Annotated in this window: 100 protein-coding genes and 1 pseudogene (2 of these 101 running past the window's edge); 68 read left to right on the top strand and 33 right to left on the bottom strand. The window is 70.2% G+C overall.

Annotation, left to right across the window (positions count from 1 at the left end; translation table 11 throughout):
• Positions 1–415, top strand: partial view of a glyceraldehyde-3-phosphate dehydrogenase gene (locus AB0I43_RS20865; RefSeq protein WP_357432557.1) — the 3' portion only. It extends 1,061 nt beyond the left edge of the window; the window shows 415 of its 1,476 coding nt (coding positions 1,062–1,476); the start codon falls outside the window, past its left edge; its stop codon occupies positions 413–415.
• Positions 416–476: 61 nt separating this feature from the next.
• On the opposite strand, the gene AB0I43_RS20860 is transcribed toward AB0I43_RS20865, so the two are convergent.
• Positions 477–1,286: a class I SAM-dependent methyltransferase gene (locus tag AB0I43_RS20860; protein WP_357432556.1), complete on the bottom strand. Its 810-nt coding sequence runs from the start codon at positions 1,284–1,286 to the stop codon at positions 477–479.
• 282 nt (positions 1,287–1,568) lie between these two features.
• Between AB0I43_RS20860 and AB0I43_RS20855 the strand changes: the two genes are divergently transcribed.
• Positions 1,569–2,183, top strand: a complete 615-nt coding sequence (locus AB0I43_RS20855; RefSeq protein WP_356975563.1) for a cutinase family protein — start codon at positions 1,569–1,571, stop codon at positions 2,181–2,183.
• Positions 2,184–2,201: 18 nt separating this feature from the next.
• Here AB0I43_RS20855 and AB0I43_RS20850 read toward each other — a convergent pair whose 3' ends face one another.
• Positions 2,202–2,693 (bottom strand): hypothetical protein, encoded by a 492-nt coding sequence (locus tag AB0I43_RS20850; protein ID WP_356975564.1) that lies wholly within the window; start codon positions 2,691–2,693, stop codon positions 2,202–2,204.
• Between the two features lie 187 nt (positions 2,694–2,880).
• Here AB0I43_RS20850 and AB0I43_RS20845 point away from each other — a divergent pair, with 187 nt between their 5' ends.
• Both AB0I43_RS20845 and AB0I43_RS20840 read left to right on the top strand, forming a co-directional pair.
• Positions 2,881–4,623 (top strand): amidohydrolase family protein, encoded by a 1,743-nt coding sequence (locus AB0I43_RS20845; protein ID WP_357432555.1) that lies wholly within the window; start codon positions 2,881–2,883, stop codon positions 4,621–4,623.
• Positions 4,624–5,241: a TetR/AcrR family transcriptional regulator gene (locus AB0I43_RS20840; RefSeq protein WP_357432554.1), complete on the top strand. Its 618-nt coding sequence runs from the start codon at positions 4,624–4,626 to the stop codon at positions 5,239–5,241.
• Here the strand turns inward: AB0I43_RS20840 and AB0I43_RS20835 are convergent.
• From AB0I43_RS20835 to rox, 3 genes are all read right to left on the bottom strand, one after another.
• Positions 5,222–6,364, bottom strand: a complete 1,143-nt coding sequence (locus tag AB0I43_RS20835; protein ID WP_356975568.1) for an acyl-CoA dehydrogenase family protein — start codon at positions 6,362–6,364, stop codon at positions 5,222–5,224. The two genes, AB0I43_RS20840 and AB0I43_RS20835, sit on opposite strands and share 20 nt — an antisense overlap.
• 104 nt (positions 6,365–6,468) lie before the next feature.
• Complete coding sequence (locus AB0I43_RS20830) at positions 6,469–7,479, bottom strand: AraC family transcriptional regulator (protein ID WP_357432553.1); 1,011 nt, start codon at positions 7,477–7,479, stop codon at positions 6,469–6,471.
• A 45-nt stretch (positions 7,480–7,524) separates the two neighbouring features.
• Positions 7,525–8,949 carry a rifampin monooxygenase gene (rox, locus tag AB0I43_RS20825; protein WP_357432552.1) on the bottom strand — a complete coding sequence of 475 codons (1,425 nt, stop codon included), beginning with the start codon at positions 8,947–8,949 and terminating at the stop codon, positions 7,525–7,527.
• Positions 8,950–9,138: 189 nt separating this feature from the next.
• On the opposite strand from rox, the gene AB0I43_RS20820 reads away from it, so the two are divergent.
• Complete coding sequence (locus AB0I43_RS20820; RefSeq protein WP_357432551.1) at positions 9,139–10,272, top strand: nucleotide pyrophosphatase/phosphodiesterase family protein; 1,134 nt, start codon at positions 9,139–9,141, stop codon at positions 10,270–10,272.
• A 3-nt stretch (positions 10,273–10,275) separates the two neighbouring features.
• On the opposite strand, the gene AB0I43_RS20815 is transcribed toward AB0I43_RS20820, so the two are convergent.
• Positions 10,276–13,416, bottom strand: a complete 3,141-nt coding sequence (locus tag AB0I43_RS20815; protein ID WP_357432594.1) for a carboxyl transferase domain-containing protein — start codon at positions 13,414–13,416, stop codon at positions 10,276–10,278.
• Between the two features lie 63 nt (positions 13,417–13,479).
• Here AB0I43_RS20815 and AB0I43_RS20810 point away from each other — a divergent pair, with 63 nt between their 5' ends.
• Positions 13,480–14,103: a helix-turn-helix domain-containing protein gene (locus tag AB0I43_RS20810; protein WP_357432550.1), complete on the top strand. Its 624-nt coding sequence runs from the start codon at positions 13,480–13,482 to the stop codon at positions 14,101–14,103.
• Here the strand turns inward: AB0I43_RS20810 and AB0I43_RS20805 are convergent, their stop codons facing one another.
• Positions 14,104–15,393, bottom strand: coding sequence for a helix-turn-helix domain-containing protein (locus tag AB0I43_RS20805; protein ID WP_356975573.1), 1,290 nt, complete (start codon positions 15,391–15,393; stop codon positions 14,104–14,106).
• Positions 15,394–15,597: 204 nt separating this feature from the next.
• On the bottom strand, positions 15,598–16,224 hold the full coding sequence (locus tag AB0I43_RS20800; RefSeq protein ID WP_356975575.1) for a TetR/AcrR family transcriptional regulator: 627 nt from the start codon (positions 16,222–16,224) through the stop codon (positions 15,598–15,600).
• 127 nt (positions 16,225–16,351) lie between these two features.
• On the opposite strand from AB0I43_RS20800, the gene AB0I43_RS20795 reads away from it, so the two are divergent.
• Complete coding sequence (locus AB0I43_RS20795; protein WP_356975576.1) at positions 16,352–17,725, top strand: AarF/ABC1/UbiB kinase family protein; 1,374 nt, start codon at positions 16,352–16,354, stop codon at positions 17,723–17,725.
• On the opposite strand, the gene AB0I43_RS20790 is transcribed toward AB0I43_RS20795, so the two are convergent.
• Positions 17,726–19,207: a multicopper oxidase domain-containing protein gene (locus AB0I43_RS20790; protein WP_357432549.1), complete on the bottom strand. Its 1,482-nt coding sequence runs from the start codon at positions 19,205–19,207 to the stop codon at positions 17,726–17,728. It abuts the gene before it with no gap.
• A gap of 176 nt (positions 19,208–19,383) precedes the next feature.
• On the opposite strand from AB0I43_RS20790, the gene AB0I43_RS20785 reads away from it, so the two are divergent.
• From AB0I43_RS20785 to AB0I43_RS20775, 3 genes are read left to right on the top strand one after another with little or no spacing between them, the layout of a single operon-like run.
• Positions 19,384–20,547 carry a histidine kinase gene (locus AB0I43_RS20785; RefSeq protein WP_356975579.1) on the top strand — a complete coding sequence of 388 codons (1,164 nt, stop codon included), beginning with the start codon at positions 19,384–19,386 and terminating at the stop codon, positions 20,545–20,547.
• Positions 20,544–21,176 (top strand): response regulator transcription factor, encoded by a 633-nt coding sequence (locus AB0I43_RS20780; RefSeq protein ID WP_356975581.1) that lies wholly within the window; start codon positions 20,544–20,546, stop codon positions 21,174–21,176. Before AB0I43_RS20785 ends, AB0I43_RS20780 begins: the two co-directional genes overlap by 4 nt.
• 53 nt (positions 21,177–21,229) lie before the next feature.
• Positions 21,230–22,468 carry an acyl-CoA dehydrogenase family protein gene (locus AB0I43_RS20775; protein ID WP_356975583.1) on the top strand — a complete coding sequence of 413 codons (1,239 nt, stop codon included), beginning with the start codon at positions 21,230–21,232 and terminating at the stop codon, positions 22,466–22,468.
• A gap of 10 nt (positions 22,469–22,478) precedes the next feature.
• Here the strand turns inward: AB0I43_RS20775 and AB0I43_RS20770 are convergent, their stop codons facing one another.
• Positions 22,479–25,646, bottom strand: a complete 3,168-nt coding sequence (locus AB0I43_RS20770) for a BTAD domain-containing putative transcriptional regulator (RefSeq protein ID WP_356975585.1) — start codon at positions 25,644–25,646, stop codon at positions 22,479–22,481.
• 125 nt (positions 25,647–25,771) lie between these two features.
• On the opposite strand from AB0I43_RS20770, the gene AB0I43_RS20765 reads away from it, so the two are divergent.
• The 5 genes from AB0I43_RS20765 to AB0I43_RS20745 all read left to right on the top strand — a co-directional run bounded on the left by AB0I43_RS20765 (position 25,772) and on the right by AB0I43_RS20745 (position 31,645).
• A complete protein-coding gene (locus tag AB0I43_RS20765) occupies positions 25,772–26,344 on the top strand; it encodes an NAD(P)H-dependent oxidoreductase (protein WP_356975586.1) in 573 nt (190 codons plus the stop codon).
• A 23-nt stretch (positions 26,345–26,367) separates the two neighbouring features.
• The gene (locus AB0I43_RS20760) at positions 26,368–27,786 is read left to right on the top strand and encodes an MFS transporter (RefSeq protein ID WP_356975588.1); all 1,419 of its coding nucleotides are present in this window, start codon (positions 26,368–26,370) and stop codon (positions 27,784–27,786) included.
• 261 nt (positions 27,787–28,047) lie between these two features.
• Positions 28,048–29,223, top strand: coding sequence for an elongation factor Tu (tuf, locus tag AB0I43_RS20755; protein ID WP_356975589.1), 1,176 nt, complete (start codon positions 28,048–28,050; stop codon positions 29,221–29,223).
• Between the two features lie 197 nt (positions 29,224–29,420).
• Positions 29,421–30,560, top strand: a complete 1,140-nt coding sequence (locus AB0I43_RS20750; RefSeq protein ID WP_356975590.1) for an LLM class flavin-dependent oxidoreductase — start codon at positions 29,421–29,423, stop codon at positions 30,558–30,560.
• 92 nt (positions 30,561–30,652) lie between these two features.
• On the top strand, positions 30,653–31,645 hold the full coding sequence (locus AB0I43_RS20745) for an AraC family transcriptional regulator ligand-binding domain-containing protein (RefSeq protein WP_357432548.1): 993 nt from the start codon (positions 30,653–30,655) through the stop codon (positions 31,643–31,645).
• Here AB0I43_RS20745 and AB0I43_RS20740 read toward each other — a convergent pair.
• Positions 31,642–31,842 (bottom strand): hypothetical protein, encoded by a 201-nt coding sequence (locus AB0I43_RS20740; protein WP_356975592.1) that lies wholly within the window; start codon positions 31,840–31,842, stop codon positions 31,642–31,644. The genes AB0I43_RS20745 and AB0I43_RS20740 overlap by 4 nt on opposite strands.
• 192 nt (positions 31,843–32,034) lie before the next feature.
• Between AB0I43_RS20740 and AB0I43_RS20735 the strand changes: the two genes are divergently transcribed.
• The 5 genes from AB0I43_RS20735 (at position 32,035) to AB0I43_RS20715 (ending at position 37,562) form a co-directional block, all read left to right on the top strand.
• On the top strand, positions 32,035–32,619 hold the full coding sequence (locus AB0I43_RS20735; protein WP_356975593.1) for a biotin transporter BioY: 585 nt from the start codon (positions 32,035–32,037) through the stop codon (positions 32,617–32,619).
• Positions 32,612–33,292 (top strand): ABC transporter ATP-binding protein, encoded by a 681-nt coding sequence (locus tag AB0I43_RS20730; protein WP_357432547.1) that lies wholly within the window; start codon positions 32,612–32,614, stop codon positions 33,290–33,292. The genes AB0I43_RS20735 and AB0I43_RS20730 overlap by 8 nt, the downstream gene beginning before the upstream one ends.
• Positions 33,289–33,888: an energy-coupling factor transporter transmembrane protein EcfT gene (locus AB0I43_RS20725; RefSeq protein WP_356975595.1), complete on the top strand. Its 600-nt coding sequence runs from the start codon at positions 33,289–33,291 to the stop codon at positions 33,886–33,888. The genes AB0I43_RS20730 and AB0I43_RS20725 overlap by 4 nt, the downstream gene beginning before the upstream one ends.
• Positions 33,889–34,046: 158 nt before the next feature.
• On the top strand, positions 34,047–36,236 hold the full coding sequence (helR, locus tag AB0I43_RS20720) for an RNA polymerase recycling motor ATPase HelR (protein ID WP_356975804.1): 2,190 nt from the start codon (positions 34,047–34,049) through the stop codon (positions 36,234–36,236).
• Positions 36,237–36,383: 147 nt separating this feature from the next.
• Positions 36,384–37,562, top strand: coding sequence for an Ig-like domain-containing protein (locus tag AB0I43_RS20715; protein ID WP_356975806.1), 1,179 nt, complete (start codon positions 36,384–36,386; stop codon positions 37,560–37,562).
• Between the two features lie 52 nt (positions 37,563–37,614).
• Here AB0I43_RS20715 and AB0I43_RS20710 read toward each other — a convergent pair whose 3' ends face one another.
• Positions 37,615–38,991, bottom strand: a complete 1,377-nt coding sequence (locus tag AB0I43_RS20710; protein WP_356975597.1) for an MFS transporter — start codon at positions 38,989–38,991, stop codon at positions 37,615–37,617.
• Between the two features lie 88 nt (positions 38,992–39,079).
• On the bottom strand, positions 39,080–40,129 hold the full coding sequence (locus AB0I43_RS20705) for a hypothetical protein (RefSeq protein WP_356975599.1): 1,050 nt from the start codon (positions 40,127–40,129) through the stop codon (positions 39,080–39,082).
• 189 nt (positions 40,130–40,318) lie between these two features.
• On the opposite strand from AB0I43_RS20705, the gene AB0I43_RS20700 reads away from it, so the two are divergent.
• Complete coding sequence (locus tag AB0I43_RS20700) at positions 40,319–41,740, top strand: MFS transporter (RefSeq protein WP_356975601.1); 1,422 nt, start codon at positions 40,319–40,321, stop codon at positions 41,738–41,740.
• Between the two features lie 59 nt (positions 41,741–41,799).
• On the opposite strand, the gene AB0I43_RS20695 is transcribed toward AB0I43_RS20700, so the two are convergent.
• Positions 41,800–42,678, bottom strand: a complete 879-nt coding sequence (locus tag AB0I43_RS20695; protein WP_356975602.1) for an RNA polymerase sigma-70 factor — start codon at positions 42,676–42,678, stop codon at positions 41,800–41,802.
• Between the two features lie 258 nt (positions 42,679–42,936).
• Here AB0I43_RS20695 and AB0I43_RS20690 point away from each other — a divergent pair, with 258 nt between their 5' ends.
• Positions 42,937–43,254, top strand: coding sequence for a hypothetical protein (locus AB0I43_RS20690; protein WP_356975604.1), 318 nt, complete (start codon positions 42,937–42,939; stop codon positions 43,252–43,254).
• 110 nt (positions 43,255–43,364) lie between these two features.
• Here the strand turns inward: AB0I43_RS20690 and AB0I43_RS20685 are convergent, their stop codons facing one another.
• The 4 genes from AB0I43_RS20685 to AB0I43_RS20670 form a co-directional block, all read right to left on the bottom strand.
• A complete protein-coding gene (locus tag AB0I43_RS20685) occupies positions 43,365–43,832 on the bottom strand; it encodes an NUDIX domain-containing protein (protein ID WP_356975606.1) in 468 nt (155 codons plus the stop codon).
• A 2-nt stretch (positions 43,833–43,834) separates the two neighbouring features.
• Entirely contained in the window at positions 43,835–44,989 is a 1,155-nt protein-coding gene (locus tag AB0I43_RS20680) for a helix-turn-helix transcriptional regulator (protein WP_357432546.1), read from the bottom strand.
• A gap of 846 nt (positions 44,990–45,835) precedes the next feature.
• Positions 45,836–48,748, bottom strand: coding sequence for a DEAD/DEAH box helicase (locus tag AB0I43_RS20675; RefSeq protein ID WP_356975609.1), 2,913 nt, complete (start codon positions 48,746–48,748; stop codon positions 45,836–45,838).
• 47 nt (positions 48,749–48,795) lie between these two features.
• Positions 48,796–49,602, bottom strand: coding sequence for a Hachiman antiphage defense system protein HamA (locus tag AB0I43_RS20670; RefSeq protein ID WP_356975611.1), 807 nt, complete (start codon positions 49,600–49,602; stop codon positions 48,796–48,798).
• 341 nt (positions 49,603–49,943) lie between these two features.
• Here AB0I43_RS20670 and AB0I43_RS20665 point away from each other — a divergent pair.
• A pseudogene (locus tag AB0I43_RS20665) lies at positions 49,944–50,090 on the top strand (transcriptional regulator); the annotation flags it as partial.
• 13 nt (positions 50,091–50,103) lie between these two features.
• On the opposite strand, the gene AB0I43_RS20660 reads toward AB0I43_RS20665, so the two are convergent.
• Positions 50,104–51,447 (bottom strand): cytochrome P450, encoded by a 1,344-nt coding sequence (locus AB0I43_RS20660; RefSeq protein WP_357432545.1) that lies wholly within the window; start codon positions 51,445–51,447, stop codon positions 50,104–50,106.
• A gap of 248 nt (positions 51,448–51,695) precedes the next feature.
• On the opposite strand from AB0I43_RS20660, the gene AB0I43_RS20655 reads away from it, so the two are divergent.
• The 9 genes from AB0I43_RS20655 (at position 51,696) to AB0I43_RS20615 (ending at position 70,188) form a co-directional block, all read left to right on the top strand.
• On the top strand, positions 51,696–61,856 hold the full coding sequence (locus AB0I43_RS20655) for an HAD-IIIC family phosphatase (RefSeq protein ID WP_357432544.1): 10,161 nt from the start codon (positions 51,696–51,698) through the stop codon (positions 61,854–61,856).
• Positions 61,853–64,318, top strand: coding sequence for a thioester reductase domain-containing protein (locus AB0I43_RS20650; RefSeq protein WP_357432543.1), 2,466 nt, complete (start codon positions 61,853–61,855; stop codon positions 64,316–64,318). Before AB0I43_RS20655 ends, AB0I43_RS20650 begins: the two co-directional genes overlap by 4 nt.
• Positions 64,315–65,391 (top strand): alpha/beta fold hydrolase, encoded by a 1,077-nt coding sequence (locus AB0I43_RS20645; protein ID WP_357432542.1) that lies wholly within the window; start codon positions 64,315–64,317, stop codon positions 65,389–65,391. The genes AB0I43_RS20650 and AB0I43_RS20645 overlap by 4 nt, the downstream gene beginning before the upstream one ends.
• A 34-nt stretch (positions 65,392–65,425) precedes the next feature.
• Positions 65,426–66,715, top strand: coding sequence for a glycosyltransferase (locus AB0I43_RS20640; RefSeq protein ID WP_357432541.1), 1,290 nt, complete (start codon positions 65,426–65,428; stop codon positions 66,713–66,715).
• Between the two features lie 15 nt (positions 66,716–66,730).
• Entirely contained in the window at positions 66,731–67,951 is a 1,221-nt protein-coding gene (locus AB0I43_RS20635; RefSeq protein WP_357432540.1) for a glycosyltransferase, read from the top strand.
• A gap of 171 nt (positions 67,952–68,122) precedes the next feature.
• The gene (locus tag AB0I43_RS20630) at positions 68,123–68,533 is read left to right on the top strand and encodes an SRPBCC domain-containing protein (RefSeq protein ID WP_357432539.1); all 411 of its coding nucleotides are present in this window, start codon (positions 68,123–68,125) and stop codon (positions 68,531–68,533) included.
• 36 nt (positions 68,534–68,569) lie between these two features.
• Complete coding sequence (locus AB0I43_RS20625) at positions 68,570–69,172, top strand: ElyC/SanA/YdcF family protein (protein ID WP_357432538.1); 603 nt, start codon at positions 68,570–68,572, stop codon at positions 69,170–69,172.
• A gap of 63 nt (positions 69,173–69,235) precedes the next feature.
• Entirely contained in the window at positions 69,236–69,382 is a 147-nt protein-coding gene (locus AB0I43_RS20620; RefSeq protein WP_356975629.1) for a DUF1059 domain-containing protein, read from the top strand.
• Positions 69,383–69,492: 110 nt separating this feature from the next.
• Positions 69,493–70,188 (top strand): nucleotidyltransferase domain-containing protein, encoded by a 696-nt coding sequence (locus tag AB0I43_RS20615; protein ID WP_357432537.1) that lies wholly within the window; start codon positions 69,493–69,495, stop codon positions 70,186–70,188.
• A 13-nt stretch (positions 70,189–70,201) separates the two neighbouring features.
• Here the strand turns inward: AB0I43_RS20615 and AB0I43_RS20610 are convergent, their stop codons facing one another.
• Both AB0I43_RS20610 and AB0I43_RS20605 read right to left on the bottom strand, forming a co-directional pair.
• On the bottom strand, positions 70,202–70,969 hold the full coding sequence (locus AB0I43_RS20610) for an alpha/beta fold hydrolase (RefSeq protein WP_357432536.1): 768 nt from the start codon (positions 70,967–70,969) through the stop codon (positions 70,202–70,204).
• Positions 70,970–71,120: 151 nt separating this feature from the next.
• Positions 71,121–71,681, bottom strand: coding sequence for a heme-binding protein (locus AB0I43_RS20605; RefSeq protein ID WP_357432535.1), 561 nt, complete (start codon positions 71,679–71,681; stop codon positions 71,121–71,123).
• Between the two features lie 163 nt (positions 71,682–71,844).
• Between AB0I43_RS20605 and AB0I43_RS20600 the strand changes: the two genes are divergently transcribed.
• The 14 genes from AB0I43_RS20600 (at position 71,845) to AB0I43_RS20535 (ending at position 88,466) form a co-directional block, all read left to right on the top strand.
• Positions 71,845–72,993, top strand: coding sequence for a sensor histidine kinase (locus tag AB0I43_RS20600; protein ID WP_357432534.1), 1,149 nt, complete (start codon positions 71,845–71,847; stop codon positions 72,991–72,993).
• Positions 72,990–73,616: a response regulator transcription factor gene (locus AB0I43_RS20595; protein WP_357432533.1), complete on the top strand. Its 627-nt coding sequence runs from the start codon at positions 72,990–72,992 to the stop codon at positions 73,614–73,616. Before AB0I43_RS20600 ends, AB0I43_RS20595 begins: the two co-directional genes overlap by 4 nt.
• Before the next feature lie 69 nt (positions 73,617–73,685).
• Entirely contained in the window at positions 73,686–74,351 is a 666-nt protein-coding gene (locus AB0I43_RS20590) for a DUF899 domain-containing protein (protein WP_357432532.1), read from the top strand.
• Between the two features lie 38 nt (positions 74,352–74,389).
• Positions 74,390–75,781: an FAD-binding oxidoreductase gene (locus AB0I43_RS20585; RefSeq protein WP_357432531.1), complete on the top strand. Its 1,392-nt coding sequence runs from the start codon at positions 74,390–74,392 to the stop codon at positions 75,779–75,781.
• A gap of 313 nt (positions 75,782–76,094) precedes the next feature.
• The gene (locus AB0I43_RS20580; protein ID WP_357432530.1) at positions 76,095–78,371 is read left to right on the top strand and encodes a bifunctional SulP family inorganic anion transporter/carbonic anhydrase; all 2,277 of its coding nucleotides are present in this window, start codon (positions 76,095–76,097) and stop codon (positions 78,369–78,371) included.
• Between the two features lie 159 nt (positions 78,372–78,530).
• The gene (locus AB0I43_RS20575) at positions 78,531–80,774 is read left to right on the top strand and encodes a bifunctional SulP family inorganic anion transporter/carbonic anhydrase (protein ID WP_357432529.1); all 2,244 of its coding nucleotides are present in this window, start codon (positions 78,531–78,533) and stop codon (positions 80,772–80,774) included.
• A 169-nt stretch (positions 80,775–80,943) separates the two neighbouring features.
• Positions 80,944–81,309, top strand: coding sequence for a TIGR02611 family protein (locus AB0I43_RS20570; RefSeq protein ID WP_356975808.1), 366 nt, complete (start codon positions 80,944–80,946; stop codon positions 81,307–81,309).
• Positions 81,303–81,953: a (2Fe-2S)-binding protein gene (locus tag AB0I43_RS20565; protein WP_356975646.1), complete on the top strand. Its 651-nt coding sequence runs from the start codon at positions 81,303–81,305 to the stop codon at positions 81,951–81,953. The genes AB0I43_RS20570 and AB0I43_RS20565 overlap by 7 nt, the downstream gene beginning before the upstream one ends.
• 172 nt (positions 81,954–82,125) lie before the next feature.
• Positions 82,126–84,183, top strand: coding sequence for a threonine--tRNA ligase (thrS, locus tag AB0I43_RS20560; RefSeq protein WP_357432528.1), 2,058 nt, complete (start codon positions 82,126–82,128; stop codon positions 84,181–84,183).
• The gene (locus tag AB0I43_RS20555; protein ID WP_356975650.1) at positions 84,180–84,743 is read left to right on the top strand and encodes an HIT domain-containing protein; all 564 of its coding nucleotides are present in this window, start codon (positions 84,180–84,182) and stop codon (positions 84,741–84,743) included. Before thrS ends, AB0I43_RS20555 begins: the two co-directional genes overlap by 4 nt.
• Before the next feature lie 3 nt (positions 84,744–84,746).
• On the top strand, positions 84,747–85,400 hold the full coding sequence (gene pgsA, locus AB0I43_RS20550) for a phosphatidylinositol phosphate synthase (RefSeq protein ID WP_356975652.1): 654 nt from the start codon (positions 84,747–84,749) through the stop codon (positions 85,398–85,400).
• Positions 85,397–86,323 carry a phosphatidylinositol mannoside acyltransferase gene (locus AB0I43_RS20545; RefSeq protein WP_356975653.1) on the top strand — a complete coding sequence of 309 codons (927 nt, stop codon included), beginning with the start codon at positions 85,397–85,399 and terminating at the stop codon, positions 86,321–86,323. Before pgsA ends, AB0I43_RS20545 begins: the two co-directional genes overlap by 4 nt.
• On the top strand, positions 86,320–87,444 hold the full coding sequence (locus AB0I43_RS20540) for a glycosyltransferase family 4 protein (protein ID WP_356975654.1): 1,125 nt from the start codon (positions 86,320–86,322) through the stop codon (positions 87,442–87,444). The genes AB0I43_RS20545 and AB0I43_RS20540 overlap by 4 nt, the downstream gene beginning before the upstream one ends.
• Positions 87,444–88,466, top strand: a complete 1,023-nt coding sequence (locus AB0I43_RS20535) for an NUDIX domain-containing protein (protein WP_357432593.1) — start codon at positions 87,444–87,446, stop codon at positions 88,464–88,466. The genes AB0I43_RS20540 and AB0I43_RS20535 overlap by 1 nt, the downstream gene beginning before the upstream one ends.
• A 54-nt stretch (positions 88,467–88,520) precedes the next feature.
• Here AB0I43_RS20535 and AB0I43_RS20530 read toward each other — a convergent pair whose 3' ends face one another.
• Positions 88,521–89,834 carry a lipase family protein gene (locus AB0I43_RS20530; protein WP_357432527.1) on the bottom strand — a complete coding sequence of 438 codons (1,314 nt, stop codon included), beginning with the start codon at positions 89,832–89,834 and terminating at the stop codon, positions 88,521–88,523.
• A 38-nt stretch (positions 89,835–89,872) separates the two neighbouring features.
• Complete coding sequence (locus AB0I43_RS20525; RefSeq protein WP_357432526.1) at positions 89,873–91,456, bottom strand: GMC oxidoreductase; 1,584 nt, start codon at positions 91,454–91,456, stop codon at positions 89,873–89,875.
• 64 nt (positions 91,457–91,520) lie between these two features.
• On the opposite strand from AB0I43_RS20525, the gene AB0I43_RS20520 reads away from it, so the two are divergent.
• The 6 genes from AB0I43_RS20520 (at position 91,521) to AB0I43_RS20495 (ending at position 95,886) form a co-directional block, all read left to right on the top strand.
• The gene (locus AB0I43_RS20520; protein WP_357432525.1) at positions 91,521–92,180 is read left to right on the top strand and encodes a TetR family transcriptional regulator; all 660 of its coding nucleotides are present in this window, start codon (positions 91,521–91,523) and stop codon (positions 92,178–92,180) included.
• Positions 92,181–92,549: 369 nt separating this feature from the next.
• On the top strand, positions 92,550–93,452 hold the full coding sequence (gene pdxS, locus AB0I43_RS20515) for a pyridoxal 5'-phosphate synthase lyase subunit PdxS (protein ID WP_356975662.1): 903 nt from the start codon (positions 92,550–92,552) through the stop codon (positions 93,450–93,452).
• A 104-nt stretch (positions 93,453–93,556) separates the two neighbouring features.
• Positions 93,557–93,784 carry a type II toxin-antitoxin system VapB family antitoxin gene (locus AB0I43_RS20510; protein ID WP_357432524.1) on the top strand — a complete coding sequence of 76 codons (228 nt, stop codon included), beginning with the start codon at positions 93,557–93,559 and terminating at the stop codon, positions 93,782–93,784.
• Positions 93,781–94,218, top strand: a complete 438-nt coding sequence (locus AB0I43_RS20505; protein WP_357432523.1) for a PIN domain nuclease — start codon at positions 93,781–93,783, stop codon at positions 94,216–94,218. Before AB0I43_RS20510 ends, AB0I43_RS20505 begins: the two co-directional genes overlap by 4 nt.
• Positions 94,219–94,448: 230 nt before the next feature.
• Complete coding sequence (locus tag AB0I43_RS20500) at positions 94,449–94,874, top strand: SDR family oxidoreductase (RefSeq protein ID WP_357432522.1); 426 nt, start codon at positions 94,449–94,451, stop codon at positions 94,872–94,874.
• Positions 94,875–95,055: 181 nt separating this feature from the next.
• The gene (locus tag AB0I43_RS20495) at positions 95,056–95,886 is read left to right on the top strand and encodes an MHYT domain-containing protein (RefSeq protein WP_357432521.1); all 831 of its coding nucleotides are present in this window, start codon (positions 95,056–95,058) and stop codon (positions 95,884–95,886) included.
• On the opposite strand, the gene AB0I43_RS20490 is transcribed toward AB0I43_RS20495, so the two are convergent.
• Positions 95,852–96,676, bottom strand: a complete 825-nt coding sequence (locus tag AB0I43_RS20490) for a helix-turn-helix transcriptional regulator (RefSeq protein WP_357432520.1) — start codon at positions 96,674–96,676, stop codon at positions 95,852–95,854. The genes AB0I43_RS20495 and AB0I43_RS20490 overlap by 35 nt on opposite strands.
• A gap of 88 nt (positions 96,677–96,764) precedes the next feature.
• On the opposite strand from AB0I43_RS20490, the gene AB0I43_RS20485 reads away from it, so the two are divergent.
• Together AB0I43_RS20485 and AB0I43_RS20480 are read left to right on the top strand one after the other, a co-directional pair.
• Positions 96,765–97,163 carry a hypothetical protein gene (locus tag AB0I43_RS20485; protein ID WP_357432519.1) on the top strand — a complete coding sequence of 133 codons (399 nt, stop codon included), beginning with the start codon at positions 96,765–96,767 and terminating at the stop codon, positions 97,161–97,163.
• Positions 97,164–97,167: 4 nt separating this feature from the next.
• Entirely contained in the window at positions 97,168–97,569 is a 402-nt protein-coding gene (locus AB0I43_RS20480) for an SgcJ/EcaC family oxidoreductase (protein ID WP_357432518.1), read from the top strand.
• Position 97,570: 1 nt separating this feature from the next.
• Here AB0I43_RS20480 and AB0I43_RS20475 read toward each other — a convergent pair whose 3' ends face one another.
• Positions 97,571–98,167, bottom strand: a complete 597-nt coding sequence (locus AB0I43_RS20475; RefSeq protein WP_357432517.1) for a hypothetical protein — start codon at positions 98,165–98,167, stop codon at positions 97,571–97,573.
• Between the two features lie 109 nt (positions 98,168–98,276).
• On the opposite strand from AB0I43_RS20475, the gene AB0I43_RS20470 reads away from it, so the two are divergent.
• Complete coding sequence (locus tag AB0I43_RS20470; protein WP_356975672.1) at positions 98,277–98,777, top strand: hypothetical protein; 501 nt, start codon at positions 98,277–98,279, stop codon at positions 98,775–98,777.
• Positions 98,778–98,850: 73 nt separating this feature from the next.
• Here AB0I43_RS20470 and AB0I43_RS20465 read toward each other — a convergent pair whose 3' ends face one another.
• The gene (locus AB0I43_RS20465) at positions 98,851–99,525 is read right to left on the bottom strand and encodes a TMEM175 family protein (RefSeq protein WP_357432516.1); all 675 of its coding nucleotides are present in this window, start codon (positions 99,523–99,525) and stop codon (positions 98,851–98,853) included.
• A gap of 486 nt (positions 99,526–100,011) precedes the next feature.
• Between AB0I43_RS20465 and AB0I43_RS20460 the strand changes: the two genes are divergently transcribed.
• Positions 100,012–101,223 (top strand): thioester reductase domain-containing protein, encoded by a 1,212-nt coding sequence (locus AB0I43_RS20460; protein WP_357432515.1) that lies wholly within the window; start codon positions 100,012–100,014, stop codon positions 101,221–101,223.
• On the opposite strand, the gene AB0I43_RS20455 is transcribed toward AB0I43_RS20460, so the two are convergent.
• Positions 101,220–102,032: a methyltransferase domain-containing protein gene (locus AB0I43_RS20455; RefSeq protein ID WP_357432514.1), complete on the bottom strand. Its 813-nt coding sequence runs from the start codon at positions 102,030–102,032 to the stop codon at positions 101,220–101,222. The genes AB0I43_RS20460 and AB0I43_RS20455 overlap by 4 nt on opposite strands.
• Positions 102,033–102,058: 26 nt before the next feature.
• Entirely contained in the window at positions 102,059–102,430 is a 372-nt protein-coding gene (locus AB0I43_RS20450; RefSeq protein ID WP_356975679.1) for a hypothetical protein, read from the bottom strand.
• A gap of 108 nt (positions 102,431–102,538) precedes the next feature.
• Between AB0I43_RS20450 and AB0I43_RS20445 the strand changes: the two genes are divergently transcribed.
• The 4 genes from AB0I43_RS20445 (at position 102,539) to AB0I43_RS20430 (ending at position 105,951) form a co-directional block, all read left to right on the top strand.
• Entirely contained in the window at positions 102,539–103,360 is an 822-nt protein-coding gene (locus AB0I43_RS20445) for an acyl-CoA thioesterase II (protein ID WP_356975680.1), read from the top strand.
• Between the two features lie 46 nt (positions 103,361–103,406).
• Entirely contained in the window at positions 103,407–104,051 is a 645-nt protein-coding gene (gene pdxT, locus AB0I43_RS20440; RefSeq protein WP_357432513.1) for a pyridoxal 5'-phosphate synthase glutaminase subunit PdxT, read from the top strand.
• Between the two features lie 162 nt (positions 104,052–104,213).
• On the top strand, positions 104,214–105,047 hold the full coding sequence (locus AB0I43_RS20435; protein WP_356975683.1) for a C1 family peptidase: 834 nt from the start codon (positions 104,214–104,216) through the stop codon (positions 105,045–105,047).
• Between the two features lie 151 nt (positions 105,048–105,198).
• Positions 105,199–105,951: a YebC/PmpR family DNA-binding transcriptional regulator gene (locus tag AB0I43_RS20430; protein WP_357432512.1), complete on the top strand. Its 753-nt coding sequence runs from the start codon at positions 105,199–105,201 to the stop codon at positions 105,949–105,951.
• Here the strand turns inward: AB0I43_RS20430 and AB0I43_RS20425 are convergent.
• On the bottom strand, positions 105,948–106,445 hold the full coding sequence (locus AB0I43_RS20425; RefSeq protein WP_357432511.1) for an SRPBCC family protein: 498 nt from the start codon (positions 106,443–106,445) through the stop codon (positions 105,948–105,950). The genes AB0I43_RS20430 and AB0I43_RS20425 overlap by 4 nt on opposite strands.
• Positions 106,442–106,801 (bottom strand): metalloregulator ArsR/SmtB family transcription factor, encoded by a 360-nt coding sequence (locus AB0I43_RS20420; RefSeq protein ID WP_356975688.1) that lies wholly within the window; start codon positions 106,799–106,801, stop codon positions 106,442–106,444. Before AB0I43_RS20420 ends, AB0I43_RS20425 begins: the two co-directional genes overlap by 4 nt.
• 93 nt (positions 106,802–106,894) lie before the next feature.
• Between AB0I43_RS20420 and AB0I43_RS20415 the strand changes: the two genes are divergently transcribed.
• The 5 genes from AB0I43_RS20415 to AB0I43_RS20395 all read left to right on the top strand — a co-directional run bounded on the left by AB0I43_RS20415 (position 106,895) and on the right by AB0I43_RS20395 (position 110,437).
• Positions 106,895–107,404, top strand: coding sequence for an O-acetyl-ADP-ribose deacetylase (locus tag AB0I43_RS20415; RefSeq protein ID WP_357432510.1), 510 nt, complete (start codon positions 106,895–106,897; stop codon positions 107,402–107,404).
• A 98-nt stretch (positions 107,405–107,502) separates the two neighbouring features.
• Positions 107,503–108,072, top strand: coding sequence for a crossover junction endodeoxyribonuclease RuvC (gene ruvC / locus AB0I43_RS20410; protein ID WP_357432509.1), 570 nt, complete (start codon positions 107,503–107,505; stop codon positions 108,070–108,072).
• Positions 108,069–108,668: a Holliday junction branch migration protein RuvA gene (gene ruvA, locus AB0I43_RS20405; protein WP_356975694.1), complete on the top strand. Its 600-nt coding sequence runs from the start codon at positions 108,069–108,071 to the stop codon at positions 108,666–108,668. Before ruvC ends, ruvA begins: the two co-directional genes overlap by 4 nt.
• Before the next feature lie 6 nt (positions 108,669–108,674).
• Positions 108,675–109,769, top strand: coding sequence for a Holliday junction branch migration DNA helicase RuvB (gene ruvB / locus AB0I43_RS20400; protein WP_356975696.1), 1,095 nt, complete (start codon positions 108,675–108,677; stop codon positions 109,767–109,769).
• Positions 109,770–109,921: 152 nt separating this feature from the next.
• A complete protein-coding gene (locus tag AB0I43_RS20395) occupies positions 109,922–110,437 on the top strand; it encodes a GtrA family protein (RefSeq protein ID WP_356975698.1) in 516 nt (171 codons plus the stop codon).
• Between the two features lie 10 nt (positions 110,438–110,447).
• Here the strand turns inward: AB0I43_RS20395 and AB0I43_RS20390 are convergent, their stop codons facing one another.
• From AB0I43_RS20390 to AB0I43_RS20380, 3 genes are all read right to left on the bottom strand, one after another.
• Entirely contained in the window at positions 110,448–111,488 is a 1,041-nt protein-coding gene (locus tag AB0I43_RS20390; protein ID WP_357432592.1) for an NAD(P)-dependent alcohol dehydrogenase, read from the bottom strand.
• Between the two features lie 151 nt (positions 111,489–111,639).
• A complete protein-coding gene (locus AB0I43_RS20385) occupies positions 111,640–112,203 on the bottom strand; it encodes a DivIVA domain-containing protein (protein WP_357432591.1) in 564 nt (187 codons plus the stop codon).
• Between the two features lie 67 nt (positions 112,204–112,270).
• Positions 112,271–112,918, bottom strand: coding sequence for a TetR/AcrR family transcriptional regulator (locus tag AB0I43_RS20380; protein ID WP_356975700.1), 648 nt, complete (start codon positions 112,916–112,918; stop codon positions 112,271–112,273).
• Between the two features lie 78 nt (positions 112,919–112,996).
• Here AB0I43_RS20380 and AB0I43_RS20375 point away from each other — a divergent pair, with 78 nt between their 5' ends.
• The 3 genes from AB0I43_RS20375 to secD form a co-directional block, all read left to right on the top strand.
• Positions 112,997–114,502 carry an NAD(P)/FAD-dependent oxidoreductase gene (locus AB0I43_RS20375; protein ID WP_356975702.1) on the top strand — a complete coding sequence of 502 codons (1,506 nt, stop codon included), beginning with the start codon at positions 112,997–112,999 and terminating at the stop codon, positions 114,500–114,502.
• Positions 114,503–114,649: 147 nt separating this feature from the next.
• Positions 114,650–115,012, top strand: a complete 363-nt coding sequence (gene yajC, locus AB0I43_RS20370; RefSeq protein ID WP_356975703.1) for a preprotein translocase subunit YajC — start codon at positions 114,650–114,652, stop codon at positions 115,010–115,012.
• 150 nt (positions 115,013–115,162) lie between these two features.
• On the top strand, positions 115,163–115,343 hold the beginning of the coding sequence (gene secD / locus AB0I43_RS20365; RefSeq protein ID WP_356975705.1) for a protein translocase subunit SecD. It continues 1,556 nt past the right edge of the window; only the first 181 of its 1,737 coding nucleotides appear in the window; its start codon is at positions 115,163–115,165; its stop codon lies beyond the right edge, outside the window.

Genomic DNA, 115,343 nt, shown 5'->3' with positions numbered 1-115,343 from the left:
GATGCCCGACTTCCAGGCCAAGATCACCGGGAACTCGATTCGCGTTCCCACGCCGGATGTTTCGGTCGCGATCCTGAACCTGCAGCTGAAGCAGGAGACCACCAAGACCGACGTGCTCGCCTACCTGCGCCAGGTCTCGCTGTCGGGCCCGCTGAGCCGCAACCTGGACTACACCGCCGCCACCGACGTCGTCTCCAGCGACTTCATCGGCTCGCGCGCGGCCTCGATCATCGACGCCAACGCCACCATCGTCGAGGGGGACACCGCGATCCTCTACGTCTGGTACGACAACGAATTCGGCTACTCCTGCCAGGTGGTGCGCACCGTGCAGTACATCTCGGGCATCGAGTACCCGACCTACCCGCGTCTGGACCGGATCGCCACCGCTCCGGTGCTGGCCGCCGCCGACGCGTAAGCGCTCCGACGAGTAAGGCCCCCTGCCGTTTTCGGCGGGGGGCCTTCGCGTGTCTGGAGGATCAGTCCCAGACATAGGCGGCTACCGGCGCGGTCACCGCGCTGCGTTCGGTCGTCGCGATCGTCACGCGTTCGCCGGGCGCGAGTTTGCCCGCCTGGGCGAGGCGCGGTGCCTGGGCGATGAACTTGTGGCGGAGCGTGGTCAGCTCGCCGGCCTCGAGAAGTGAGGTGTCGCAGTACTTCTCGACCGCGCTCTGCCAGATCTCCTCGGGCGGGCCGGGCGCGCCCAGGGTGAACTGCTCCCAGTGCACGACCTCGAGACCGACCGGGGTCAGCAGGTCGGACAGGTCTTCGCGGGTGCAGGGTTCGGGGCCCGCCGCCAGGACGGTCCGGTCCGGGCCGGTCGCCGCGAAGTGCTGCCGGGCGAGGGTGAGGAAGAGGTCGTAACCGCTGGCCGGTTCGGGCCGGGCGGCCAGTGAGGTCACGAAGCGCCCGTGCGGCACCAGCACCCGCGCGGTCTCGGTGAGCACCTGCTCGACGTCGGTCATCTGCGGCAGCGCCAGGTGCGAGACCACCGCGTCGAAGGAGCCGTCGGCGAAGGGCAGCTCCTCGGCGCGGCCCAGATACAGTGCGGCCGCGGCCAATTCGGGCCGGGCGTGCGCCCGCGACAGCTCTGTCTCGGAGGCGTCGACGCCCGCGAGATGGCGTGCGCCCTGATCGGCGAGCACCGCGAGCAGGGAGCCGTCGCCGCAGCCGAGATCGAGGAAGCGCTGCGCGCCCGCGACCCGCTCGGCCAGCAGGTGATAGCTGGCGCGGCCGTCGGCGAGCGGGTTGGTGTGGACGGCGGGGCAGGCTGTGCACGCTGACTGCATGCGGACAACCTATCGTCCCGCGTGGCCGAACCGCATTGATGTGGCTGGGATTTCAGCAACGCCTAACATTCTCGTCGCCGGCGGGGCCGGTGCCCGGCTGCGTCCCGCACGCGTTCCCGGGTGTGACCTGGCCCACCGCCGGGTCGGCGAATCTCTCGTTATGGCCATACAACTCGGGCCGAGGTCACTGTTTCATCAGGAAACAAGAACGCCAGCAATTTCCGGGAACACCTCATTCAAGCCGGGCGCGTCCCGGAGGCTCGAAAATTAAGAAGTTCTATTATGCGTAGAGCAACGGCGCTCTTCGCCGCGTTACTGTTGGCCATCCTCTTTTCCTTCTCCTACCACGCCACGCCGAAGGCGGACGCCGATCCCTGCACCGGGGAGTGGTCCATCGGCATCGGCGGCCTGGGCGACAACGCCTCGTCGGTGTTCGTCCCCTTCGTCAATCAACCCGTCGGCTACAACTCCGCCGACGCGCTGTCCGGTCTGAACGAACTCAACCGGCTGTTCTGGTGGCATCGCAACGCGTGCCCGGGTGATCACATCCGGTTGATCGGGCACAGCCAGGGCGCGGCCATCGTGCACGCCTGGGTCACCGCGAACCAGTACGTCGACAACGCCAACGCCATTCTCCTGGCCGATCCCAAGCGTGCTCCCGGGCCCGGTTGGGGCGGATTGTCCTCGACGCCCGGCAGCGGGCTCGTCGGCTATCCGCTGGCCGGCGTGGACGACTGGTTCGGTCCCTTCCCGACGCTGACCGTGTGCAACCGCGACGACCAGATCTGCGATACCTCCGCAGGCTGGTGGGGCTACCTCTTCGGCGGCGCGCACGGCCGATACGATTTCAACGTCTGGAATTACGGGTCCTGGGATTCCGGTATCTGGTACCGGTAATCGGGGCGGCGAGGGGGATCAGTAGCCGTGCGGCACCGGTCCCCATTGACTGAATCCGTGCCCGAGCGACGTGCATACCGCCACCTCTTTGAAGGTGATCTGGCACGTGGCGCCGGCATGGGTGATCGAATATCGCGGGTCGTGGTCGGTGACGGCGACGATCCGCGGTAACGGGGGATTTCCACCCGGCAGCGTATGGCTGCCATTCGAGTTCCACTGCGGGCGGGCGGGCATGGCCGTGGAATCGATAATGATGGCCGGCACATTCGGCACCGAAACCTGAATTCCGGAGTACAGCACGTTCATCGACGCGGCCGGGACGACCAGGTCGCAGCCGACGACGCCGTCACCGGCGATCGAGCAGTTCCAGCCGCCCAGCGCGAAATACGCGGTGCCGCCGATCAGCGCCGGGCCCTCGGCTCGGGCGAAACCCGGCCCGGCGAGGCTCGCGACGACTCCGAGAATTACTCCGCAAACACCTGCGACGGCACCCTGTAAAGCCCTGGACACCGGAATCTCCCTCTGCGAAAATGAGTATTCGGCCTGGTCGGCTACAGAGAGAAATTATCACTTTACGGCGCAAAAGTAATAGAGCCGTCCAGGGTCCTTTCCAATTATCCGGTGGTTTCGCGTGCGCCACGGCGGTGTAGCCGCGCACCTCTTGACACTTTGTGACCGATCGGTTGCAATGTTGTCTGTGAGCTATGACACGATCATCCGGGGCGGCCGCTGGTTCGACGGCGCCGGTTCCCCCTCCGCCCTCCGTCACCTCGGCCTGCGGGGAGATCGTGTCGTCACGGTCTCGGCCGAGCCGCTGGACGAAACCGGCTGCCCGAATGTCGTTGACGCCGAGGGCAAATGGGTGCTCCCGGGGATGCTGGACATCCACACGCACTACGACGTCGAGGTGCTGAAGGAACCCGCGCTGGCCGAGTCCGTCCGGCACGGCATGACCACCATCGTGCTCGGTTCCTGCTCGCTCTCGACGGTGCACGTCGGGCCCACCGACGCCGGTGATCTGTTCGGCCGGGTCGAGGCGATCCCGCGCCCGCACGTCATCGGCACCGTCGCGGAGGTCAAGTCCTGGAGTTCGGCGCGCGAATACGCCGAAGCCCTGGAGCGCCTGCCGCTGGGCCCGAATCTGGCTGCCATGATCGGGCATTCGGATATCCGGACCGCGGCCATGGGCCTGGATCGCGCCACCCGCAAGGACGTGCGGCCCACGGCCGCCGAGCAGGCCCGGATGGAAACCTGGCTGACCGAGGCGCTGGACGCCGGATTCGTCGGCATGTCGGCCCAGCAGCTGCTGTTCGACAAGCTCGACGGCGAGGTCGCGCGCTCGCGGACGCTGCCCTCCACCTACGCCGGCTGGCGGGAACGTCGGCGGCTCAACGCGATTCTGCGCCGGCGCGGGCGGCTGCTCCAGGGCGGACCCGACATCGAGAACCCGCCGCGCCTGCTGGCCATGATCTTCGCCAGCGCGGGCCTGCTGCGCCGGCGGCTCAAGACCACGCTGATCTCGGCCGCCGACCTCAAGGCCAGCCCGCTCATCGTCTACCTGATGAGCGGCCTGGCCCGCGCGGTCAACGCGCTCAACGGCGATTTCCGCTGGCAGCATCTGCCGGTGCCGTTCGAGGTCTACGCCGACGGCATCGACCTGGTCATCTTCGAGGAGTTCGGCTCCGGCGCGGCCGCACTGCATCTGGCCGATCAGGTCGAGCGCAACGCGCTGCTGCGCGACGAGGCCTACCGCCGCCGCTTCCGCAAGGACTACGACGCCAAGTTCGGCATCCGGGTCTGGCACCGGGATTTCTTCGACGCCGAGATCGTGGACTGCCCGGACGGCAGCGTGATCGGCAAGACCTTCGGCCAGGTCGGTGTGGATCGGGGCGGCCTGCACCCGGTCGACGCGTTCCTGGACCTGGTGGTCGAGCACGGCGCCAAGATGCGCTGGCGCACCACCATCTCCAACCACCGGCCCGAGATCCTGAACCGGCTCAGCGTCGATCCCGGTGTGCAGCTGGGCTTCTCCGACGCGGGCGCGCACCTGCGGAACATGGCCTTCTACAACTTCGGGCTGCGCTTCCTGCGCCGCGTCCACCACGCCGAGCAGGCGGGGGCGCCGTTCATGACGCTGGAGCAGGCGGTGCACCGGCTCACCGGCGAGCTCGCCGACTGGTACGGCGTCGAGGCCGGGCACCTGCGCCCGGGCGACCGCGCCGACCTGGTCGTGGTCGACCCGGCGGGCCTGGACGATTCGCTCGACGCCTACGCCGAATCCCCCGTGGCGATGTATGGCAACCTGGCTCGTATGGTCAACAGGAACGACAAAGCCGTTTCGGCCGTGTTCGTCGGTGGCCAGTACGTCTTCGGCGACGGCCGACCCGCCGAGGTGCTCGGCGTCCGGCGCACCGGCCGCTTCCTGCGAGCCGGAGGGTAAGTGACCAACGCGCGACGAACACAGGCCGAGCGCAGCGCCGCCACCATCGCCAAACTGGTCGAGGCCACCATCGAGGCGATCGAGCAGGTGGGCTACCACAGCACCTCGCTCGGGGAGATCAGCAGTCGCGCGGGCGTCTCCAAGGCGGGCATCTTCCGGCACTTCGATTCGCGCATGGATCTGGTGGTGGCGGCGGCCGGCGAGGTCAGCCGCCGCCACCTGGCCGTCGTGGCCGAGCTGCGCATCCCCGAGAGCGTGCCGCACCCGGTCGATCTGGCGGCGCTGATGCACCTGGTGCGCAAGCAGATTCGCAGCGACATCAACACCGTCTGGCTGGAGCTGCTGGTCGCCGCGCGCACCGAGCCGGAACTCCGGCTCCGGATCGCGCCGGTCCTGCGCGAGCTCTACGACGAATTGGAGGAACTCGCGGTCGCCGTGCTGACGCCGGAGGTCGCGCCCGAGGCGGCCCGGCTGCTGGCCACCTCGCTGATCCACATGTTCGACGGCGAGGCGATCCTGCGCACCACCTACCCGCGCCCGGAACTCGAGGACGCGCGCATCGAGCACGTCGCCGCCGCGTTCCGGGCGCTGACCGGACCTACAGCCCCCGGCCGATGATCAGCTTCATGATCTCGTTGGTGCCGCCGTAGATCTTCTGGATGCGGGAATCGGTGTAGAGCCGCGAGATCGGATACTCCTCCATGTACCCGTAGCCGCCGAAGAGCTGCAGGCACTCGTCCACGACCTTGCACTGCTGCTCGGTCAGCCACCACTTGGCCTTGGCCGCGGTCGGGATATCCAGTTCGCCGCGTTGATGTCTGGCGACGCAGTCGTCGAGGAAGGCCCAGGCGACCGACTTGACGGTGTCGGCCTCGGCGAGGGTGAACTGGGTGTTCTGGAAATTCAGGATGGGCTTGCCGAAGGCCTCGCGCTCCCGGGTGTAGTCCAGGGTCAGCTCGACCGCCTTCTCGATGGTCGCCGCGGCCGCGACCGCGAGGATCAGCCGCTCCTGCGGCAGCTGCTGCATGAGCTGGATGAAGCCCTGCCCCTCGGCGGTGCCGAGCAGGTTCGTCTTCGGCACCCGCACCTCGTCGAAGAACAGCTCGCAGGTGTCCTGGCCGTGCTGGCCGATCTTGCGCAGGTTGCGCCCGCGCCGGAAGCCGGGCCGGTCGGTCTCCACCACGATCAGCGAAACCGTGTCCGCGCCTTTGCCTTCGGCGGTCTTGGCGGCGACGATGACGAGATCGGCGAGCAGGCCGTTGGAGATGAAGGTCTTGGCGCCGCTGATCACGTAGTCGTCGCCGTCGGCGACCGCCTTGGTCTTGATGTTCTGCAGATCCGAGCCGGTGCCGGGCTCGGTCATGCCGATCGCCCCGACGATCTCGCCGGACGCCATCTTCGGCAGCCAGGCGCGCTTCTGTTCCTCGGTGCCGTAGCTGTTGAGGTAGTGCGCGACGATCGTGGAGTGCACCGGATTGCCGAGACTCGGCGCCAGGGTCTGCACCTGCGCGATGCTCACCACCGCCTCGTGCCGGAAATCGCCGCCGCCCCCGCCGTACTCCTCGGGAATGCTCAGGCAGAGCAGGCCGAGTTCGCCCGCGCGGTTCCAGACCGCGCGATCGACGTGCTGCTGCTGGTTCCAGCGTTCTTCGTGCGGCGCGCACTCCTTGTCGAAGAATCGATGCGCGAGATCGGCCAGAGCGTCCAGGTCGTCGTTCATCCAGGACGAGCGGTGGGCCACGGGAACTCCTTCGTTCGAAAAGCGGCTGGCCTTTCGACGGTAGGGCGCGCCGGGAGCGCCGCCGATGACCGTGCCGATCAGATCGTTGACCGGACCGCTCGAGTTCAGCGTTGGTAGGAGCCCGGCGGGCTGCCGGTCCAGCGCCGGAAGGCCCGGGAGAACGAGCTGGGCTCGGAGAAACCGAGGCGGCGGGCCAGCGCCGCCACCGTTTCCTCACCGCGCACGAGACTCGCGATCGCGGCGTCGCGCAGGATCTGCTCGCGCACCCGGCGCAGCGAGGTGCCCTCCTCGCCGAGCCTGCGGCGCAGGGTCTGCGGGCTCATCGCCAACTCGGCGGCGATCTCCTCGACGGTGGGCCCGGGGCCGTCGAGTCCGCGTTCGAGAATGTGGCGGACCCGGGCGGTGATCGACAACGGGAAGCCGCGCCGGCCCATCACCCCGGCCGGCGCGTTGGTCAGGTAGTCCGTCAGGTCCTGCTCGTCGCGCACCAGCGGCGCGTCCAGCACCGCGGCGGCGAACACCAGCGCGGGCGCCGGGGCGGCGAAAACCACCGGCGCGCCGAACATTTCGTCGTAGTCGTCGAGTCCGGGAATCGCGGTGTAGGGCACCTCGACCCGGCGCAGCGGCAAGCGTTTGGCGGCCGCCCAGCAGGCGAAGCGATGGCAGGCCGCGAGCATGGTGTCGATGGGCAGCGCCACCGGCGCGACGATCGCGCTGATGTCGAAGGACACCCGGACCTCGTCGCCGCTCGCGGCGACGGTGACCGGCGGGACGCCGGGCAGCGAACGCTGGAAGGCGGTGTAGCGCTGGGCCGCCGCGCGCACGGTCGGCGCGCCGAGCAAGCCGAAGCAGACGAGGCGGAAGGTGCCGAGCGGGACCGGTTGCAGCCCCAATCCCAGGAGCTCGTCACCGGTTTCGCGCCAGAGCCGCTGCACGATCCGCACCGCCTGGTCCAGGGTGATCCGAGAACCGCCCTGCGCCAGCAACTCCGGTGCGACGCCCGCGTCGGCCAGCGCGGCCGCGATATCCCAGCCCTTGTTCCGGGCGACCGCGATCAGGCCCTGTACCCGCTGGATCGGCAGCGTGTACTCGACATCGGCGGCAGCGGGTGACACACGCCTGACCGTACACAGCGCCGTGGCACCCGCCGACACCCCGCTTTACCGCGCCGCGCCGAACCAGCGGGCCAGCTGCGCCGTGAGCTCGTCCTGGTCCGCGCCGGCCCACGCCACATGACCGTCCGGGCGCAGCAGCACGGCGGGCGCGTCCAGCTCCGCGCCCGTGTCGTGCACCTGGTCCACGCGATCCGCCCAGCCCGCCGCCGAGAGCCGTCCGGTCCGATCCAGCAGCAGGCCGCGCCCGGCGCGCATCCGCTCGTAGAGCCGCCCGCCGTCGAGCGGGATGTCGCGCAGCCGGCGACCGAGCAGCCGGGGGCCGGAGCCGAAGTCGTACCGCACGCCGATCGCGGTGATCTTTTCGGTCAGGAATCGGCTGACCTCGTCGAATTCCATCAGCTCCGACAGCAGGTGCCGCACCGCCCGCGGTCCCGGCTCCAGCAGCATCAGCTGGACCTGGGCCCGGGTGCTGAGCAGCACGTCGGCGGCCACCGGGTGCCGTTCGGTCTCGTAGCTGTCCAGCAGGTCCCCGGGCGCCCAGCCCGCGAGCACGCCCGCCAGTTTCCAGCCCAGATTGAACGCGTCCTGGATGCCGAGATTCAGGCCCTGCCCGCCCATCGGCGGATGGACGTGCGCGGCGTCGCCCGCCAGCAGCACCCGGCCGACCCGGTAGCGCTCGGCCTGCCGGGTGGCGTCGCCGAAGCGGGACAGCCAGCGCGGTGAGTGCGCGCCGAGGTCGGTGCCCGCGGTCGCGCGCAACTGCGCGCGGAACTCCTCGAAATCGGGTGGTGTCCCGCGATCCTCGGCCACACCCGCGGCGGGCACCACGACGCGGAAGCCGCCGTCCGGCAGCGGGCCGGCGCCGAAACGCAGTTGGGTCTTGCGGATCTCGGTGTTGAGCTCGGTGATGGTCGCCAGGTCGGCGGTGAGTTCCATCTCGCCGAGCAGGGTGTCCACCCGGCTCGGCTCGCCCGGGAACGCGACGCCGAGCAGTTTGCGCACGGTGCTGCGGCCGCCGTCGCAGCCGACGAGATAGCGGGCCCGCAGCCGGGCGCCGTCGGCCAGCTCGACGGTCACGCCGTCCGGGTCCTGCTCCAGGCCCACCAGCCGGTGTTCGCGCCGCAGCTCGGCGCCGAGTTCGAGCGCGTGCTCGAGCAGCAGGCGGTCGGTGAGGTTCTGCGGGATGCTCAGGGTGTAGGGATGCGCGGTATCCAGGTGCCGCGGCGGCGGCTTGGGGATCCCGGCGAAGAAACCGCCGACCGGGTATTCCTTGCCCAGCGCCAGGAACCGGTCCAGCAGGCCGCGCTGGTCCATGATCTCGATGCTGCGTACGTGCAGGCCGAGCGAGCGCACGATCTTCGTCGGCTCCGCGTCCTGCTCCAGCACCACCACCCGCACGCCGTGCAGCCGCAGTTCCGCGGCCAGCATCGTTCCGGTCGGCCCGCCCCCGGCGACGATTACGTCGATCATGCACGTCCCTTCTCTGCGGAATGCCTATTACCGCAGGTGATCGGCTTCGACCGACGATTGTGCGCCACCCCCGGGGTCTTGCCGCAAGCCCCCGGGTGCGATATACGTTGAAGTGGGAAGGGGATTCCGTTCGGCATTCTCGCGGGAATGTTCTCGCGCGATCGGCGTGCGCACGGCACTATTCGAGCGATGCCGTACACACTCGCCGATGTCCTGCCCTCCGTCGCCGCGTCCTTCGGGCTGGACGCGCCCAATCCGCTGGGGATCGCCCCGAACCGCGATGTCGTGGTCCTGCTGATCGACGGTCTCGGCGCGGAACTGCTGGCCCGGCACCGGGCGGTCGCGCCCACGCTGGCCGCGCACCTGCGCACCACGCTGACCGCGGGCTTCCCCGCGACCACCTCGACCAGCCTGGCCAGCCTCGCGCTCGGCGCGCCGTGCGCCACGCACGGGATCATCGGCTACTCCTTCGCCCTGCCCGATCCCGGCGGCGCCCGATTGTTCAACGCGCTGCGCTGGCGACTGGACGGCGCTACCGGGCCGGACGCGCGCGAGACCCATCCACCCGAGGAGATGCAGCGCCGCGACAGCCGGGTGCAGGATCTGGCCCGGCACGGCGTCGAGGTGCACTACGTGGTTCCGCCATATCAGGTGACCTCCGGGCTCACCCGGGCCACCTTCCGCGCGCCGGGCACCCTGCACCCGGCCGAGAGCCTGGACGAGGTACGCAACGGAATCCTCGCCGTGGCAACGCATTCCGACGCTGCCCGGCGTTTCGCCTATGCGTACTTCCCGGACCTCGACGCGAACGGCCACCTGTACGGGCCGGAATCGGAGCAGTGGCTGGGCGTCCTGGGCGACCTCGAGGCGTTCGCCGCGGATCTGCTGAGCGCGTTGCCGTCCACCTGCACCCTGCTCGTCACCGGCGATCACGGAATGATCCACGCGGGCACCGTGATCGACCTCGACGCCCGGGAGCACCTGCACCGCGACGTGCGCCTGATCGCGGGCGAGGCGCGGGTGCGCCATGTCTACCTGGAGCGGCCGGGCGCGGCGGCCGACGTGCTAGCCGCCTGGACCGCCGAATTGTCCACGGACGCACGGGTGGTCGGTCGCGAGCAGGCTCTCGACGAGCACTGGTTCGGTCCGACCCCGCCCGAGCCCGACGTCACGCGGCGGATCGGCGACGTGCTGGCCGTCGCCACCGGGCGCAGCGTGCTGGTGCGGCCGGTGGCCGAGCCGCTGGAATCGATGCTGATCGGCCACCACGGCGCCTGGAGCGCCGAGGAGCAGCTGGTGCCGCTGCTCAGCAGCGCCGGCTGAGGCTCAGGCCAGCAGGCCGATCCAGTGCCGGGTGTCCGCGGGGTCGATGACGTCGTCGAGTTCCAGCACGGCGGCGGCGTTGAGCGCCTTGCTGTTCGCGTAGGCGAGCTGCACCATCGCCTGGAAGGTGCGTTCGCGCTCGTCCGGGTCCTCGATCGCCGCCAGTTGCTTGCGGAAGCCCAGGCGCACCGCGCCTTCCAGGCCCATGCCGCCGATTTCGCCGGTCGGCCAGGCGATCACGAAGCGCGGGCTGCGGAACGAACCCGCCGCCATCGCCTGGGCGCCCAGGCCGTAGCCCTTGCGTAGCACGATGGTGCCGAAGGGCACCGTCAGCGCGGCGCTGTCGATGAACAGCCGGGCGAACTTGGTGACCGTGGCCTCCCGCTCGGCGTCCGGGCCGACCATGAAACCCGGTGTGTCACAGAGCGAGACGATCGGCAGCCGATGCGCTTCGCACAGGCGCAGGAAGGCGCTGAGCTTCTCGGCGGCGGGTGCGTCGATCGCGCCGCCGAGATGGTGACCGTTGTTGGCGACGAGCCCGAACGCGCGGCCCTCGACGCGCACCAGCGCGGTGACGATGCCGACGCCCCAGTCCGCGCGCAGCTCCAGCATCGAATCCACGTCGGCGATCGCGGCGATCGCGGCCCGCACGTCGTAGGCGCGTAACCGGTTCTCCGGCACCACATGCCGGGCCAGCCGAGGGTCCGGGGCGGTCCACTCGGCGGCCGCGCCGCCGAAGTAGGACAGGTAGCGCCGGGCGATCCGGACGGCGTCGGCCTCGTCCTCCGCGACCACGTGCACCACGCCGTTGCGCCGCTGCACCTCGACCGGGCCGATGTCCTCCGGGGCGTACACGCCCAGCCCGCCGCCCTCGATCATCGCGGGCCCGCCCATGCCGATGTTCGCCTCCGGCGTGGCGATCACGACATCGCAGATGCCCAGCAGCGCGGCGTTGCCGGCGAAGCAGCGGCCGGAGACGATCCCGATCAGCGGCACCCGCCCGGACAAAGCGCCCATGGCGCGGAAGGTGGTCACCTCGAGCCCGGAAACGCCGTAGTAGTCGGTGTCGCCGGGGCGCCCGCCGCCGCCCTCGGTGAAGAACACCACCGGCAGCCGCTGCTCGTGCGCCAATTCCAGCAGGCGATCGGTCTTGCCGTGATTGCGCATGCCCTGGGTGCCGGCCAGCACCGTGTAGTCGTAGGACAGCACCGCCGCGCGGGTGGCGTCGATGGTCGCGACGCCGGCGATCAGACCGTCGGCCGGGGTGTTCGCGATCAGGTCGGCGTCGTTGCGGCGCTTGCGCTGCGCGGCGATCGCCAGCGCGCCGTACTCCCGGAAGCTGCCCGCGTCGACCAGATCGGCGATGTTCTCCCGGGCCGTGCGCCGGCCCAGGCGGTGCCGCTTGGCCACGGCCTCCGCGCGCCCCGCGTCCAGGCCGACGTGGTGGCGCTCGCGGACCTCGGCGAGATCGGGGCGGATCGCGTCGAGGTCGACCTCGGTTGTCTCGCCGCCGGTTCCGTCGTGCTCGGCCGGGGTCCAGGTCAGTAGCGGCGTGTGCGGGTCGACCACCGCGCCGGGCGCGACCAGCACGCGCCGCACCAGCAGCGAAGTCTCCGCGCGTACCACGTGCTGCATCTTCATGGCCTCCAGCACGGCGAGCTCGCCGCCGGGCGGGACCAGCGTGCCCGGCTCGGCGACGCCGACGATCGTGCCGCCCATGGGGGAGCGCACGGCTTGTTCGTCGTCGAGCAGCGCGGGCGCGGGCGCGCTCGCGGGTTCGCCGGCCGGGGACGCGTAGTCCGCCGCGGCGGCGGTCAGTTTCTCCGCGTGCTGCTCGAACCAGGTGGTGGGCACCGGGTCACCGGCGGCGAGTTCGTCGAGCACCGCGCGCAGCAGCGGCACGGTGGTGTCCACCCCGGCGGCCACCGTCTCGGCCAGCGCGTCCGAACAGCGTTGCAGCGCAGCGGGATAGGTGGGGCCGCGGGCGATCACCTTGGCGAGCAGGGAGTCGAAGTCCGCCCCGATCCGCAGGCCCGGCCGCGCGGCGGTGTCGACCCGGACGCCCGGCCCGGTCGGGGCGGTGAAATGCGTGAGCGTGCCGGTACTGGGCAGCAGTTCGCCGCTGGGCGTGACGAGTTCGGCGGTGACCCGTGCCTGGATCGCGAATCCGCGCGGGGCGCGGGCGGTGAGTTCCAGTTCGTCGAGTGTGGCGCCGCGCGCGAGATCCAGTTGCGCGGCAACCAGATCCAGGCCCGTGGTCTCCTCGGTGACGGTGTGCTCGACCTGCAGCCGCGGGTTCACCTCCAGGAACCACAGGGCGTCTCCGGCCACGAGGAACTCCACCGTGGCCAGCCCGCGCAACCCCGTCGCCGCGGTGAGGCGGACGGCGTCGGCGTGCAGCCGATCGCGCAGTTCGGCAGCCAGATTCGGCGCCGGCGCGATCTCGATCAGCTTCTGTCGCCGGCGCTGCACGCTGCAATCGCGGTCGCCCAGCGCCAGGGCCCGGGTGCCGTCGCCGATCACCTGGATCTCGATGTGCCGCGCCGCCGGTGCGAGCGCTTCGGCGTAGAGCGTGCCGTCGCCGAAACCGGCGATGGCCTCGGCCCGGCAGCGCGCGTACGCCTCGCGCACCTCTCCGCTCGCCCGGACCGCGCGCTGACCGCGCCCGCCGCCGCCGTGCGCGGCCTTGATCATCACGCCCCGTGGGTGCTCGGCGAGCAGCGCCTCGATCGCCTCGGGGCCCGCGCCGGCGGGTGTGGCGGGCAGCACCGGGACGCCCGCCGACTCCGCCGCGGCGCGAGCGCTGAGTTTGTCGCCGAAGACGCGCAGCACCGCGGGATCGGGCCCGGCGAACACCAGCCCCGCCGCCGCGCAGGCCGCGGCGAATTCGGCGTTCTCGCTGAGGAATCCGTAGCCGGGATGTACCAGCGCGCCCGGCCCCGCGGTGCGCGCCGCCGCGACCACCGCCGCCACGTCCAGGTAGGCCGCGGCCCCGGTGCCGGGCAGCGGCACCACCTCGTCGGCCAGCCGGGCGGGCAGCGCGGCGCGCTCGGCCTCGGTGCACAAGACATAGGTGGTGTATCCGCGCTCGCGTGCGGTGCGCAGGATCCGGACCGCGATTTCGCCCCGGTTGGCGACGACCATCTTCACGCCGCCCAGTCTGCGTTGACGTTGATGTCAATGTCAACGGGCGGCTAAAATGCCCGGGTGACTCAGGCTTGGTCGGTGCGGGACGCCCGCGAGCGCACCCAGACCTCGCGGCACCGCGAACTCCTCGACGCCGCCGCGCGGGTCTTCGGCGAACTCGGGTACGAGGGCACCACGGTCGCGGCCATCACCGCCGAAGCCGGCGTCTCGCGCGCGACGCTCTATGTCTACTTCGCCTCCAAGGACGAGATCTTCCACGCGCTGGCCGAGCGCGTGCGCGACGAGTTCCTGGCCGCACAGGAATTCGAGGCCACCGACCCGGATCCGAGCGCCGCCCTGCGCGTGACCATCCACGCCTACGCCGCGGCGGTGCTGGCGGCCGGGCCGCTGCTGCGGCTGATCGACCAGCGCGGCGCGGTGGACTCGCGCGTCGGCGCGCTCGCCGCGGAGATCAACGAGCGCCCGCTGCGCCGCTTCACCCGCTATCTCGACCGGCAGGCCGCCGCCGGGGCGATCGCCGCGACCGCCTCGCACCGGGTGGTCGCCGAGACCATCGGCTACGCCCTCACCCACGGCATGCTCGCCCGGCGGGGCGCGTCCCCCGCGGCGCGGGCGGCCTTTCTTGACGACATGGTGCGGGTCAGCCGGTCGCTGCTCGGTTTGCCGACCGGGCCGGGGGAGTGATCAGTTGGCCGAGCGGCGTTGCGCGGCCGGGGTTTCCGGCTGTTCCCGGTAGCTGCGGGCGACCAGCGCCGAGCGCAGATACCACAGGCCGCTGGCCTGGCTGGGGTCGAATCCGGTGATGGCGGCGATGCGCTTGAGCCGGTAGTCCACGGTGTTGGTGTGCACGTGCAGTGCGTGCGCGGTGCGCTGGCGGTTCAGGTTGTTGCTGATGTGCAGGTGCAGGGTGCCCAGCAGCTCGGGGTGCGAGTCCAGCGGGTCGAGCAGCGTGCAGAGCTGCTCGCGGCCGGGCCCGGGCCGGGTGAGCTGGTACTCCAGGGCGAGGTCGTCGAAGCGGTACAGGCTCGGTTCGAGCCGCAGCCGCTGCACCATGTCGAGCAGTTGGTGGGCCTGGTCGGCGGCGCTCGGGATATCGGACACGGCGGCGGTGACCACCGCGGCCGTGACCGGCACCTGCCCGGCCTGGGAGAGCGTGCCGACGAGCTTGTCCAGATCGATGATGTCCGCTCCGGCCGGAATGAGCAGCGTGCCGCCGTCGACGCTGAGCAGCGAGAGGACGGTGTCGCCGACGCCGGCCAGCGCGGCCTGCACGCGGCGCAGTTTGCGCCGCGCGACCACGGTCCGATCCACCGCCGGGTTGGCCTCCTCCGCGTGCGGCGGGACGGCCAGCGCCAGCACGTGATAGCTGGTCGCGATCTCGATGCCGGACTCGCGGGCCATGGTGGAGGTCGGGTGCCCGGCCAGCAGTGCCGAGGTCATCGTGTGCATGCCGTGCTGATGTTCGCGGACCACCGAACGTAGTTCGCGCACATAGGCTTTCGAGACCGTGGTGGTCATGGTGTCGAGGATGTCGACGACCAGTCGCGCGCCGCCGACCAGGTTCTCGTAGTCGCCGCGGCGCAGCACGAACTCGTCGTCGTCGTGGCGGTAGCCGGCGGCCGCGCCCGCGACGACGAGGTCCAGGCCCAGGCGGAACCCCTCGTGGATGGCGCGGTGCACGGTGTCGATCGGCACGCCCTCGCGCGCCCACTGGGCCGCGCTGAACTCGAGCCGGCGGATCTTCTCCGGGGCGTCGGAGCCGTCGAGCATGGTGACGGCCAGCTCCAGGCAGGCCCGGGTGATCGAGGTGACGTCGCCGTCGAGGGATTCCCCGGGCAGGGTGCGGCAGGGAGCGACGGTCTGCAAAAAGTGAGTGACCATCTCGCGGGAGAGCGCGCGGACGTTGCGTAGCGGTTCGGCCAGCGATGGTCCGGGGTGGGTACGGCCCGGCGTGTGTGATGTCTCCACGGTCATCGGTGACCTCTCTTCGAACTCTGAGGAACGGTAACTGTTACCCGTTCTGACAGAAACCGTAAGGTGTAAACGAACTCACCTTCTACTCCTCTTCAAAATTTCGGTGCCGACCCGCAAAGAGCCGTACTCACCTGCGAGAACGTCACGAGAACGCGTTCTCGGCGGAGCGCTCGCGAGAGGGATTACTGGGGTGGTGCTCACTTTTCACGCCGCGCCCCTGCGCTCGGACTCGGTCCACGCCGCGACCATGCGCGCCGTCATCCGGATGGCCTCCTTGCGGGCCTGCTCGTCGACCTCCAGCGCCGCCGACCGGACCACGGCGGCGAAACAGGTGTTGATCAGCACGAATGTCATCACGTCGTACTCGTGATCGTCGCCGGGACCCAGGATCTGGATCACCATCACCTTGACCAGCAACCGCAGCCGCGGCTCGAATTCCGGGATGCCGCTGCTGTAGAACTGGACACCCTCCACCAGCGCGCGCACCAGGCTGGCCTGGGCCGCCAGCTCCTCGGCCAGCACCTCCAGGATGCCGGTGACCATATCCAGCGTGGTCCGGTCCGAGAGCCCGAAAACCTGCTGGGTGAAGCGCTGTTCGATGGTCTCGAGCAGGCGCCGCAGCAGCTCCTCGACGATCACGCCGCGGTCGGAGAAATACCGGTACACGGTGCCGATGCTGACCCCGGCCTCGTTGGCGATGCGGTTGGTCGAGGTGTTGGCGATGCCGCGCTCGCCGAACAGCGCGCCGGCCGTGTCCAGGATGTGTTCCCGGGTGGCTTTGGCGCGCTCCTGGGCGGGACGCCGTCGCTGACCCGTGGCTTTCGACGGCATCGGAGCCTCCTGCCGAGTCGAGAAATGAGCGGCGCTCAGTTTAGGCACGGCACCGTGATCTCGTGGCCGAATTCCCGATCATCTGGACCATTCATAGGGTGGAATGTGGTGGACCAACGGAGGTGCGATGACCGGTCGGGTGCCGAAGGGCAGAATCACGCGGGGCGGCAGAATCGGCAGAATGGTGGCCGGCCAGGCGATTCGGGGCGTCGGGGCGCGGTTGTCGATGATCGGCCGGCCGGAGCAGGCGCGAGCGGTGCTGGCCGAACGGTCCACCCTGCAAGCCGCCCAGCAGCTGGTCACCGTGCTCGGCGGGCTCAAGGGCGCGGCGATGAAGGTCGGGCAGATGCTCTCGGTGCTCGACGTCGACCTGATGCCGGAATCGCACCGCGAGCTGTTCCGGGTGAAGCTCGCCGAGCTGCGCGATCAGGCGCCGCCGGCGCCGTTCGCGGCGATGCGCACCGTGCTCGAGGGCGATCTGGGCCCGCTGGCCCGCGTGTTCGCCGACTTCGACGAGACGCCGATCGCCGCCGCCTCGATCGGCCAGGTCTACCGGGCCCGCCTGCACGACGGCCGCGAGGTCGCGGTCAAGGTGAAGTATCCGGGCGTCGACGCCGCGGTCGAGGCGGACATGCGCAATCTGGCGATGTTCAGCCGACTATGGAAATCGGTGCTGCCCAGCGCCGCCGCGGACGAGGTGCTCGAGGAGATCGCCCGCAATATCGGCAGCGAACTGGACTATCCGCTCGAGGCGCGCACCCAGCACCGCATCGCCGAACGCTATCGCGGGCACCCGTTCATCCGGGTGCCCGATTGCGTGCCGGAGTTCTGCGGTCCGAACGTGCTGGTCACGGAATTCGTTGCGGGACAGCCTTTCCAGGAGATCCGCGAGTTACCGGCCGCCGACCGCGACCGGATCGGGGAACTGGTGTACCGGTTCTACGTCGGCTCGCTGTTCTCCGACTACGAGTTCTGCGGGGACCCGCACCCCGGCAACATCCTGCTCGCCGAGGACGGGCGCGTCGGTTTCGTGGACTTCGGGCTCTACCACCACATGGACGCGGTGCACGTCGACCTGGAGCGCGAATGTCTGCTCGCGGCGGGCGAATACCGCGCCGGCGATCTCTACGACGCGTGGGTCGCGCGCGGCATCCTGGACCCGGACTCCGGCGTCTCCGCCCAGGAGGTGCTGGACTACGTGTGGGCGGCGGCGGGCTGGCACCTGCTCGACGAGGAGCTCACCATCACCCCCGAACTCGCCACCGGCGCGGTGATCATGGCCGTGGATCCGCGCGCGGCGGAGTTCAAAGGCATGCGGCACCAGCGTCTTCCACCCGAGCACGTCTTCTCCCGGCGGGCCGACCTGTTCACCTTCGCCGCGCTCGGGCAGCTGCACACCACCAACAACTGGCACCGGATCGCCCGGGAGTGGCTCTACGGCGAGGCGCCCGGCACCGAGATCGGCCGCGCGGTCGCCGAGTGGCAGGCAGCGCGGCGCTGATCACCCGTGCCCGCCGTGCGGCATCGCCATCGGCGCGGGCGACTGCCCCGGCCCGAGCACCAGGAACTGGCCCATCATGCCGTGATCCTCGTGCAGCAGCAGGTGGCAGTGGTACATGTACGGAAACGTCGGGTCGGTGTGCCCGGAGAACCGCATGACCAGGGTGTAGTGCGAGCCGGGCCGGGTGTAGACGGTGTCCTTCCAGCCCGCGAGCGCGGGCGGCGGTGCGGCGCCGTCGATCTCGGTGATCTGGAACTGGACGTCGTGCACGTGGAAATTGTGCGGCCAGTCGTCGACATTGCGGACCGTCCACACCTCGGTGCTGTGCGCGGCGACGGTGAAGTCGATGCGGTTCATGTCCATCTGCCGCCGGTTGATCTGGTACCACCGCAGTTCGAAATCGCGCGTCGCGGTCGCCGCCGCAGCAGGGATGGCCGTCCACGGAATGAGCTTATCCGGCAGTGCGGCAGTGGATTTCGTCGATGCCGCACCCCGCAGCTCCAGGATGTCGAAGCGGTCGTCGAAACCGAACGCGTGCGCGTCGGCGGCGTCGATGTCGCCACGGTCCGGCACCGGCAGCGCCCGCAGCAGGACCCGGTCCGCGGCCTGGACGGGCACCACGATCTCGGCGCGTTCGCCGGGGCTGAGCTGGATCCGGGTCAGCGGGACCGGGCGGGGGAGCAGGCCGCCGTCGGTGCCGATCAGCTGGAACTCGCGATCGTCGGCGAAGCCGAGATGGTAGATCCGGCCCGAAGATCCGTTGAGCAACCGCAGCCGGATTCGCGAGGTGGTGGCCCGGAAGTACGCTCCCGCAATGCCGTTGGTGACGATCGTGTCGCCGAGCAGGCCGATGTCGCTGGGATCGGATTCGTCGAGCTCGCCGTCGGCGGTGAAGCGCCGGTCCTGGATGACGAGCGGGATGTCGTCCACCCCATAGTCTTTCGGCAGGTCGAGCGCGTCGGCGGCGTCGTCGTCGATCAGGAAGAAACCGGCCAGCCCCCGATAGACGTGCTTCTCGGTGCCGCCGTGCGGGTGCGGGTGGTACCAGAGGGTGGCGGCCTGCTGGTCGATGGTCCACGACGGTTCCCAGACCTGGCCGGGCGCGATCGTCTGGTGCGGCCCGCCGTCCATGCGGGCGGGCACCCGCATGCCGTGCCAGTGCAGCGTCGTCGGTTCCGGCAGGCCGTTGCGCACCTGGAACGCGACGGTCTCCCCGCGCCGGGCGCGCAGGGTGGGTCCCAGATACGGGCCGTTCAGACCCCAGGTGGGCGTGTGTTTTCCGGGCAGTATCTCGGCCCGGCCGGGCGCGAGGGTGAGCTGGAACCGGCGGACGCCGTCCGCGCCGACGGCGGCTTCGGCCAGGGGCGGGATCGGCAGGGCGCGCGGGCCCGCGGCCGCGCCGTCCGGGCGGCCGAGCCCGCAACCGGCGGCGATCGGCGCGACCGCGAGGGCCGCCAGGAACCCTCTTCGCGAAAAAGTCATGCCTGAATCCTGCTGAGCCTCGCACCCGGTTCCCTCCTCCGCGCGGCCGGGGATCGCGCGGGCGAGCCTCCTGCCACCGGCCCTTGCGACACGGCTTGCTGTGTGATAGCTGACGCCTCGCCGCCTCCTACCTGGGTAGGAGGTGCCGGCCCGCGCCGGTCTTCTACCGTGGTTCGGTGACCGAAACCGTTCCGCGTCGTGACCAGTGGCTGCTGCTGCGCTGTCTGCCGCTGGTGCTGGTTCCGCTGCTCCTGCTCGCGAGCACCTTTCCCGGCGAGTTCCGGGTGCCGGTGAGTTACTGGCTGCTCGCGATGACGGCGGCGGTGCTGGTGGTGCTCGGCGCGCGGTGGCCGGTGCCGATCTCGATCGCGCTGTCCGCGCTGGCGGTGCCGATGTTCCGGATCGACGCGTGGGGGCTCTCCGGGCTGGTGCCCTATCTCGGGGCCGTCGCGGTGACCGATGCGGTGATGCGCACCCACGATCGGATGCGGGTCGCGGTGGTCGCGGCCTGCTGGGCGGCGGCGCTGCTGATCGGCCTGTGGTTCGAGCACGCGCCGTTCTGGCGCGCGGCGACCGCGGTGCAGACCCTCGCCTATGCCGGGCTGCCACTGCTGCTGGGGCTGTACCTGCGCGCCCAGCGCGACCTGGCCGAGAAGTTCCGGCTGGAGGCGCTGGCGGCGGAAGCCCGTCGCGCGGAAGCGGAATCGCACGCTCGCGCCGCCGAACGCAGCGCCATGGCCCGGGAACTGCACGACCTGGTCGCCCACCACATGGCCTCGATCGTGCTGCGCGTCGAGGTGGCCCGGCACGTGCTGGCCGATCCGGATCCGCGCGTGGTCTCGGTGCTCGACGACGTGCACGACGCGGCCGCGGATTCGCTGGCCGACATCCGGCGGCTGCTGGTCGCCCTCCGCGATCCCGACCTGGGCGCGGTCGCCCTGGTCGAGTCCGGCACGCTGGGCCGTGAGGTGGCCGCAGCGGTCGAGCGGGCGCGGGCCGCGGGCTTCGACGTCCGCGCGGAGTTGCTGGCCGATCCGTCCGGGCTGGACGCGGTCGGCCGGCTGACGCTGCTGCGGATCGTGCAGGAGTCGCTGACCAACGTGATGAAGCACGCCGACCGGGACCGGCCGGTCGTCGTGCGCGTCGAGCGGGGCCGCGACGGTATTTCCGCGTTCATCGGCAGCGGCGGTCGCGCGGTGCCGAATCCCCTGGGGCACGGCCTCATCGGCATCCAGGAGCGGGTCGATATCGCGGGCGGCACGCTCACCGTCGGGCCGGGCGACGCGGGCTGGATGGTCGAGGCGTGGCTGCCCGCGACCCGGGAGTTGATGCCGCGATGATCACGGTACTGCTCGTCGACGACCAGCGCCTGATCCGCAGCGGCCTGCGGATGCTGCTGGAATCGACCGAGGACCTGCGGGTGGTCGGGGAGGCCGCCGACGGGGTCGAGGCGGTCCGGTTGTGCGCCGAACTCACGCCCGACCTGGTGCTGATGGATCTGCGCATGCCGGGGCTGGACGGTGTCGAGGCGACCCGGCGGATCATCGGGTCCCGGCCCGGGGCGAAGGTGCTGGTGCTCACCACCTTCGACGACGACGAGCACCTGTATCCCGCGCTGGCCGCGGGCGCGGCGGGTTTCCTGGTCAAGGACACCGCCGCCGCCGAGTTGCTCGGCGCGATCCGCCGCACCGTCGCGGGCGAGATGCCCTTCTCGCCCGCGCTGCTGCCGCGGCTGGTCGGCCGCGCCCTGTCCGCCGCGCCGCGGGCGGACCCGGATCCGGTCGCGCTGACACCGCGCGAGCGCGAGGTGCTGGCGCTGGTCGGGGCGGGCCTGGGTAATCAGGAGATCGCCGACCGCCTGCACCTGGGCGTCACCACGGTGAAGACGCATGTCGGGAACCTGATGGACAAGACCGGCTGCGACAACCGCGTCCGGCTGGCCGTCTACGCCCACCGCCGCGTCGACTAGAACGTGTTCTATATTTGGGACACCGTTCCGGCGATCCCGTGGGAGTTTGCACGATGTACCAGTGGTCCGACACCGACCTGATGTTCCGCGACGCGCTGCGCGGTTTCATCGACAAAGAGGTCAAGCCGCACGTCGAGCAGCTGGAGAGCGGTGAGCTGCCGCCCTTCGACATCATCCGCAAGATGTATGCCACCTTCGGCATGGACGAACTGGCCCGCGAGAGCCTGGCCAAGACGATCGCGCGGGCCGAGGCGCAGGAACGCGGCGAAGCGCCCGCCGAGCAGGGCTCCGGCGGCTTCAGCGGTGCGGGCAGCATGGGCGTGATCCTGAACAGCGAACTCGCCGGCGTCAGCCTCGGACTCGTTGCCTCCATGGGTGTTTCGCTGGGCCTGACCGTCGGCACCATCCGCGGCCGCGGCACCCTCGCGCAGAAGAAGCGCTGGCTGCCCGAGCTGGTGACCTTCGAGAAGGTCGGCGCGTGGGCGATCACCGAACCCGACTCCGGCTCCGACGCTTTCGGCGGCATGAAGTCCTACGTGCGCCGCGACGGCGAGGACTACATCCTCAACGGCCGCAAGACCTTCATCACCAACGGCCCGCACGCCGATGTCACGGTGGTGTACGCCAAGCTCGACGAGGGCGATCCGGCCGTGGACCGTCGCGACCGCAAGGTGCTGGCGTTCGTGCTGGACAAGGGCATGGAGGGGTTCGTGCAGAGCCCCGCCTTCAAGAAGATGGGCATGAACTCCTCGCCGACCGGCGAGCTGTTCTTCGACAACGTCCGCCTCACCAGGGACCGCCTGCTCGGCGAGAGCGAGAACCCGGCCAAGGGCGACGGCAAGGACAGCGCCAAGGAATCCTTCGCCGCCGAACGCATCGGCATCGCCTCGCTGGCGCTGGGCATCATCAACGAATGTCACCGGCTCTGTGTGGATTACGCGAAATCCCGCAAGCTCTGGGGCCGGGAGATCGCCCAGTTCCAGCTGATCCAGCTCAAGCTGGCCGAGATGGAGGTGGCGCGGATCAACGTGCAGAACATGGTCTTCAACGCCATCGAACGCACCGCCGCGGGCGAAAAGGTCTCGCTCGCCGAAGCTTCCGCGATGAAGCTCTACTCCTCGCGCGCCGCGACCGAGGTCGCCATGGAGGCCGTGCAGCTCTTCGGCGGCAACGGCTACATGCGCGAGTACAAGGTCGAGCAGCTCGCCCGCGACGCCAAGTCGCTGATGATCTACGCGGGCAGCAACGAGATCCAGGTGACCCACATCGCCAAGGGCCTGCTGGGCGCCTGAGCGGCTGCGCTCAGGCGCTTCGGTCGGCGGCGTCGATCGCCGTGGCGATCCGGTCGACGTCGGCGCGTTCGGCAGCGGGCAGCGGCGCGCCCGCGTCGGCGCGCGCGGACGCCGCCTCCGCCAGCAGCTCGCGCGCCTGCCCGGGCCGGCCGGCGAGAACGGCGGCGCCCGCGAGTCCCTCCAGGGCGAAGGCCACCGCGCGCGGGTCGCCGGTGCGGCGGGCCACCGCCATTGCCTGGTCGTGCAACTCCCGGGCCCGGCCGAGATCGCCGCGCTGCTCGGCGATGAAGCCGAGTTCGGTCAGGCTGTGCGCGATTCCCGGCTCGTAGCCGACGCGCTGATTCCAGTCCAGGGCGGACCGGGTATGCGACTCGGCGTCGTCGAGGCGGCCCTCGCGCCGGGCGCCGAGGCCGAGGCCGACCTCGGCGAAGACCCGGCCGAGCTGGTGGCCGTGGCTCACCGACAGTTCGCGCGCGCGTTCGTGACACGCCCTGGCCTGCCTCAGGTCCCCGGCCAGCAGCGCCAGCCGGCCCAGCCCGGACAGCATGTCGGCGACCTGGGACCACAATCCGAGTTCCTCGGCTCGGCGCAGGCCGTCACGGCGCAGTCGGGCGGCTTCGGTGTAGTCGCCGAGGATCTCGGCGCGCCGGGCCAGCAGGTCGAGGGCGCGCAGCCGGCCCCAGCCATCCCCGAGCTCCGCGAACAGTCGCGCGCTCGCGGTGGCGTCCCGGTCCAGGGCCGCCAGATCGCCACGCAACAGGGCGTGGTGCGCGGCGCTGCTCAGCGCGGCCGCCCGGCCCCAACTGTCCTCGGCGGCAGCGAATCCCGCCAGGGCGCGCTGGGCGAGCGTGGCGCTCAGCGCGTGATCGCCGCCGCCGAGCAGCGCTTCGCCGAGCAGCCATTCGGTGAAAGCCTGTCCCGCGGGGTCGGCCACCTGGTCGAAACTCGCGAGCCCGGCTGTTACCAGTGCCGCACGATCCGCGTCGTCGCGGCCGAGCAGGGTCAGCGCCGCGCGCCAGCCGGTCGCCCGCGCCCGCAGAGCCGTCCCGTCGGCGCCCGGGCTGCACAACGCCGTCTCCAGCAGCCGCACGCCCTCGGCGATGCGGCCCCGCAGGAACCAATACCAGGCCAGGCCGCCGACCAGGCGCAGCGCGACGGTCGAGTCGCCGCGGCGTGCCGAGTCCTCCACGGCTGCACGCAGATTCGGATACTCGGTGTCCAGCGTGGTGAGCCAGCTCCGCTGGTCGGTCAGGCGGAGCTCGTCGCAGGCCCGCTCGGCCAATACCGTGTAGTACTCGTTGCGCGCCGCGCGTACCCGATCGGCCGCGCCGGATTCGGTCAGGCGTTCCGCGCAGTACAGGGCGACCGACTCCAGCAGCCGGTAGCGTGGCCCGCCACCGCTGTCGGTCGTCGTGATCAGCGATCGATCGACCAGCCGGGCGAGCAGATCCAGCACGCGCCCGCGCGACAGGTCGGCGGTGGCGGCGCAGATGTGCTCGGCAGCGGCCACGCCGAACCCGTCCGCGTGCACCGAAAGACGGCTCAGCACAGCCTGTTCCGGCGCGCTGAGCTGGGTCCAGCTCCAGTCGATCATGGCGCGCAGGGTCTGCTGGCGACCGGGCCCGCCGCGCTGCCCGGCGACCAGCAGCTCGAAGCGATCGTCCATGCGGGCGGCGAGTTCGTGCACGCCCAGCGCGCGCACCCGTGCGGCGGCCAGCTCCAGCGCCAGCGGAATGCCGTCCAGACGCCGGCAGATGGTGGCCACGGCGGCGGCGTTCGACGCGTCGATGGTGAAGCCCGGGGCGGCAGCCGCCGCCCGCGCGGCGAACAGGCGGACGGCGCTGAACTTGCGCAGCGCTTCGGCGCCGAGGTCGGCGGGCGCGTGCGGCAATTCCAGTGCGGCGACGGGATATACGGCTTCACCGCTCACCCCGAGCGGTTCCCGGCTGGTGGCCAGCACCCGCAGACCGGGCAGGGCCCGCAACAATTTCTGGGTCAGCTCGGCCGCCACCGCCACCACGTGCTCACAGTTGTCCAGGACCAGCAGGACCTGCCGTCCCGCCAGCGCCGTGATCAGAGCATCGACCGGCGCACCGGCGGCCCGCAGGTCGTTGCGGATACCGAGGACGGCCTGCACGGTGTCGACCAGGGTGGTGAGCGAGGCGCCCGGGTCCGACCCCGCCAGCTCGACGAACCAGGAACCACCGGGGTACTCGGCGCGCACGGTGGCCGCGACCTCGATCGAGAGCCGGGTCTTACCGACGCCGCCCGGGCCCACCAGGGTGGCCAGCCGGTACTCGCCGATCAGCGCCCGCACCTCGTGCGCGGCTTCGGCCCGCCCGATCAGTTCGGTCAGCTGGCCGGGCACGTTCGTCGGTGCGCCGGGCGCCTCGTGTCGGCTCGTGGTCGCCTCGCTCGCGGCGCGGCCGGGCGGGGCGAGCAGCGGATCGTGAGCCAGGATCGCTCGGTGCACGGCGGTGATCTCCGGGCCGGGGTCGACGCCGAGTTCGCTGCGCAGCCGCTGCCGCAAGTCGGTGAACGCGGCCAGCGCCTCGCTCTGCCGACCGGCGTGATACAGCGCCCGCAACTGTGCTGCGCGCAGGCGTTCGCGCAGCGGATGTTCAGCGATCAGCGGCGCGAGTTCGCCGCCGAGGCCGGAGAATTCACCGAGCTCGAGCAGCGCCTCGGCGCGGGTCTCGATCGCACTCAGCCGCAGTTCGGTCAGGCGTGCGATCTCGACGACCGCGAAATCCGCGTCGGCGAAATCGGCGAGCGTGGCGCCGCGCCAGAGTCGCAGCGCCGCGGTCAGGGTGTCCGCCCGGTGCCGTGCGCTCGTGTCCACGGGGACGAGCGCCTGTTCGAAGCGGTCCGCGTCCACCGTGCCGGGCGCGACGGCCAGACAGTAGCCCCCGCCCCGCGCCGCCACCATCGCCCGGGCTCCGGGCTCGGCGGCGGCCAGCAGAGCGCGCAACTGCGAAACCTTGACCTGCAGAGCCGCTCCGGCCTTGCGGGGCGCACGTCCGGGCCACAGCACCTCGAGAAGCCGGTCGGTCGACACCGGATTGCCGCGATGCACCAGCAGCACGGCGAGCAGCGTCTGTACCTGCCCGGCCGGCAGCGGGACCGGCGCGCCCTGATCGGTCCACACCTGTAGCGGACCGAGCACCCCGAACCTCATGACCGTGACGATACGGACCCGCCGGTCCGCTCTCAATCGGCGTGTAGGGCGGTCGTAGGCGTGGTGTAGGGCGGCCCGGCGATGGTTCTCGGCGACAGACCAACCCCTCCGGAAAGGCGAACCCTATGCAACAAGCCGCCCCACTACGCGTAGCGATCATCATCGGCAGCACGCGGGTCCAGCGGTTCGGCCCCACGGTGGCCGGATGGTTCCACGCGCACGCGATCGAGCACGGCGGGCTGGAAGTGGATCTGATCGATCTCGCCGAAGCCGGGCTGCCCGACGTGCTCGAGCGACCGAGCGAAGCGGTCACGGCCCTGGCGGTGCGCCTGGCACGCGCCGATGCCTTCGTGATCGTCTCGCCGGAATACAACCGCGGCTATCCGGCCTCGCTCAAGAACGCGATCGACTCCTACGTCGAGGAATGGAAGGCCAAGCCGATCGCCTTCGTCTGCTACGGCGGCGTCTCCGGCGGCCTGCGGGCAGCCGAGCAACTGCGCCAGGTCTTCGGCGAACTGCACGCCGTCGCCATCCGCGACAGCGTGAGCTTCCATTCGTGCTGGACCAAATTCGACGACACCGGAAAGCCGCTGGACCTGGCGGGTGCCGGCGCCGCGGCGACCGCGCTGCTCAATCAGCTCACCTGGTGGGCTCGTGCGCTGCGCGATGCCCGCGCCGTCCGCCCCTACCCCCTGTGATCCCCCGAGAAAGGACTCCGTCGATGAGACGTCCCGCGACAACCCTGGCCCTGCTGGCCTTTTCCAGCCTGATCACCTCCCTCGATTTCACGATCATCTACGTAGCGCTGCCCGATATCGCCCGCGACGTCGGCTTTTCCGGGCATTCCATGCAGTGGGTGGTCAGTGCCTACGCGATCTTCTTCGGCGGGCTGTTGCTGCTCGGCGGCCGAGCCGCCGACCTGCTCGGCCGCCGCCGGATGTTCGTGCTCGGCATGGTGCTGTTCGGCCTCGCGTCGCTGCTGGGCGGCTGGGCCGGCGACACCACCGTCCTGATCGCCGCGCGCGCGGTGCAGGGCGTCGGTGCGGCACTGCTGTTTCCCGCCACGCTGTCGTTGGTCAACACCATGTTCGAGGAGGGCAGACAGCGGATCCGCGCGCTGGCGGTGTGGGCGATGGCCGGTGCGGCCGGGCTCAGTCTCGGTGCGCTGCTCGGGGGTGTCCTGACCGAGCTGTTCGGCTGGCAGGCCGTGTTCTTGATCAACGTGCCCCTGGTCGTGCTGGGCACGGTGGCCGCGTTCGGACTGTTGCGCGCGGACGGTCCGCGGGACCGGAGCCGTGCGTTCGATCTGCCCGGCGCGCTCACCGGAACCACCGGCGTCACACTGCTCGTGTTCACCGTGGCGCAGGGGCCCGAATCCGGCTGGAACTCCCCGGCGGTGCTGGGCGGCGCCGTGGCGGCGGTGCTGCTGCTGGCCGCGTTCCTGCTGATCGAAGCCCGCAGCCGCAGTCCGCTGATGCCGTTGCGGCTGGCCCGCAAGCTGGGGCCGGTACTCGTCGTCATCCTCGTGTTCGGGGCGACGCTGCAGAACGTTCTCTACTTCTTGACGCTGTTCCTGCAGAACGTGTGGCACTACAGCGCTCTCGTCACCGGGCTCGCGTTCCTGAGCTTGGCGCTGGTGATCGCGATCGCGAATTTCGTCGCCGAGCGGCTGATCACGCGCCTCGGCCTCCGCGCGACGCTGTTGCTCGGGGTGCTGTTCGGCGCGGCCGGCAGCGGGCTGCTCGGCGCGGGCATGGTCGCGGACGGGTCGTTCCGCACGATCGCGGCCGGAGTCCTGGTGTACGGGGCGGGCATGGGCACCATCTACCCGGCGATGTTCGCGGCCGCCGGAATCGGTGTCGCCGACAGCGAGCAGGGCAGCGCCGGTGGCATGGCCAATACCGCGATGCAGGTCGGTGTCGGCGCGGGGCTGGCGGTACTCGTGGGATTCGCGAACGGGGGAGTGGCGGGCCTCGACGGCGAGGCATTGCGGCTCGCCGCGGCGGACGGGTTGCGCACCACGGTCTTCGTCGCCGCCGCGGCGGCCCTGCTCGGACTGCTCGCCGCGGCCGCGCTACCCGCGCGGTCGAAAACCCTCGCCCCCAACGATTCTCGCCCCGCCTCGGTCGCCGCCGGATGACCGAGGACACCCAGGAGCCGGATTTCGGCGGCGGAAATTCGGTGGCGCGGGCCGGGCCGCGCGCGGCATCATGAGGCCATGTTCCGGCAGTCGATCATCGCTACGCCCGCAGCCGCGGGCGCGATGGTCGCTGCCCTGGTGGTCGCAGCCGCGTTCGACGGCGCACGACGCTGACCTTCTCCGGGACGTCCCCGGGGCCTCGATCGGAGAAGGTCGTTCGGCGTCGAGGTCCCGAGCACGATCCCCAGGGAAGGTTCCCCCATGGCCAAGCAGGCCTTCATCCGTACCAAGCCGCATCTGAACATCGGCACCATGGGTCACGTCGACCACGGCAAGACGACGCTGACCGCCGCCATCACCAAGGTCCTCGCCGAGCGCGGCGGCGGTTCGTTCGTGCCGTTCGAGCGCATCGACCGGGCGCCCGAGGAGCGGGACCGCGGCATCACCATCAATATCGCGCACGTCGAATACGAGACGGACACAAGACATTACGCCCACGTCGACATGCCCGGCCACGCCGACTTCGTGAAGAACATGATCACCGGCGCGGCGCAGGTCGACGGCGCGATCCTGGTGCTGTCCGCGCAGGACGGGGTGATGCCGCAGACCGTCGAGCACGTGCTGCTGGCCCGCCAGATCGGTGTCGAGCACCTCGTCGTCGCGCTGAACAAGGCCGACGCCGGGGACGCGGAACTGCTGGAGCTGGTGGAGCTGGAAGTGCGTGACCTGTTGAGCGCCAACGGCTTCGACGGGGCGGGCACGCCGGTGGTCCCGGTCTCGGGCCTGCGGGCGCTGCAGGGCGACCCGCACTGGTCCGCGGCGGTGCTGCGGCTGCTGGCGGCGGTGGACACCCACATCCCCACGCCGGTGCGCGACACCGCGTCGCCGTTCCTGCTGCCGATCGAGAACGTGCTCACCATCACCGGGCGCGGCACCGTCGTCACCGGGGCGGTGGAACGCGGCCGGGTCCGGATGGGCGAGCGCGTCGCGATCCTGGGCTACGGGTCGGAGCTGGAGTCGGTCGTCACCGGAGTCGAAACCTTCGGTCGCACGATGGATTTCGCGGAGGCGGGCGACAATGTCGCGTTGCTGCTGCGCGGGGTGCAGCGCGGGCAGGTCCGCCGCGGTCAGGTGGTCGCCGCGCTCGGCAGCGTCGGCGTGCACACCCGCTTCAGCGCGCGCCTGCACCTGCTCTCGGCCGCCGAGGGCGGGCGCCGCACCCCGATCGCCTCCGGGTACCGGCCGCAGTTCTACCTGCGCACCGGTGACGTGGTCGGCGATGTCACCCTGCCCGGGGCCACGGCCCGGCCGGGCGACACGGTCGAGGTGCGGGTGCGCCTGGGCCAGCCGGTGCCGCTGGAGCCGGGGCTCGGGTTCGCCGTCCGTGAGGGCGGCCGCACCGTCGCCGCCGGGTCGATCAGCTCCGTCGACGACTAGATCGGCGACCCTGGTCGTGCGCGGTCCGCTGCGCACGACCAGGGTGTCCCGAGTCCACCGGCAGCGGGCCCGCACGGCTAGGGGCCCAAACCGACCGGTCGTCGAAAACGCTTGGCGGCGTGTGCATTCCCCGGACGAGGGTCTCGCCGAACGGGATAATCGAGACTTCGGGCTTTGGGGGTCGAGAGGAGACCACGGTGTCGGACGCGCGAGAGTTCTCGGTGGGCACGATGGCCGGTGTCAATCCGCCACTGGCACAGGCGCGGTTCCTGGTGCGGCTGGCGCGACTGGGCCGGTTGGATTCGGTGCTGACCCCCGATCACCTGATCAGCGTCTTCCCGAAGGCGGTGTGGGACGAGGAGTTCACGCCACAGGCCAAGACGCTGCGCAGCCCCGACGAGCAATTCGACTATGCGCCGCTGCTGGCGCACCTCGCCGCCGGCGCGGGCGGTGTCCAGCTCGGCGTCGGTGTGACCGATCCGCACCGCCGGCATCCGGTGCTGCTGGCGCAGACCTTCCTCACCCTGGCGCACATGACGAAGGTCCCGCCGATCCTGGGCATCGGCTCGGGTGAGAAGGAGAATCTCGACCCCTACGGCTTCACCTGGGACCGGCCGGTGAGCCGCCTCGAGGAAGCGCTCCAGGTGCTGCGCGCCTGCTTCGACGCGAACGGGCACCCGGTCGATTTCGCGGGCAAGTACTACCGAATCGACCACGCGCCCATGGATCTGACCCTGCCGCCCGCGCGGATGCCGAAGATCTGGATCGGCGCGCACGGCCCCCGCATGCTCGCGCTGACCGGTCGCTACGCCGACGGCTGGTACCCCTGGGAAACGATGACCCCGGAGGTGTACGAGAGCCGGCTCGCCGTGGTGCGCGCGGCCGCCACCGCCGCCGGCCGCGACCCGGACGCGGTCGTGCCCTCGGCGATGCTCTCGATCATCACCGCCCGCACCCGGGAGGGCATCGACCGCCAGCTGCGCGCCCGCGCGGTGCGCTACCTGGGCCTGATGGCGCCCGCCACGGTGTGGGCGCGCTGCGGCGCGAAACATCCCTTCGGGGACCACTATCGGGGGCTCATCGAGATGATGCCGCACCAGCTGACTCGCCAGGAGGTGCTGGCCGCCATCGCCGAGGTGCCCGACGAGGTGCTGCACGAATGGCTGATGATCGGCACCCCCGCCGAGATCCTCGTCCGCCTGCGCGCCCACGCCGACGCGGGCCTGCGGCACGCGATCATCTTCCCGAGCTCGGCCCTGGTCTCCAACGCCGACGCCGCCTTCGGCTACGGCATCCTGCCCTGGCTGCGCGCCCGCATGCGGCGCGCCCCGCGCTGAGCGAGGCGGACCGCAAAGGTCCCAGGATTTCGCCCTCTGGAACACTGTGTGTGCTATGGCGTTTCCGCACGTTTGATGCGAGGGAGGCATCGTTGGGAACTGATCAGACGCTCATGCACCGGTTCGCGATTTCCCAGCTGGCAGCCGCGGGGGTCGATCGGAACCTGATCATCCGGGAGAGCGGCATCCCGGAGTGGACGCTGAGCGGGGACGGCGTGCATCTGCCGAGCGAGACCTTCTGGCGGATATGGGAAGTCGGGGCGCGCTGGCTGGACGATCCCGACATCGCCCTGCGCGTGGCGAGCCGATACGAGCTGAAGATGCTGCGGCTCTACGACTATCTCTTCGCCAGCGCGCCCACGCTGGGCGCCGGTCTGGCCACCTGCGGCCCGTACATCGCCGCGGTGAGCACCAATCATCGGTTCGATCTGATCGAGACCGGCCACGGCCCGGCGCTGCGGGTCGACATGGTCGAAGGCGGCGGCCCGGCTCGCGACCAGACCCACCAGTGGGGCCTGGCCGCCGTGCTGGCCCGGGCCCGCCGGGCGATCGACACCCCGCTCGTCCCGACGCGGGTCTCGCTGCGCCAGCGCGCACCTCGCCGGCTCGAGGTCTACCGCGAGGTCTTCGGCGACACCACCTTCGAGTTCGGGGCCGACCTCGACGCCATGACGTTCCGTCCCGCCGATCTGGAAAGACCGCTCACGACAGCCGATCCGGTGCTGGCCGAGGTGCTGCGCCCGCTGGCCGCGGCGCTGCCGCCGCCACCGCCGCTGGCCAGCGCCTGGCCCGAGCGCGTCGCCGTGGCCATCGCCGAAGTCCTGGACGACGGCGAGGTCTCGCTGGAGCAGGTGGCGCGCCGCCTGGCCACCAGCCCGCGAACCCTGCAGCGCCGCTTGGCCGAGGCGGGGACGACCTGGCGGCTGGAACTGGATCGAGCGCGGCACGCCCGCCTGGTCACCGCCGCGGCGGGCGGGCCGCTGAGTCCGCGCCGCCAAGCCGAGTTGCTCGGCTATTCGGACGCGACCTCGATGCGGCGGGTCGCTTTACGCTGGGCCGTGGCCTCGCACGCGCAGCGGACCTAGACCTTCAGGTGGCTGGCGGCGATGTTCCAGAACAAGCCGCGATCCATGACGCCGAGATCCCAGCTCTCGACAATGGCCTGGGAGGTCGCCACGATGCCCGGTACGTCGAAGTCCTCGCGCGTCGCCGTCCCTTTGGCCTCCAGGGCCGTGATCACAAAGGCGAGAGCGCTTTCGTGCGAGTGAGGCACTGACAACATCTCCAATCCGGCATCCGACGAGCTACGCGATCTATCAATCAACTGACACATCAAGGGTCAGCAGCCAGTCTGGCCTTCGCGGCCGGTGCGCGACCAGCGCCGAACATGTCAACCTCGGGCAAACGTGCCAACTTGGGGATCGTTTTCGTTTGCTATCTTGAACGTTGTTCAAGCTGGTAGTGGAGGAAAGTCATGGATCGTGTCGACAACGCGCGCGCGGCGAAGTTCACCTTTTCGGCACGAGACCTCGCGCAGATCGCGGTCTTCGCGGCGCTGATCGCGGCCCTCGGGCTGCCGGGCGCGATCACGGTCGGCTTCAGCGGCGTGCCGATCACGGTGCAAACGCTCGGTGTCGTCCTGGCCGGCGCCATCCTGGGCGCGCGCAAGGGCACGGCCGCCGTGCTGGTGTTCATCGCGCTCACGCTGATCGGCCTGCCGCTGCTGTCCGGCGGGCGCACCGGCCTGACCGCGCTGGCCGGGCCGACGGCGGGCTACCTGGTCGGCTGGATTCCGGCGACCCTGGTCATCGGCCTGCTCACCGCCCGGATCCTGCCGAAGTACCCGATCCTGCTCGGCCTGCTGATCAACGCCTTCGGCGGACTCGTGATCATCTACCTGTGCGGGTCGCTGGGCCTGCTGCTGCGCACCGATCTCGATCTCGCGCACGCCATCTCGACCAACTTCGCCTTCATCCCCGGCGATCTGGCGAAGGTCGTGGTCGCGACGGTCGTGGCCAAGGGCGTGCACCGCGCCTATCCGGGCCTGATCCGTGCCTGAGATCGTCTTCGACGCGGTGCGCCACGCCTTCGGCGAGCGCACCGTGCTGTCCGGCGTCGATCTGCGCATCACCGAGCGGCGCGTCGGGATCATCGGGGCCAACGGGTCCGGCAAGTCGACCCTGGCGCGCATGATCAACGGACTGCTCACCCCGTCCTCGGGCCGGGTCACCGTCGACGGGCTCGACGTCGCCCGCAAGGGCGCGCAGGTGCGGCGCAAGGTCGGCTTCGTGTTCACCGACCCGGACACCCAGATCGTGATGCCCACCGTCGCGGAGGATCTCGCGTTCTCGCTGCGGCGCAGCGGCCTGAGCAAAGGGGAGATCTCGGCCCGGGTGTGGGCGATGCTGGTGCGCTTCCAGCTCGCCGATCACGCCGAGCACCCGGCCCACCTGCTCTCCGGCGGGCAGAAGCAACTGCTCGCCCTGGGCGCCGTGCTGATCCGCGAGCCGGAGCTGATCATCGCCGACGAGCCGACCACGCTGCTGGATCTGCGCAACGCCCGCGTGGTGTCCGAGGCGCTGGACGCGACGCGGCAGCAGGTGATCGTGGTGACCCATCAGCTGGGCCTGCTCGACGGGTTCGACCGGGTGATCGTGATCGACGAGGGTCGCGTCGCGTTCGACGGGACGCCCGGCGACGCCGTCGGCACCTACCGGGCGCTGGCCGGATGATCGGGCTGTACCGGCCGGGCACCTCGCCGGTGCACCGGCTGGGGGCCGGACCGAAGATCCTGCTGCTGATCGCGGGGATCGTCGCGGCCACGGTCTGGGTGGACACGCCCGCGCGGGCCGGCGTCGCCGCCGTTGTCGTGGCCGTGCTGTTCGCGGTGGCGCGCATCCCCGCACGCGTCGCGCTGGCGCAGCTGCGCCCGATGGTCTGGATGCTGCTGGTTATCGCCGTGTTCCAGGTGCTGATCACCTCGGTCGCCCAGGCGGCGGTGGTGTGCGGGGTGCTGCTGCTGTCGGTGGCGCTCGCCGCGCTGGTCACCCTGACCACCCGGGTCAGCGACATGCTCGACACCGTGACCCGCGCGCTGGGGCCGCTGCGCCGCGTCGGCGTGGACCCGGATCGGCTCGGCCTGCTGCTGGCCCTGGCCATCCGCTGCGTCCCGCTGCTCACCACGATCGTGCACGAGGTCGCCGAGGCCCGGCGGGCGCGCGGGTTGCAGTGGTCGATGACGGCGCTGGTGACGCCGGTGCTGGTGCGTGCGCTGCGGACCGCGGACGCGATGGGGGAGGCGCTGGCCGCACGGGGCGTCGACGACTGAATCGGTGCGGGCAAAAGAAAAGACAAGGAGTGCGAAATCTCCCTGTCCCTCTCCAATATATAGCGCACCCCCGGGCTTGCGGCAAGGCCGGGTGCAGGGCGCATAATCGCTGGCCGAAGCTTGGACCTGCAGAAATGGAGTTGCGCATGGCTGTGCCGATGCACGGGTACGAGAACGAACTGCAGTCCGAGCAGGAATACGTCGCAGCCCTCTACACGCGGCTGGACGACGAGCGATCTCGGGTGCAGGGCCGCTACCGCGCGGCGTTGAAGGGCACCGGCGGTTCGGCGATGGAGCGGGATTTCGAGGTGCGCGCGCTGGCCAAGCAGGTCAAGCGCTTGGACATCGCCGACAACGGGCTGTGCTTCGGCCGCCTGGACGCGGCGTCGGGTGAGCGCTCCTATATCGGCCGCATCGGCATCTTCGACGAGGCGAACGAATTCGAGCCGCTGCTGCTGGACTGGCGCGCGCCCGCCGCGCGGCCGTTCTACGTGGCCACCGCCGCGAGCCCGGAGGGCATGAGCCGCCGGCGCCAGTTCCACACCCGGGGCCGGCAGGTGGTCGACTTCACCGACGAGGTGCTCGGCCGGCCCAGCGGCGCCGAGCACGGCGCGGACGCGGCGCTGCTCGCGGCGGTCAACGCGCCGCGCGGCCAGGGGATGCGCGACATCGTCGCGACCATCCAGGCCGAGCAGGACGAGATCATCCGGCTCGAGCATCCGGGTGTGCTGGTGCTCGAGGGCGGACCGGGCACGGGCAAGACGGTGGTGGCGCTGCACCGCGTCGCCTACCTGCTCTACACCCAGCGCGAGCGGATGGAGCGCCAGGGCGTGCTGGTCGTGGGGCCGAATCCGGCCTTCCTGAACCACATCGCGCACGTGCTGCCCTCGCTCGGCGAGACCAACGTGGTGTTCATGACCGCCGGTGATCTGCTGCCGGGGCTGCACACCACCGCGGAGGACGAGCCGCGCGCCGCCCGGCTCAAGGGGGCGCTGAGCATCCTGGAGGTGCTGCGGGCCGCGGTCGCCGATCGTCAGTGCCTGCCCGAGGAGCCGATCTCGATCGAGCTGGCCGACGTCACGGTGCGGATCGACGCGGCGACCGCCGAGTGGGCCCGGGACGAGGCGCGCGCGACCGGGCAGCCGCACAACGAGGCCCGGGCGAAGTTCCTGGAGATCATCACCTACGTCCTGACCGAGCGGGCGATCGGCCGGATCGGCAAGGGCTGGCTGACCCGCGCGGACAAGGAGGGCTGGGAGCAACTGCGCACGGATCTGCTCGCCGAGCTGGCCGAGACCCCGGCCTTCGCCGCCGCGATCGATCGGCTCTGGCCGGTGCTGTCCCCGGAAACCGTGCTGGCGGAGTTGTTTTCGTCGGAGGAACGACTGCGGGCCGCCGGTGCGGACGCGGCGCTGTATCGCGCCGACGGCGCCGCCTGGACGGTGTCGGACGTGCCGCTGCTGGACGAGCTGTGCGAGCTGCTCGGCCCGCACCAGACCGTCGACGACAGCGCCGAGCGCGAGCGCCGCGCGGAGGCGGAGTACGCGGCGGGCGTGCTGGACGTGCTGGTCAGCCGCGAGGACCACATGGACGACGAGGACCACCTGTTCGCCTCGGACATGCTCTTCGGTTCGGACCTGGCCGCGCGCTTCGTCGAACGCGACACCCGGGACCTGGCCGAACGCGCTGCGGCGGACCGGGATTGGACCTACCGCCACATCGTGGTGGACGAGGCCCAGGAGCTCTCGGAAATGGACTGGCGGGTGCTGATGCGGCGCTGCCCGGGCAAGTCGTTCACCGTCGTCGGCGATCTCGCCCAGCGCCGCTCCGCCGCCGGCGCGACCTCGTGGGGGCAGATGTTCGAGCCGTATGTGCCGGGGCGCTGGGTCTACCGGTCTCTGACGGTGAACTACCGCACCCCGGCGGAGATCATGTCGGTCGCGGCCGCGGTGCTCGCGGGCTTCGCGCCCGAGATCCAGGCGCCGGAGTCGGTGCGCGCCTGCGGCGTGCCGCCCTGGTCCCGGCAGGTGTCGGCGGACGAATTACCCGCCGCCATCGCGGAATTCGTGCGGGACGAGGCCGAGCGCGAGGGCACCAGCATCGTGATCGGCCCGCCGGGCGTGCCGGGCACGGTGCCCGCCGCGGAGACCAAGGGGCTGGAGTTCGACGCGGTGCTCGTCGTGGACCCGGATCGGATCCTCGCCGACGGCCCGCGCGGTGCGGCCGAGTTGTACGTGGCGCTGACGCGCGCCACCCAGCGCCTGGGGGTGCTGCATCAGGCACCGCTGCCGCAGGCGCTGAGCGGGCTCGCCGAGCTGGCGCCGGCCGGAGAGCGCCGGCCGGTGTAGCGATCCCGGCGGTGGACGGATGGTGTCGGTTGCGCGTCGGAACGGTCGCGGGCGGTGCATGACGTGCAATTTGTTGCCGACTATTTGCTATACAGCAACCCGAGAGTCGTTCCGGGAGCTGTTCGGCGAAGGGAGTTGGCGGTGGCGATGCGACGTCGACAGGTACTGGCCGGGTTGGCCGGCGCCACGGTCCTGGCGGGCTGTGCCGGCCAGCGGCAGGATCCGCCCGCACCCGAGCCCGCGGTCATCGCCTTCGGGCCCGCGCCCACCGGCGCGCCGGCCGACCCGCGCAAGGTCGGCACGGTCGCGGTCGCGGGCGGCACGCTGGTCTCGGTGGAGTGGGTCGACGAGACCGGCCGCGCGCTGCCCGGACTGCTGGGCGCGGACAAGAAGACCTGGTACAGCACCGAACCGCTCGGCTACGCCCACACCTACGCCGTCAAGGCGGTCGCGTCTGGGGCCACCGGCGAGGTCACCGCGACCACCACCTGCGCCACGGTGGCGCCCCCGCGCATGACCGACGTGTCGCTGCGGTCGGCCAGTTTGGAGGACCTGGTCGAAGGTGACACCCACGGGGTGGGCCTGGTCGTGGTCGCCGTGTTCGACGAACCGGTCGATCACGCGCTGGCCGAGAGACAGTTGCGGGTGATCACCGATCCGCCCGTCGACGGCGCGTGGTGCTGGCTCAGCGACAAGAACGCGCACTGGCGCCCGGAGCGCTACCACCGCGCCAACAGCAAGGTGACCGTCGTCGCCGACCTGTTCGGCGCACCGCTCGGCGACGGTCTCTACGGCGCCCGCAATCAGCGGGTCACCGTCGGCATCGGGCCCGAGCGCATCGCGATCGCCGACGACAACACCAAGCACGTCGACGTCTTCGAGAACGGGCAGTTGGTACGCAGCATGCCGACCTCGATGGGGATGGGCGGCACCTCCTTCGCGGGCGGCAAGATGCTCTCGTTCTGGACGCCGCCCGGCGTCTACACCGTGCTGCAGCGCCAGCATCCGGTGAAGATGGACTCCAGCTCCTACGGCCTGACCGGCGCCGGCGCCTACGACGTGATGATCAACTACGGCGTCCGGATCAGCCACGACGGCATCTTCCTGCACGAGTTGGCCTCCAGCGTCTGGGCGCAGGGCAATACGAATGTCTCGCACGGCTGCCTGAACCTCGGGCCCGGCGACGCCGGATGGTTCTACGACTTCATCGGTCAGGGCGACATCGTCGAGGTGCGCAACACCGGCGGTGAACCGCTGAACATCTGGCAGAACGGGGACTGGGGCGTCCCTTGGGACCAGTGGCGCAGCGGACTGCCGCCGGTCTGAGTTCGCCACCCGCACAGCCGAAACGGGCACCCGATCCGGGTGCCCGTTTCGTTCAGGCGGTGACCAGGTGCCGGGCCGACGGCCAGCTGGGATGGTCGGGGTCGATCACGTAGGTGTGGGTGTGGCGGAAGTGCTTGTCGTCGACCTGGACCGCGTCGGCCAGGATCGCCGGATCGACGGTGCCGATCTCGTGCAGGTGGGTCAGCTGCTCCGGGTCGTGCCGCGGCCACAGTCGCGCGGCGGCCAGGACGCCGGCCGCCGCGAGCAGCAGCAGCGTCAGCCAGGTGGTGGTGAAACCCGTTGCGGTGGTGAGCCAGCCGGCGATCGGATAGGTCAGCAGCCAGGCCAGGTGCGAGAGCGAGAACTGGGCCGCGAACAGGGCGGGGCGATCGGCGGGCCGGGCCGAGCGGCGCAGCACCTGGCCGGTCGGGGTCAGGACCGCCGCGGTGCCCGCGCCGATGACCGACCAGATCGCGAGCGCGGCCGTCCAGCGCCAGTCGCCCGTGCTCGCCGTCGAGAGCGCGATGGCCGCGGTCAACCCGGCGAGCAGGGCGGCGGCGCCGGTGAGCATCACCGGGCGGGCGCCGGCCCGGTCCAGTACCCGGGGCAGGGCCAGAGCCACCAGCATGGTGCCGAAGCCATTGGCGGCCAACAGCATCGCAACGCCGGACTGGGTGCCGCCGAGCGTGTCCCGCACATAGTTGACGGTGTTGACCATGATCATCGAACCGGCCGCCGCGACCACCAGATTCAGGCCGAGCAGGCCCCGCAGCCGGGGTGTCGCGACGAAGACGCGCAGGCCCACGGTGAGCCGGTCGCGGAAGCTGCCCGTGGCGGTCGCGGTCGTCTCCGGGATGCGGGTGGCCAGCACCAGGGCGGCCGAGATCGCGAAACCGATCGCGGTGCCGACGAACAGCCAGTGGAAGCTGATCAGCAGCAGTGCGGCGGCGGCCAGCATCGGGCTGAGCAGCGTCTCCATGGTGGCGGCCAGCTGGGCGGCCGACAGCGCACGGGTGTAATCGCGTTCCGCGGGCAGGAGGTCGGGGATGATCGCCTGGTAGGTCGGGGTGAACGCGGCCGAGGCGGTTTGCAAGATCGCGATCAGCGCGTAGATCTGCCACACCTGATCGATGAACGGCAGCGCGAGCACGATCCCGCCGCGAATTCCGTTGAGGCCGACCAGGAACGGGCGGCGGGGCAGGCGGTTCGCGAAGGCGGCCACCAGCGGGGCGACGGTGACGTAGACGAGCATCTTGATGGTCAGCGCCGTGCCGAGCACGGCGGCCGCGTCGGCGCCGGCCAGCTCGTAGGCGAGCAGGCCCAGGGCGACGGTGGTCAGGCCGGTGCCGAACAGGGCCGACACCTGGGCGGTGAACAGCCGGAGGTAATCACGGTGCCGGAACAGGGTGCTGAAGGTGGTGCTGGACATCGGTGGCACTTCCTCGAAAGGTGTTGGGCGGGGGAGGAGCTCGGGTTCCGGAGCAGGGGCAGTCGCACATGGTCGGTACCTCCCGGGGTCAGGCGCGCGTGGGCAGGGTGAACGCGGCGGTGCGGACGACGTCGCCGTGCTTGAAATCCAGGAACAGCCGGTAGGTTCCGGGGCCGGGGACGACGGTGTGGAAGGTGATCTCCGGGCCGGGCGCGGTGACGCCGTCGCCCGGTTCGCCGTTCGGGTGCACGTGCACGTAGGCCAGATCGCCCGCGCGCAGGATCACCAGGTGCCCGAAAGCGGCAAGGTAGGGCTGGAGATCGGTGACCGGTGCGCCGTCCTTGCGCACGGTCAGGGTGAGCAGTTCACCCGCGCCCGGCACCAGATCGCCGTCCAGGGTGACCTCGTAGCCGTCGACCACGGCGGTGCGGGCCGGCTCGGGCGTGGGCAGCGGCTCGTAGGCGCCCGCCACCGCGAGATCCGCACCGAGCGTGAGGGTTCGGCCGAGGGCGCGCGGCGCGATATCGGTGAAGACGCGGTACGCGCCCGCCTCCGGCAGATTCAGCCGCACCGTCCAGGTGCCGTCCGCGCCGAGTTCGGGGTGCACGTGCCAGAAACCGGTCAGCTCCCGGCGCGCCACGATCAGATGCAGCCGGCGGTCGTGGATGTCGGTGTACTCGGTGACCGGCGCGCCGTCCGGGCCGAGGATCCGGAACTGGAAATCGATCGCCCCGGGGGTGGTGATCGGCTCGGCGAGCGCCAATGTGTAACCGTCCTGGGTGATTTGGAGTCCGCCGGGGAGGGCGGCGCCGTGGGCCGCGTGGGCGTCGTGTCCGGCGTGGGCGTCGTGACCGGCGTGGGCGTCGTGACCGGCGTGGGCGTCGTGTCCGGCGGGGGCGCCGTGACCGGCGGGGGCGCCGTGACCGGCTGGGGCGTCCAGGGCGGCGGTGACGTCGTGGCCCGCGTGTCCGGCGTGTGCGTCCTGTGTCGCGGGGGCCGCGTGGGCTGCGTGGGCCGCGTGGGCCGCGTGACCGGCGTGGGTGCCGGGTTCCGGGGTGGCTGCGTGCGCGTCCGGGGCGGTGTGGCGGGCGTGGGTGGTGTGCGCGCCGTCGTGGGTGGGGTTCTGGGTGGTGGTCATGGTCTCGCCCTTTCCGATCTGGTCCGTTCGCTGGCCAGAACGTTATACCCCCTGGGGGTATTGCGCAACGCGGTGTGACGCAGCGCACTTGGTCCGAAAATCGCTGCCGTGCAGGGTTGACAGTTCAATACCCTAGGGGGGTATGGTTCCGCCCCGAGTTCGATTACTCCCGGAAGGACGGAACCCGAAATGTCGATCCAGAACCCGCCCGCCACGCGAAAGTGGCTGGCCTTGGCGGTGATTGCCGCCGCCCAGTTCATGGTCATCATGGACACCTCGATCATCGGCATCGCGCTGCCGAAGATGCAGGCCGATCTCGGCTTCTCGCAGGAGAACCTGACCTGGGTGTTCAACGCCTACGTCGTCGCCTTCGGCGGCCTGCTGCTGCTCGGCGGCCGCCTGTCCGATCTGCTCGGCGCGCGCCGCGTCTTCGCCGCGGGCTGGGTCGTCCTGCTCGCCGGTTCGGTACTCGCGGGCGCCGCGGGTACGGTGGCGCTCGAGCTGGCCGGCCGTGTCGTGCAGGGGGCCGGTGCGGCCCTGATCGCCCCCTCGGCGCTGACCCTGCTGATGATGCTGTTCGGCGCGTCCCCGAAGGAATTGACCAGAGCCCTGGCGATTTACGGGGCGGCCGCACCCGCGGGCGGCACCTCGGGCGTGTTCCTCGGCGGTGTGATCACCGAGTACGTCAGTTGGCCCTGGGTATTCTTCGTCAATATCCCCATCGCGATCCTCGCGCTGATCGCGGTCCCGGCGCTGATGCCGAGTGCGCCCGCCCGTCCGGGCTCGATCGATCCGCTCGGCGCGCTCACCGTCACCGCGGGCTTGGCCGCCACCGTCTACGGCATCGTCCGCGCGCCCGAGGTGGGCTGGGCATCCGGCGAAACCTGGGGTGTCCTCGCCGCCGCGGCCGCGCTGCTCGGCGCCTTCGTGCTCGTGCAACTCCGGCACCGCGCCCCGCTGATGCCGCTGGGCATCTTCCGCGCCCCGAATCTGGCCGCCGCGAACCTCGCTCAGCTCCTGCTCGGCGCGGCGTGGGTGCCGATGTGGTTCTTCCTGAATCTGTACCTGCAGCAGGTGCTCGGCTACAGCGCCTTCCCGTCGGGGGCGGCCCTGCTGCCGATGACCACACTGATCATGCTCGGAATGGTGGTGATCGCGCCGCGCGCCATGCAGCGCTTCGGCGCCAAGCCGATGATCGTGACCGGTCTGCTGGTGCTCGGTGCCGGGCTCGGCCTCATGTCGCTGGTCCGGCCGACGGGCAGCTTCTGGGTGGACGTGCTTCCCGCGTCGCTCGTCGCGGCGGGCGGCATGGCCCTGGCCTTCATTCCGTCGCTGGGCACCGCGATCGCCGCCGCCCGGCCCGAGGAGGGCGGTCTCGCCTCGGGCATCGTCAACGTCAGCTACCAGGTCGGCTCCGCCCTGGGACTGGCCGCGATGACCGCGGTGGCCACGGCCTTCGGCGCCGACCGGCTCGGTGATCTGCCGCGGCTGACCGACGGATTCTCGGCCGCCTTCCTCGGTGCGGCGGTCATCGCCCTGGTCGGCGCGGCCGCCGCGGCGGTGACGATGCGCAAGCCCGCACCGGAGCCGATGGTCGCCGAAACAGTGTGAGCATGAACCGATTCGGGTGGTCGCGGCATCCGCGACCACCCGAATCATGTGCCCTCGGGTCAGCGCCGCAGGAACGTCTCCCGCTCCATGAACGACAGTTTCGCCGGATTGCGCACCGCGTACAGCCCGGTGATCCGCTCCGCCTCGATGCGCACCGCCACGACGGTGTCGATCTCGTCGCCGAGCCGCAGCACCAATGCCGGGTAGCCGTTGACCTGCGCCGGGACCAGATCCGCGGCGGGGTCGAGGCGCAGCAGCACCTCCGCGACCACGCTTGCGCCCACGATCGGTTGCAGCGCAGCCTGTTTGACGCCACCGCCGTCGCCGAGGAACACGACCTCCGGCGCGAGAATGTCGAGCAGGCCCTGGAGATCGCCGGTACGGATCGCGTGCTGGAATGCCTCCAGCGCGGCCTGGGTCTCCGCGGGCGAGGCCACACCGCGCGGGCGGCGCGCGGCGACGTGTGAGCGGGCCCGATGGGCGATCTGGCGCACCGCGGCCGGGGACTTCTCGACGGCCTCGGCGATCTCGTCGTACTCCAGGTCGAACACCTCGCGCAGCACGAACACCGCCCGCTCGGTCGGGGTCAGAGTTTCGAGCACCAGCAGCATCGCCATCGACACGCTGTCGGCCAGCTCGACGTCCTCGGCCACGTCCGGCGCGGTGAGCAGCGGTTCGGGCAGCCACTGCCCGACGTAGGACTCTTTGCGCCGGCCCATCGAGCGCAACCGCATCAGCGCCTGACGGGTGGTGATGCGCACCAGATACGCCCGCTGCTCCCGCACCGAATCCAGGTCGACGCCGGCCCAGCGCAGCCAGGTCTCCTGCAGCACGTCCTCGGCGTCCGCGGCGGAGCCGAGCATCTCGTAGGCGACGGTGAACAGCAGATTGCGGTGGGCCACGAACGCCGCGGTGGCGGGATCTCTGAACTCTGACACATACACAAGATGCCGCCGGACCCTGTTCTGTGACACCTCGTCGCGGTGGCGTAGGTCACAACATGGACGGTCAGGGAAGCGCGGACCCGGCATCTCATGGTCGTCAATTCGATACGGCGAGGGAGGACGAGGTCCCCGCCATAACGGCCGCATACGGGACTCGAAACAATAAAGAATTCTCCGCCCCGATGCCCTCCGAGTAACGAGTGCCAACTGTTTGCGATGTTTCCCACACAACATCGATTCAGGAGGTTCGAAATGCTGTCTGCGAAACGGCTCGCTGCCGGAGCCGCCGTTGCCGGAGCCACTGCGGCCGCCGTCTTGGCTGGTGGCGGCGTCGCCCAGGCCGATGTGCCGGTCGGTGAGGCCAACTGTCACGTCTACAACATCTTCAACACCGGCGGAATGGCCAATTGTGAGCTGGGCACCTGGCATCAGGTCAAACTCACCTGCGTCGCCTGGCCGGTCCCCTTCACCTACTGGAAATACGGCCCCATCCAATACGGCCAGGGCCAATCCTGGGCCAGCTGCGATTCCCTCGGTGCTTTGGTAAACGTCGAAGTAATCCAAGCCTAGATATCACCCCCGGCCGAGTGGGTCCCCAGACCCACCTCGGCCGCGATATCACGCCCGCATAAGCCTGTGACGCCTGCACCAGCGCCGATTCTTGAAGTCGAGTGAGAACCTCAGCCGAGGTAGGGATAGTTACCGGACAGGTAGTCGCTGATCTGCTGACGCATGCTCGGATGGATATCCAGGCCATCCAGTTCGGCGGGATTCGCGAATATGACGCCGTCCGCTTCATCGTTGATGGTGGGCTCTCCGTCCACCGGGCGGCCGATGTAGCAGTTCTCGTACTGCTGGCGGATCTCTCCGTCCGTGTAGGCGACGATATGATTCGGGTTGCTGTAGACACCGAGGAAACCGGTGATTTCAGCCGTTATACCGGTCTCCTCCCTGCACTCTCGGATCGCGCACTGGGCCGCCGTTTCGCCCAAATCCATCGCACCACCCGGCAACGCCCATTGGCCCGTGTCACGGCGGCGCTGGAGCAGGATTGCCCCCGACTCGTCGGTAACGAGCAGATTGCAGGCCACGACAAGTGAATTCGGCTCGGGTGCCGTCGGGTCGTTGTAGTACTCGATCCTGCCCATTGTCAGCCTTCCGGCCGTCCATTGTTCGCGACTGGCTTGGCCGGCCCCGCGATCTCCTCCATCAGCATGCGCAGCGTGAGTGAGTGCTTCTCGGCGGGCAGGGCATCAAGAGCGGCGCGGGCCAGTTTCACGCCCTGATCGCGATCGCCGGCGCGAACCAGCATGAGACCTCGATGCATATCGAGATGAGTGGCGAAACGCGGCAATTCAGGTGGCAGTTCGCGGCGTGCGTCCGACTGCGCTCGAACCGCGATCTTTTCGTCACCCATCCGGGCGGCCAGCAAGCTGAGGAAGACGTTCACGCGCCACCACGGCACGGCGTAGTCCGAGGTCTGCTCGTCGCTGTAGGACCAATCGAACTCGCGCCGGCCCGTATCGATGAGCCCGCGAAGACTCTGGGAATCACCCTGGATCACGGCGGCATGAGCCTTACCCCAGATCGCGTTCAGGCGGCCGAGACTGTGCCGGTCGCTGATCGCCATCGCCTGATCGGCGAAGCGCTGAGCGACCGGCACCGAAGCTCCCTCGTATCCGAGCGCGATAGCAGCACGACCGCGCACCCACACGCGAATATCGGCGTCCTCCGAGCGGTCGGCAGCTTCAGCAGCCATTCGGTACCACGAGATCGCCTTGTTGCCATCCTTACCTGGATAGGTTTTGGCGAACAGCGTCATCAGTCGCGCCGCGACGGCCCACAGCCGGGGTGAGTCCAATTGCTGTTGCAGCACAACGAGATCAGCGGCGAGCCGTTGCTGTATCCGAGCGGCGCCCTGGGTCATGTAGTCGGTGCCGTACTGGGCAAGCTTCGCCTCCCATCCGTCCGTGTTCGGCCCCGTCGAATGCAGTCGGGCCGAAAATCCCTGGGACAGTAGATCGGACGCGACCACTGGAGCGATGGAGGTCGCGGCGAGATGGGTGAGGAATTCTGGACGATGCGCGTCGGCTTCCAGTAGTTGTGCTGGGCAGTCCAGCACTGTGGCGAGATGACTCAGCCAGAACGGCGAGGGCTCGGTTCTACCCGACTCCCAATGCCGCGAGATGTATTCGCGGGTCATATTGCACCCCGAAACCTTGGACAGCTCACCGGCGAGTCTGCCCTGACTCCACCCCTTGGCACCACGCAACTGTTTGATCAGCGTTCCCGTGGTCGGCGACATCCCCCAAGCCTGCCACCTATCTCGCCGCTGATGTGCCCCGGTTGAGCGTCTGCCACCCCCGATGCCACTGGCATGCCTTCGCTTTGAGCATCCGCCGTAGGTGCCCGTATGCGTGCCACTGGGCTGCCACTTCTGCGCTACCTGACCGAACGGGATTCTTACTGCAACTCAACACGGCAGGTGATCATGAGTTTCAACTGGTGGCGAGAAGCGGAGCCGGACGAGGTTTCGCCACAGGCCGTCATCGATCGGGTTCAGGCGGAGTTGCTCGCCGAGCAACGACAAGTAGCCGCTCCGGGTCGGGCCGACCCTGGGCTGCGACCGACCGGTTGGCCGCACGAAGCCCCGGAGCGTCCACTGAGCGTCCCAGAAGCGCACCAGGCGATGCAGAGCCATCGGGGGTGCAGCGTTTGTCACTGTCCGCGTAAAGCGGCTGCGCGGCAGGCTCTGATCGAGGCCGGGAGGATGACCCCTGACTCCTCGCGCCCGGCCGAGTAGGTCCACCGGACCCCATTTGGCCGCGATATTGCGGTAAACGACCCGGCAGACTGGGTGCGGGGAAACAACGCCGGGTTGAAGGAATTTTCTGCGGAGTCGACGGATGCGGCTGCGTGTCGATGACATGCTGGTGGATGGGACCGGGGGGTGCCGGGGGCGCAGAGAGGAAGTTGCGCAGTTGGCGCGGGGTGAGATGTTGGATACGCACTCTTATGTGGTCGGCCGAAGGTGGCACGCTGACCCGCTACGAAAACTAGCCCAAGGGCACGCTTCGCCGCATGCGAGACGCTTCAAATCAAACAACCGCAGTAGCCGCGCGGTGCCCCCGGCAAGAATTTTCTACGGCCATCAATGGGTGCCGGATAAATCCGCGATCGTTCGCCTATATACCAATACACCCAGCCGACGAATCCAGAATTCTTCCTCGGCGAGCAGTCCCGTCGCGATTTCGGCGCGATTGAACGGTGAAGTTGTCACTTCGGTAATGTCAAGGTTCTCGACGAGCGCCAGAGCCGCTCGTCGGTGGCGCACACCGCTTGCTATCAGCGTTCTTGCTGCTGGCGACGACACGCCGTAACGAAGGTAATCCGGGAGCAGCGCAACAGCCTCGGAAACGCTCGTACCGTCCCGAGCTGATACCTGACGCAGAAGGGCGACGGCTTGCTCGACCAAAGTTGCCAGCGCGTGGCTGATCACCTGCGTGTGCACCCTCAACAATATGTCGACTTCCATCCTCGCGATAGTTGCCATCTGCACATAAGAATTGCCTTCAAGCCAGGAAATTATCAGTGCAGTCACGGATGCGGGGCTGTATATGTTCGCGCTCCCGTATGCCCGCTCAAGATCGTTTGTGAAGCCCGGTTGCCGAAACGCCCAGTCGATGATTACGCGCAGCATCTGCCCGTCGGTCGGCGATTCGACGGTGTTCCAATTCGCGAACCGGGGGTAGAGATCGTCAACCACGGCCGCGACAATGCGGGGTCGGGCACCGGTATCACGGGCCCACGTAAGCTGGCCGGAAGTGTGCATATCCAACATGTGCTGTGCGCGAAGATTGAATACGTGTTTTAGCACTTCGTATTCGGCGACATCTGCTTGGTGGGCGGCGAACGTGGCCGAAGCGACAGACTCGGCTATCCGGAGAAATTCCTCGGCCCCGATCTCATCGCGGATGAGTTCTAGCAGAGTGGCATCAATTCCGTCCACGAGAGTGAATAGAGCCGATGTCTCTTCGAGGATGTCATTGGTGAGGGGGTTCGGGTTTCGGGCGATCGCGGCTTGGAGTTGACGCACGAGCACGATAAGCGCTCCGGTCACTGTTTCTTCCGGAGTTCCGGCTGCGACGGGACGGATGAACGGCCATTGCTTCGGATTGGCGCAAATGACCAGACCGCGGGTTGAACTCCCTGCTCGACCAGCTCGACCCACAAGATTCTTTATGTCTCGTGCCAGCATCGGGGCCTGACTTTGCGGATCAGATTGGGCTGGCCGCGTAACGGAATATAGAACCAGCGTTCGAATCGGTAGGTTCACGCCCTCGGCCAAGGTGCTAGTGCACATAACCATGGCGATATCGCGCCGTGACAGCAGTTCCTCCAGAACTTCGCGCGTTTCCTGGGGAATATCACCATGGTGAACAATCGCGCCGTTGCGCAGCGATCTAACGCCGATCCACTCCGGACCGTACTCCATTTCCAGGTACTCCGCGACGGCGTCGACCGCTGTAGGATCGCCAATAATTTCTGACGGCACGGGAAGTGGGATACCAGCGTCGATTTGAGCGATGAGTTCATTTGCCAATGCCAGCACCCCTTGATTACCGAATTTTAGGGTCGCGAACACCGCCACGGGCCCCATCGCGAGCGCTTTGCGCGCTGCCGCGATCGCTCGGGCTTTGGTAGAGGTGTAGTCGTAGGTGTTGGTACGTCCAGTCGTGGACCTGACGTATTCGAAGTCGGTGCGCTGCAAAAAGTTGGGGAGAGTGTGTGCGGGCAGAGCTGTTGACAGCTCCTGTAATTCGAGACCGATGGACGGCCGTCGGCCCTTTTTGGCAGGCCTTAGAACGGCGTACTCGGCGACAGCTGGTCGATAGCTGCTGCGTACCACCGTGCCGTCGGATCCGCCGAGCCAAGCATTGATTTCCTCAATATTGGGCACGATTGCGGAAACAAACACCAGCCGAGGGGCCGGAGTCCGCCGGCGAAGCCTGGCAAGTAGCAGCTCAAGCCCGACTCCGCGCGCGCGACTGTCGAGGAGGTGGCCCTCGTCGCACACCACCAGGGAAACCTGCTCCACGAGTTCGGGCTGCGCGCCGAATAGCCCAGTGAGCGACTCGGGTGTGGCGATGAGGACACGGACGTCTACGAGGTCATCGGCTTCCTCGGGTGTCGGCACGGTACCGCCATAGACCGTTCTGACTGGGAGGCCCATTCGTGAAAGCTGACTACCGAGAGAGTGACGCAGTTCTCGCGCCAAGGCTCGATATGGCACCAAGAGCACAGCTTTGTCGTCTGGTCTGTCAGTCAAATGGCTAAACAGCAGGGTCTCGGTCAGCGCAGTCTTGCCCGAACCGGTCGGCATCTGCAGCGAGTATGTCCGCGCACCGGTCAGCAGCCCTGCGTCGATCGCTTCGATCTGAGATGGGAAGAACTCCCACACCGGTGGATCGCGGTCTAAGAAGGACTCGACCAACGGTGCCCACCGTCGTGAGCCGCCATCGGGTAGGACCGCCCGCACATTCACGATGTTGAGCCGATGCAACAGTGACGCGTACAGCCGCTGCGTAACCCATTCGTCGGGGCCGGCGAGCGAGGCCGCATGCACCTGCTGCTCAGCGGCAGCCGCCGCCTCAGCGATGCCGACATGGGTGCCGTTGCGGATCGAGGCGATCAAGCCTGCGATCTCCCCGGACTCCTGCGATTGCAGCCTGCGAGTCAACAAGCTTCGACACGCCCGGCGTACCTCGTCACCGCCGTCGCCGTAAGCTGCAGCATCGCGCATGGTGACCATCGCCGAGGCGGGATAGCCGCCACAATAAAAGGCCACTGCAGCGAAAAACACCGCGTCCGAATGTGTTTCACCTTGCAAGTCACGACTTACCGAAGCCAGCGCGTTTCCCAACACCGCCCAGTCAGCGTGGTCATCGCGCCCGTCGCGGATCCCACGGAACAGCTCCCCGGCGAGCGAAAAATAGAAGTCGATTACGCGGGCGTCGAGGTAGGCAAGCTTATCCAATCCTGCCTGCAGACCGAAATCTCGCATGCTGTACCGGGTCTGAGCGTCGACAATCCACCGTTGAAGGCTGCTCCTCACGGCGCTGTCGAATCCGCAGTTTCGACAATAGCGTCGAACACCGCTTGGTAGGTGGACTTGAGGTCGGGGACCGTAATCACGATCAGCGCACACTCCTCCGGGTCTGGCAGGGTGATATCCGTGGCCTCGGCTGCGACCAAGTTCGCGCAGATGACGGCCACCGCCCGGAATTCCCTGTCAGCCGGCGGGTGGTCGGTGGCGTCGAGAAATCGGTTGATGTGGTCCAAGGTTACGGTGCCGAGATCACCCAGGATCGCGCGGTCCTGCAGCCATAGCAGCGTCTTCGCCAGCCGCCCCGCGCGGTCCATCGCTGACCCCTCGATAGCGTCCTGAATTGGCGTGAATGTTCCCTTGGTCGCCTTGGTCTTGACCTCCGCGCACAACACACGATCTCGATCCGATGGGGTCGGCCATTCCGGCACTACGAACTGTACGACATCGGACTTCGGGGCGGCTTTTGTGCGCTCGACCTTGAGCCGCAGCTTCTTCGGATCGAGCACCCGTTCCGGGTACTCCCTGGCGGCCGAAAATAGCGCAGTTAAGATCTCGCCGAAATCCCCGGACATGACCGACCCGATGTCCGGCAGCACTCTTCGTGTGATCTCTTCTTTCGACATCGAAGTAGCTGCATGGCGCTCTTCGAGCGTCTTGTCGGTCATGTAGCACCGACGAAACGGCACGGCCAGTTGCTCGGCGAGCAGCGGGGCGCGGTCGACCGGAATCTCCACCAGCAAGTACGGCGCCTCGTGCACCACCGTGAAGGTCGTCTTAAGCGCTTCGAGGTCGAGGCCGAGTTCGTCCACCGAGCACACCCTCCTGGACCTCCGGTGTCCGACGACTCTGCCGAATCGTTCTGAGCCCGAGAAGAAGCGAGCGCATCCGTCGCGAGCCTGTCCAGACTAGCGGTACGCAAATCGCGTGCCGACACGAGGACTGCTGTGGTGAGGTTAGCTAGGTTCAAGAACCTCGTGCCGATCCGACCAGAATTCGCAGCTCAGCCCGATGGAAGCGCGGAGGGGTCACGCGGGGCAATATCGACATTCTGCGTCTGGACGCGGGGCGGCATCCCGATGATTCGCTGCTGGCTGAACTCGTCGGCGAACTGTCGATCAGTTACGGCACCAAGCGCTAGCACCATCCGCTTGTCTGCGCGCTCACGATCGAGTACGAAAGTGTGGTGCTGCCGGGCGATCCCGACCAGAACCTCTGCATCTATTCGGGTGCGGCCGGGTCGGCGTCGGAGTCGGCGCTGCGCCTGCCGGCGGGTTGGACCGCGAGCACACTGCGGTAACCGAGCCCACCCGTCAACCACGCTCCCGCAAAATGACCCGCCCATTGGCGGCCGGGCTGAGTCCGGTGTGGAAGCGGCGCGGCGGTTCGAGGCCGCCGGGGACCGGTTCGATGCGGCGCTGTTCGAGGATGGTGCGGAACAGGACGCGCGCTTCGGCGAGCGCGAACTGCGCGCCCAGGCAGCGATGCGGGCCGGCGCCGAAGGTCAGCCAGAGGTGGCCGTTGATGCGGTTTTCGAGGAAGCGTTCGGGGCGGAACGTCATCGGGTCCGGGTAGTGCTGCGGTGATTCGTGGATCAGCAGGATCGGGACCAGGACCATGGCTCCCTTGGGAATCCGGACGCCGTTGATCACGGTGTCGCGTATGGCGCGGCGTCCGGTGAAGGGGGAGACCGGGCGCAGCCGCATGGTTTCGGCGACCACCGCGTCCAGGTACGCGTCGAGCCGGGCGCGGTCGCCGGAGTCGGCCGCCGCGTCCACCGCGGCCAGGGCCTCGGGGTGCCCGGCCAGCATGACCGCGATCCAGCCGAGCGTGATGGCGGTGGTCTCGTAGGCGCCCAGCAGGATGCCGCGCAGATTGCGGGCCAGCGCGGCGTCGTCGTGCTGATCGAGTTCGGTGCCGACGTAGCGGGACAGCACGTCGGAGCGTTCGGCCGCGTAACCGGGATCGGATCGGCGCGCGGCGATCTCCTCGAGGATGACCACGTCCACCTCGGCCTGGCGGCGGCCGAGCGGCGGGTAGGGCGGGGTGTATCCGCCGAACAGCGGGGTGAGCAGGGTGACGGCGAGGAAGCCGCGGCTCTCGATCGCCCCGAACCATTCGTGCACCGCGTGTTTCAGCCGTTCCGCCCGGCCCGGGGCGACGTCGCCGAAGACCACCCCGAGCAGCACGCCGATGGCCAGGTCGTAGCCGATCCGCAGGAACTCCAGCGGTTCGCCGACCGGCCAGCTGGGCAGTTCGCGCCGCACCACCTCGACCATCAGGTCCTCGTAGGAGGTGAGCGCCTTGTGCTGGAACGGCGGTGAGAACAGCTTGCGTTCCCGCCGGTGCTCGGCACCGTCGAGAAAGATCAGCGTCTGCTTGCCGAACATCCGGTCGTGGCTCGACAGCCGGCTCAGCACCTGGCCGAGGGAGAAGTCGTCCTGATGGGCGAACAGCGCTCGGACATCGTCCATGTCGTGGGTGACCAGCATGGTCGGCAATCCCGGCGGGGCGAGGACGAACCGTTTGCCGAGGTGCAGCAGCGGCGAGGCGTGGGTGCCGGGCCGCAGCAGCCCGCCGAGTTGCCCGAAGTCGCGGGGACGCAGTCGGGGCAGTTGGCGCAACGTGATCGGGTCGGCTACCGGGGTCTGTGACACCCAGCCATCCTCACCGCTGGATGCGGTCCTGGCAACGCGAAATCGACGCCGTCGCATCGGACTTCGCGCAGCGTCGCCCCCATTTTTGGGGGCTCGCGAAGATCGCGCTTGTCGACATTCGGCGCGGCGGCGTAAACATGGCTACTGTTGGCGCCGGTCGGTTGCCCGGCGCCTGTCGGCTCTCCCCGGGAGAGCCCACCGGCACGGCCCAGCCGGGTATCGAGTTTCACTGGTAGAGGATGTTTTTCGTGCTCAATACTTTCGTCGGAACGCTGTTCGATCAGGTCGAGAATCGGTCCGCCGAACTGGTGTACCGGTTCCTGGACAGCGGTGACGTCGAGGGTGCGGTCCGTGAGCTGACCTACGCCGAACTGGGCACCCGCGTGCAAGCGATCGGCGCCGCGCTGCAGGATTCCGCGCCCCGGCGCGCGCTGCTGCTCTACCCCGCGGGCCCGGAGTTCGCCGAAGCGTTCCTGGGCTGCCTGGCGGCCGGGGTGGTCGCGGTCCCCGCGCCGCTGCCGGAGTGGGACAACCGCTCGCTGCGCCGGTTGCGTCGCATGGTGGCGCACGCCGAGGTGGACGTGGTGCTGGCCCCGCAGCGCGTGGTGGCCGACGCGGCCGCGCTGTGCGGCGAGATTCCCGAGCTGACGGGTGTGCGGTGGCTGGCCACCGACGAGATCGCGAGCGCGGAGGCGATCCGGTGGCGGGCGCCCGATCTCGGCCCGGAGTCGATCGCGTTCATCCAGTACACCTCCGGTTCGACCAGCGCGCCGCGCGGGGTGCTGCTCACCCACGAGAACCTGCTGCACAACCAGGCGGCGATCGGCGCGGGGCTCGGGCACGATCCCGGCTTCGCCGAGGCGTGGGACGGCGCGCTGTTCGCCAGCTGGCTGCCGATGTATCACGACATGGGGTTGATCGCGCCGCTGCTGCACACCATCTATCTCGGCGCGCATTCGGTGCTGATGTCGCCGCTGCACTTCCTGCAGAAGCCGGAGCGCTGGCTGCGGGCGATCTCCACCTATCGCGCGCACACCAGCGGCGGCCCGAATTTCGCCTACGAACTGTGCGCGCGCAAGATCGCGCCGGAACACATCGACGGTCTCGACCTGAGCCGGTGGCGGGTGGCGTTCAACGGTTCCGAACCCGTGCGGGCCGCGACCATGCGGCGGTTCACCGACACCTTCGCGCGCGCCGGCTTCCGGGCGGCGGCGCACCAGCCGGTCTACGGCCTCGCCGAGGCCACGCTGATCGTGACGGCCTCGTCGACCACGGCGGCGCCGACGGTGCGCGCGGCGGCCGGGCGGCCGGGCGACCTGGTCGGGGTCGGCGGTCCGGTCGAGGGCATGGCGGTCGCGGTGGTCGATCCCGAGCAGGGCCTGGTCCGCGCCGAGGAGGTCGAGGGTGAGATCTGGGTGGCCGGAAACAGCGTCGCCGCAGGCTATTTCCGGGACGAGGAGGCCACCGCCGAGGTGTTCGGGGCGCGGCTGCCCGGCGACGACCGCCGCTACCTCCGCACGGGCGATCTCGGATTCCTCTCCGGCGGTGCGCTGTTCGTGACCGGCCGGCGCAAGGACCTGCTGATCGTCGACGGCCGCAACCACTATCCGCAGGACCTCGAAGCGACCGTCGAGACCGCGCACGGCAGCGTCCGCGCCGGGTGTGTCGCCGCCTTCTCCGTCGAGATCGGCACGGGCGGTGAGCAACCGGTCGTGGTGGCCGAGGTGCGCGGCGAGGATCCCGGCGAGCTGGCCGAGGTCGAGAGCGCGGTGCGCGGCGCGGTGGCGACCGAGCACGGCCTCACCCTCTCGACGGTGCTGCTCCTGCGACCGGGCACGATCTTCAAGACCAGCAGCGGCAAGATCCAGCGAGCGGCGTGCCGGGCGGCGTACCACTCCGGTGAGCTGCTCGCGCTGACCGCGGGCCCGCTGCGCTCGCCGGAGGACGAACTCTACGACTACGAACCCGATCCGGTCCCGGCGGAATCCGTGGCGGGGCCGTCCGCCGCGGCGATCCGGTCCTGGCTGGTGGCCGAGGTCGCGCGCCAGGCGGCGTTGGATCCCGAACGCATCGACACCTCGCTGCCGCTGGTCGAATTCGGCCTGGGCTCCCACGATCTGGTGGAACTGGTGGTCGACCTGTCCGAGTTCGTCGGACGGTTCCTCGACACCAACGTGTTCTTCGACCATCCCACGATCGACGGCGTGGCAGCGATCCTGGCCCCGGAAGCGCCCCTCGAGCCCGCCGAGCCCGCGGCCGACGACGCGACCGAGGACGCCGAGGAGCAACTGGACGACGACGCCATCGCCATCCTGTCGATGTCGTGCCGGTTCGCCGGTGACGCGGATTCGCCCGAGGCGCTGTGGCGGCTGCTGGACAGCGCCACCGACGGCCTGTCCGAGGTGCCCCCGGGCCGCTGGGACATCGAGGGGCTCTACGATCCCGACACCTCCGCGACCGGCAAGGCCTACACCTTCCGCGGCGGATACGTCGACGGCGTCGACCGTTTCGACGCCGCGTTCTTCGGAATCGGCCCGCGCGAGGCCGCGGTCATGGATCCGCAGCAGCGGATGATGTTGCAGCTGAGCTGGGAGGCGATCGAGCGGTCCGGGCGCGACCCGCGCACGCTGCACGGCAGCGCGACCGGCGTGTATCTCGGCCTGTACGGGACCGGCTACCTGGCCGACCCCGCGCCCGAACAGCTGAACGGCCAAGTGGGAACCGGTCTTTCGCCCAGTGTCGCCTCCGGCCGGATCTCCTACACCCTCGGCTTGCACGGCCCGGCGGTCACCATGGACACCGCGTGCTCCTCCTCGATCGTCGCCATCCACTCGGCGATCGCCGCGCTGCGCGCCGGTGAGTGCGATCTCGCGCTCGCGGGCGGCGCGACGCTGCTGATGTCGCCGATCGCGCACATCGAACTGTGCAAGCTGGGCGTGCTGTCGCCGACCGGCCGGTGCGCGCCGTTCTCGGCTGAGGCCGACGGCACGGTCTGGGCCGAGGGCGCGGGCCTGCTGCTGTTGAAGCGGCTCGGCGACGCGCGCCGCGACGGTGACCGGGTGCTCGCGGTGATCCGCGGTTCGGCCGTCAACCAGGACGGTCGCAGCCAGGGGCTCAGCGCACCCAACGGCGCTTCCCAGGAGCAGGTGGTGCGTTCGGCGCTGCGGGCTTCCGGGCTGACGCCGCACGACATCGACTACGTCGAGGCGCACGGCACCGGGACGGCGCTCGGCGATCCGATCGAGGCCAGGGCCCTGTCGCGCGTCTTCGGGCCCGGTCGTGATCCGGCGCGGCCGCTCGGTATCGGATCGCTGAAATCCAATGTGGGACATACCCAGGCGGCGGCGGGCGTGGGCAGCGTCATCAAACTCGTTCTCGCGCTACAGCACGAGCGCATCCCCGCCACCTTGAACGCGAAAGTGCCGTCACCGCAGGTGCGGTGGGAGGACAGCGGTGTGGCGGTCGCGGCCGAGCCGGTGCCGTGGCGGCGCGGCGAACGGCCGCGGCGGGCCGGGGTGAGCGCCTTCGGGCTGAGCGGTACGAACGCGCACCTGATCCTCGAGGAGGCACCGCCCGTGGCGGCGGTCGCGCCGGAGCCCGGGAGCGACGCGGGCCGCCCTGTGCTGCTGCCGATTTCGGCGCGTAGCCCGGCGGCCCTGCACGGTCAGGCCCAGCGGCTGCTCGACCTCGTCGTCGCCGACGCGAGCCTGGAACCGGGGCCGGTCGCGCGGGCCGCGGCGGTGCAGCGCACCCAGTTCGAGCGCCGGGCGGTCGTGGTGGCGGCCGACCGGGACGAGATGGTCGCCGGGTTGCGCGCGTTGGTCGACGGCGAGTCCGCGCCGAATGTGCGCGTCGGCGCCGGACCGATCCTCACCAATGGCAAGACCGCGTTCGTCTTTCCCGGACAGGGCGCGCAGTGGGTCGGCATGGCGCGTGACATGTTCGAGCGCTCGGCGGAGTTCCGTGCCGAATTCGAGCACTGCGACAAGGCTTTCGGCGCGCACACCGGCTGGTCGCTGGTGGACCGGCTGGCCGCCATGACCGCCGCCGACCTCGACGACTTCCCGGTCGTGCAGCCGCTGCTGTTCGCGACCATGGCCGCGCTGGCGGCCGTCTGGCGGGCGGCCGGAGTCCGCCCGGACGCGGTGATCGGGCACAGCCAGGGTGAGGTGGCCGCCGCCTACTCCGCGGGGGTCATCGAGGTGAACGACGCCGCGCGGATCATCGTCACGCGCAGCCGCCTCATGCAGGACGTCCGCGGCGCCGGGACGATGGCCCTCGTCGGTCTGCCCGAAGCCGAGGTCGCCGCGCGGGTGGCGGCCTTCGGCGGCGCGGTGTCGATCGCGGCCGTCAATGTGCGCCGTTCCACGGTCGTGGCCGGTGAGCAGGACGCGGTGCGCGAATTCGTGCGGGAGCTGGACGCTGCCGGGATGTACACGCGGCTGGCCGGGTCGGGGGCCGGATTCGCCGGGCACAGCCGGTTGATCGATCCGATCCGGGAGCCGCTGCTGGCGGAGCTGGACCGGCTGGTCACGTATCCGCCTGCCACGCAGTGGTATTCGACGGTCACCGGCGCACCGGTGACCGACGAGCCGCTGGGGCCGGACTATTGGTATCGCAACGCGCGCGACACCGTGCGCTTCGGGCCCACCCTCGAGCGGATGGTCGCCGACGGCTTCCGCTACTTCGTCGAACTCGGCGTGCACCCTTCCCTGACCGCCGCCGTGAAGTCGGCGTCGGAGGACCTCGCGCGCGAGGTGGTGGCGGTGGGTTCGCTGGTGCGCGACCAGGACGGGCCGACCTGTCTGGCCCGGGCGCAGGCCGAACTCTATGTCGCGGGGCACGCCCTCGACTGGAGCGAGTTGCTGCCCGCGGCCCGGCGGGTGGATCTGCCCACCTATGCCTTCGACGAGAAGCGGTTCTGGACCGAGCGCCTGCATCGCGACACCGCCGGGCTCGGGCTCGCGGACGCGGCGCATCCGGTGCTGGGAGCCGTGGTGCCGCAGCCGGATTCGGGCGGCGTCGTGCTGACCGGGCGGATCTCGCGGCAATCGCAGCCGTGGGTGGTCGAGCACGCGGGCCCGAACACGGTGCTGGTGCCCGGTGCGGCGCTGGTGGAGTGGGCCGTGCGCGCCGGTGACGAGGTGGACAGCCCGGTGCTGCGCGAATTGGTGCTGCGCGCACCGATGCTGGTGCCCGAGCGCGGGGCCGTGCAGGTCCAGGTGGTGGTCGGCGGCGCGGACGCGGCGGACCGCCGGACGGTGCGCGTCTACGGCCGCGACGAGAGCGATCCGGACGCGCAGTGGACGCTGCACGCCGACGGCACGCTGGCGGTGGAGTCCGAACCGGTTCCGGCGCAGACCGATTCGGCGGTATGGCCGCCCGCCGCCGCGGAGCCCGTCGACGTCGAGGAGCTGTACGCCGGACTGTTCGCGCGCGGGCACCACTACGGCCCGCTGTTCCGATCGGCGCGGGCGGCCTGGCGGCGCGACGACGAGATCTTCGTGACGGTCGAGCTCGCCGAACCCGCACATGAGGACGCCGCGCGATTCGGCATCCATCCGGCGCTGCTGGATTCCGCGCTGCACGCCACCGCGCTGTTCGCGGCGGACGGCGAACACGCGCTGCTGCCGTTCGTCTGGTCCGGGGTGACGCTGTGGGCCTCCGGGGCGACCGCGCTGCGCGTCCGGCTCACCCGGTCGGGGGCCGAGACCCTCGCCATGTCCGCGACCGACCGGAACGGCCGGCCGGTGGTGTCGGTGGGTTCGGTGCTGCTGCGGCCGGTCGCCGCCGCGCAGTGGGACGCCGCGTCGCTCACGGCCGCGCACCGGCGCCTGTTCCGGCTGGCGTGGTCGGAGCGGGAGCTGCCCGCACCGGAGCGGACGCTCACGGTGTGCGAATGGGATGCCGCCGAGGCGGCTTCCGCCGACGTGATCGTGCTGCCGGTGCCCGCCGGGGAGACGCCGGAGCAGGTGCACGACATCGCGCGACGGACTCTGACCGCGTTGCAGACGATATTGGGCGACAACCGTTTCGAGCAGAAGACGGTGCTGGTGCGCACACGCGGGGCGGTTGCGGTCAGTGGTTCTCGCGCAGCTGCTTCCGCGCCCGGTGCGGTGGGTGAAATCCGTACCGGGGCTTTCGCGCTCGACGGGAGCGGCCCCGATCGCGCGGCGGTCTCCGGACTCGGTATCGAGGTGCCGGACCCGGCGGGTGCGGTGGCATGGGGCCTGGTGCGCTCGGCCCAGTCGGAGAACCCGGGCCGAATCGTGCTGCTGGACACCGACGACACCGCGGTGGCGGTCGCCGCCGTGCTCGCGATGGGGGAGCAGCAGGTGGCCGTGCGCGACGGCGTTGCCTTCGTGCCCGAGCTGACTCGGGTGCCCGAGCCCACGTCGCCCGGGCGGGTGCCGCTCGGGGACGGGGCCGTGCTGATCACCGGCGCTCCGGGCCGCCTCGGTTCGGCGCTGGCCCGGCATCTGGCCGACGCGTACGGTGCGCGGGATCTGGTGCTGGTCAGCCGCCGCGGTATCGATGGCCCGGGCGGCCCCGCGCTGCGCGCGGAGTTGGAGAGCCGGGGTGCGCGGGTGCGCTTCGCGGCGTGCGACATCACCGACCGCGCGGCGCTGGCCGTGCTGCTGGCGGACCTGCCGCTGACCGGCGTGGTGCACGCGGCGTGCGTGCTGGACGACGGCGTGCTCGGCGCGCTCACCCCGGAGCGGCTCGAGCGGGTGCTGCGCCCGAAAGTCGATGCGGCACAGCATCTGCACGAGCTGACCGCCGATCGTGACCTGTCGATGTTCGTGCTGTTCTCCGCGGCGGGCGGACTGTTCGGCACGCCCGGCCAGGCCAACTACGCGGCGGCCAACGCCTACCTCGACGCGCTGGCGCTGCGCCGCCGCGCGCTCGGGCTGCCCGCCCAGTCGCTGGCCTGGGGCGCCTGGGCGGTCGACATGCACGACCACTACGCGCAAGCCGACATCCGGCGCATCGAACGCGCGGGCGTGCGCGCCTTCGCGGTACCGGATGGCATGGCCTGTTTCGACGCCGCGCTGGGACAGGACGACGCGCTGCTGGTGCCGCTGCTGCTCGACACCGGCGTGCTCCGACGCGGCGTGGGTATCCCGCCGCTGCTGCGCGGACTCGTACGCCGCGCGCCCCGCCGCGCCGTCGCCGAGGCGGCGTTCGCCGATCCGGCGACGGGATCGCGCTTCGCCGAACGACTTCGGGCTGTCACGCCCGCCGAGGCGCGGGCCTCGGCGACGGCCTCGGTGGCGGAGTGGACCGGCCAGGTGCTCGGTCACGCGGGTAGCGAGGCGATTTCGGTCGAGGGGACCTTCCAGAGCCTCGGCCTGGATTCGCTGATGGCGATCGAGCTACGCAACAAGGTGCGTGAGCACACCGGGATCTCGGTGCCGCTGGGCACGATCCTGGCTGAGCAGAACCTCGCCGACCTCGCCGACTATCTCGTCGCGGAAGTGCTGCGGCAGAACGAGTCCGGTGCTGCCGACCCCGCGCCCGCTGCGGTTCCGGAGGTCGAGGTGCTCCCGGTGACCCGGGACATGATGCGGCTGCTGCGCACCGAACAGCTCGGTATTCCGAGCGCCGCGCAGACCGGCGGTGTGGCCGTGCGCCTGCCCGCCCGGGTGACCGCGGCGGAGCTGGACGCGGCGCTGGCCCGGCTGGCCGCCCGGCACGCCGCGCTGCGCACCACGATCCGGCCCAGTCCGGAACACGGCCGCCGGCTGGAGATCCAGCGCGAGCCCGGCGTGCTCGGCGCGTGGCGGCACCTCGACCGGCTCGACGACACCGTCGTGCGGGAGCGATTCCAGGAGCTGATGGCGCACCCGTTCGACCTGGAGACCGGCCCGCTGTGGCGGTTCGAGCTGCTCGACGCCGAATCCGCCGACCAGGTGCTGCTTTTCGGCGCGCACCACAGCATGAGTGACGTGCAGTCGATGCTGCTGGTCGCGGGCGAACTCGGCGCGGAACTGTCCGGCGCGCGGCTGGCGGACACGGTGACCAACCGCGACATGCACCAGTTGCTGGCCGCGCAGCCCGAGCGGCGCGATGCCGCCGCGGCGGTCACGGGCTGGCGCGACGCCTTCGCCGGAGCGGGTCGGCTGGAGCTGACCCTGGCGCGCCCGCGCCCGGAGCGGCGCAGCTACGGTGCGGGCGCGCTCGCCCTCGATCTGCCCGATGGACTGCACGACCGGGTGGCGGCGCGTGCCCGCGAGCTCGGCCTCACCCCGGCGGCGGTCTTCCTCGGCGCGCTGAGCCTGCTGCTGGCCCGGCGGCAACAGGTCGACACGTTCGCGCTGGCGGTGCCGGTGGACACCCGGATGCACGCCGACGCGACCGACGCCGTCGGGTATTTCGGTCTGCCCGTGCCCTTCCCGGCGTCGGTCACCGGCGCGGACGTCGTCGCCGACGTGCTGCGCCGCACCGGTGATCGGCTGCGGACGCTGCTCGCGCCCGGCGCCGGCTTCGCCGACGTGCTCGCCGCGCTGGCGGGCGCGGGACTGCACCGCGACAACGCGCCCTTGATCGAGGTGTACTTCAACTACCTGCGCGCCAATTCCGCGGTCGCGGCGGCGGAAATCGTTCCGGTGAGCACCGGCTACTCCGATCTCGACCTCATGGTGGCGGTGCTGCCCGACACCGGGCAGGTGTGGTTCACCTACAACAGCGACATCATCGACGAGCGGACCTGCGCCGAGTTCGGGGCGGACTACCTGGCGACGCTCGCCGCCGTGGTCGCCGATCCGGGTGCGCCCGCCCGTCCCGAAATCGCCGGGGAGCGAACGGTTTCCGGAACCCGCGTGGCGCTGGGCGCGACATTCGCCCTGGGCCGGCTCCCGGAACTGCTGGCGGCGGCTTCCGCGCGGACCTCGGCGATCACCGTCGCCGAAGCGCCCTATCACCATGTGCTGTCCTGTCTGCGCGACCCGTCGGGGGTGTTCGCGCAGCCCTCGGTGGCGCTGGGCATCGTGCTGCTGCGCGCGGCCGATCTCGAACGGTTCGGCGCGTTGTCCGACGAGCTGCTCGCCGAACTCGCCGCCGACTACCCCGCCGCCGTGCGCGAGGTCGCCGAACGCACGCGCCGGCCGGTGATCGTCGGTCTCCTGCCGACGGCCGCACCGCAGGAGCGACTGACGGCGTGGGAGCGGCTCGTGGCCGAACGCCTGCGCGAGATCCCCGGTGTCGCGGTGCTGACACCGGGCGAGTGGACCCGGCAGCACCCGGTGCCGGAACCCTTCGACAGCCGCACCGAGACGCTGGCCCACCTGCCGTTCTCGGCGGAATTCCAGGCGGCCGTGGCCCTCGCGCTGACCGCGACGGTCGACGCCGTCGCCGAGCCCGCACCGAAGGTGATCGCGGTCGACGGCGACGACACCCTGTGGAGTGGCACGGCGGGCGAGATCGGCGCTGGCGCGGTGCTTTTCGACCCGCCCCGCCTGGCTCTGGCCCGGCGGCTGGCGCGGTGGCGCGCGGCGGGCACGCTGCTCGTGCTGGTCACCAACAACGACGCCGATGTGGTGGAGGCTGTGCTCGCCCGGCCCGAAAGTCTCTTGGGTGTCGATGATTTCGTCGTCGTCTCCGCCGGTTGGGACGACAAGTCCCGGCGGCTGGAGGACATCGCGCGCAGCCTGCGCCTGGGCTTGGACAGCTTCTGCTATCTCGACGACAACCCCGTCGAGGTGGCGCGCCTGCGCGCCCGGCTGCCCGAGCTGCTGTCGGTGAACTGCCCACCGGCGGACGAACTGGAATCGTTCCTGGACCGGCTCTGGCCGCTGGTGCCGGTGGCGGCCACCGCGGAAGACGCCGCGCGCACCGAGTTCTACCACCAGGAGAAAGCGCGCGACGACGCCCGCGCCGCCGCGGAATTCGCCACCTTCCTCGATCAGCTGGACCTGACGGTCGAGATCGAACCGCTCACCGAGGCCACCCTCGAACGCGCCCGCCAACTCGTGCGGCGCACCAACCAGTTCACCCTTGCCGCCGTCACCGTCTCCGACCTCGATCGCTGGCGCGCCGAGGGCGAAGTATGGACCGCCACCGCCCGTGACCGCTTCGGCGACTACGGCCTGATATCGGTGCTCGCTCTGCGCCCGGAGGACGACAGCCTGCGGATCAGCGGCTGGCAGCTCAGCTGCCGTGCGCTGGGTCGCGGCGTCGAGGAACGGTTGCTCACCTGGGTGGCGGATCGAGCGGAGGAACTCGGCTATCCCACCGTGCGAATGTCGGTGGATCACACCGCGCGCAACGAGCCCGCGCGCCGACTGGCCGCCCGTCTGCTCGACGCCGCTTCCACCGCTGGCCCGGTAGAAGTCGCGGTGCCGCCCCAGCGCCTGCGCGAATTCCGATCCTGGGAGGCCCGGACAAACGACAAGGAGGTGGCCGAGTGACCGCCCAGAACGAGCGGGTGCCTGGCCCGGCCGGGCGAGTACCCGGCCAGACCGAGCGGGTGGCCGCACGCCACGCGATCATCGACCGCCGCGTGAACGGCGAAAATGGCTCCACAGGAATGGATATCGCGGCGCTGCTCGCGGCGACCGGCACGCCGTCGCGCACCGCGATCGAGCGAACAGACGCGCCTGCCGAGGCCACGGATACGGGTGCCACGCTGCCTGCCGCGTCTGCCGACTCGGACCCGGCACCGCCCGCCGACGCCGCGGGCAGCGGTGTGACAATGGCGCCCGAGCCGGTCAGCCCCGGGCTGACGTCGCGCGCTGAGCGGGCGGACGGCGGCGTGATGGCCACGACCGAGTCGGTCGGAGAGGGTGTTTCGCGGCGCTGGGGCCTCGACGAGTTGGCTACCGCGATCACGGCGATCGCGAATCGGTTCAGCCGGACGCCGCTGCAAGCCGATACTGATTTCTTCGACGCGGGCGGCACATCCCTCGACGCGGTGGAGTTGGTGGCTGCCCTGCAGCGGGAACTCGATATTCATCCAGATCTCGACACCGTGTTCTTCGACGCGCGCCCACGCCGGCTCGCCCAGGGTTGGCTGGCCGATCATCCGGAACTTCTGTTGCCGCAGACGGAGTCCCCTGCGGAGGACCACGACGACCTCGCGCAGCTCTTCGCCGATCTCTCCGGAGCCGACCGCCTCCCGCTCGTCGCGCCGCCCGAGCGGGTCGCACCCCGCCGCATCCTGCTGACCGGGGTCACCGGCTTCCTCGGCAGTCACCTGCTGCTGGACCTGTTGCGGCACAGCGACGCCCACGTGGTGTGCCTGGTGCGCGCCGACGACGACAACGCGGCGGCCGAACGGCTGGAGCAGGCGCTGCGCCGCTTCGCGCTGCCGTGGTCGCGGGAGGTGCTGCGCCGGGTCACTCCGCTGGCGGGCGATCTGCGCGAACCTCGACTGGGCCTGTCCGGCGAGCAGTGGAAAGCCCTGGCGGGGGAGGTGGATTCGATTGTCAACGCGGCTGCCGCGGTGGACTTCCTGCGCGGCTATCCCTCGCTGCGCCGCACCAACGTGCTCGGCCCGCTGACGCTCGCCGAGCTGGCGTGCACGAGCAAGCCCAAACCGCTGCACCACATCTCGTCGCTGGCGGTCTTCAACGGCGCCGAGGCCGCCACCCTGGCCGAGGACGAACCGACCGCGAACGTCGCCGCGTTGCCCATCGGCTACGACCGTTCCAAATGGGCCGCCGAGGCCGTCCTGCGCCGGGCCGGCGAACACGGCCTGGTGGTGACCATCCTGCGCCCCGGCGGCATCGGCAGCCATCCGGAAACCGGCGCGCACAATCCCCGCGATCTCAATTCCGGGATCACGGCGGCGCTGCTGCGGTTTCGTACGGTGCCGGGGTTCCGGAATCTCAATGCCGCGCCGGTGGATTGGGTCAGCCGGGTGGCGGCGGAGATCGTCGGCACGCCGAGCGCCTGGGGACACACCTATCACCTCACCGGGCCGCCCACCACCCTCGAGCAGATCGTCGCCGAAACCACGCTGGGCGGCCTGGGCGTGCGCGTGCAGCACTGGGAGCAGTGGTGCGAGGACACGGTCCGCGCCATCGAGGAGGGGCCGGTGTCGGAGCTGGAATCGCTGGCGCAGGTGCTGCGGAGTCCCGTGGCCCGGACCCAGCTCGCGGCGATGGTGACCGCGCCGCCCGCGTCGGCCGACCGCACCGCGGCCTTCGTCGCCGCCCGGGGCCTGCCCGCGCCCGCGACCTCCGGTCCCGCCGCGCGCGGGAAGATGCTGGCGGCCCTCGCGGCCGCGGGTCCGCGGCCGGACGCGGAACCCTATCTGCGCTTCCACGAAACGCTCACCGGGACAATCGGACCCGTGGGGGACTCCGCCGACACTCAGTGCGATCTCCGGTTGACCCTGTCCGTGGCCGGCGGCGCGCAGGTGTTCAGCGCGCGCACCCTCGACGTCGGCGGGGAATTCGCCTGTGCCCGGGTGCACGGCGAGCCCCTCACCGTGACCGGCACGGCGATCGTGCGGCCGCACGAGGGCATCCCGCTGCGCCACGAGACCCGGCATCCGATCATGCATTACCAGCTGACCCTGCGGGACGCCGCGGGCGGCGACTGGTGGCTGGAGGGCTACAAGTTCGCCGCCGCGCGCCGCCGCCTGGTGCGCCAGCTCGGCACCCAGGTGATCGAGATCGGCCGGGCCGGGGAGCCCGCGTCCTACCGCGGTGAGGTCGCCGTGCCGATGCACACCTATCTGCCCGATCAGATCGACGGCATCGAAGTCGATCCCAGCCTGCCCGAGCGTCAGCGGCGGCTGGCGAAACTGTTGTGGCTGAGCTGGTTCGGCGGCCAGCTCGGCAAGAGTCTGATGGAACCCGTCTTGCGCGTCGGCACCGATCTGCTGGATCTGCGCCGCGCGCTCCGCAAGGAGCAGGGCCGATGATCGAAAGCCACTCGACCCGAACGGAACTCGCTGCCGCGCCGGCGATCTCCTTCCGCACCGCGGACGGCGTCGAACTGCGGCTGCGCCGCGTCGGACCCGACGGCGCCCCCGCGGTGCTGCTGGTGCACGGACACGGGGTGTCCTCGGAGATGTTCGCCCTCCCCGAGATCCGCAACGTCACCGACGTGCTCGCCGACGCGGGCTATCAGTCCTGGCTGCTCGACTGGCGCGGCAGCTCCCGGCTGCCGCACAACACCTCCGGGCAGCCCTACACCTTCGACGATGTCGCGCTCTACGACCTGCCCGCCGCGGTGGCCCGGATCCGGGCGGAGATCGGGGAGCGCCCGCTGTTCGTGGTGGCGCACTGCATCGGCGCGCTCGCGCTGTCGCTGAGCCTGACCGCCGGCCTGCTCCCCGGCCTGGCGGGCGTCGTCGCGCAGGGCGTGTTCCTGACCCCGAAAGTCAGCACGGCGGCGCGCTGGCGGGTGCTGATCGGCAGCGAACTGATGGGCTCGCGGGTCACCCACCTGGAATCGGATTTCCGCAAGGTCGGGCTGTGGAACCGCCGGACGCTGCTGTACGCGGCCCTGTCGCGCAAGGGCGAATGCCCGGATCCCACCTGCCGCATGGTGCACGGCGGCTGGGGGATGGGCGCCACCCTGTTCGAACACGATCACCTCGATCCGCGCACCCACGATCGTCTCGCCGAATTGTTCGGGGCGATACCGCTGTCGGTGCTGCCGCACCTGCGGCAGATGGAACTGGCGCACGCCGTGGTGCGCTGGAACGTCGACGACGAGCGCTACCGCGCGCTCCCGGAGAACGCCCTGGATCAGGCCGATCGCATCGACTGCCCGGTGCTGCTGCTGTCGGGCAGCCGCAACGCGGCCTGGCTCGATTCGAACAAGCTCTGCTACGAGGTGCTCGCGGACCGCAACCCCGGCGTCGAGGTCCGCTACACCGAAATCCCGTCCTACGGCCACCTCGACACCTTCATCGGCCGCGGCGCGGCGCTGGACGTGTTCGGGCACCTCGTCGACTTCCTCGACGAGGTGTCCGCTCGATCGGCGTAGTGGCCGGCCCCAGATCCCGAACGGAGTCCTGAACATGCGAATCGCGTTGCTGACCGCGGGCACCCGCGGCGACCACCAGCCCTACCTCGCCCTGGCCGACGAATTGCGCTCGCGCGGCCACCATGTCGAGATGACCGCCACCGAGAACTACGCCGACGTGGTGCGGCGCTCGGGGTTCGAGCCGCACGTCATCCCGTTCAACTCGGCCGAGCTGCTGGAGTCGCCCGCCGCGAAAGCCGGTCTGTCCTCGGGTAATCCGCTGCCGTTCCTGCAGATCATGCTGGACACCGTGAAGATCATGGCGGGCGAGCGCGGCGAGCGCATGCACGAGGTGCTCTGCGGCGCTTGCGAATCCGCCGACGTGATCGTGTCCTGCGCCTCGACGCTGCCGTGGGCCATGGAACGCCGGGAGAAGACGGGGCAGACCGTGATCGGCGGCCTGCCCTACCCGCTGGAGCGGACCACCGAGTTCCCGTCCTCGTTCATGGTCAAGCGGATGATCTCCTCGCGGCGCTTGCGGCTGGCCAGCTACTCGGCGTTCGAACTCGCCTACGGCCTGGCCTACCGCAAGATGGACCGCCGGGTCCGCGCCCTTATGGGGTTGCCCGGCAAGCCGCGCAACCCGTTCCGCCGCATCCGCGAGGACGCGATTCCGCTGGTGCACATGGTGAGTCCGGTGCTGCTGCCGAAACCGGCCGACTGGCCGGAGCGCTCCACCGTCGTCGGCGCGCCGATCCTGCCCGCGCACCTGCGCGGCGCGTGGGGCGAATCGGAGGTCGACCCGGCGCTGGACGCGTGGCTCGACGAGGGCGAGGCGCCGATCTACTTCTGCCTGACCGGGATGCCGATCCTCGACCCCGCCGGTTCCTGCGACCTCATCGCCGCCGTATGCCGCCGGCTCGGTGCGCGGGCGCTGGTCACGGTGAAGGGGGAGGGCTACCCGCGCGGCCTCGGCTACGACCGAAAGCTTTTCGTCCTCGACTCCTTCGACTACGACCGGGTGCTGCCGCGTTGCAGCGCGGTCGTGCACCACGGCGGCAGCGGCAACTCGCACGACGTCCTGCGCGCCGGGCTGCCCGCCGTGGTGATCGGCGTGCACAGCGACCAGTTCTTCTACGGCTGGCGGATGTCGGAACTCGGGATCGGAGCCGACTTCCCGTACCCGAAGTTGACCGCGGATCGGTTGCACGACGCCCTGGTGCGGACGCTGACGCCCGAGTCACGCAGCCGGGCAGCGGAACTCGGCGCGCTGGTCGCCGCCGAGAACGGCATCCGGGCCACGGCGGACGCGGTGGAAAAGCTCGCCGTCGCGGCCTCGGCCTGAGGCGCGGCGGTTTCCGTGCACCTCGCGTTCTTCACCGACTTCCATCCGGCGACCCTGGGCGGGGTGCAGACCGCGATGCGCGCACTGTGCGACAGCCTGCGCGGCCTCGGCCACCGGGTGACCGTGTTCTGCCCGCCCGCCCCGGGCTCCGTGGCCGCCGACGCCGACGCCGACGTCGTCGTGCTCGCGCCGGTACCAGCCCTGGCACTGTCCAACGGCCTGCCCATGGTGCTCCCGACCCGGGCCACCCGGCGGGCGGTGGACGCCGCGTTCGCCGCGCGCGGCCCGGTCGACCTGGTGCACGCCCTGACCACCTACGGCTGCGGCGTCGCGGGCCTGCGCGCCGCGCGCCGGCACGGCCTCCCGGTCGTGCAGACGATGCAGAGCCGCGACGACACCATGATCCAGAAGTACGCCCCGGCACCGTATCTGGCCGCGTTGACCATGCGCTGGCTGCACGGGGCGCTGGTGCCGCTGCGGCACCAGCGCAGCCACGACGGCGACGACCGCGTCGCCCGGCTGGCCTGGCGGCCGCTGATCGCGCAGGCGCAGGCCGCCGACCGGGTGATCGTCCCGACCCGGCACTTCGCCCGCCGGCTGGCGGTGCGCGGCGTGGACCGCCCGATCCACGTGGTGTCGAACGGCATCGACGACGCGCTGCTGGACCGCGTCCGCGGCGCGGCCGCTCCGCAGCGGCCGCCCGGCCCGCCGCTGCGCGCGCTGTGGTGCGGACGACTGTCGCCGGAGAAGCGCCCCCTCGAGGCGATCGCGGTGGCGGGCCTGGTCGAGAACTGCGTGCTCGACGTCTACGGCAGCGGCCCGCTGGCCGGCCGCGTGGCCGCCGCCGCGGCGGAACTGGGCGAACGAGTCCGCGTGCGCGGAGAAGTCAGCCAGGCCGATTGTCTGAGCGCCATGCGCGAGCACGACCTGCTCCTGCTCACCTCGGACTGCGACACCCAGGGCATGGTGCTGCTGGAGGCCCTGGCGATGGGCCTGCCCATCGTCTACTGCGACCCCGAGCTCTCCGAAACCGTCCCCGCGGCGGGCGGCGTCCGCGCCGCCGACTCCTCGGTGCCCGCCTTCGCCGCCGTGCTGTGCGACCTCGCGCGCGACCGCTCCCGCCTGGCGGCGATGCGCGAGGCGCTCGCCGCGCACGCCGACGAACCGCGCCAATCACGGCACAGCGCCCGGATTCTCGCGGTCTACACCGAAGCGCTCGAGAAGTCGGAGGTCTGACCCTGTTCGGTAACCCGGCGCGGCCGGCCGGCCGCGGCACGCAAGTTCACCGCGATGATCGAGTTCGCGCCCTGGACTTCCGTAAGATGCTGGGCACTGCTCCTCGTGCGGTTATGGACTAGTGGAGGCGGTGGGCCGGTGATGTCGGATTCGGAGTTGGATCCTGCTGCGGTGGAGGTGGGGAGTTTCTTCCCGCAGACCCCGGAGACCGTGTGGCGGGTGCTGACCGATCCGGATCTGCTCGAACGGTGGCTGATGTGCTCGGTCGGGTTCGCCGCGACCACCGGCACGCATTTCATCTTCGTGCTCCCCACCAAACCGCCCGGCGAGATCGCCTGCGAGGTGCTGACCGCCCGGCCGAACCAGCAGCTGACCTACACCTGGTTCGATCTGCGCGCGCAGCCGCCCGCCCGCTGGGTCGTCGACTGGACGATCCAGCCGCAGGGCCGCGGCACCCGATTCCTGTTGACCCAGACCGGTTTCGACATCGACAATCGCCGGCAGAAGATGGCCCGCAACGCGATGGAACGCGGCTGGCGGTCGACGCTGCTGCGCTTGCGCGAACTCCTCGACACCCTCTGAGGGCGATATGCTCGGGGAAATCGAGGGAGGATCCGGGTGCGGGCGAAGCGGCGGCCACTGCTGATCTGGGGCGGGCTGACGGTGACGGGGTTGCTCGTACTGGTCGCGGGCAGCAACGCCTGGTTGTGGCTGGTTTCGGCCGGGCATCGCTCGGATACCGCGCACGCGCCGGTCGCCCCGGTGGTGATCGTGCCGGGCGCGAAGGTGGCCGAGGACGGCACGCCGATGGCCTACCTGCGCGGGCGCCTGGACGCCGCGATCGAGCTGGTGCGCACGGGGCGGGCCGGTGCGATCCTGGTCTCGGGTGACGGCGCGGGCCGATCGGGCGACGAAATCGCCTCGATGACAAAATATCTCGCCGATCAGGGGATCGATCCGTGGCTGGTCCGCTCGGATCGTGAGGGCTTCTCCACCCGCGAGACCTGCGAACGCGCCGCACACCTGTTCGGCGTGGACCGCGCGCTCGTCGTCACCCAATACCAGCACGTGCCGCGCGCCGTCGCCCTGTGCCGCTCGGCGGGCATCGAGGCCCACGGGGTCACCGCGCCGTGCGAATGCCGGCGGATCACCGTGCTCCGCAACAACGCCCGGGAGTGGCTGGCCGCGCCCAAAGCGGTGCTGGCGCTGCTCACCGGGTAGCGGGCGGCCGGTGCGGCGCGCTCGGCGGCCGCCTAGACTCCAGGACGAGAGGAGGGCCCACTGGTGAAACGAAACCTGAACTGCCCCTGTGGCGAAACCATCGTCGGCACCGACGAGGACGACCTGGTCGCGAAGACGCAGCAGCATCTCGCCGAGAACCATCCCGGTCACGAATACTCCCGCGACGAAATCCTGTTCATCGCGTACTGAGTGCCGGTGAGCGGCACACGGCCCGGAGGCCGTGTGCCACTCGCGGAAATCGGTTGCCCGGGGCGCGTGCCGGCTGCGAAAGTGCTGGAAAGCCGCCGGGAGGGGTTGTCATGGAGGATCGCAGCGATCTGCTGCTCGAAGGCGTGGTGGGATCGGTGGCCTACGGGCTCGATACGCCGCAGAGCGATGTCGACTATCTGGGGGTCTACGTCGAGCCGACCCGCAGCTTCCTGGGCCTGAATCCGCCGACCCGGGACCGGGGTACGCGCCACGGCCGCGGCGCCGCCGACGCCACCTACCACGAGGTCGGGAAGGCGATGGGGCTGATCCTGGCCTGCAATCCGACGGTCACCGAGATCCTCTGGCTCGACGAGTACACCGTCGCCACCGATTTCGGCCGGGAACTGGTCGGCCTGCGGTCGAGTTTCCTGTCGGCGCAACGGGTCCGGCACGCCTACTTCGGCTACGCCATGGCGCAATTCCGGCGCATGCTGACCCGCCGGGAGACCCAGGGCCTGCAGGATCGGCGGCTGGCCAAGCACGCCCGCCACCTGCGGCGGCTGCTGTGGCAGGGCCACCAGCTCTACACCACCGGCACGCTGCCGGTCCGGTTGCCCGACCCCGAGCCGTATTTCGAGTTCGGCCGGCAGATGACCACCGAGGCCGGCGAAGCCGCCGCCAAGGCGCTGATCGCGGAGTACGAGCAGAAGTTCGACACCGCGCGTACGGCGCTGCCGCAGCGCGCCGACGAAGCCCCGCTGGAGGACTTCATCCAGCGCCTGCGCCGCGCTCACCTCGACGACTGACCGGCCTGACGGGTCAGCGGGCCCGCTCGGCGGCGGTCAGGAAGGCCGTCAGCGTCGGGTTGAAGGCGGCGGTGCGCGGCACGGCGTGCCCGGCGCCGGGCAGCCGGGCGCGGCTCCCGCGCAGCCGGGCGGCGACGGCATCGCAGAGCCGTTCCATGCCCGGGTTGTGCTCGCCCGAGACGACCAGCACCGGAATCTCCGCCTCGGCGATGGTCTCGAACCGCGGTTGCGCCTCCCGCGGCGAGCGCAGCTCGCGCCACATCGCCATCGACGCCCGAATGTCCGCTCGGCTCAGCATGTCCGGGGCGAGCCCGGCCAGCGCGTAGAACTCGCGCTCGGCCTGCGCGTTGGCGGGTTCGGCGGCGAATCGGTCCGAGAGCACCATCAGCCGCCGCACGGATTCGTCCTCGGCGGCGGCGCTCCAGAGCGGCGCCTCGACGAGTGTCAGCGAGCGGATCAGACCCGGCGCGGCCTCGGCCGCCAGGCAGGAACCCAGCCCGCCGTAGGAGTAGCCGACCAGGTGCACGCCGCCGGGCACCTCGGCAATCAGCGACACCAGATCGGCGGCGTCGACCAGGAAATCCTGTTGCGCCGCGGGCGGACTGGGCGCGTAGCCGCGCCGGCTCGGCACGATCAGCGACCACTCGCGCTCCAGCTCCGCCTGCCGCGCCCAGGTCACCTCCGGCCCGAGCCCGCCGTGCACCAGCAGCACCGGCGGACCACTGCCCCCGCGCCGAACATGAAGGCGCGCAGGCGAATCGGATTCCGTTCGCGACGACATGGCCCCTCCTGCGCTCGTTCTACTCCCCGAGTTCGGAGCATAAGCCCGTGCGTGCCCGCCGATGCGGTGTAATCGATCACAGCTCGGCCCCGGCGCGGCGATCGCGGTCCCAGGCCTCCTGTCGCGGGACGACCGGCGGACCCGAACCGGCTCAGCGCGACAGTTCCGCCGCACCCGCCCGCGCGAACTCCTCGTCCAGATCACCGCTGGGCGCGCCCGCCACGCCGATGCCCGCGACCGGCGCGCCGCCGGTGGTGACGGGAACGCCGCCGCCGAGGAACAGGGTGCCGGGGATGTCGGCGAGCTGCGGAGCCGAGGCCAGGCGCTTGCCGAGTTCGGTGGTGGGCGCGTTCCAGGAGACGGCGGTGAAGGCCTTGCGCTCGGCCGAGTCGTAGGACTGCGGGCCCGCGCCGTCGCCGCGCAGGGTGACCAGGGTGTTGCCGTCGCGGTCGACCACGGCCACGCTGACGCGCTGGTTCTTCTGCTGGGCGGCCCGCAGCGCGGCCTGCGCGGCGCGGGTGGCGGCGTCGACGGACAGGTGCGTGCTCTGGCGCAGGTTGCCCGGGGAGGCGTCCGCGGCCAGGGCGACCTGCGCGGTGGCGGGGGCGTCGGAGCCGGTCAGGTCGACGGCGACCGCGCCCGCGCCGACGGCGGCCAGGACGGCGGCGCCGGTGACGAGTCCGGTCAGGGTGCGGCGGGAGGGAGTGCTCATGGCGGGTCCTTCGGTTCGAGTGGTGTGCTGCCTGATCGATCCTGCGGCCGGAGCAGGCGCCGCCGAATCGGGCGGCCGGACGGCTTCCGGCGGTAACCCGGCCGATGCCGGGGTCGTCCGATCGGCTGATCCGCGCCGGGACGCGCCCGGGCAGAATGGGCTGGTGGGCGACAGTGCGCAGAGCGAGCGGAACATCGGCGTGGTCATGCACGTCGCGTTCCTGGTGCTGGTCGCCGCCGCGCTGGCCCGCTTCCTGTTCCGCCATCCCGAGTCCGCGCGGACACCGGCGATCATCGCCCTGTCGGCGGCGGTGGCCGTGGTCTACGCGCTCGGCGCGCGCCGGGGCCGCGTCGCCTGGCTGGCCGCGGTCGTCGCGCTCTGGATCGTGCTGGTGGCGCTCGCGCCCAGTTTCGCCTGGTGCGCGGTGCCGCTGCTGTACACCGGGCTGCGCATCCTGCCCGTGCGGACCGCGTTGCTGCTGGTCACCGTGCTCACCGCGTTCGTGGCGGGCGCGCAGCTGCGGCTGGCCGGCTGGGCGGATCCGGCGGTGCTGCTCACGCTGCCCACGGTGGTGGTGCTGGCCACCACCGTGTTCGTCTATATGCGGCGCCGGTCCGAGGAGCAGCGCGTGCTCATCGAGGATCTGATCCGCACCCGCCGCGAACTCGCCGCCACCGAACGCCGCGAAGGCACCCTCGCCGAGCGCGAACGCCTGGCCATGGAGATCCACGACACCCTCGCCCAGGGCCTGTCCAGTCAGCGCATGCTGTTGCAGGCCGCCGACCGGGTCTGGGCGAGCGCACCGGACAGCGCACACGAGCACGTCCGCGCCGCGGAGGCCATCGCCGAGCAGAACCTCACCGAGGCAAGGCAATTCGTGCGCGACCTGGCCCCCGCCGATCTGGCCGCGAGCGGCTCGCTGGCCGCCGCGCTGCGCGCGCTCGCCGGGCGCGAGAGCTCCGCCGCGCTCACCGTCCGCGTGCACTGCGACGGCGAACCGCCGCGCCTGCCGGACCGGGTGGAGGCGACGCTGCTGCGCATCGCCCAGGGCGCGCTGGCCAACGTGCGCGAGCACGCCGCCGCGCGCACCGCGACCCTCACCCTGACCACGCTCGAGGACCAGGTCGTCCTCGACATCGCCGACGACGGCCGCGGCTTCGACGCCGCCGGGCCACCGGGCACCGGTGATCGCGGCTACGGGCTCGCCGCCATCCGAGCCCGGTTGCAGCAGTTCGGCGGCGCCCTCACCGTCGAGTCGGCGCCCGGCGAGGGCACCGTGCTGTCCGCCGCCATTCCCCTGGGAGCATCATGAATCCGACTGTGCGCGTTCTTGTTTGCGACGATCACGCGGTGGTGCGGGCCGGGCTGCTGGCGCTGCTGTCCAGCGCCGCCGACATCGAGGTGGCCGGTGAGGCGGGCACCGGCGAGGAGGCCATCGCGCTCGCCGCCCGCCTGGCTCCGGACGTGGTGCTGATGGATCTGCAATTGGGCGCCGGCATCGACGGGATCGAGGCCACCCGCCGCATCGCCGGCGCGCGCGGCCCGCACGTGCTGGTGCTCACCACCTACGACACCGACGCCGACATCACCCGCGCCATCGCCGCCGGTGCGACCGGGTACCTGCTCAAAGCCGAACGCCCCGAGGAACTCTTCGCCGCCATCCGAGCCGCCGCCGCGGGCCGACCGGCGCTGTCGCCGCCGGTCGCGCAGCGGGTGATGGCCCGGATGCGCAATCCCGCACCCGCCCTCACCGCCCGCGAACTCGACATCCTCGCCCAGCTCGCGCACGGTCACGGCAATCGGGAGATCGCGAAAGCCCTGCACATCAGCGAGTCCACGGTGAAGACGCACCTGGGCCGGGTCTACGAGAAGCTCGGTGTGGACACCCGCGCGGCCGCCGTCGCCGTGGCCACCGAGCAGCGCCTGCTCGGCTGAGCCGATGAATTCCGCTGCCGCGCCTCGTCTCTATCAGAAAGGTGTCCACAACCAGCGGAAGGATGCGGCATGACCACGCACGATATCGGCACGCGGGCACAGTGGCGCGCGGCCTACGAACAGGTCCGGGCCGAGGAGAAGGCACTCACCCGCCGTGGCGACGAGCTGACCGGGCGACGGCAGGCCCTGCCGTGGGTCCCGGTGACCAAGGAGTATCGCTTCGAGACCAACGCCGGGGACAAGTCGCTGGCGGAGCTGTTCGACGGGCGCTCGCAGCTGATCATCCGGCACTTCATGCACGGCCCGAAGACCCCGGCGGGCTGCGGGGGCTGCACGTTCGAGACCGACAACCTGGTGGGCGCGGTGCCGCACCTGGCGCAGCACGATGTGACGTTCCTGCTGGCCTCGCGCTCCCCGCTGCCCGTACTCAACGACTACAAGAAGCGCTACGGCTGGGACATCGAGTGGGTGTCGCTGGGCGACAACGGTTTCAACGAGGACTTCTACGAATTCATGCACGTCCCCACGCCGAACCGGCCCGGCGACATGCTCGCGAGCATGGAGCTGATGGCGCTGAGCTGCTTCGCCCGCGAAGGGGACACCGTCTTCCACACCTACTCCACCTACGATCGCGGCACCGAGGCGCTCAACGCGACCTGGCAGCTGCTCGACCGCGTTCCGCACGGCCGCGGCGAGGACTTCGCCGACTGGCCGCGCAAACGCGACGAATACTGAGTGCCACCGTCCGCCCGCGCGCCGGTACGGTGGACCGAGTGCATGTCACCGAGAAGACGACGGTCCTCACGCCGCGCCGGCTGAACGGCTGGAGCCGCACCGCACCCACTGTGGCGCAGGTGCTTTCGACGCCGGATCTGGACACGGTCGCGCGGGCGGTGCGGACGGCGGGGGAGCGCGGGGTGCTCGCGCGCGGGCTCGGGCGCAGCTACGGCGATCCGGCGCAGAACGCCGGCGGTGTCGTCGTCGACATGACAGCCTTCGACCGCATCCACTCGATCGATCCGGACGGGGCGATCGCCGACGTCGACGCGGGCGTCAGCCTCGACGCCCTGATGCGGGCCGCGCTGCCGCGAGGATTGTGGGTGCCGGTGCTGCCGGGCACCCGCCAGGTCACCATCGGCGGCGCGATCGCCTCCGACATCCACGGCAAGAACCACCACTCGGCGGGCAGCTTCGGCAATCACGTGCTCGCGCTGGAGCTGCTCACCGCCGACGGGTCGGTGCGCACCCTGACTCCCGAAGGCGAAGGGGCCGAGCTGTTCTGGGCGACGGTCGGCGGGATGGGGCTCACCGGGATCGTGGTGCGCGCGCGAATCCGGCTGAAGCGCACCGAAACCGCCTATTTCCTCGTGGACAGCGACCGCACCGGCACGCTGGCCGAGACGATGGAGCTGCTGACCGACGGCTCGGACGAGGGCTACGAGTACTCCGTCGCGGTGCCCGACACGATCAGCATCGACGGCAGGCTCGGCCGGGCCGGTTTCAGCCGCGGCAACCTGGCCACCCTGGACCAGCTGCCGCCCAAGCTACGCCGTGATCCGCTGCGTTTCGCCGCGCCGCAGCTGTTCACCGCGCCGGACATCTTCCCGTCCGGCCTGGTCAACAACCTGACCACGCGCCTGGGCGGCGCGCTCGCCTACCGCAGCTTTCCCGCGCACGGGCGCGGGCTGATCCAGAACATCACCCAGTTCCTGCATCCGCTGGATCTGCTGGGCGAATGGAACCGGGCCTACGGGCCGCGCGGGATGATGCAGTACCAGTTCTCCGTGCCGTTCGGCGCCGAGGATCAGCTGGCCGCCGCCGTGCGGGCGATCGCGCACTCCGGCCACCACTCGTTCCTCAACGTCTTCAAGCGCATGGGCCCCGGTAACCGGGCGCCGCTGTCCTGGCCGCATCCGGGGTACATGCTCAGTCTGGACTTCGCGCTGGCGCCCGGCCTGGCCGAGTTCTGCGACCGCCTCGACGAGCGCGTCCTGGCCGCCGGGGGCCGCCTCTACTTCGCCAAGGACTCCCGGGCCACCCCGGCGACGATCCGCGCGATGTACCCGCGCCTGGACGAATGGCGGCGCGTGCGCGACGCCGCGGATCCGGAGCGGATCTTCGTCTCCGATCTCGCGCGTCGCCTACACCTCCTCGAAGACGCCTGAGCGACACCGGCCCCGGCGGGCCGACGCGCCGCCGAGGCGATTCCGGTTCTGGCACAGCCGTGCCGGGACGCCGGATTTGCGCGTATCCTGGTGTGACTGCGGTCACATTTTGATAGCGATTTTCGGTCAGGGACCCCAATCCCTTTCCATCTGCTTTGCGAAGTCTTTACTATCAGCGCGTTCTCTGCGTAACCGGGTGGTTGCTCCAACCCAGCGTTTCGAAGTTCCCGCTTCGCCCGCCGCTCGCTTTCGATGCCTGTACATGTTCGCCCGATGAACCGTTCCGGCGCTGCCGGTTCGGCGAAGGAGAAATATGTTCACCGACACCGATCCCGCACCACGGACGTTGCCGCGCTCCACCGCCGCCGATCTCGGTCCGGCGCGGGCGCAGTGGTTCTTCGACCTACTCCGGAGCGTCTTACGCCACGATCTACCCGCCTCGCTGGTGGTTTTCCTTGTCGCCCTGCCGCTTTCGCTCGGCATCGCGGTCGCCAGCGGCGCGCCCGTGGCCGCCGGGCTGGTCGCGGCGGTGGTCGGGGGCATCGTCGGCGGGCTGCTCGGGGGCTCGGTGTTGCAGGTGAGCGGGCCCGCCGCGGGACTCACCGTGGTCGTGGCCGAGACGATCAATCAATTCGGCTGGGCTGCCACGTGTTTCATCACCGTCGCGGCCGGGGTGCTGCAGGTGATGTTCGGGCTGAGCCGGATCGCGCGGGCGGCGCTGGCGATCACGCCGGTGGTGGTGCACGCGATGCTGGCCGCGATCGGCATCACCATCGCGCTGCAGCAGGTGCACGTCCTGCTCGGCGGCTGCGCGCAGAGCACCGCCTGGCACAACATCACCGAACTGCCGGGCCAGCTGCTGCACGCCAATCGCCCGGCGGTGCTGATCGGCGGCACGGTCATCGCCATCATGCTGGGCTGGCGCTACATGCCGGCGCGCCTGCGTGTGCTGCCCGGCCCGCTGGTCGCGGTCACCGCCGGTACCGCGCTCTCGCTGGCGCTTCCGGTGCAGGTGGACCGAATCGAATTGAACGGCAGCCTGTTCGAGCAGATCGGGCTGCCCAGCCTGCCCTCGGGCAGCTGGTTCGACGTCGCGGTGACGGTGCTGACGATCGCGCTGATCGCGAGCGTGCAGAGCCTGCTCTCGGCGGTCGCCGTGGACAAGATGCACGGCGGCAAGCGCACCGACTTCGACCGGGAACTGCTCGGGCAGGGCTCGGCGAACGTGCTCTCCGGTCTGCTCGGCGGTCTGCCGGTGGCCGGCGTGATCGTGCGCAGCTCGGCGAATGTGCAAGCGGGAGCGCGCAGTCAGGCCTCGGCGGTCCTGCACGGCGTCTGGATCCTGATCTTCGCGGTGGCCCTGGTCGGCCTGGTCCGGCAGATCCCGATGGCCGCGCTCGCGGGGCTGCTCATCGTGATCGGCATGCAGCTGGTCAAGCTGGCCCACATCAAGCTGGCGCACCGCACCGGCGATCTGCTGGTCTACGCGGTCACGGTGCTGGGGTCGGTGTTCCTCAACCTGCTCGAGGGCGTGCTGATCGGCCTGGCGCTGGCCTTCGTCTTCCTGCTGTGGCGCGTGGTGCGCACGCATGTGGTGGCACAACCGTTGCCCGGCACCGAGTTCGGCGAGCACTGGCTGGTGACGATCGAGGGTAGCTGCAGCTTCCTGGCACTGGTGAAGCTGTCCTCGGAGCTGGCCAAGGTGCCCGAGGGCGCGACGGTCCGGCTGGAGATGAGCGTCGACTTCCTCGATCACGCCGCCTGGGAGACCATCGAGGACTGGGCGCGCCGGCACCGAAGCGAGGGCGGCACCGTCGAATTCGTGGAACTGGGCCCGGTGCGGATGGCGGGCGCCGGCTCGGGGCCGCCCGCGCGCGAGCACACCCGCAACGCGACCGCCGAGCTGATCGGCCCCACGCGCGGCGCCGCGCGGCACGGTGATCCGACGGTCGCCGGGATCGCGGCCTATCACCGCGGTCACGCGCAGCCGGCCCGGCCGCGCCCGGCCGACGCGGGCGAGCACGCCGGGATCGACACATTCTTCCTGACCTGCTCGGATGCCCGGATCGTCCCGAACGCCCTGACCCACAGCCATCCGGACGACCTGTTCACCGTGCGCAATGTCGGCAACCTGGTGCCGGCGGGGGCCAGCGACGTCTCGGTGGAGGCGGCGCTGATCTACGCCCTGGAGCAGCTGGACGTGCGCAGTGTGGTGGTTTGCGGGCACTCCGGCTGCGGCGCGATGGCGGCCTTGCACCGGGATCTGCCCGCGGGCCCCGGGCTCGAGGACTGGCTGGCGCACGCTCGCCCGAGCCTGACCGGGTTCCGGCTCGGGCATCCGGTCGCGACCGCGGCGGCGCAGGCGGGGTTCGGCGAGGTGGATCAGCTGGCCATGGTGAACGTGGCGTTGCAGGTCGAGACGTTGCACGCGCATCCGGCGGTGGCGCGCGGGGTGGCCGAGCGGGGCGTCGCGGTCACCGGCCTGTTCTACGATGCCGCCACCGAGCGGCTGGTCGCGATCTCCGCCGACGGCCTGACGGAGATCGACGACATGACGAATCACGTTGTGCCGGAACCGGTTCGACCCTAGGTGTGCGCGATATCACAAGATTCCGGAGGTATGTCACCAGCCACTTCCAGGTTACTTCTTAAGTTTTGCTAAGCCTTTACCAATAGCCTTGTCCCGATTTACCCGCCTGCCCAACGAAGCGCCGGCAACCCCCTCATCATCACTGGACCTGGAGGAGCCATGGCTGTCGGAATCGACCCAGCCCCACCTGTGCCCGGACCCGAAACGGGAACCCGATCACTGTCTGATCGCTTGAGATTCATTGCCCGCCACGACCTTCCCGCCTCGATCGTTGTCTTCCTGGTCGCGCTGCCGCTCTCCCTGGGCATCGCCGTCGCCTCCGGCGCTCCCGTCGCCGCGGGCCTGATCGCCGCCGTCATCGGCGGCATCGTCGCCGGTCTGCTCGGCGGCTCCACCCTGCAGGTCAGCGGCCCGGCGGCCGGCCTGACCGTCGTCGTCGCCGAGTCGATCAACAAATTCGGCTGGGGCGCAACCGGTTTCATCGTCGTCGCGGCCGGCGTGCTGCAGATCCTGTTCGGCCTCAGCCGGATCGCCCGCGCCGCACTGGCCGTCGCGCCGGTCGTGGTGCACGCCATGCTCGCCGGTATCGGCATCACCATCGCGCTGCAGCAGATCCACGTGCTGCTCGGCGGTTCCTCGCGCAGTTCGGCCTGGAACAACATCGTCGAACTACCGGGACAGTTACTGAACCTGCACGGCGGCGACGTCTTCGTCGGCGGCGTGGTCATCGCGATCATGCTCTGCTGGAAGTACGTGCCCGCGCAGATCCGGGTCGTCCCGGGCCCGCTGGTCGCGATCGTCGTGGCCACCGTGCTCTCGCTGCTGCTGCCCACCGGCGCCGAGCGAATCGTGTTGAACGGCTCGCTGTTCGACGCCATCGGCCTGCCCGAGATCCCCAGCGGCGGCTGGTCGGCCGTCGCGCTCATGGTGCTCACCATCGCACTGATCGCCAGCGTGGAGAGCCTGCTCTCCGCGGTCGCCGTGGACAAGATGCACAGCGGCCCGCGCACCCAGTTCGACCGCGAACTCATCGGCCAGGGCTCGGCCAACGTGCTCTCCGGCCTGGTCGGCGGCCTGCCGGTGACCGGCGTGATCGTGCGCAGCTCGGCCAATGTGGCGGCCGGCGCGCGCACCCGCGCCTCGGCGGTGCTGCACGGCGTCTGGATCCTGCTGTTTTCGGTCGCGCTGGCCGGGCTGGTGCAGCAGATCCCGCTGGCGGCGCTGGCCGGTCTGCTCATCGTGATCGGCATCCAGCTGGTCAAGCTCGCGCACATCCGCCTCGCGCGGCGCACGGGCGACCTGCTGGTCTATGCCGTCACCATCGCGGGCGTGGTGTTCCTGAACCTGCTCGAGGGCGTCGTGATCGGCTTGGCGCTGGCCTTCGCGCTGCTGCTGTGGCGGGTGGTGCGGGTGGCGATCGTCGCCGCGCCGATCCCGGCGTCGCAGCGCTGGCTGGTCACCATCGACGGTTCCTGCACCTTCCTCGCGCTGCCCAAGCTGTCGGCGGAACTGTCCAAGGTGCCTTCCGAGGCGGACGTCACCGTCGAGATGACGGTCGACTTCCTCGACCACGCCGCCTTCGACGCGCTCTCCGACTGGGTGCGGCAACAGGAAAGCAACGGCGGCAGTGTGGAATTCGTCGAAATCGGCAGTGCGCGCATGGCCGACGCGGACAGCCGCCCGCCGGCGCGCGGCTTCGGCCGGGCCATGTTCGACGAGGTGCTGGGCCCCTGGCAACGCGACGATCAAGAGCAGCGCGATCCGATCAGCGCGGGCGTCGCGGCCTACCACCGCAGCCACGCCCACGTGGTGCGCCCGCACCTGGACGAGCTGCGCGACCACCAGGATCCGGAAACGTTCTTCCTCACCTGCGCCGATTCGCGGGTGGTGCCGAACGTGATCACCAACAGCGGGCCCGGTGACCTGTTCACCATGCGCAACGTGGGCAACCTGGTCCCCGCCGAGCTGGACGCCTCGGTGGAGGCCGGCCTCACCTTCGCGCTGGAGAAGCTGAACGTGCGCTCGGTCGTGGTGTGCGGGCACTCCTCGTGCGGCGCGATGGCGGCGCTGCACCGCGGCGACCACGAGCGCGCGCCGCACACCGGGATCGGCACCTGGCTGGCCCACGCCCAGCCCAGCCTGGACCGGTTCCGGCTCGGCCACCCCGTCGCCCGGGCCGCCGCGGCGGCCGGTTTCGGCGAGGTGGATCAGCTCGGCATGGTCAACGTCGCGATCCAGCTGGAGACGCTGCACCGGCATCCCTCGGTGCGGGCCGCGATCGCCGAGCGCGGACTCACGGTGTCGGGCTTGTTCTTCGACATCGCGACCGCGCGCGTCATCGAGGTCACCGTCGACGGGCTGGCCCAGTTCGAGGATCATCCGGCCACACCGGAATTGGTCTGACCCACGTCGAATCCGCCCGGGCCCGCGGGGGTTCCGGGCGGATTCGCGCGTTCACAAGCGTTCGTTAAGGCCCGCCGAGCAGGCGACTCGTACTGTGGCTGGTGTGAGCACCGAGCTGGAACAGACCGAAACCACCGCCCCGGGTCGCTGGCGCGCCTTCCGCGACGCGATCACCGAGCGACCTACCCTGAACCTCGCCTACCGGATCCTGGTCGGCGTGGTGGGCGTGGCGGTGCTGATCCTGGGCATCCTCGCGATTCCCTACCCCGGGCCCGGCTGGGTCATCGTGTTCGCGGGCCTCGGTATTCTCGCCACCGAATTCGCCTGGGCGCGCCAGGCCCTGGGCTGGCTGCGGCACCGGTACGACAAGTTCATGGCCTGGTTCGCCGCGCGCGGGCTGGTGGTCCAGGCCTGCGCCGCGATCTTCACCTGCCTGATCGTGATCGCGACGCTGTGGTTGCTCGGCACATTCGGAATGATCGGCGGCTGGATCGGAGTCGAATCGAAGTGGTTGCACAGTCCTTTGACATGGTGACGGTCCCGGGAAGCACGCTCACCCAGCCGGAGTGGCTGGCCGCGCGGATCGCGGAGATGGGTGAGTCCTGGGGGACCACCGTGCCCCGGGTGGCGGGGACCCTGTGGTGGTGCATGGTCGCCTCGGCGCTGGTCGAGCAGCTGGCCCGGGCCTACGCCCAGGACCGGCCCGCGCCCGTGCCGTGCCTGGACCGCCTGCACTGCGAGGTGCGCCCGGACGGCGGGATCGAACGGGTGCACATCCTGCCGGGCGAACCGGCGCAGGCCCTGCCCGAGGACGAGACGGGCTGGTCGCACCGCGCCGACGCCAGCGCCGCCCTGCGCGACACCCTCGCGACCCTGATCCCCGCCGTCGCCGCCGTGTCCGGGGCGGGTGTGCCCGCCCTGTGGGCCGTCGTCGCCGACGCCGCCGGCAATCGCGCGCTCGACGCGGGCAAACCCGAGGCCGGCGCGCGCCTGGCGGCCGATGTGGGCGGCAAACTGCCGGTGCCGCGCTTCGTCGAGGTCGGCGGGCGCACCTTTGTCCGGCGCATCTCCTGCTGCCTGGTCTACGAGGTCCCCGGCTGCGAGATGTGCACCAGTTGCCCCAAACGTCCGGCGGCCGAACGCGAGATGTTGCTCACGAAACTGGCCGGCGACAACTGAATTAAACGCCCAGGCCGCCCGTCGGCCGCGGGCGGAATTCGCGCGGCACACGAGTCTGGCCCGAGGTGCGCCCGGGCGGGCGGGCTAGCATGGTCGCGCCGGAGCTCGACGCCGCCGGTGATGACGCGTGCGGGAAACGCCCGCCACGAAAGACGCCAAGGAGAAGGCCGCCGTGACCACCTCAGCCCCCCAGCCCCCCGTTGCCCTCATCCGGGTACCGGCCGGGACTACGGCCGGCGCTGCGGTGCGGGAAGCGGGCCTGCCGACCAAGGGCCCGGACACCGTCGTGGTGGTCCGCGACGCCGAGGGCGCCCTCAAGGACCTGTCCTGGACCCCCGAGACCGACGTCGAGGTCGAACCGGTCGCCGCCGGCACCGAGGACGGCCGCAGCGTGATCCGGCACTCGGCCGCGCACGTGCTCGCCCAGGCGGTGCAGCAGGAGTTTCCCGAGGCCAAGCTCGGCATCGGCCCGCCGATCAAGGACGGCTTCTACTACGACTTCCAGGTCGATCGCCCCTTCACCCCGGAGGATCTGGCCAAGCTGGAATCCCGGATGAAGAAGATCATCAAAGGCGCGCAGCGGTTTTCGCGGCGCGTGGTCGAGATCGAGGACGCCCGGGTCGAACTGGCCAAGGAGCCGTTCAAGCTGGAGCTGATCAGCGACAAGTCCGGCATCGACGATCCGGAGGTGATGGAGGTCGGCGGCAACGAGCTGACCATCTACGACAACCTGGATCCGCGCACCGGCGAACGCGTCTGGGGCGACCTGTGCCGGGGCCCGCACATCCCCACCACCAAGTTCATTCCCGCGTTCAAGCTGACCCGCTCCTCGGCCGCGTACTGGCGCGGTGACCAGGACCGCGAGGATCTGCAGCGCGTCTACGGCACCGCCTGGGAATCCACCGAGGCCCAGGACGAGTACCTGCGCCTGCTGGAGGAGGCCGAGCGCCGCGACCACCGCAAGCTGGGCCTGGAACTGGACCTGTTCAGCTTCCCCGACGAGCTCGGCTCCGGCCTGCCGGTGTTCCACCCCAAGGGCGGCATCATCCGCAAGGAAATGGAGGAGTACTCGCGCCAGCGCCACATCGCGGCCGGCTACGAGTTCGTCAACACCCCGCACATCACCAAGGGCCACCTGTTCGAGGTCTCCGGCCACCTCGACTGGTACAAGGACGGCATGTTCCCGGCCATGCACCTGGACGCCGAACTCAATGACGACGGCACCGTGCGCAAGCCCGGCCAGGACTACTACGTCAAGCCGATGAACTGCCCGATGCACAACCTGATCTTCCGGGCGCGCGGTCGCTCCTACCGGGAGCTGCCGCTGCGGATGTTCGAGTTCGGGTCGGTGTACCGCTACGAGAAGTCCGGCGTGGTGCACGGCCTGACCCGGGTGCGCGGCATGACCCAGGACGACGCGCACATCTACTGCACCAAGGAGCAGATGCACGCGGAGCTGACCAGCACCCTGAACTTCGTGCTCGGCCTGCTCAAGGACTACGGCCTGGACGACTACTACCTGGAGCTGTCCACCAAGGACCCGAAGAAGTTCGTCGGCTCCGACGAGCTCTGGGAAGAGGCCACCGAGACCTTGTCCAAGGTCGCCTCGGCCTCGGGCCTGCAACTGGTGCCGGATCCGGGCGGCGCCGCGTTCTACGGCCCGAAGATCTCCGTGCAGTGCAAGGACGCGCTGGGCCGGACCTGGCAGATGTCGACCATCCAGCTCGACTTCAACCTGCCCGAGCGCTTCGAGCTGGAGTACACCGGCTCCGACGGCGCCAAGCACCGCCCCGTGATGATCCACCGCGCGCTCTTCGGCTCCATCGAACGCTTCTTCGGCGTGCTCACCGAGCACTACGCGGGCGCGTTCCCGGCCTGGCTCGCACCGGTCCAGGTGGTTGGTATCCCGGTCGCGGAGGCGTTCGCCCCGCACCTGGACGCGGTGATCGAGCAGCTGCAGGACCGCGGCATCCGGGCCCAGGTCGACCGCAGCGACGATCGGATGCAGAAGAAGATCTTCAACAACACCGCGCAGAAGATCCCGTTCATGCTGCTGGCGGGCGAGCGGGACGTGGCCGCGGGCGCGGTGAGCTTCCGCTTCCGCGACGGTACCCAGGTCAACGGGGTGCCCACCGCCGACGCGGTGGCCACCATCGAGGCGTGGGTCCGCAACCGCGTCAACGATTCCCCGACCGCCGAGGGCTTCGACATCGTCCAGGCCGCGCAATGACCGACAGCGATTTCCAAGACCGCATCGTCGACCGGGGCGCCGGGGAACCCGATCGGCTGCAACGGCTCTGGACGCCGTACCGGATGTCCTACATCGCCGAGGCGGCCGCCAACCCGCGGCCCGCGGACGCCACCGGGCACCCCTTCACCGACATCCCCAAGATGACCGACGAGGACGGCCTGATCATCGCGCGCGGTGAACTGGTGTACGCCGTGCTCAACCTGTACCCGTACAACCCGGGCCACATGCTGGTGGTGCCCTATCGCCGGGTCGCGGATCTGGAAGCGCTCACCGATCCGGAGAGTGCCGAGCTGATGGCGTTCACGCAGCGGGCGATCCGGGTGATGAAGAGCGTGTCGCGTCCGCACGGTTTCAATGTCGGGCTCAATCTCGGTGGCGTGGCGGGCGGTTCGCTCGCCGACCACCTGCACCAGCACATCGTGCCCCGCTGGGGCGGTGACGCGAACTTCATCACCGTGGTCGGCGGAGTGAAAGTCATGCCGCAGCTGCTGCGGGAGACCAGGGCGCTCCTGGCTGCCGCCTGGAAGGAAACGGACTAGAAGTTGCTGAGCTTCTTCGGTCGCGAGACGTTCGCGAAAGCGACTGCGCCGCTCGGCAAGGCGCTGGTGAGAACCGGGCTGACCCCGGATGCCGTGACCGTCATCGGCACCACCGCCTCGATCGCCGCCGCCGTCACGCTGTTCCCCACCGGACACCTGTTCTGGGGGACGATGGTGATCTGGCTGTTCGTCATGTTCGACATGCTCGACGGCGCGATGGCCCGGGCGCGCGGCGGCGGCACGAAATACGGTGCGGTGCTGGACGCCACCTGTGATCGGGTGGCCGACGGCGCGATCTTCGGCGGCCTGGCCTGGTGGGCGGTGTACCACGAGAACAACCGGTGGCTGTTCGGCGCGACCCTGGTGGTGCTGGTGACCTCGCAGGTGATCTCCTACGCCAAGGCGCGCGCGGAGGCCAGCGGGCTCTCGGCCGACGGCGGCTGGATCGAGCGGCCGGACCGGTTGATCATCGTGCTCGTCGGCGCCGGCCTCACCGGCATCGGCGGCTACTGGGGTATCGAATGGCTCACCTGGGCAGTGCATGTCGCGATGTGGGTGCTCGCGGTACTGAGCATCGTGACGGTGTTCCAGCGGGTGCTCGCGGTGCGGAACTCGCCGGGCGCCCGCGAGGTGATCGTGAAGGGTGGCGGCGCATGAGCAAGGTCCGGGCGATGCTGACCGACCAGGCCTACGCGGCCGGCTGGCGGCTGGTGCGCGCGCTGCCGGAAGCCGCGGCGCGCACGGTGTTCGACGTGGGCGCGGACCGGCTCGCGGCCGGGGGCGGCCCGAAACAGTTGCGCCGCAACCTCGCTCGCGTCCTGGGCGTGACCCCGGAGTCGGTGCCGGACGAGCTGGTGCAGGCCAGCATGCGCTCCTACGCCCGCTACTGGCGCGAGGCGTTCCGGTTGCCGGGCATGGACCACGCCGCCCTCGGCCGGGAACTCTCGGTGCAGGGCATTCAGCATCTGTACGACGCGCTGGCGCGCGGGCGGGGCGCGGTGCTGGCGCTGCCGCACTCCGGCAACTACGACATGGCCGGGGTCTGGCTGGTGCAGAACAACGGCCCCTTCGCCACGGTCGCCGAGCGGCTGAAGCCGGAATCGCTGTTCGAGCGCTTCGTCGCCTACCGGGAGAGCCTCGGCTTCGAGATGTTCCCGCTCACCGGCGGCGAGCAGCCGCCGTTCGCGGCGCTCGCGGAGCGGCTGCGCGCGAACAAGGTGGTGTGCCTGATGGGGGAGCGCGACCTCACCGGCCGGGGCGTGCCCGTGGACTTCTTCGGCGAGCGCACCTGGCTGCCCGCCGGCTCGGCGAAACTGGCGATCGAGACGGGCGCGGCGCTGATCCCGGTGCACACCTGGTTCACCGCCACGGCCGACGGCCGCGAGGGCTGGGGCATGAAAACCGAAGCGCCGCTGGATGTCTCGGGTGGCGTCGGGGCCGCGACGCAGGCCCTGGCGGACCGATTCGCGGCGAATATCGCGGCGCACCCGGCGGATTGGCACATGCTGCAGCCGCTGTGGGAGCGCGATCTGTCGCCCGAGCGGCTGGCGCGCATCGCCGCCGCGCAGGAGACTCGATGAAAATCGGCATGGTCTGCCCGTACTCCTTCGACGTACCGGGCGGCGTGCAGGCCCACGTGGTCGAGCTGGCCCGGGTGTTCATCGAACGCGGCCACCGGGTCAGCGTGCTCGCGCCCGCGTCCGAGGGCACGCCGCTGCCGGAGTTCGTGGTCTCGGCCGGTCGCGCGGTCGCCATCCCGTACAACGGGTCGGTGGCGCGGCTGTCGTTCGGGCCCATGGCCTACACCAGGATCCGGCGCTGGATCGACGGCAACGACTTCGACGTGCTGCACATCCACGAGCCCAACGCGCCCTCGCTGTCGATGCTCGCGCTCAAGATCGCCGAGGGGCCGATCGTCGCGACCTTCCACACCTCGACCACGAAGTCGCTGGTGCTCAGCACATTTCAGGGTGTGCTGCGGCCGTACCACGAGAAGATCAGCGGCCGCATCGCCGTCTCGGAGCTGGCGCGGCGCTGGCAGGTGGAGGCGCTGGGCTCCGACGCCGTGGAGATTCCCAACGGCGTCGACGTGCCCGCCTTCGCGCGCGCGCCGATGCTGGCGGGGTACCCGCGCGACGGCGGGACGGTGCTGTTCCTGGGCCGCTACGACGAACCGCGCAAGGGAATGGCGGTGCTGCTCGGCGCGCTGCCGGAGCTGGTGCGGCGGCACCCCCGCCTACAGGTCCTCATCGTCGGTCGCGGCGACGAGGAGAGATTGCGCCGTGAGGCCGGGTCGCTGGCCGGTCACCTGCGCTTCCTGGGGCAGGTTTCCGACGAGGAGAAGGCCTCGGCGATGCGCAGCGCGGACGTCTACGTCGCGCCCAACCTCGGCGGCGAGAGCTTCGGCATCATCCTGATCGAGGCGATGGCCGCCGGAACCGCCGTCGTGGCCAGCGAATTGGACGCCTTCCGGCGGGTGCTGCGCGACGGCGCCGCCGGAACGCTGGTCCCCGTGGGCGATTCGGCCGCGCTCGCGCACGCCATCGACCACCTGCTCACCGACGACGAGCGCCGGGCGGCGCTGGTGCAGACGGCCAATCAGGTGGTCGGCGAATACGATTGGCCCGTGGTGGCCGAACAGATCCTGCGCGTCTACGAGACCGTCACCGTCGGGCACACCCGGGTGCGGGCCGCCGGATGATCACCTTCTCCGCGACCACGGTCCTGGTCCTCGCGCTCATCGCGGCGCTGGTGTTCGCGGGCGGCGTCTGGGCCTACTCCACGGCCAACCGGCTGGACCGGCTGCACGTGCGCTCGGACCAGTCCTGGCTGGCCCTGGACAGCGCGCTGGCCCGGCGCGCGGTGGTGGCCCGGTCGGTGGCCTTGGCCAGCGCCGATCCCGAACAGGCCAAACGCCTTGCCACGCTTGCCGATCGAGCCGAGCGCGCCTGCCGCACCGATCGCGAGACGGTGGAGAACCAGCTCTCCGCGGCGCTGTCCATGGTCGACATCGGCACCCTGCGCCCGCAACTGGTCGCCGAGCTGGCCGACGCCGAGGCCCGGGTACTGATCGCCCGGCGGTTCCACAACGACGCCGTCCGCGACACCCTCGCGCTGCGCACCCGCCGGCCGGTGCGGTGGCTGCACATCGCCGGCACCGCGCCGCTGCCCACCTACTTCGAGATCACCGAACGGGTCACCCCGGCCGCGTCCACCGGTCTCGAGGTCGACACCGTGCGCACCTCGGCGCGCATCGTGCTGCTCGACGAGAACGATCGCGTGCTGCTGATGCGCGGCAACGACCCGGCCACGCCCGAGATCTCCTTCTGGTTCACCATCGGCGGCGCGGTGGAGCCGGGCGAGTCGCTGCGCGCGGCGGCCGTGCGGGAGCTGTGGGAGGAAACCGGCCACCGCGCCGACCCCGCCGCGCTGCGCGGTCCGATCTGGCGCCGGGTGGCGGTCTTCCCCTTCGACCGGGAACTGATCCGCGCCGAGGAGCTGTTCTTCGTGCTCCGGGTGACCGCGTTCACCCCGGAACCGGGCAAACTCAGCACCATCGAGCGTCGCTCCATCACCGGCAACAAGTGGTGCACACCGTCCGACATCGTCGCCGTCGACCAGTCCGGGGAGACGGTGTACCCCTACCACCTCGACGAGCTGCTGCCGGCCGCGATCGCCGCGGTCGCCGGTGTGGGCGATCTGGAAGTCACCTCGATCCGCTGACCCGACGCGAAGAGCGTGGCCCCGGAGTCGCTCCGGGGCCACGCTCTGTTCCGATCAGTCGAATGTGCAACCGCTGAGCGGTTTTCCGGCCAGCCGGTCGAGCAGATACGGGATCACGTTGTCCACGAAACCGTCGATCAGCTCGGGCCCGAAATGGTTGGGCAGCGTGGTGCCCGGGAGGATGGCGGGCAGGTGGTTGGTGCGGAAGGTGACGGTCGCACCGCGGCCGCACCAGTCCTGGGCCAGCTGCCGCACCTGGCCGTAGGGGATGGTGTCGTCGTTGATGCCGCTGGTCACCAGCACCGGCACGCCCGGCGTGCGATGACCGATGCGCTGCTCGGTGAGGATCGCGGCGGCCCCGGGCAGTTCGCGCAGGTGCTCCGGCAGCGGGCGGCCGTCGACGGTGAGCGCGGACGATCGCAGGAACGGCCGGCTCAGGATGACGTCGCCGATGCAGTCGTCGGCGAGCGCGTCCAGGGTGGCCTTGCCCTCGGGCGTGGTGCGGCGATCCACCTCGGTGGCCAGCGCCGGATAGCGCTCACGGAAACCGTTGAGCGCGAAGCCGATCGCGCCGCCGATCAGGTTCCCGCTGTCGATCTGGCCGATCACTGCGGTCAGATCGGCGGGCGGCGCACCGGACCAGACCCCTTTGAGGTTCAGTTCGGGCGCGTACTCCGGCTGCAATTCGGCGGCCGACGCCGTCGCGCCGCCGCCCTGGGAGTAGCCCCAGAACGCCAGCGGGGTCGCGGGGCCGGTGCCCGCCAGGCGCACCGCGGCGCGGGCGGCGTCGAGCACCGCGTGCCCGGACTCGACCCGGTTCACGTAGGTGTGGATGCCGGGGGTGCCCAGGCCGATGTAGTCGGTGAGGAAGACGTTGGCGCCCAGCGCCGTCCACGCCGCGAGCGCCACGGCCTCCTGGTTCGGCGACATCGACCGCCGGTTCAGGTCCACGACGAAGCCCGTCGACGCCGCGACCGAGGCGGCGCACTGATCGCCCTGCCCGACCGTGCCCGGCGCGATGACGATGGTGGGCCGCTCGCCGCCGCCCTGCCACGGCCGGGTGCCCGGCACATAGGTGCCCGTGACCGCCGTCGGCGACCCGTCCTGCAACTGCGAGGTGTACATCACCAGCTGCCCGGGGACGGGCCACTGGTCGCCGGGGATCGTCGCGAAGATCGAGGCCGGCTGGGACTTGATGATCGCGCCCGGCGTGGTGTCGAACTGCGCGGGCGGGTAATAGAACGGACTGACCGGTTCGGCCGCGGCCTGGCCGAGGGTTCCGGCCGCGGCCGAACAGGCGACGGCGACCGCCAGGGCGGCGCGGCGTAGTCGTCTTGCTGAGTGCATGGTGTTGCTCCAGATGTTCACTCGCGCACCGGTGCGCGAGGTGTTCGGTGACCGGGTGGTCAGATGAGGGTGCCGACGTCGCGGGCGACCAGGTTGTCCAGCGCGCGCTCGGCGACGGCCGCGATGGTCATCGAGGGGTTGCAGGCGGCGGCGCTGCCGGGCAGGAGCGCGCCGTCGACGACGTAGAGCCCGCGCTGGCCGAGCACCCGGCCGTCGAGGTCGCAGACCGTGCCCATGCAGGCGCCGCCGAGCGGGTGCCAGGTCGAGGGGAAGACGGCGTTGGTGTCGGTCAGCGTGCCGGTCGGCCCGGCGATGCGGCGGGCGGCGGGCGCGATGCTGCGTTCCAGGGCGTCCCGGTCGCCGTCGGCGGGCCAGTGCAGCACGGCGTCGGCGGCGGCGGCGTCGTAGACGAAGCGGCCGCGGCTGGCGCTGACGCCGTAGCCGACCATCATGGTGCTGTGCGCGTCCATCGGCAGCGGCGGGATCGACGCCTGGATCAGGGTGTGCGCGTTGTGCGGGTCGTCCCAGTTCAGGCTGCCGTAGACCACCGGACCGCCCTGCGCGGCACCGAAATCCGCGGTGGGATCGGTCCACAGGTAGATACGGTCGGCGTTGGTGCCCCACCCCGCGCCGAGGTCGTCGGGCAGGTCGGGGATGCGGCCCTGCGCACCCGCGCGCACCAGCAGGCGGGTGGTGTTGAGGCTGCCCGCCGCCAGGATCAGCGCGCCGGTGCTGAGGATCTTCTGCTCGAGCACGGTCCCGGCGGTGTCGGTCCGGTCGACGTAGACCGTCCAGCGGCCGTCGACGGCGCGTTCGACGGCGGTGACCTGGTGCAGCGTCTCGACGGTCACCCGGCCGGTGGCTTCGGCCTGGGCCAGGTAGGTGACGTCGACGGAGTGCTTGCCGCCGTTGTTCACGCCGAGCGAGCCCGCGCCGTTGGTATAGGAGGCGGTCATCTCCCCGCGGAGTTCGGCCAGCGCGTAATTCCAGTCGATCGGCATCGGGATTTTCGCCAGGGGCAGCCCGGCACGGCGCACGCGCTCGGCGAAGTAGCGCGGGGCGGCGTAGGTGGGGGCGGCGATCAGTTCGTCCGGGGCGACGGCCAGGCCCAGCATGCGTTCCACCCGGCGGTAGTGCACCCGGTCCATGGTGGCCCAGTCGAGTTCGGGCGGCAGGTGGGTGTTGAAGACCGCCTCGGCCGGTTGCAGCGACATGCCCTGGTAGATCAGCGAGCCGCCGCCGACGCCCGCAGCGCACAGCGCGGTCATGTTCACCCCCGACACCGCGTCGATCAGGCCGGTGTAGCGCCCGACGTCCAGCTCGGTGCCGAACGGGCTGCGCATGGACTGGTGCCAGAGCATGCGTGCGTCGGGCCGGGTCGGGTTGGGGAAGGTGTCCGCGTCCGGCCCGGTGGGCCAGCGGATGCCGCGTTCCAGGACGGTGACCGGCACGCCGGCCTGGGCCAGGCGCAGCGCGGCTACGCCGCCGCCGAATCCGGAGCCGACCACCAGGGCGCGGTGTTCGGCGCGGGTGACCGGGATCGTGCGTTTCCGCGGGGCGGCGCCGGCGGCCCCGGCGCCCAGGAGCATGGCGCCCGCCGCGGCGGCTCCGGTCAGCATCGACCGGCGCGTGAGTGTTGGCATCGAAGAACTCTCGGTAGTCCGTTGAGTAACGCGGTTACTCAAGTAACGGCGTTACTGTAGCGGGGTGCGCAAGGAGACGGAAGAGGCGCTGAAAGCCCGGATCCTGGAAGTGGTCCGGGAACAGCTGGAGACCGAGGGCTACGACGCGGTCCAGTTGCGCGGGGTCGCCAGCCGCGCCCGGGTCTCGTTGACCACGATCTACAAGCATTTCCCCACCCGCGACGAGCTGATCGTGGCCGCGCTGCAGGAGTGGATGGCCGAAAACTCCTACGTCGCCATGGAATCGCCGCCGCCGGGTGAACCGATCTACGACGGATTGATGCGCGTGATCCGGCACGTCTTCGAGCCGTGGGAACGGCACCCGCTGATGCTGCAGGCCTACCACCGGGCCCGCACGGGCGCGGGTGCGCAGCACCTGGACAACCACGGACTCGACGCGGTGCTCCCGATCGCGGCCGAGGTGCTGTCCGGGGCCGACGAGTCCTACCTGTCCGACATCGCCACGATCGCGTCCAATATGGCGTTCGCGCTGCTCGGGCAGTGCGCCGACGGGGTGCTGGAGGTGGCCGAGGCGCTGCGGTTGTTCGAGCGCGCCGTCTACCGGCTGACCGCCGACAACGCCGCCGACGCCGCGGTGGCGCTGGCCCGCCGCGAAGCCGGGCAGACCCGGGCCCCGGCCCTCGGCCCGGAGATCGCCGCGCCCTACCGGCGAAGTGAGCCGTGACTCACCGCGCTGTGATCTGGTTCACGATCGTGCTAGCTTCGGACTGAATCGGCGCCGGGCGGGTAAACCGTTCGGGACGTGCCCGGGTTCCGGCGTCGGCGCTCCAAAGGCTTTGGGGCGGCCCCGTTTCGGTGTGTGGAGGTAGCCAACCAATGTCGTACCTGCTCTACGATTTCCTGTTGCCCCTGTTGGGCCCCGCGGCCGCGCAGTACTGGGCGACACTGCTGGTCGTCGCGCCGCTCTGAGGCGGCTCCCGGGCACCAGGCCAGTGGTGTGCAACTGGCTATCTAGTGGCTTTCCGAGCGGGCCTAGAATCGGGTCGAGAGTTCTTCAGCGATCCGATTGGCACCAATGACTCAGGAGAATGCCGTGACCACGCCCGAGACCACCAACACCGTCGGCACCGCCCGCGTGAAGCGCGGCATGGCCGAGATGCTCAAGGGCGGGGTGATCATGGATGTGGTTACCCCGGAGCAGGCCAAGATCGCCGAGGACGCGGGCGCTGTCGCCGTCATGGCGCTGGAGCGGGTGCCCGCCGACATCCGCGCCCAGGGCGGCGTCTCCCGGATGAGCGATCCCGACATGATCGACGGCATCATCGCCGCGGTCTCCATCCCGGTCATGGCCAAGGCGCGCATCGGCCACTTCGTCGAGGCGCAGGTGCTGCAGAGCCTCGGCGTGGACTACATCGACGAGTCCGAGGTGCTCACCCCGGCCGACTACGCCAACCACATCGACAAGTGGCAGTACACCGTGCCTTTCGTCTGTGGCGCCACCAACCTCGGTGAGGCGCTGCGCCGCATCACCGAGGGCGCGGCGATGATCCGCTCCAAGGGTGAGGCCGGGACCGGCGACGTCTCCAACGCCACCACCCACATGCGCCAGATCCGCGCCGAGCTGCGCAAGCTGCAGTCGCTGCCCAAGGACGAACTGTTCGTCGCCGCCAAGGAACTGCAGGCCCCCTACGAGCTGGTCCGCGAGGTCGCCGAGACCGGCAAGCTCCCCGTCGTGCTCTTCACCGCCGGCGGCATCGCCACCCCCGCCGACGCCGCGATGATGATGCAGCTCGGCGCCGAGGGCGTCTTCGTCGGCTCCGGCATCTTCAAGTCCGGCAACCCCGCCGAGCGCGCCGCCGCCATCGTCAAGGCCACCACCTTCTACGACGACCCGGACGTCCTCGCCAAGGTCTCCCGCGGTCTCGGCGAGGCCATGGTCGGCATCAATGTCGACGAGATCCCGCAGCCGCATCGCCTCGCCGAGCGCGGCTGGTAATCCCCGAACCCGGACCGCCGGAGGGCCCTTTCGTGCCCTCCGGCGGTTCTTTTGTACAGAAGCTTTATGCATAGCCGATGTGTATTCGTCGTATGCTGGTTGGTATGACGCGGACCATGATCGACCTCGACGATGATCTGCTGGAAAAAGCGGCCAAAGAGCTGGGCACCTACACCAAAAAGGACACTGTGCACGCCGCGCTGCGTTTGGCGCTGCAACGCAACGCGGCCCGGCGACTGCGGGCGATGATGTCCGGAGATCCGGACGGCCTAGCCAATGAGGCGGCAGTCAACGCGATGTGGGAGGACCGCGACCAGGCCACCAATCCGTGACCGCGCAGTACTTGCTGGACAAGTCCGCCGGATTCAGGATGCACCACGAGATCGTGGACGCGCGGGTGGGCCCGCTGATGGAACGCGGGCTCCTCGCCACCTGCGGGATCGCTGACCTCGAGGCAGGCTTCTCGGCGCGGTCCCAGAAACATCACCGGGCGCTGGGCGAGGCCCGCCGTTACGCCCTGCACTATCTGACCACCCCGGACGAAGTCTGGGAACGTGCCTGGCACGTCCAGGAGCAGCTGTCCGAGGCCGGCCTGCACCGGACAGTCAAGATCCCCGACCTCGTGATCGCCGCCGTCGCCGAGCATCACGGGCTCGTCGTGCTGCACTACGACCACGACTTCGACAGGATTGCCGCCGTCACCGGGCAGCCGGTCGAATGGGTGGTCCCGCCCGGCGCGGCGGATCGAGCCCCGGGTCTTACGTAGATCGGATCTACGTAAGTTTCCTCCGGTGATCATGATCGAGGTTCGGCGGGCGGCGGAGCGGTTTGTTCGTGTCGGGGCCGACGGTGAGTCAGCAGATCAGGGTGCTGGAGCAAGAGCTGGGTGGGGTGCCCGGTCGACCATGTCGTCAGCACGCCCGTCGACGACCAGCTGATCGGCGACCTGGACGCCACGATCGCGCGAAAGATCGTGTATGCCAAGCTGATCGCGCGTTGCTGGCCAAACACGCGCGGATCATCACCGGCGGTTTGCTGACCTTCACCTCCGGCATCGCCGCCTACCGCCCGGGCCCCTGCTCGGCGGTGCTGGCCGCCTGCAATGGCGCGCTGGCCTCCCTGGCCTACGTGCTGGCGCTGGAACTCGGACCGACCTGGGTCAACGTCGTCTCGCCCGGCTGGGTCGACACCCCGGTCTGGGACACCATCGCGGGTCCGGCGAAAACCGAACGGCACCAACAGCTTGCGGCGCGGCTGCCGGTCGGGCGGATCGGGCAGCCCGGCGATATCGCCAAGGCGTTCCTCGCCGTGCTGCGCAATACCTTCATCACAGGCACGGTGCTGCACGTAGACGGTGGGCATCGGCTCGTCTGGGAACGCGGTTGCGGGTGGTGTGCTGATTGTCAAGGGCCGATGACGTAAATCTCTGCGGCCCAAGCACTTCCGGCGCACGCCCGCTACCAGCGCGCATCCCCTCCAGCTATCCCCAGCTATTTTTCTCGGAGCGAGGTGCGGCAAATTTACTACCTGCTGATTCGTCGCTACTGTCAGCAGTGAATCACCGGTGAGCACAGTCGAATACCCGCTCTGGCAAGGAGTTCGCATGCTGGAAATCGACCAATTCACCTATGGCTGGCTCACTCCGGTCCTGGCCTACGTCATGTCGGTCACGGGGTCGTTGCTGGCGCTGCGCTGCATGGTCCGGGCGCGCACCGGCGACGGGCACGGCGGCTGGATCGCGATCGCGGCGATCGCGCTCGGCGGCACCGGCATCTGGGTCATGCATTTCATCGCGATGCTCGGCTTCTCGGTGCGCGACGCCACCATCCGCTACGACGTCCCGGTGACGCTGTTCAGCGCCGGTATCGCGATGGGCGTTGTGTGGCTGGGCCTTTCGCTGGTGATGCGCCGCCCCGGCGAGCTGTCCGCACTCGCGGCCGGCGGCGCGATCACCGGGCTGGGCGTCGGCGCCATGCACTACTCGGGGATGTACGCGATGAAAACCGACGCGGCCGTGCGCTACGACCCGTGGATCGTGCTGCTGTCGCTGGTGATCGCGGTGGTCGCCGCGACCGCCGCGCTCTGGTTCACCCTGCACGTGCGCGGTCTGGGGTCCACCGTGGGGGCGGCGCTGATCATGGGTGTCGCGGTGTGTGGCATGCACTACACCGGCATGTTCGCCATGCGGGCCCATGTCGCCGAGCACATGCACGCGCCGGCCGGGGCGCAGGCCGGTCAGCTGCTGACGCCGCTGATCGTCGCGGTCAGCATGGTGACCATGGTGACGCTGCTGCAGGTCGGCCTCAGTGAGATCGAGGAACCGGATCTGCGCCGGATCGCGGGGCAGCGCGCCAGCCGGTACTGGCCGAGCCACGAGGGCGTCGCGGCCGACGGGACGGCTAGGGGCGCGTTCCGGCACCGGCATCGGCGGTGAAGAGCGTGCGCAGCGTGTCCGCGGTGAATTCGTCCATCGGATAGAACAATTCGATGGCCAGCTCGGCCAGCGTGACGTCCGAGGGCGCCCCGAAGGTGACCATGGTGCTGAACATGCGCAACTCCCCGGCCGGGCTCGCGATCCGCAGCGGGACCGCGAAGGCGGTCGGCGCACCCGGGTCGGGCTCGGTCCGCGTGGGCACCGGATACCCCGACACCTCGTCGTAGAGGTCGCGCAGGACCGGGTCGCCGGTGGCCCGCACCTGCCGGAGCAGGCGGGCCAGCAGGAAATCGCGGACCTGCCCGTGGTTGATCATGTAGGTGGCGGCGCCGGGCGGGCCGGGGTGCAGGGCGAGGCGGTAGACGTTGGGCCGCCGCATCAGGTGCTCGTCGACCTCGCCCGCGAACAGGCTCATCGCGCGATTGGTCGCGACGACGTTCCAGTGCCGGTCCACCGCGATCGCCGGGTAGGGCTCGTGCGCGGTGAGCATGGTGTCCAGTGCCGCGCGGGCGGCGGTGAGCGGGGCGTCGTCCAGGTCGCTCTCCCGGTACTCCGGGGCGAACCCACCGGCGAGCAGCACCGTATTGCGTTCGCGCAGCGGCACGTCCAGCACATCGCAGAGTTTGAGGACCATCGCCCGGCTGGGCTGTGCCTTCCCGGTCTCGACGCAGGACAGGTGCCGTGCGGAACTGTCGGCGGCCAGCGCCAGTTCCAGCTGACTCAACCGCCGCCGCTGCCGCCATTCCCGCAGCAGGGTGCCGACGGGTGATTCCCGCACCGAACGCGTCACCCGGACAGGCTATCGAGCCGCCGCGACCGCTCGCCATGACCTCGGAGGTCATTGAGACCATGACCCGCCGCTGGCAGCGTCGTTTGTCATGACGACCTTGACCCTCGAATCCGGCCCCGGCCTGCGCACCGCGCTGCGGGCCGACGGCTGGAGCACCGGCGCCTTCGGCGTCTTCCTGCTGGCCACCGCGCCGCTACTGCGCGACCCGCTCGGGCTGCCCACCGCGTGGTCGGTGCCGTTCGGCGTCGCCATGCTGGGCGGCGCGGCGGTTCTGCTGCTCCTCGCGGGCGCCGCGCGGCTCTCGTCCCGTCTGGTCGGCGCGGTCGTCGCGGTCAACGCGCTCTCGGGGGTGCTGATGGTGGAACTCGCCTTCCTGGACCTGATTCCCCTCACCGGCTGGGGCCGCGCCTTCCTGCTGTCGGGCGCGGCGTTCGTCGCGACCTTCGCCGCGCTCGAGTTCGCGGGCCTGCGCCGCGGGCAGCGGTGACGTCATGACCGACGAGACCGCCGTCCTGGCCCTGTTGCGCGCGCAGATGGACGCCTGGGCCGCCGGCGACGGCGCCGCCTTCGCCGCCACGTTCACCGCCGACGCCGATTTCGTCTCGGTGATCGGGGAATTCGTGCGCGGGCGGGCCGAACTCGCCACCGTCATGCAGGAGGGCTTCGACGGGTTCATGAAGGGCACCCGCATGGCCGAACCCGACACCACCACCCTGCGTTTCCCGCTGCCCGATGTCGCGGTGCTGGTGACGGTCGGCGATCGCCCGATGCCGCCGGGCGAGCCCGCCCCGCCCGACGCCCGTTCCGTGCAGACCCGGGTCGCGGTGCGGGCCGAGGGGAACTGGCTGTTCACCACCTTCCAGAACACCCGGATCAGCCGCTTCCCGCAGTGAGTCAGGCGCGCACCGCGGGGCGGTCCGGATGGTCCCAGGCGACCAGGATGTCGGGGGCGGCCTGGTGCGCGAGCACGGCCGCGACGGTGAACTGGTCGGCGGGCGGGGTGCGGCGGCGCAGGGCGCCCTCGGACATGCGCAGCGCGACGGTGAGGTCGAAATCGAGGTCGCGTCCCAAGAGCATCGGGCCCGCCACCAGCAGCACCGTGTCCGGGGCGGCGCCGCGGTGGCGGGCGCGGGCCGAGCGGTCGGCATGTTCGTCCCACAGGGCGGGCAGCCAGCGGTCCTGTTCGCGCAGCGCCACCAGGACCTCGCGGCGCAGCGCCGCATAGTCGAACCAGGCGGTGCGGTAGGTGAACTCGTCGGTGGGGTCGTATTCCAGGCGCAGCGAGGCGGGGCGCACGTAGTCGTGCAGCGACACCACCGCGGCGGGGCGGCCGCTGGTGCGCAACCGCTCGGCGACCGCGCGCGCCAGCGGCACCGGGTCGGCCGCGTCGGCCCCGTCGATCGCGATCACCGCGTGACCGGGCAGGTCCGCGGCGCGGGCGGCGATCAGGTCGGCCAGCGCGGTCGGGGTGATGGCGGTGAACTCGGGCACCGGACCATCATGCTCGAACTCTTCGGCCCGGCTCACAGCTGTCTTATGGTTCCCACAGAGCCGCTGGCTAGCTTCGGGTTTCGACTCTGATCGAACAAAGGACGAGTAGTTGAAGCTTCGCCACACCGGACGTATCGCCATCGCGGGCCTGGCCGTCGTAGCCGCCCTCGGCCTGACCGCTTGCGGCAGTGACGACAAGACCGACCCGAAGCCCACCAGCACCACCACCAGCGCCTCGGCCGCCGCACCGGCAGCGGATCTGCCCCCGGTGCCGACCGCCGCCGATCTGAACGCCCAGCTCCAGAAGGCCCTCGATCCGGCCGTGCCGAACGCGGACAAGCTGGCCTGGATCCAGGGCTCCGAAGCCGATCCCGAGCTGCCCAACCGCCTCGCCGAGGCGTACCGGAGCACCAATGCCAGCATCGAGGTCACCGAGGTGACGGCGTTCGGCGACACCATCAACGCCAAGGCCAAGCTGGTCTTCAACGGCCAGGAGAACATCGCCGACGTGCCCTTCGTCGCCGAGAACGGCCAGTGGAAGATCCAGAAGGCGTGGATCTGCCAGATGCTGCAGCTGGCCAACCAGCCCTCGGCGGCCTGCCCCGCCTGATCCCGCGCACCGCGACCCCGGCTCGGACCCGAGCCGGGGTTTTCGCTGTCTTGGAGGACCCCGCGACAGCCGGTTACGCGGGCAACCGCTCGTGCGTCCCGGAGCGGGCACGCTCGAGGAGCCTGCCGCCCGCCGTGGCTGCCAGTGGAGCCAGGAACCAGGCCCACCAGATCCACGGGACGATCCACGCCAACACCGCCGTCACGGCGAAGACAACGCTGACCGAGGCGGAGGCGTTCGCGCTGATCCGAATCCGCCGCGGATCGACGCCGGGTCGCAATACCGCGCGCCGCCAAGCGAATTCCTTCATCACCGCCTCGGAGCCGAACAGCGCGGCGGCGCTCGCGGCAAACAAGCAGACAGCGAATTCGTTGTCGGGGGCGTGCCCGAAGACCGCGGTCGGGAACGGCACGAAGGCCGCGAACAGCAGCAACGGCGCGTGTGCGGCGGCGCTCGCCCGGTCCAGCCGGTCGATCTCGTCGATGAGGTGGTGGTGCCTGCGCCACACCGACCACAGCAGGAAGAACGCCAGCACGAACGCGACGAACGACGCCTTCTCCCGCCACAGGAATTCGGCCAGGGCGCGCGGATCGGCCAGTTCCTCGCCCTCGGGCCGCTTGATCTCGATCACCAGCAGCGTGCACGCGATCGCGAGCACCGCGTCGGTGAATGCTCCCATCCGCGGAGCACTGGAATCATCGTCGCTGTTGAGGCCCTTCAGGGGCGGTGCTTCCGGCTCGGAGTTCACCCCGACGATTATGTGCCAGAAGGTCCGCGCCCGCGCGGGTCCGGGTCGGCGCCATCAGATTTCCATGAAACGTCAACATTTCGCATGTCCGCTGGGCTACATTCCCGCTACGCCGGACAGTCGGCGATGAGAGGTCGGAGGCACACCCGTGGAATTAGTAGGCGCGATCGCCGGAATCATGCAGATGATCATCGGCACCATCCTTTCCAACACCGGATCGGGTGGCTCGGGTTCCGGCTGGTGAACCCGGCGGATTCGGCTCGTCGCGCGCGAGCCGAATCCCCCGATCAGTCCAGGATCGCTGCGGTTTCATCGCGGCGACCTCGTCTTTCGCCGGTGAACGCGGCATGCCCGGAATTGCAGGGGCGCAGGAATTGTGGTCGGGGCGGCGGGGCGATCGGTCGGTAGGGTTCGGGGTATGCCCTGCCCTCGGGATCTGCTGTGGTGAGGGACAGGTTCGAGGCTCGGCTGCGGACCATCGAGGAGATGGCTGGGCCCAATGTGATTCCCGATCGGGCGCGCGGCCGGGGCGCCGTGCCGCCCGAAGTCGGTGCTGACGCGCAATTGGATCCCTCGATCGTGCCGAGCGCGCGGGTGGGGCTCGCGGTGCCCGAGCCGCGCGGAGTGCTGCTCACCGGGGCGACCGGATTTCTCGGCGCGTATCTGGTGCATGCGCTGGCCGAGCGGACCGAGGCGCGGATCTATTGCCTGGTGCGGGCAGCGGATCGGGAAGCGGCGCGCGATCGGGTGGCGGCGGCCCTGCGCCGGTATCGGCTGTGGAGTGCGCCGACACTCGCGCGGGTGACGCCGCTCGCGGGCGACCTCGCCGTGCCCGGATTCGGTTCGACGGCACGGGATTACGCGGCGCTGGCGCGGAAGGTGGACGTCGTCGTGCACAACGGCGCGCGCGTCAATCACGCCGAGCCGTATGCCCGGTTGCGGGCCGCGAACGTGTCCGGGACCGCCGAGGTGCTCCGATTCGCCTGCGACGCAACGCCGAAGCCGGTGCATTTCGTGTCGACGACCTCGGTCGCGTCGGCGACGACGCGACCCGTCTCGACGGTGTCCGAAGCCGACCGGCCGACCCTGGCCGAACTCACCGGCAACGGCTATCTGCTCGGCAAATGGGTGGGGGAGGAACTCGTCGCCCAGGCCGCGGCGCGCGGCCTGCCCGCCGTCATCCACCGCCCCGACCGGGTGTGCGGCAGCCCGCGCACCGGTGCGGCCGGTCCCGACGACGCGTTCTGGACCATGGTCCGGGCGGCGGTGCACGTGGGCGGAGTCCCGCCCGGCGGCGACGCCGAAGTGCGCCTGGTGCCCGCCGATTACGTGGCGGCCGCCCTCGTGCACACTGTCGTGCACGGCACGCCCACCCCGGTGCATCATCTGATCAACCCCACCTCGATGCGCCTGGAGTCCATATGGGAACGCCTGCGCCACAGGGGATTCGACTTACCCACCGTGCCCGCCGAGGAGCTGGTGGCACGCCTGCAGCGCGCCGCCACGACCGATCACGTGCTCGCGGCCGCACTGATCCTGGCCGAAGGAGCCGCGCCCGGCGCGGCACGCATCACCGCCGAGCGGACCGCCGCCGCCCTGGCCGGTTCCGGGCTCGCCTGCCCGCCGATGACACCGGCCCTGCTCGACCGCCATCTCGACTACTTCACCGACACCGGATTCCTACCGCGCCCCGGCTAGCCGGGACGGTGGGCCGCGACGGCGAACATCGTCACCGAGAAGTGGTAATCGCCGGTGGCGACGCCGTGCCGCAACTCCGCCAGCAGCCGATCCCGCTGGTCGGGAGTGATGGTGCCGGCGAGCACCGCCTGGTCGACGCTCACCTGGAACATGGTGTCGAGAATGTCGGGCCCCCAGAGCACGGCGTCGGCGCCGATGTCGTCGACGATCAGGCCCGCAGCGGTGAGCAACCCGCGCAGGTGCCGCCCGGAATGGCGGTTGGTGGTCTTGCCGAGCCACGAATCGGTCAGGGCGCGAACGACTTCCGGGTCGCCGGGGTGGATGATCCCGGTGGCCCAGTCGCTGTCGACCAGCACCACGCGCCCGCCCGGGCGCAGGACGCGGGCGATCTCCGCGGTGGCGCGGGCGGGCTCGTCCAGATGCTGGTAGACGCGCTCGCAGCGCACCGCGTCGACGCTCGCGTCGGGAAACGGCAGCTCGTAGGCGTCGCCGGGGACGAACCGCGCGGCCGACCCGGCTGCCCGCGTCGTTGCCTCGGCGAGCATGGCCGGATTCGGGTCGACGCCGACCGCAACGCCCGTGGGTCCGGCCAGGGCGGCCAAAGCCACCACCTCCGAACCGGTTCCGGAACCGATGTCGACGGCGTGATCGCCCGGGCGGACCGCCAGCGCGTCCAGCGTCCAGCGGCGCAGCCGCCGGACGCCCGCCAGTGCGGCCTGCGCGTCGAGCACGGTGAGCAGCAGTTCCTGATGCGCGCCGTCGACCGGCTGATCGGAACGGAACGACGGCGTGGACGTGTCCTCGGTCATGTTCTGGTTGTACCCGAGCCGAAAGCTCAGGCGAGGACGATCAGCGGCTGGGTTTCGGTTGCGGGCGTGTCGGATTCGACGACGGCGGTGAGCCGGATCCGGGTCTCGCCGAGGGTGCCGGTGAAGACGCGCCGGCCCGCGGCGGCGTCGCGCGCACCGGTCGCGTCGTTCAGGTCCAGCGCCCGGGCCCACGCGAGGAGCTGCGAATTCGCTTCCAGCGCGGGCAGATCGGGATTCGCGGTGCCGCGGAACTCGGGCTCGTCGCCGGCGGCGAATCGAGCACAGCAGTCCCACATCCAGGTCAGGGGAGGTAGCGCCACGCCCGCGGTCTCCGCGGCGTAGGAGTTCACCATCTCGGAGACGGTGTGGATGGCGCCCATCGTCAGCGACTCGATCACACGCGCCAGGGTGTCACCTGTATGCCCGGGTTGTCCGTAAACCCGGCGGGCACGCGTGTCGGCCCGGTCGGGCAAATGTGACGTAACCCCGGCGGTTAATGTGACGCCATGGCGACCATCGAAGAGGCGCTGGAGATCGAGCGGCTCGAACGCGACATCTTCCGCGGAGCATCCACCAAGACCCAGTTGCCGCGCACCTTCGGTGGGCAGGTGGCCGGGCAGGCGCTGGTCTCGGCGGTGCGCACGGTGGACGCGCAGTTCCAGGTGCATTCGCTGCACGGCTACTTCCTCCGCCCGGGCAATCCGGCGGAGCGCACCGTCTACCTGGTGGACCGGATCCGCGACGGCCGTTCCTTCTGCACCCGCCGGGTGACCGGCGTGCAGGACGGCAAGGCGATCTTCACGATGTCGGCCTCCTTCCACTCCGGGGATCAGGGCCCCGAGCATCAGGACGTGATGCCGCAGGTCTCCCCGCCCGACGGCCTGCCCGACGCGCAGACCACGATGAGCCCGGAACGCCTGTGGGCGATGCGGGAATGGGAGCACTGGGACATCCGCCCGGTCCCCGCCGAGGAGGTCTCGCGCCGCGAGGGCGTGGTCTCCCAGCAGCAGGTCTGGTTCCGGTACCGGCATCCGCTGCCCGACGACCCGCTGTTCCACGTCTGCACCCTCGCCTACATGAGCGACATGACCCTGCTCGGCTCCTCCAAGGTGATCCACCCCGACGAGGAGACGCAGAACGCCTCGCTCGATCACGCCATGTGGTTCCTGCGGCCCTTCCGCGCCGACGACTGGCTGCTCTACGACCAGTCCTCCCCGTCGGCGGGCTTCGGGCGCGCGCTGACCGGCGGCAAGATCTTCAACCGCCAGGGCGAATTGGTGGCGGCGGTCGTGCAGGAGGGCTTGATTCGCACGCTGCGGCAGAGCTGACCGGCGTGTGCGCGGCCACAGCCCGGGCCGCCGTATTGTTCGGGGCATGGTTCAGGAGTCCGTGATCACCGCGCCCGCGCCCGGCGCGGCCGCCACCGCCCCGCGGATCGGCGTGCTCGCCCTGCAGGGTGACGTGCGTGAGCATTTCGCCGCTCTGGAACACTGCGGCGCCGAACCGGTCGGCGTGCGGCGGCTCGCGGAACTGGAATCGGTCGACGCGCTGGTGCTGCCCGGCGGGGAGTCCACCGCGATCAGCAAGCTGCTCGAGGTCTTCGAACTGCTCGAACCGCTGCGCGCCCGGCTGCGCGCGGGCATGCCCGCCTTCGGTTCCTGCGCCGGCATGATCCTGCTGGCCTCGGAGGTGCTCGACACCCGCCCGGACGCCCAGCACCTGTCGGGCATCGATATGACGGTGCGCCGCAACGCTTTCGGGCGGCAGGTCGACTCCTTCGAAACCGATCTCGATTTCACCGGCCTGGACGACCCCATCCGCGCCGTCTTCATCCGCGCGCCCTGGGCCGAGCGCACCGGCCCCGGCGTCGAGGTGCTCGCGACGGTGCCCTCGGGCCCCTTTGCCGGGCGCGTCGTCGCCGCGCGGCAGGGCGCCGTGCTGGCCACCTCCTTCCACCCCGAGGTGACCGGCGATCTGCGCGTGCACGAATTGTTCGTCGACATGGTGCGCGCCGCGTAGTCGCGCGGGCCGCTGCGTACCGAAAGCACTGATCAGCGCGCTGGAACGAGTATTCGCTACTCGTGCCCGGACGCGCTCGGCGGCCGATGATTCGTCGTATCCGGGCAACCGAGTCGTCCCGGGCAGTGGCGGCGACGCCACGCGAAGAAAAGACGCACGATCATGACGAACCACGAATATCCGCAGGACTCGGCGTCCGCGGAATCGGTCCCGGCACAGGCTCGGGTCTGCAATCTGGTCCCCTCCCGCGACACCGAGCGGGACTGGACGTTCGGCGACGCGGTGGCGGTCGGCACGCTCGGCGCGGTGGCCGCGCTGCCGCCCGCGGTGGATCTGCGCCGCGACTGGTGGACCATCGGCGACCAGGAGGACACCGGTTCCTGCGTCGGCTGGGCGACCGGCGACGGCCTGATGCGCTACCACCTGATCACCGCCGACCGGCTGGACAAGAACGAGCGGGTCTCGCCGCGCTTCATCTGGATGAGCTCGAAGGAGACCGACGAATTCGACCAGCGCCCGGAGACCTTCATCGAAGGCGGCGGCACCTCGCTCAAGGCCGCCGTCGAGGTGTGCCGCAAGTACGGCGCGGTGCGGGAGACGCTGCTGCCCTTCCACATCGCCACCAAGATGTACACCGGCGAGGAGAACGTCTTCTGGGCGCAGGCCGCCCAGAACAAGATCGCCTCCTACTTCAACCTGCGTAAGAACCTGACCAACTGGAAGACGTGGCTGGCCAACCACGGCCCCATCCTGGTCGGGCTCGGTGTGGACCGGACCTGGGACAACGCCACCGCGAACAACGGCGTGCTGGCCGAGTTCGCCCCGGACACCGTCCGCGGCGGGCACGCCGTCGCGGTGGTCGGGTATCAGGCCAACGGCCGGTTCATCCTGCGCAACAGCTGGGGCACGGCCTGGGGCGACAACGGCTTCGCCTATGCCACGCCCGCGTACATCGCGGGCGCGTTCTTCGACGAGTCCTACGGCGTCACGCTCTAGCTCGAGCCCCGGGGAGGCTCCCGTGACCGGCCGAGTAGGCTGGTGAAGTTGTCCGCTGGCCGGGCGCGGGAGCACCTTCGGGTCCGCCCTGCTTGCCCGCCGGTAACGTACACACGTCCAGCACGTGCAATCGACCTGAAGGAAGTAGGGCATGAGCGGCCACTCCAAATGGGCCACCACCAAGCACAAGAAGGCGGGGATCGACGCGAAGCGCGGCAAGCTCTTCGCCAAGTTGATCAAGAACATCGAGGTGGCGGCCCGCACTGGTGGTAGCGACCCGGCCGGCAACCCGACGCTGTACGACGCCATCCAGAAGGCGAAGAAGTCCTCGGTCCCCAACGACAACATCGAGCGCGCGCGCAAGCGCGGCGGCGGTGAGGAAGCGGGCGGCGCCGACTGGCAGACCATCATGTACGAGGGCTACGGCCCGAACGGCGTGGCCGTGCTGATCGAGTGCCTGACCGACAACCGCAACCGCGCCGCCGGCGAGGTGCGGGTGGCGATGACGCGCAACGGCGGCAACATGGCCGACCCGGGGTCGGTGTCCTACCTGTTCGCCCGCAAGGGCGTGGTCACGCTGGAGAAGAACGGCCTCGCCGAGGACGACGTCCTGATGGCGGTGCTGGACGCCGGCGCCGAGGAGGTCAGCGACCTGGGTGAGTCCTTCGAGATCATCAGCGAGCCGGGCGATCTGATCCCGGTGCGCCAGGCGCTGCAGGCCGCCGGCATCGATTACGACTCCGCCGAGTCCGGCTTCCAGCCCTCGGTCTCGGTCGCGGTCGACGCCGACGGCGCCCGCAAGGTGTTCAAGCTGATCGACGCGCTGGAAGACAGCGACGACGTGCAGAACGTGTACACGAACGTCGACATCTCCGACGAGGTCATGGCCCAGCTCGACGACTAGGCCAGATTCGCGTAGTACTCCTCCTGCGCGGGGTAGTAGTCGCTGAATTCGGGGCGGTCCGCACCTGTGCGGGCCGCCTCGAACATGTCCAGGTAGTACTCCCAGCCGGGGCCGATCTGGCCGAGCATGCCCAGTTTGTCGTCGGTCAGGTGCTGGACGAAGCGGAATTCGGTGATGCCGTCGCGTTCGGTCAGCTCCACCTCGAGCAGCCACGCGCCCATGTCGTCGGTCGCCGAGATCTGCAGCCGGCGCGGCGGCTCGCAGGCGTCGATGTGCATCTCCGTCCAGGGCGCGCCCTCTTCGAAACTCATCTGCACCTTGATGTTGCGGCCCGGCCCGGCCTCGCCGGTCCAGGGGCCGTACCAGCGGGCGGTGCGCTCGGATTCGGTCAGGCTGGCCCAGACGTCCTCGATCGGGGCCCGGTAGGTGCGGGTCAGCACCAGGTCGTGGCCGGTGTCGGTGCCGAGCAGCCGCCCGGTGGGTCGCGTGGTCATGCGGTGTTCTCCTTCGTGGTTGTCGGGTCCGCCGTCGTGCGGCGCTCGCGCCGGGTGCGGTAGACCTCGGTTTCGAGCGCGTCGAAGCGGTGCTCCCAGGCCGTGCGGCCGAATCGGGCGATCCAGTCGGCGATTTCGGCCAGCGGTTCGGTGCGCAGGGCGTAGTAGCGCTCCCGGCCCACGAGTTCGGCGCTGACCAGCCCGCTTTCGCGCAGCACCCGCAGATGCCTGCTGATCGCGGGCCGGCTGATCTCGAACCGCTGCGCGATGTCACCGGCCGTCAGGCGCTGCCCATCCAGCATTTCCAGAATCTCGCGCCGCACGGGGTCGGCGATCGCCCCTGCCACTTCGTCCACGGTAAAAGCGTAACCAACTGGTTACGCTTTGTCGATGGTCTCGGCTACCGTGAACGCGAAATACCCACCAGACCTCGATCGGAGGATTCGTCCATGGTTTCGCTGACCCTGGTCCGCGGCGACATCACCGAGCAATCCGTCGACGCGATCGTCAACGCCGCGAACTCCTCGCTGCTCGGCGGCGGGGGAGTCGACGGCGCGATCCATCGCCGGGGCGGCCCGCAGATCCTGGCCGAATGCCGTGCGCTGCGCGCGTCGCACTATGGCAGGGGGCTGAAAACCGGCCAGGCCGTAGCCACTACGGCCGGGCGGCTCGACGCGCGCTGGGTGATCCACACCGTGGGCCCGGTCTGGTCGGCCACCGAGGATCGCTCCGCACTGCTGATCTCCTGCTATCGCGAATCCCTGCGCGTGGCCGACGAACTCGGCGCGCGCACCGTCGCGTTTCCCGCGATCTCCACCGGCGTCTACCGCTGGCCGCTCGACGACGGGGCGCGGCTGGCGGTGGAAACCGTGCGCGGCACCACGACTCGGGTCGAACAGGTGCGGTTCGTGCTCTTCGACGAAACCGCGTACTCTGCCTTCGCCGCTCAGGTGAACTGATGTCGCGGGTCTCGAGCCCGCTGGAGTGTCTTGAGCGGAGTCGGGCCGGATTCCACTAGAATCTCGAACAGTTGTTCGTGTCTGCGAGAGGGGTTTTGGTGCGGGTGATGGGCGTGGACCCCGGGCTCACCCGGTGCGGCATCAGCATGGTCGAGGGCGGGCTGGGCCGTAAGGTCACCGCGCTCGCCGTCGATGTCGTGCGCACGCCGCCGGAGCTGGATCTCGCGCAGCGGCTGATGCTGGTGGCCGACGCCGCCGAAGCGTGGATGGATACGCACCGGCCCGAGGCGGTGGCCATCGAGCGGGTGTTCGCCCAGCACAATGTGCGCACCGCGATGGGCACCGCGCAGGCCGGCGGCGTGATCGCGCTGGCCGCGGCCCGGCGCGACATCCCCGTGGCGTTCCACACCCCCAGCGAGGTCAAGGCCGCGGTCACCGGCAACGGCACCGCCGACAAGGCGCAGGTGACGGCGATGGTCACCCGGATTCTCGGCCTGGCCGTCGCACCCAAACCCGCCGACGCGGCCGATGCGCTCGCGCTGGCGATCTGCCATTGTTGGCGGGCGCCGCTGCTGGAACGAATGGCCAAGGCCGAGGCGCAGGCGGCCGAGGTGCGCCGGCGCTACACCGAAAAGCTTGCTGAACAACGGAAGGCGGTACGCGGGTGATCGCGTCGATACGCGGTGAGGTCCTGGAGATCGCGCTCGACCACACGGTGCTCGAGGCGTGCGGCGTCGGGTACCGGCTGAACGCCACCCCGGCGACGCTGGCCACCCTGACCCGCGGCGAGGAGATCCGCCTCTACACCGCGATGATCGTGCGCGAGGATTCGCAGACGCTGTTCGGTTTCGCCGACACCGAATCCCGTGATCTGTTCGGCCTGCTGCAGACCGTGTCCGGGGTCGGCCCGCGCCTGGCGATGGCGGTGCTCGCGGTGCTCGAACCCGAGGCGCTGCGCAAAGCGCTGGCCGAAAGCAATGTCGCCGCGCTGACCAGGGTGCCCGGCATCGGCAAGCGCGGCGCCGAACGCATGGTCGTCGAACTGCGCGACAAGGTGAATCTCATTCCGGTGCAGGCCGGTCCGCCCGGTAGCGCCCCCGCCGTCACCCCGGTCCGCGATCAGGTGGTGGAGGCGCTGACCGGCCTCAGCTTCCCGCTGAAACAGGCCGAGCAGGCGGTCGACGCGGTGCTGGCCGAGCAGCCCGCCGCCGGCACCTCCACGGCCCTGCGTGCCGCGCTGGGCCTGCTCGGCAAGAATCGATAGGCCGCCATGGAGTACGACGACACCGAACCCGACGCGGAATCCCAGGTCACCGCCAGCTATCTGAAGTCCGACGGCGATATCGAGGCCAGCCTGCGCCCGAAATCGCTGGACGATTTCATCGGGCAGCCGCGCGTGCGCGAACAGCTCGCCCTCGTGCTGCGCGGCGCGAAACAGCGTGGCGGCACACCGGATCATGTGCTGCTGTCCGGCCCGCCCGGGCTCGGCAAGACCTCGATGGCGATGATCATCGCCGGCGAGCTCGGCACCGCGCTGCGCATCACCTCCGGCCCCGCCCTGGAACGCGCCGGTGATCTCGCGGCCATGCTGAGCAACCTGGTCGAGGGCGACGTGCTGTTCATCGACGAGATCCATCGCATTGCCCGGCCCGCCGAGGAGATGCTGTATCTGGCCATGGAGGATTTCCGCGTCGACGTGGTGGTCGGCAAAGGTCCGGGCGCCACCTCGATCCCGCTCGACATCGCGCCGTTCACCCTGGTGGGCGCGACGACGCGCTCCGGCGCGCTCACCGGCCCGCTGCGCGACCGCTTCGGTTTCACCGGGCACATGGATTTCTACGAACCCGGCGAGCTGCTGCGAATCCTGTTGCGTTCGGCCCAGATCCTCGGTGTCGAGATCGAGGGCGACGCCGCCGCCGAGATCGCGGGCCGTTCCCGCGGCACGCCGCGCATCGCGAACCGATTGCTGCGCCGTGTCCGCGATTACGCCGAGGTGCGCGCCGACGGCCGCATCACCCGGCCGATCGCGCATGCCGCGCTCGAGGTCTACGACGTGGACGCGCTGGGTTTGGACCGCCTGGACCGCGCGGTACTGGGCGCGCTGGTGCGTGGGTTCAACGGCGGCCCGGTCGGCGTCTCGACGCTGGCGGTCGCGGTCGGGGAGGAGGCCGCCACCGTCGAAGAGGTGTGCGAGCCGTTCCTGGTACGCGCCGGAATGGTCGCCCGCACGCCGCGCGGTCGCGTGGCCACGGCCGCGGCCTGGGAACACCTCGGGCTGATTCCCCCGGCCGACTTGGCCTTCGGATCCATCGAGGTGCGCCCCCGCGAACCACAGACGATCGCGCCGACCGGTCCGGAGGCCTGACACCGCTGCTCGCGGCGGCCGGTCGGGGCGCACTCGCGGCGATCGTCATCGGGCGGTGACCGATGTGGTGACGCAACACGATTCGGCGTGGGCCTTGTTACAGCTAACTTCCGGACGGGCGCGCCGCCGATCTCCCCGCTACAGTCGGTCGCATGACCGTGGTGCAGTCTGTTGTCGATCGTTTGCCGGAGCCCTATCGCTCCAAGGCGATTCAGCACCGTGAGCTGATGAAATTCGCGGTGGTCGGCGCGGTCACCTGGTTCATCGACACCGGCGTGGTGTACGCGACCAAGCTGACCGTGCTGGGGGAGAAGCCGCTGACCGCGCGCCTGCTCGGCGTGCTGATCGCGATCATCGCCTCCTACATCCTCAACCGCGAGTGGTCCTTCCGCACCCGCGGCGGCCGCCAGCGCCACCACGAAGCCGCCCTGTTCTTCGCGGTCAGCGCGCTGGGCATCGCGGTCACCGTGCTGCCGCAGGCGGTCTCGCTGTACGTGCTGAACCTGCGGGTGCCGCACGTCGGCCCGTTCACCCAGGCGGTGGCGAACTTCGTCAGCGGTCAGATCCTGGGTGTGCTGCTGGCCATGGGCTTCCGGTTCTGGGCGTTCCGCCGCTTCGTCTTCCCGGACGACCTGCGCGAAGCCGAACTCCAGAGCATCCAGGGCTGAGCCGCGCGGCCTACTGCTGCGGCAGGATGACGGCCCGCCCACGCACCTTTCCGTCGTGCAGTCGCTCGTACGCCCGGGGCGCCTCGTCCAGGGCGTAGGTCTCGGTGTGCACCGAGATCGCGCCGCCGCGAGCCAGGTCGAACACCTCGATCAGCTCGGCCCGGGACCCCCAGTACGGTGCGGTGACCGACACCTCGTACGGCGTCGCGCCGAAGCCGACGGGCAGCGTGCCGCCGCCGATGCCGACGATGGTGACATCGCCCTCGACGGCGACGCAGGCGCTCGCGATGGCGACGGTCGGCGGCGCGCCCACGAAGTCGAATACCGCCTCGGCCATCCGCCCGGCGGTCAGCTCGCGCACGGCCGCCGCCGCTTTGTCGTTCGATTCCAGCGCCTCGTGCGCGCCGACCTCCTTTGCCAGCGCGAGCTTTTCCGCGCTCACGTCGAGGGCGACGACGCGGGCGGGGCTGAGGTGGCGCAGCAGCTGGATCGCGACATGCCCCAGGCCGCCCGCGCCGATCACGACCGCCGTGGACCCCGGGACGAGTTTCGGCAGCGACTGCTTGATCGCGTGATAGGGGGTCAGGCCCGCGTCGGTCAGCGGCACCGCCTGCACCGGGTCCAGGTCGTCGACGGGCACCAGGTGCCGGGCGTCGTCGACGATCATGTACTCGGCGATGGCGCCCGGCGCGCCGAGCCCGGGCGGAAAGATGCCCAGCTCCTGCGCCCGCAGGCAGTAGTTCTCCTTGCCGACCGCGCACTTCGCGCACACCCCGCACCCCCACGGCCCGTACACCGCGACCGTGTCGCCGACGGCGACGCTGTCCACCCCGGCGCCCAGTTCGGCCACCGTGCCCACGCCTTCGTGGCCGAGCGTCAACGGCAGCGGGAAGGTCAACTGGTCGGCGGGCATGCCCATCACGACGAAATCGGAGTGGCACACCCCGGCGGCGTCGACCCGCAGCAGGATCTGCCCGGGGCCGGGCGCCGGGCGCGGGATCTGCACGACCTCCGGCATCGCGCCGATCTTCGTGTACTGCACGGCCTTCATCGTCTCGGTCATCGCGGAAATCCTCTCTGATCAGCAGTTCGGACATGCGCTCGTACCGGGCGGGCGGGCCGCCGGCTCCCCGAGCACAGCCTACCGACCGGACGGTCTGAAAAATGTCACAACCGTGCGGCTGATCTGCCGATCGAGAGGGTCAGTGGTGCGCTTTCTCCAGCGCGGTGATCACCAGGTCCAGGAAGGCGTCCACTTCGTCGCGCGCGTACCCGCGGGTGCCCAAGCGGGCCTCGGTGAAGTGCACCCCGCGCACGTCGGCGGTCGTGAGACTGCCCGGGCCGCCGTGCGCGAGCGTGGCCGCGACCAGATCCATGAACGCGTCCACCTCCTCCTCGTGATAGCCGCGCCGCCCGACCGGAGCCTGGGTGAATCGCATCCGGTGCACGTCGTCGGGAGTGAGCAGGGCCGCGGGCCCGGAGCCGTTGGTGGCCGCGGGCACCGGCCGGCTACCGCGCTGCCGGATCTCCAGCTCGATCCGCACCCGATCCAGGAACTCGTCGACCTGATCCGCCTGGTAGCCGCGCCCGCCGAAGCGCGGGGCGTCGAAATGCACGTGCCGCACATCGTCGGCGGTGAGCACGCCCGTCCCGGCCAGGGTGGCGGCGACCAGCTCGAGGAACGCGTCGACCTCGTCGGCGTGATAGCCGCGATGCCCGACCGGCGGCATGGCGAAATGGATGCGGCTCACGTCCTCGGGCGTCATCACTCGAAATATTGTGTCAGGGTCCGACACGCCGTGCTGAGGCTTTGCTGAACGCGTGCAACCGGTCTCAGTCCCGGCGCACGCCGTCGACCAGCAGCCGGCGGATCGCCTCGGTCAGTCCGGCGATGGCGGTTTCGTCGGGATCGCGCAGCCCGTGCACGATGCCGGCGAGCAGCATGCCGGTCACGGCCTTGGCCGTGTTGACGGTGTCGAGATCGGCGCGCAGATAACCGAGTTCGACGCCGTGCTCGAGATATCCGGTGGTCAGCGCGTCGGCGGTGTCGAGCAGACCGTAGAGGCGGGCGGTCAATTCGTCGTCGATGCCGGTGGCGTGGAACAGCAGCAGCTGCGCGATGCGGCGATCCTCGATGAGGATCCGGGTCAGCGAGGTGCCGATGCGGTCCAGCTGGGCGCGGTACTCGTCCAGGGTGCTGGCCGCGTCGGGCGCGTTCTCGGTGCCGAGCAATTCCACGATCCGGCCGGCCAGATCGTCGATCACATGGTCGATGATGTCGCGCTTGTTGCTGAAGTAGCGGTAGAAGGTGCCGTGGCCGATGCCCAGCTGACCGGCGATGTCGGCGATGCCGGTGGCGTGGTAGCCCTTTTCGGCGAAGCAGACGAAGGCGGTGTCGATGATGCCTTGGCGCAGTTCGGCTTTGCGGCGCTCGACGGCGCTGCCGGCCGCGCGCGGGGCTCGGGTCGATGGCTTCGTCACGGTGCCGATGATACAGTCGTCACAAACGGAATGATGTGTCATTCCGTGATACATGATTCACACTCTTGGAGGTTCGACGTGGCGCCTCAGTTCGATGCCATCGTGGTCGGTGCGGGATTCGGCGGAATGGGTGCGGGCATCGAGCTCGACCGGCTCGGCCTGAGCAATTACGTGATCCTGGAGCGCGAAGCCGATCTCGGCGGCACCTGGCATGTCAACCACTACCCGGGTCTGGCCGTCGACATCGCCTCGGTCACCTACTCCTACTCCTTCGAGCCCAACCCGTACTGGTCGCGGCTGTTCGCGCCGGGCCGCGAACTCAAGCGCTACGCCGAGCACGTCGCCGAGAAGTACGGCCTGCGCCGCCGGATGCGCTTCGCCACCGTCGTCGACGGTGCCCGCTGGGACGAGGAGAACCAGCACTGGGTCGTCACGATCGCGGGCGGCGAGACCCTGACCGGCCGCTACCTGGCCACGGCGACGGGCTTCCTGTCCCAGCCCTACACCCCGCCGTTCCCCGGCATCGAGACCTTCCAGGGCAAGATCCTGCACACCACGGCCTGGGAGGACGACTTCGATCTGACCGGCCGCAAGGCCGCGGTGATCGGTACCGGCGCCACCGCGGTGCAGCTGGTCCCCGAGGCCGCGAAGAAGGTCCAGGAGCTGACGGTCTTCCAGCGCACCCCGATCTGGGTGGTCCCGAAGGTCGACACCCCGATCCCGGCTCCGGTGCAGCAGCTCTTCGCGAAGGTCCCGGCCACCCAGAAGGCCGCGCGCATGGTCAACACCAGCCTGCTCGAGGCGCTGATGGTGGTCGGCGTGCTGCACTACAAGCAGGCCAAGGTGTTCAACCGGGGCGCGGCGGTGCTGGCCAAGGCGCACCTGTTCGCCCAGGTCCGCGACAAGGAGACCCGCCGGCAGCTCACCCCGAAGTACGACTTTGGCTGCAAGCGCCCCACCTTCTCCAACCACTACTTCAAGGTCTTCAACCAGCCGCACGTGCGCCTGGAGACCAACTCGATCGAGCGCATCGAACCCGACGGCATCGTCACCGCCGACGGCCGCAAGACCGAGATCGACACCCTGATCCTGGCCACCGGCTTCAACCTGTGGGACGTGAACTTCCCGGCCATCGAGATCATCGGCCGCGACGGCGTGAACCTCGGAAAGTGGTGGCGGGACAACCGCTTCCAGGCCTACGAGGGCATCACCGTCCCGAAGTTCCCGAACTTCCTGAGCCTGAACAGCCCGTACTCCTACAGCGGCCTGTCCTACTTCACCACCATCGAGGGCCAGATGAAGCACATCGGCCGGCTCTTCGGCGAGATGAAGCGGCGCGGCGCGCAGACCTTCGAGGTGACCGCGGCGGCCAACGACCGCTTCCTGGACCAGGTCACCGACAAGCTGGGTTCCTCGGTGTTCTACGGCGGCGATTGCGCCACCGCGCGCAGCTACTACTTCAACCAGCACGGCGAGGCGGCGCTGCTGCGGCCGAACAGCACCGTCAGCACGCACAAGCAGGCGGTGAGCTTCCCGCTCGACGACTACGCGTTCGACGCCGCGGGTGTAAAAGCCCCGGCCTGAGGTACGCCCGGATCGGGCCCCGCCGTTGTGCCACGGCGGGGCCCGTCGCCGTCTAGAGGCGTGCCGGTGTGGCGGTTGCTACAGGAACTGGCAGACTAGGGACGTATCTGTCCATTCATCCACAAGACTTAGGGACTGACTTCGACGATGGAACTTCTGTTTCCGCTCCTGCTGCTGGGCATGCTCGCCTTCCTCTTCCTGGGTAACCGCCGGCAGCGTAAGGCCGTCGCCGATATGCAGGCCAGCCTGAAGGTCGGCACCGCGGTCGTCACCACGTCGGGTCTGTACGGCACCATCGTCGAGGTCGACGACGACACCGTCGATCTGGAAATCGCCGAGGACGTCGTCACCACGTGGTCCCGCGCGGCGATCGGCCGGGTGCTTCCCGAGGAGACGGAAACCGCCGACGAGCCGGCCGAAACCGTCGAGCCCGCCACCGAGCCGGTCACCGAGACCACCGTCGTCGAAGAGTCGCCCGCGCAGACCGAAACCCGGCTGACCAAGGACTGATTCCGCGCCGCCGCCCGGGAATCCCGCCGCGGCTGTGTCCGTACGGCGATGCTCGCGGTAGCCTCCGTGGTTTGCGGGGGCTTCTCGCCTTCCCGAGGCACGCGTCTGCCTCTAGTTTCACATTCGACTTCCGCCTAGGAGATACCTGCTGTGCCACCTTCTCAGGGATCGGCGCAACATCCGCTCCGGCTGCTCGGCGTCTACGCCGCGTTGCTGGCCGTGATCTATGCGCTGGTGTTCTTCACCGGGGACAAAGCCCCGACGCCCAAGCTCGGCATCGACCTGCAGGGTGGTACCCGGGTCACGCTGACCGCACGCACCCCCGACGGCA

It is taken from the genome of Nocardia sp. NPDC050435 (assembly GCF_040655395.1).
GTDB lineage: Bacteria > Actinomycetota > Actinomycetes > Mycobacteriales > Mycobacteriaceae > Nocardia.
The sequence above is the reverse complement of the archived record's forward strand: the minus strand, read 5'-3'. Positions and strand labels throughout refer to the sequence as shown.

Excerpts from the sequence above, each read along its gene's own strand:
- AB0I43_RS20860 (WP_357432556.1), bottom strand. The coding sequence starts at position 1,286 with ATGCAGTCAGCGTGCACAGCCTGCCCCGCCGTCCACACCAACCCGCTC.
- AB0I43_RS20855 (WP_356975563.1), top strand. The coding sequence starts at position 1,569 with ATGCGTAGAGCAACGGCGCTCTTCGCCGCGTTACTGTTGGCCATCCTC.
- rox (WP_357432552.1), bottom strand. The coding sequence starts at position 8,949 with ATGATCGACGTAATCGTCGCCGGGGGCGGGCCGACCGGAACGATGCTG.
- AB0I43_RS20820 (WP_357432551.1), top strand. The coding sequence starts at position 9,139 with ATGCCGTACACACTCGCCGATGTCCTGCCCTCCGTCGCCGCGTCCTTC.
- AB0I43_RS20815 (WP_357432594.1), bottom strand. The coding sequence starts at position 13,416 with ATGGTCGTCGCCAACCGGGGCGAAATCGCGGTCCGGATCCTGCGCACC.
- AB0I43_RS20805 (WP_356975573.1), bottom strand. The coding sequence starts at position 15,393 with ATGACCGTGGAGACATCACACACGCCGGGCCGTACCCACCCCGGACCA.
- AB0I43_RS20800 (WP_356975575.1), bottom strand. The coding sequence starts at position 16,224 with ATGCCGTCGAAAGCCACGGGTCAGCGACGGCGTCCCGCCCAGGAGCGC.
- AB0I43_RS20795 (WP_356975576.1), top strand. The coding sequence starts at position 16,352 with ATGACCGGTCGGGTGCCGAAGGGCAGAATCACGCGGGGCGGCAGAATC.
- AB0I43_RS20790 (WP_357432549.1), bottom strand. The coding sequence starts at position 19,207 with ATGACTTTTTCGCGAAGAGGGTTCCTGGCGGCCCTCGCGGTCGCGCCG.
- AB0I43_RS20780 (WP_356975581.1), top strand. The coding sequence starts at position 20,544 with ATGATCACGGTACTGCTCGTCGACGACCAGCGCCTGATCCGCAGCGGC.
- AB0I43_RS20775 (WP_356975583.1), top strand. The coding sequence starts at position 21,230 with ATGTACCAGTGGTCCGACACCGACCTGATGTTCCGCGACGCGCTGCGC.
- AB0I43_RS20770 (WP_356975585.1), bottom strand. The coding sequence starts at position 25,646 with ATGAGGTTCGGGGTGCTCGGTCCGCTACAGGTGTGGACCGATCAGGGC.
- AB0I43_RS20765 (WP_356975586.1), top strand. The coding sequence starts at position 25,772 with ATGCAACAAGCCGCCCCACTACGCGTAGCGATCATCATCGGCAGCACG.
- AB0I43_RS20760 (WP_356975588.1), top strand. The coding sequence starts at position 26,368 with ATGAGACGTCCCGCGACAACCCTGGCCCTGCTGGCCTTTTCCAGCCTG.
- tuf (WP_356975589.1), top strand. The coding sequence starts at position 28,048 with ATGGCCAAGCAGGCCTTCATCCGTACCAAGCCGCATCTGAACATCGGC.
- AB0I43_RS20740 (WP_356975592.1), bottom strand. The coding sequence starts at position 31,842 with ATGTTGTCAGTGCCTCACTCGCACGAAAGCGCTCTCGCCTTTGTGATC.
- AB0I43_RS20735 (WP_356975593.1), top strand. The coding sequence starts at position 32,035 with ATGGATCGTGTCGACAACGCGCGCGCGGCGAAGTTCACCTTTTCGGCA.
- AB0I43_RS20725 (WP_356975595.1), top strand. The coding sequence starts at position 33,289 with ATGATCGGGCTGTACCGGCCGGGCACCTCGCCGGTGCACCGGCTGGGG.
- helR (WP_356975804.1), top strand. The coding sequence starts at position 34,047 with ATGCACGGGTACGAGAACGAACTGCAGTCCGAGCAGGAATACGTCGCA.
- AB0I43_RS20715 (WP_356975806.1), top strand. The coding sequence starts at position 36,384 with ATGCGACGTCGACAGGTACTGGCCGGGTTGGCCGGCGCCACGGTCCTG.
- AB0I43_RS20710 (WP_356975597.1), bottom strand. The coding sequence starts at position 38,991 with ATGTCCAGCACCACCTTCAGCACCCTGTTCCGGCACCGTGATTACCTC.
- AB0I43_RS20705 (WP_356975599.1), bottom strand. The coding sequence starts at position 40,129 with ATGACCACCACCCAGAACCCCACCCACGACGGCGCGCACACCACCCAC.
- AB0I43_RS20700 (WP_356975601.1), top strand. The coding sequence starts at position 40,319 with ATGTCGATCCAGAACCCGCCCGCCACGCGAAAGTGGCTGGCCTTGGCG.
- AB0I43_RS20690 (WP_356975604.1), top strand. The coding sequence starts at position 42,937 with ATGCTGTCTGCGAAACGGCTCGCTGCCGGAGCCGCCGTTGCCGGAGCC.
- AB0I43_RS20685 (WP_356975606.1), bottom strand. The coding sequence starts at position 43,832 with ATGGGCAGGATCGAGTACTACAACGACCCGACGGCACCCGAGCCGAAT.
- AB0I43_RS20680 (WP_357432546.1), bottom strand. The coding sequence starts at position 44,989 with ATGTCGCCGACCACGGGAACGCTGATCAAACAGTTGCGTGGTGCCAAG.
- AB0I43_RS20675 (WP_356975609.1), bottom strand. The coding sequence starts at position 48,748 with ATGCGAGATTTCGGTCTGCAGGCAGGATTGGATAAGCTTGCCTACCTC.
- AB0I43_RS20645 (WP_357432542.1), top strand. The coding sequence starts at position 64,315 with ATGATCGAAAGCCACTCGACCCGAACGGAACTCGCTGCCGCGCCGGCG.
- AB0I43_RS20640 (WP_357432541.1), top strand. The coding sequence starts at position 65,426 with ATGCGAATCGCGTTGCTGACCGCGGGCACCCGCGGCGACCACCAGCCC.
- AB0I43_RS20615 (WP_357432537.1), top strand. The coding sequence starts at position 69,493 with ATGGAGGATCGCAGCGATCTGCTGCTCGAAGGCGTGGTGGGATCGGTG.
- AB0I43_RS20610 (WP_357432536.1), bottom strand. The coding sequence starts at position 70,969 with ATGTCGTCGCGAACGGAATCCGATTCGCCTGCGCGCCTTCATGTTCGG.
- AB0I43_RS20605 (WP_357432535.1), bottom strand. The coding sequence starts at position 71,681 with ATGAGCACTCCCTCCCGCCGCACCCTGACCGGACTCGTCACCGGCGCC.
- AB0I43_RS20595 (WP_357432533.1), top strand. The coding sequence starts at position 72,990 with ATGAATCCGACTGTGCGCGTTCTTGTTTGCGACGATCACGCGGTGGTG.
- AB0I43_RS20590 (WP_357432532.1), top strand. The coding sequence starts at position 73,686 with ATGACCACGCACGATATCGGCACGCGGGCACAGTGGCGCGCGGCCTAC.
- AB0I43_RS20580 (WP_357432530.1), top strand. The coding sequence starts at position 76,095 with ATGTTCACCGACACCGATCCCGCACCACGGACGTTGCCGCGCTCCACC.
- AB0I43_RS20575 (WP_357432529.1), top strand. The coding sequence starts at position 78,531 with ATGGCTGTCGGAATCGACCCAGCCCCACCTGTGCCCGGACCCGAAACG.
- AB0I43_RS20565 (WP_356975646.1), top strand. The coding sequence starts at position 81,303 with ATGGTGACGGTCCCGGGAAGCACGCTCACCCAGCCGGAGTGGCTGGCC.
- AB0I43_RS20555 (WP_356975650.1), top strand. The coding sequence starts at position 84,180 with ATGACCGACAGCGATTTCCAAGACCGCATCGTCGACCGGGGCGCCGGG.
- AB0I43_RS20545 (WP_356975653.1), top strand. The coding sequence starts at position 85,397 with ATGAGCAAGGTCCGGGCGATGCTGACCGACCAGGCCTACGCGGCCGGC.
- AB0I43_RS20540 (WP_356975654.1), top strand. The coding sequence starts at position 86,320 with ATGAAAATCGGCATGGTCTGCCCGTACTCCTTCGACGTACCGGGCGGC.
- AB0I43_RS20525 (WP_357432526.1), bottom strand. The coding sequence starts at position 91,456 with ATGCCAACACTCACGCGCCGGTCGATGCTGACCGGAGCCGCCGCGGCG.
- AB0I43_RS20510 (WP_357432524.1), top strand. The coding sequence starts at position 93,557 with ATGACGCGGACCATGATCGACCTCGACGATGATCTGCTGGAAAAAGCG.
- AB0I43_RS20495 (WP_357432521.1), top strand. The coding sequence starts at position 95,056 with ATGCTGGAAATCGACCAATTCACCTATGGCTGGCTCACTCCGGTCCTG.
- AB0I43_RS20485 (WP_357432519.1), top strand. The coding sequence starts at position 96,765 with ATGACGACCTTGACCCTCGAATCCGGCCCCGGCCTGCGCACCGCGCTG.
- AB0I43_RS20480 (WP_357432518.1), top strand. The coding sequence starts at position 97,168 with ATGACCGACGAGACCGCCGTCCTGGCCCTGTTGCGCGCGCAGATGGAC.
- AB0I43_RS20460 (WP_357432515.1), top strand. The coding sequence starts at position 100,012 with ATGGCTGGGCCCAATGTGATTCCCGATCGGGCGCGCGGCCGGGGCGCC.
- AB0I43_RS20455 (WP_357432514.1), bottom strand. The coding sequence starts at position 102,032 with ATGACCGAGGACACGTCCACGCCGTCGTTCCGTTCCGATCAGCCGGTC.
- AB0I43_RS20445 (WP_356975680.1), top strand. The coding sequence starts at position 102,539 with ATGGCGACCATCGAAGAGGCGCTGGAGATCGAGCGGCTCGAACGCGAC.
- pdxT (WP_357432513.1), top strand. The coding sequence starts at position 103,407 with ATGGTTCAGGAGTCCGTGATCACCGCGCCCGCGCCCGGCGCGGCCGCC.
- AB0I43_RS20435 (WP_356975683.1), top strand. The coding sequence starts at position 104,214 with ATGACGAACCACGAATATCCGCAGGACTCGGCGTCCGCGGAATCGGTC.
- AB0I43_RS20430 (WP_357432512.1), top strand. The coding sequence starts at position 105,199 with ATGAGCGGCCACTCCAAATGGGCCACCACCAAGCACAAGAAGGCGGGG.
- AB0I43_RS20425 (WP_357432511.1), bottom strand. The coding sequence starts at position 106,445 with ATGACCACGCGACCCACCGGGCGGCTGCTCGGCACCGACACCGGCCAC.
- AB0I43_RS20415 (WP_357432510.1), top strand. The coding sequence starts at position 106,895 with ATGGTTTCGCTGACCCTGGTCCGCGGCGACATCACCGAGCAATCCGTC.
- ruvB (WP_356975696.1), top strand. The coding sequence starts at position 108,675 with ATGGAGTACGACGACACCGAACCCGACGCGGAATCCCAGGTCACCGCC.
- AB0I43_RS20395 (WP_356975698.1), top strand. The coding sequence starts at position 109,922 with ATGACCGTGGTGCAGTCTGTTGTCGATCGTTTGCCGGAGCCCTATCGC.
- AB0I43_RS20390 (WP_357432592.1), bottom strand. The coding sequence starts at position 111,488 with ATGAAGGCCGTGCAGTACACGAAGATCGGCGCGATGCCGGAGGTCGTG.
- AB0I43_RS20385 (WP_357432591.1), bottom strand. The coding sequence starts at position 112,203 with ATGACGCCCGAGGACGTGAGCCGCATCCATTTCGCCATGCCGCCGGTC.
- yajC (WP_356975703.1), top strand. The coding sequence starts at position 114,650 with ATGGAACTTCTGTTTCCGCTCCTGCTGCTGGGCATGCTCGCCTTCCTC.